97 protein-coding genes are annotated in these 106,064 nt (G+C 36.1%); 71 read left to right on the top strand and 26 right to left on the bottom strand.

Features of this window, described 5'->3' with window-relative positions; all coding sequences use genetic code 11:
* Nucleotides 1-162: 162 nt before the first annotated feature.
* The 6 genes from Q0794_RS10815 to Q0794_RS10790 form a co-directional block, all read right to left on the bottom strand.
* Nucleotides 163-873, bottom strand: coding sequence for a nucleotidyltransferase family protein (locus tag Q0794_RS10815; RefSeq protein ID WP_298941783.1), 711 nt, complete (start codon nucleotides 871-873; stop codon nucleotides 163-165).
* Between the two features lie 62 nt (nucleotides 874-935).
* Nucleotides 936-1,937 carry an XdhC/CoxI family protein gene (locus Q0794_RS10810; RefSeq protein ID WP_298941781.1) on the bottom strand — a complete coding sequence of 334 codons (1,002 nt, stop codon included), beginning with the start codon at nucleotides 1,935-1,937 and terminating at the stop codon, nucleotides 936-938.
* 423 nt (nucleotides 1,938-2,360) lie between these two features.
* The gene (locus Q0794_RS10805; RefSeq protein ID WP_298941779.1) at nucleotides 2,361-3,083 is read right to left on the bottom strand and encodes an amino acid ABC transporter ATP-binding protein; all 723 of its coding nucleotides are present in this window, start codon (nucleotides 3,081-3,083) and stop codon (nucleotides 2,361-2,363) included.
* The gene (locus tag Q0794_RS10800) at nucleotides 3,080-3,730 is read right to left on the bottom strand and encodes an amino acid ABC transporter permease (protein ID WP_298941777.1); all 651 of its coding nucleotides are present in this window, start codon (nucleotides 3,728-3,730) and stop codon (nucleotides 3,080-3,082) included. The genes Q0794_RS10805 and Q0794_RS10800 overlap by 4 nt, the downstream gene beginning before the upstream one ends.
* A complete protein-coding gene (locus tag Q0794_RS10795; RefSeq protein WP_298941776.1) occupies nucleotides 3,730-4,401 on the bottom strand; it encodes an amino acid ABC transporter permease in 672 nt (223 codons plus the stop codon). The genes Q0794_RS10800 and Q0794_RS10795 overlap by 1 nt, the downstream gene beginning before the upstream one ends.
* A gap of 404 nt (nucleotides 4,402-4,805) precedes the next feature.
* Entirely contained in the window at nucleotides 4,806-5,633 is an 828-nt protein-coding gene (locus Q0794_RS10790; RefSeq protein ID WP_298941774.1) for a transporter substrate-binding domain-containing protein, read from the bottom strand.
* A 637-nt stretch (nucleotides 5,634-6,270) separates the two neighbouring features.
* Between Q0794_RS10790 and Q0794_RS10785 the strand changes: the two genes are divergently transcribed.
* The 11 genes from Q0794_RS10785 (at nucleotide 6,271) to Q0794_RS10735 (ending at nucleotide 19,833) form a co-directional block, all read left to right on the top strand.
* Entirely contained in the window at nucleotides 6,271-7,161 is an 891-nt protein-coding gene (locus tag Q0794_RS10785) for a DUF6515 family protein (RefSeq protein WP_298941773.1), read from the top strand.
* A 388-nt stretch (nucleotides 7,162-7,549) separates the two neighbouring features.
* Nucleotides 7,550-7,906, top strand: coding sequence for a hypothetical protein (locus Q0794_RS10780; protein ID WP_298941771.1), 357 nt, complete (start codon nucleotides 7,550-7,552; stop codon nucleotides 7,904-7,906).
* Nucleotides 7,907-8,322: 416 nt separating this feature from the next.
* The gene (locus tag Q0794_RS10775; protein WP_298941769.1) at nucleotides 8,323-9,840 is read left to right on the top strand and encodes a hypothetical protein; all 1,518 of its coding nucleotides are present in this window, start codon (nucleotides 8,323-8,325) and stop codon (nucleotides 9,838-9,840) included.
* A gap of 213 nt (nucleotides 9,841-10,053) precedes the next feature.
* Nucleotides 10,054-10,296 (top strand): hypothetical protein, encoded by a 243-nt coding sequence (locus tag Q0794_RS10770; protein WP_298941767.1) that lies wholly within the window; start codon nucleotides 10,054-10,056, stop codon nucleotides 10,294-10,296.
* 104 nt (nucleotides 10,297-10,400) lie between these two features.
* A complete protein-coding gene (locus Q0794_RS10765; protein WP_298941765.1) occupies nucleotides 10,401-11,660 on the top strand; it encodes an Nramp family divalent metal transporter in 1,260 nt (419 codons plus the stop codon).
* A gap of 752 nt (nucleotides 11,661-12,412) precedes the next feature.
* Nucleotides 12,413-13,852 (top strand): ethanolamine ammonia-lyase reactivating factor EutA, encoded by a 1,440-nt coding sequence (locus Q0794_RS10760; protein WP_298941764.1) that lies wholly within the window; start codon nucleotides 12,413-12,415, stop codon nucleotides 13,850-13,852.
* A gap of 17 nt (nucleotides 13,853-13,869) precedes the next feature.
* Nucleotides 13,870-16,065 carry an ethanolamine ammonia-lyase subunit EutB gene (gene eutB, locus Q0794_RS10755; protein WP_298941763.1) on the top strand — a complete coding sequence of 732 codons (2,196 nt, stop codon included), beginning with the start codon at nucleotides 13,870-13,872 and terminating at the stop codon, nucleotides 16,063-16,065.
* A gap of 81 nt (nucleotides 16,066-16,146) precedes the next feature.
* Entirely contained in the window at nucleotides 16,147-17,178 is a 1,032-nt protein-coding gene (locus tag Q0794_RS10750; protein WP_025565394.1) for a TRAP transporter substrate-binding protein, read from the top strand.
* Between the two features lie 89 nt (nucleotides 17,179-17,267).
* Nucleotides 17,268-17,780 carry a TRAP transporter small permease gene (locus Q0794_RS10745; RefSeq protein WP_298941759.1) on the top strand — a complete coding sequence of 171 codons (513 nt, stop codon included), beginning with the start codon at nucleotides 17,268-17,270 and terminating at the stop codon, nucleotides 17,778-17,780.
* Nucleotides 17,777-19,057 (top strand): TRAP transporter large permease, encoded by a 1,281-nt coding sequence (locus tag Q0794_RS10740; protein ID WP_298941757.1) that lies wholly within the window; start codon nucleotides 17,777-17,779, stop codon nucleotides 19,055-19,057. Before Q0794_RS10745 ends, Q0794_RS10740 begins: the two co-directional genes overlap by 4 nt.
* 242 nt (nucleotides 19,058-19,299) lie before the next feature.
* Complete coding sequence (locus Q0794_RS10735) at nucleotides 19,300-19,833, top strand: hypothetical protein (protein ID WP_298941755.1); 534 nt, start codon at nucleotides 19,300-19,302, stop codon at nucleotides 19,831-19,833.
* Between the two features lie 146 nt (nucleotides 19,834-19,979).
* Here Q0794_RS10735 and Q0794_RS10730 read toward each other — a convergent pair whose 3' ends face one another.
* Entirely contained in the window at nucleotides 19,980-20,747 is a 768-nt protein-coding gene (locus tag Q0794_RS10730; protein ID WP_298941753.1) for a DNA/RNA non-specific endonuclease, read from the bottom strand.
* Nucleotides 20,748-21,649: 902 nt separating this feature from the next.
* Here Q0794_RS10730 and Q0794_RS10725 point away from each other — a divergent pair.
* Nucleotides 21,650-23,302 carry a GGDEF domain-containing phosphodiesterase gene (locus tag Q0794_RS10725; protein ID WP_298941752.1) on the top strand — a complete coding sequence of 551 codons (1,653 nt, stop codon included), beginning with the start codon at nucleotides 21,650-21,652 and terminating at the stop codon, nucleotides 23,300-23,302.
* Between the two features lie 130 nt (nucleotides 23,303-23,432).
* On the opposite strand, the gene Q0794_RS10720 is transcribed toward Q0794_RS10725, so the two are convergent.
* A complete protein-coding gene (locus Q0794_RS10720) occupies nucleotides 23,433-24,071 on the bottom strand; it encodes a hypothetical protein (RefSeq protein WP_298941750.1) in 639 nt (212 codons plus the stop codon).
* 397 nt (nucleotides 24,072-24,468) lie between these two features.
* Between Q0794_RS10720 and Q0794_RS10715 the strand changes: the two genes are divergently transcribed.
* The 3 genes from Q0794_RS10715 (at nucleotide 24,469) to Q0794_RS10705 (ending at nucleotide 26,418) form a co-directional block, all read left to right on the top strand.
* Nucleotides 24,469-24,942, top strand: coding sequence for a Dps family protein (locus Q0794_RS10715; protein WP_298941749.1), 474 nt, complete (start codon nucleotides 24,469-24,471; stop codon nucleotides 24,940-24,942).
* A 127-nt stretch (nucleotides 24,943-25,069) separates the two neighbouring features.
* Nucleotides 25,070-25,732 carry a YoaK family protein gene (locus tag Q0794_RS10710; protein WP_298941747.1) on the top strand — a complete coding sequence of 221 codons (663 nt, stop codon included), beginning with the start codon at nucleotides 25,070-25,072 and terminating at the stop codon, nucleotides 25,730-25,732.
* A 56-nt stretch (nucleotides 25,733-25,788) separates the two neighbouring features.
* Nucleotides 25,789-26,418 carry a LysE family translocator gene (locus tag Q0794_RS10705; protein ID WP_298941746.1) on the top strand — a complete coding sequence of 210 codons (630 nt, stop codon included), beginning with the start codon at nucleotides 25,789-25,791 and terminating at the stop codon, nucleotides 26,416-26,418.
* Between the two features lie 79 nt (nucleotides 26,419-26,497).
* On the opposite strand, the gene Q0794_RS10700 is transcribed toward Q0794_RS10705, so the two are convergent.
* Nucleotides 26,498-27,502 (bottom strand): LLM class flavin-dependent oxidoreductase, encoded by a 1,005-nt coding sequence (locus Q0794_RS10700; protein ID WP_298941745.1) that lies wholly within the window; start codon nucleotides 27,500-27,502, stop codon nucleotides 26,498-26,500.
* 289 nt (nucleotides 27,503-27,791) lie between these two features.
* Nucleotides 27,792-28,547: a siderophore-interacting protein gene (locus tag Q0794_RS10695; RefSeq protein ID WP_298941743.1), complete on the bottom strand. Its 756-nt coding sequence runs from the start codon at nucleotides 28,545-28,547 to the stop codon at nucleotides 27,792-27,794.
* Nucleotides 28,548-28,677: 130 nt separating this feature from the next.
* On the opposite strand from Q0794_RS10695, the gene Q0794_RS10690 reads away from it, so the two are divergent.
* The 5 genes from Q0794_RS10690 to Q0794_RS10670 all read left to right on the top strand — a co-directional run bounded on the left by Q0794_RS10690 (nucleotide 28,678) and on the right by Q0794_RS10670 (nucleotide 31,821).
* Nucleotides 28,678-29,103, top strand: coding sequence for a MarR family transcriptional regulator (locus Q0794_RS10690; protein ID WP_298941741.1), 426 nt, complete (start codon nucleotides 28,678-28,680; stop codon nucleotides 29,101-29,103).
* Between the two features lie 316 nt (nucleotides 29,104-29,419).
* Nucleotides 29,420-30,043: a MarC family protein gene (locus tag Q0794_RS10685; RefSeq protein ID WP_298941739.1), complete on the top strand. Its 624-nt coding sequence runs from the start codon at nucleotides 29,420-29,422 to the stop codon at nucleotides 30,041-30,043.
* 287 nt (nucleotides 30,044-30,330) lie between these two features.
* A complete protein-coding gene (locus tag Q0794_RS10680; protein WP_298941737.1) occupies nucleotides 30,331-30,732 on the top strand; it encodes a phosphate-starvation-inducible PsiE family protein in 402 nt (133 codons plus the stop codon).
* Between the two features lie 63 nt (nucleotides 30,733-30,795).
* Nucleotides 30,796-31,041 carry a Rho-binding antiterminator gene (locus tag Q0794_RS10675; RefSeq protein ID WP_298941735.1) on the top strand — a complete coding sequence of 82 codons (246 nt, stop codon included), beginning with the start codon at nucleotides 30,796-30,798 and terminating at the stop codon, nucleotides 31,039-31,041.
* Nucleotides 31,042-31,044: 3 nt separating this feature from the next.
* The gene (locus Q0794_RS10670) at nucleotides 31,045-31,821 is read left to right on the top strand and encodes a hypothetical protein (RefSeq protein WP_298941733.1); all 777 of its coding nucleotides are present in this window, start codon (nucleotides 31,045-31,047) and stop codon (nucleotides 31,819-31,821) included.
* 68 nt (nucleotides 31,822-31,889) lie between these two features.
* Here the strand turns inward: Q0794_RS10670 and Q0794_RS10665 are convergent, their stop codons facing one another.
* Nucleotides 31,890-32,759: an OmpA family protein gene (locus Q0794_RS10665; protein WP_298941732.1), complete on the bottom strand. Its 870-nt coding sequence runs from the start codon at nucleotides 32,757-32,759 to the stop codon at nucleotides 31,890-31,892.
* A 125-nt stretch (nucleotides 32,760-32,884) separates the two neighbouring features.
* Here Q0794_RS10665 and rnt point away from each other — a divergent pair, with 125 nt between their 5' ends.
* Together rnt and Q0794_RS10655 are read left to right on the top strand one after the other, a co-directional pair.
* Nucleotides 32,885-33,493 carry a ribonuclease T gene (gene rnt / locus Q0794_RS10660; protein ID WP_037048513.1) on the top strand — a complete coding sequence of 203 codons (609 nt, stop codon included), beginning with the start codon at nucleotides 32,885-32,887 and terminating at the stop codon, nucleotides 33,491-33,493.
* A 287-nt stretch (nucleotides 33,494-33,780) separates the two neighbouring features.
* The gene (locus tag Q0794_RS10655) at nucleotides 33,781-34,149 is read left to right on the top strand and encodes a fibronectin type III domain-containing protein (RefSeq protein WP_298941727.1); all 369 of its coding nucleotides are present in this window, start codon (nucleotides 33,781-33,783) and stop codon (nucleotides 34,147-34,149) included.
* Nucleotides 34,150-34,273: 124 nt separating this feature from the next.
* Here Q0794_RS10655 and grxD read toward each other — a convergent pair whose 3' ends face one another.
* The gene (gene grxD, locus Q0794_RS10650) at nucleotides 34,274-34,606 is read right to left on the bottom strand and encodes a Grx4 family monothiol glutaredoxin (protein WP_298941726.1); all 333 of its coding nucleotides are present in this window, start codon (nucleotides 34,604-34,606) and stop codon (nucleotides 34,274-34,276) included.
* A 208-nt stretch (nucleotides 34,607-34,814) separates the two neighbouring features.
* On the opposite strand from grxD, the gene sodB reads away from it, so the two are divergent.
* Nucleotides 34,815-35,399: a superoxide dismutase [Fe] gene (sodB, locus tag Q0794_RS10645; RefSeq protein WP_025563679.1), complete on the top strand. Its 585-nt coding sequence runs from the start codon at nucleotides 34,815-34,817 to the stop codon at nucleotides 35,397-35,399.
* 253 nt (nucleotides 35,400-35,652) lie between these two features.
* Here the strand turns inward: sodB and cysZ are convergent, their stop codons facing one another.
* On the bottom strand, nucleotides 35,653-36,432 hold the full coding sequence (gene cysZ / locus Q0794_RS10640; RefSeq protein WP_298941722.1) for a sulfate transporter CysZ: 780 nt from the start codon (nucleotides 36,430-36,432) through the stop codon (nucleotides 35,653-35,655).
* 208 nt (nucleotides 36,433-36,640) lie between these two features.
* Here cysZ and zipA point away from each other — a divergent pair, with 208 nt between their 5' ends.
* The 3 genes from zipA to Q0794_RS10625 all read left to right on the top strand — a co-directional run bounded on the left by zipA (nucleotide 36,641) and on the right by Q0794_RS10625 (nucleotide 40,084).
* Nucleotides 36,641-37,567, top strand: a complete 927-nt coding sequence (gene zipA / locus Q0794_RS10635) for a cell division protein ZipA (protein WP_298941720.1) — start codon at nucleotides 36,641-36,643, stop codon at nucleotides 37,565-37,567.
* Between the two features lie 90 nt (nucleotides 37,568-37,657).
* Complete coding sequence (gene ligA, locus Q0794_RS10630) at nucleotides 37,658-39,673, top strand: NAD-dependent DNA ligase LigA (RefSeq protein ID WP_298941718.1); 2,016 nt, start codon at nucleotides 37,658-37,660, stop codon at nucleotides 39,671-39,673.
* Nucleotides 39,674-39,823: 150 nt separating this feature from the next.
* On the top strand, nucleotides 39,824-40,084 hold the full coding sequence (locus Q0794_RS10625) for a DUF5062 family protein (RefSeq protein WP_298941715.1): 261 nt from the start codon (nucleotides 39,824-39,826) through the stop codon (nucleotides 40,082-40,084).
* 85 nt (nucleotides 40,085-40,169) lie between these two features.
* Here Q0794_RS10625 and dsbB read toward each other — a convergent pair whose 3' ends face one another.
* Nucleotides 40,170-40,688, bottom strand: coding sequence for a disulfide bond formation protein DsbB (gene dsbB / locus Q0794_RS10620; protein WP_298941713.1), 519 nt, complete (start codon nucleotides 40,686-40,688; stop codon nucleotides 40,170-40,172).
* A 221-nt stretch (nucleotides 40,689-40,909) separates the two neighbouring features.
* On the opposite strand from dsbB, the gene fadR reads away from it, so the two are divergent.
* The 6 genes from fadR to serS are packed head-to-tail and all read left to right on the top strand — an operon-like array spanning nucleotide 40,910 to nucleotide 47,877.
* A complete protein-coding gene (gene fadR, locus Q0794_RS10615) occupies nucleotides 40,910-41,620 on the top strand; it encodes a fatty acid metabolism transcriptional regulator FadR (RefSeq protein WP_025563691.1) in 711 nt (236 codons plus the stop codon).
* Nucleotides 41,621-41,679: 59 nt separating this feature from the next.
* Nucleotides 41,680-44,193 (top strand): DNA translocase FtsK 4TM domain-containing protein, encoded by a 2,514-nt coding sequence (locus Q0794_RS10610; RefSeq protein ID WP_298941708.1) that lies wholly within the window; start codon nucleotides 41,680-41,682, stop codon nucleotides 44,191-44,193.
* 2 nt (nucleotides 44,194-44,195) lie between these two features.
* Complete coding sequence (lolA, locus tag Q0794_RS10605; protein ID WP_298941706.1) at nucleotides 44,196-44,810, top strand: outer membrane lipoprotein chaperone LolA; 615 nt, start codon at nucleotides 44,196-44,198, stop codon at nucleotides 44,808-44,810.
* Nucleotides 44,810-46,138 (top strand): replication-associated recombination protein A, encoded by a 1,329-nt coding sequence (locus Q0794_RS10600; protein ID WP_298941704.1) that lies wholly within the window; start codon nucleotides 44,810-44,812, stop codon nucleotides 46,136-46,138. Before lolA ends, Q0794_RS10600 begins: the two co-directional genes overlap by 1 nt.
* A gap of 57 nt (nucleotides 46,139-46,195) precedes the next feature.
* The gene (gene crcB / locus Q0794_RS10595) at nucleotides 46,196-46,582 is read left to right on the top strand and encodes a fluoride efflux transporter CrcB (protein WP_025563699.1); all 387 of its coding nucleotides are present in this window, start codon (nucleotides 46,196-46,198) and stop codon (nucleotides 46,580-46,582) included.
* Between the two features lie 8 nt (nucleotides 46,583-46,590).
* Complete coding sequence (serS, locus tag Q0794_RS10590; RefSeq protein ID WP_298941699.1) at nucleotides 46,591-47,877, top strand: serine--tRNA ligase; 1,287 nt, start codon at nucleotides 46,591-46,593, stop codon at nucleotides 47,875-47,877.
* A gap of 557 nt (nucleotides 47,878-48,434) precedes the next feature.
* On the opposite strand, the gene Q0794_RS10585 is transcribed toward serS, so the two are convergent.
* The 4 genes from Q0794_RS10585 to rdgC all read right to left on the bottom strand — a co-directional run bounded on the left by Q0794_RS10585 (nucleotide 48,435) and on the right by rdgC (nucleotide 52,120).
* Nucleotides 48,435-48,638 (bottom strand): YaeP family protein, encoded by a 204-nt coding sequence (locus tag Q0794_RS10585; protein ID WP_298941697.1) that lies wholly within the window; start codon nucleotides 48,636-48,638, stop codon nucleotides 48,435-48,437.
* 435 nt (nucleotides 48,639-49,073) lie between these two features.
* Nucleotides 49,074-49,490 (bottom strand): SulA-like leucine-rich domain-containing protein, encoded by a 417-nt coding sequence (locus Q0794_RS10580; protein ID WP_298941695.1) that lies wholly within the window; start codon nucleotides 49,488-49,490, stop codon nucleotides 49,074-49,076.
* A 298-nt stretch (nucleotides 49,491-49,788) separates the two neighbouring features.
* Entirely contained in the window at nucleotides 49,789-50,979 is a 1,191-nt protein-coding gene (gene purT / locus Q0794_RS10575) for a formate-dependent phosphoribosylglycinamide formyltransferase (protein WP_298941694.1), read from the bottom strand.
* 232 nt (nucleotides 50,980-51,211) lie between these two features.
* Nucleotides 51,212-52,120: a recombination-associated protein RdgC gene (gene rdgC / locus Q0794_RS10570; protein WP_298941692.1), complete on the bottom strand. Its 909-nt coding sequence runs from the start codon at nucleotides 52,118-52,120 to the stop codon at nucleotides 51,212-51,214.
* Nucleotides 52,121-52,411: 291 nt separating this feature from the next.
* Between rdgC and Q0794_RS10565 the strand changes: the two genes are divergently transcribed.
* The 17 genes from Q0794_RS10565 (at nucleotide 52,412) to Q0794_RS10485 (ending at nucleotide 73,781) form a co-directional block, all read left to right on the top strand.
* Nucleotides 52,412-54,409: a TonB-dependent receptor gene (locus tag Q0794_RS10565; protein ID WP_298941690.1), complete on the top strand. Its 1,998-nt coding sequence runs from the start codon at nucleotides 52,412-52,414 to the stop codon at nucleotides 54,407-54,409.
* Between the two features lie 19 nt (nucleotides 54,410-54,428).
* Nucleotides 54,429-54,959: a YfiR family protein gene (locus tag Q0794_RS10560; RefSeq protein WP_298941688.1), complete on the top strand. Its 531-nt coding sequence runs from the start codon at nucleotides 54,429-54,431 to the stop codon at nucleotides 54,957-54,959.
* A complete protein-coding gene (locus Q0794_RS10555; protein WP_298941687.1) occupies nucleotides 54,959-56,989 on the top strand; it encodes an EAL domain-containing protein in 2,031 nt (676 codons plus the stop codon). The genes Q0794_RS10560 and Q0794_RS10555 overlap by 1 nt, the downstream gene beginning before the upstream one ends.
* 291 nt (nucleotides 56,990-57,280) lie before the next feature.
* On the top strand, nucleotides 57,281-57,964 hold the full coding sequence (gene phoB / locus Q0794_RS10550) for a phosphate regulon transcriptional regulator PhoB (RefSeq protein WP_298941686.1): 684 nt from the start codon (nucleotides 57,281-57,283) through the stop codon (nucleotides 57,962-57,964).
* Nucleotides 57,965-58,044: 80 nt separating this feature from the next.
* Nucleotides 58,045-59,334, top strand: a complete 1,290-nt coding sequence (phoR, locus tag Q0794_RS10545; RefSeq protein WP_298941685.1) for a phosphate regulon sensor histidine kinase PhoR — start codon at nucleotides 58,045-58,047, stop codon at nucleotides 59,332-59,334.
* A gap of 505 nt (nucleotides 59,335-59,839) precedes the next feature.
* Nucleotides 59,840-61,600, top strand: a complete 1,761-nt coding sequence (locus Q0794_RS10540; RefSeq protein ID WP_298941683.1) for a right-handed parallel beta-helix repeat-containing protein — start codon at nucleotides 59,840-59,842, stop codon at nucleotides 61,598-61,600.
* 103 nt (nucleotides 61,601-61,703) lie between these two features.
* Nucleotides 61,704-62,459 (top strand): Nif3-like dinuclear metal center hexameric protein, encoded by a 756-nt coding sequence (locus tag Q0794_RS10535; RefSeq protein WP_298941681.1) that lies wholly within the window; start codon nucleotides 61,704-61,706, stop codon nucleotides 62,457-62,459.
* Between the two features lie 862 nt (nucleotides 62,460-63,321).
* Nucleotides 63,322-64,953, top strand: a complete 1,632-nt coding sequence (locus tag Q0794_RS10530) for an ABC transporter substrate-binding protein (protein ID WP_298941680.1) — start codon at nucleotides 63,322-63,324, stop codon at nucleotides 64,951-64,953.
* Between the two features lie 113 nt (nucleotides 64,954-65,066).
* Nucleotides 65,067-65,987, top strand: a complete 921-nt coding sequence (gene oppB, locus Q0794_RS10525) for an oligopeptide ABC transporter permease OppB (RefSeq protein ID WP_298941678.1) — start codon at nucleotides 65,067-65,069, stop codon at nucleotides 65,985-65,987.
* Between the two features lie 12 nt (nucleotides 65,988-65,999).
* Complete coding sequence (gene oppC, locus Q0794_RS10520) at nucleotides 66,000-66,902, top strand: oligopeptide ABC transporter permease OppC (RefSeq protein ID WP_298941677.1); 903 nt, start codon at nucleotides 66,000-66,002, stop codon at nucleotides 66,900-66,902.
* Between the two features lie 19 nt (nucleotides 66,903-66,921).
* Complete coding sequence (locus Q0794_RS10515) at nucleotides 66,922-67,887, top strand: ABC transporter ATP-binding protein (protein ID WP_298941675.1); 966 nt, start codon at nucleotides 66,922-66,924, stop codon at nucleotides 67,885-67,887.
* Entirely contained in the window at nucleotides 67,887-68,873 is a 987-nt protein-coding gene (gene oppF / locus Q0794_RS10510; protein ID WP_298941673.1) for a murein tripeptide/oligopeptide ABC transporter ATP binding protein OppF, read from the top strand. Before Q0794_RS10515 ends, oppF begins: the two co-directional genes overlap by 1 nt.
* A 239-nt stretch (nucleotides 68,874-69,112) precedes the next feature.
* A complete protein-coding gene (gene leuB, locus Q0794_RS10505; RefSeq protein ID WP_160061294.1) occupies nucleotides 69,113-70,216 on the top strand; it encodes a 3-isopropylmalate dehydrogenase in 1,104 nt (367 codons plus the stop codon).
* A gap of 412 nt (nucleotides 70,217-70,628) precedes the next feature.
* Nucleotides 70,629-71,225: a hypothetical protein gene (locus Q0794_RS10500; protein ID WP_298941672.1), complete on the top strand. Its 597-nt coding sequence runs from the start codon at nucleotides 70,629-70,631 to the stop codon at nucleotides 71,223-71,225.
* A 92-nt stretch (nucleotides 71,226-71,317) separates the two neighbouring features.
* Entirely contained in the window at nucleotides 71,318-71,857 is a 540-nt protein-coding gene (locus Q0794_RS10495; RefSeq protein WP_298941671.1) for a YaeQ family protein, read from the top strand.
* 81 nt (nucleotides 71,858-71,938) lie between these two features.
* The gene (gene thiI / locus Q0794_RS10490) at nucleotides 71,939-73,393 is read left to right on the top strand and encodes a tRNA uracil 4-sulfurtransferase ThiI (protein WP_298941670.1); all 1,455 of its coding nucleotides are present in this window, start codon (nucleotides 71,939-71,941) and stop codon (nucleotides 73,391-73,393) included.
* Nucleotides 73,394-73,598: 205 nt separating this feature from the next.
* Complete coding sequence (locus Q0794_RS10485; RefSeq protein WP_298941669.1) at nucleotides 73,599-73,781, top strand: DUF1737 domain-containing protein; 183 nt, start codon at nucleotides 73,599-73,601, stop codon at nucleotides 73,779-73,781.
* Nucleotides 73,782-74,005: 224 nt separating this feature from the next.
* On the opposite strand, the gene Q0794_RS10480 is transcribed toward Q0794_RS10485, so the two are convergent.
* A complete protein-coding gene (locus tag Q0794_RS10480) occupies nucleotides 74,006-74,779 on the bottom strand; it encodes an ElyC/SanA/YdcF family protein (protein ID WP_298941668.1) in 774 nt (257 codons plus the stop codon).
* A gap of 365 nt (nucleotides 74,780-75,144) precedes the next feature.
* On the opposite strand from Q0794_RS10480, the gene Q0794_RS10475 reads away from it, so the two are divergent.
* From Q0794_RS10475 to Q0794_RS10455, 5 genes are all read left to right on the top strand, one after another.
* The gene (locus Q0794_RS10475) at nucleotides 75,145-75,348 is read left to right on the top strand and encodes a hypothetical protein (RefSeq protein WP_298941667.1); all 204 of its coding nucleotides are present in this window, start codon (nucleotides 75,145-75,147) and stop codon (nucleotides 75,346-75,348) included.
* The gene (locus Q0794_RS10470; protein ID WP_298941666.1) at nucleotides 75,345-75,569 is read left to right on the top strand and encodes a DUF2835 domain-containing protein; all 225 of its coding nucleotides are present in this window, start codon (nucleotides 75,345-75,347) and stop codon (nucleotides 75,567-75,569) included. The genes Q0794_RS10475 and Q0794_RS10470 overlap by 4 nt, the downstream gene beginning before the upstream one ends.
* A gap of 284 nt (nucleotides 75,570-75,853) precedes the next feature.
* A complete protein-coding gene (gene wecB, locus Q0794_RS10465) occupies nucleotides 75,854-76,975 on the top strand; it encodes a UDP-N-acetylglucosamine 2-epimerase (non-hydrolyzing) (protein ID WP_298941665.1) in 1,122 nt (373 codons plus the stop codon).
* A 2-nt stretch (nucleotides 76,976-76,977) separates the two neighbouring features.
* Nucleotides 76,978-78,228 (top strand): UDP-N-acetyl-D-mannosamine dehydrogenase, encoded by a 1,251-nt coding sequence (gene wecC / locus Q0794_RS10460; protein ID WP_298941664.1) that lies wholly within the window; start codon nucleotides 76,978-76,980, stop codon nucleotides 78,226-78,228.
* 65 nt (nucleotides 78,229-78,293) lie between these two features.
* Nucleotides 78,294-79,694 (top strand): undecaprenyl-phosphate glucose phosphotransferase, encoded by a 1,401-nt coding sequence (locus Q0794_RS10455; RefSeq protein ID WP_298941663.1) that lies wholly within the window; start codon nucleotides 78,294-78,296, stop codon nucleotides 79,692-79,694.
* Between the two features lie 54 nt (nucleotides 79,695-79,748).
* Here the strand turns inward: Q0794_RS10455 and rsmF are convergent, their stop codons facing one another.
* Genes rsmF through Q0794_RS10435 form a run of 4 tightly spaced genes read right to left on the bottom strand, consistent with a single transcriptional unit; the run spans nucleotide 79,749 to nucleotide 85,138 of the window.
* Entirely contained in the window at nucleotides 79,749-81,203 is a 1,455-nt protein-coding gene (rsmF, locus tag Q0794_RS10450) for a 16S rRNA (cytosine(1407)-C(5))-methyltransferase RsmF (RefSeq protein ID WP_298941662.1), read from the bottom strand.
* 57 nt (nucleotides 81,204-81,260) lie between these two features.
* The gene (locus Q0794_RS10445) at nucleotides 81,261-83,930 is read right to left on the bottom strand and encodes an MlaD family protein (RefSeq protein ID WP_298941661.1); all 2,670 of its coding nucleotides are present in this window, start codon (nucleotides 83,928-83,930) and stop codon (nucleotides 81,261-81,263) included.
* Complete coding sequence (locus tag Q0794_RS10440) at nucleotides 83,920-84,552, bottom strand: paraquat-inducible protein A (RefSeq protein ID WP_298941660.1); 633 nt, start codon at nucleotides 84,550-84,552, stop codon at nucleotides 83,920-83,922. Before Q0794_RS10440 ends, Q0794_RS10445 begins: the two co-directional genes overlap by 11 nt.
* Nucleotides 84,545-85,138, bottom strand: coding sequence for a paraquat-inducible protein A (locus Q0794_RS10435; protein ID WP_298941659.1), 594 nt, complete (start codon nucleotides 85,136-85,138; stop codon nucleotides 84,545-84,547). The genes Q0794_RS10440 and Q0794_RS10435 overlap by 8 nt, the downstream gene beginning before the upstream one ends.
* A 132-nt stretch (nucleotides 85,139-85,270) precedes the next feature.
* On the opposite strand from Q0794_RS10435, the gene Q0794_RS10430 reads away from it, so the two are divergent.
* The 15 genes from Q0794_RS10430 (at nucleotide 85,271) to nlpI (ending at nucleotide 101,731) form a co-directional block, all read left to right on the top strand.
* Nucleotides 85,271-85,543: a YebG family protein gene (locus tag Q0794_RS10430; RefSeq protein WP_298941658.1), complete on the top strand. Its 273-nt coding sequence runs from the start codon at nucleotides 85,271-85,273 to the stop codon at nucleotides 85,541-85,543.
* Between the two features lie 138 nt (nucleotides 85,544-85,681).
* Nucleotides 85,682-87,589 carry a threonine--tRNA ligase gene (gene thrS / locus Q0794_RS10425; protein WP_298941657.1) on the top strand — a complete coding sequence of 636 codons (1,908 nt, stop codon included), beginning with the start codon at nucleotides 85,682-85,684 and terminating at the stop codon, nucleotides 87,587-87,589.
* A 5-nt stretch (nucleotides 87,590-87,594) separates the two neighbouring features.
* Nucleotides 87,595-88,152 carry a translation initiation factor IF-3 gene (gene infC, locus Q0794_RS10420; protein WP_298941656.1) on the top strand — a complete coding sequence of 186 codons (558 nt, stop codon included), beginning with the start codon at nucleotides 87,595-87,597 and terminating at the stop codon, nucleotides 88,150-88,152.
* Nucleotides 88,153-88,247: 95 nt separating this feature from the next.
* Entirely contained in the window at nucleotides 88,248-88,445 is a 198-nt protein-coding gene (gene rpmI / locus Q0794_RS10415) for a 50S ribosomal protein L35 (protein ID WP_025564055.1), read from the top strand.
* A gap of 16 nt (nucleotides 88,446-88,461) precedes the next feature.
* Nucleotides 88,462-88,818, top strand: coding sequence for a 50S ribosomal protein L20 (rplT, locus tag Q0794_RS10410; RefSeq protein ID WP_025564056.1), 357 nt, complete (start codon nucleotides 88,462-88,464; stop codon nucleotides 88,816-88,818).
* Nucleotides 88,819-89,167: 349 nt separating this feature from the next.
* Nucleotides 89,168-91,393 (top strand): ABC transporter permease subunit, encoded by a 2,226-nt coding sequence (locus tag Q0794_RS10405; RefSeq protein WP_298941655.1) that lies wholly within the window; start codon nucleotides 89,168-89,170, stop codon nucleotides 91,391-91,393.
* A gap of 16 nt (nucleotides 91,394-91,409) precedes the next feature.
* Entirely contained in the window at nucleotides 91,410-93,068 is a 1,659-nt protein-coding gene (gene pstA / locus Q0794_RS10400) for a phosphate ABC transporter permease PstA (RefSeq protein WP_298941654.1), read from the top strand.
* Nucleotides 93,069-93,159: 91 nt separating this feature from the next.
* Entirely contained in the window at nucleotides 93,160-93,972 is an 813-nt protein-coding gene (pstB, locus tag Q0794_RS10395) for a phosphate ABC transporter ATP-binding protein PstB (protein WP_298941653.1), read from the top strand.
* Between the two features lie 13 nt (nucleotides 93,973-93,985).
* Entirely contained in the window at nucleotides 93,986-94,690 is a 705-nt protein-coding gene (phoU, locus tag Q0794_RS10390; protein ID WP_298941652.1) for a phosphate signaling complex protein PhoU, read from the top strand.
* Between the two features lie 139 nt (nucleotides 94,691-94,829).
* Complete coding sequence (gene queA / locus Q0794_RS10385; RefSeq protein WP_298941651.1) at nucleotides 94,830-95,876, top strand: tRNA preQ1(34) S-adenosylmethionine ribosyltransferase-isomerase QueA; 1,047 nt, start codon at nucleotides 94,830-94,832, stop codon at nucleotides 95,874-95,876.
* 223 nt (nucleotides 95,877-96,099) lie between these two features.
* On the top strand, nucleotides 96,100-97,224 hold the full coding sequence (tgt, locus tag Q0794_RS10380) for a tRNA guanosine(34) transglycosylase Tgt (protein WP_298941650.1): 1,125 nt from the start codon (nucleotides 96,100-96,102) through the stop codon (nucleotides 97,222-97,224).
* An 83-nt stretch (nucleotides 97,225-97,307) separates the two neighbouring features.
* Nucleotides 97,308-97,646 carry a preprotein translocase subunit YajC gene (yajC, locus tag Q0794_RS10375; RefSeq protein WP_298941649.1) on the top strand — a complete coding sequence of 113 codons (339 nt, stop codon included), beginning with the start codon at nucleotides 97,308-97,310 and terminating at the stop codon, nucleotides 97,644-97,646.
* A gap of 112 nt (nucleotides 97,647-97,758) precedes the next feature.
* A complete protein-coding gene (gene secD, locus Q0794_RS10370; protein ID WP_298941648.1) occupies nucleotides 97,759-99,621 on the top strand; it encodes a protein translocase subunit SecD in 1,863 nt (620 codons plus the stop codon).
* A 12-nt stretch (nucleotides 99,622-99,633) separates the two neighbouring features.
* Complete coding sequence (gene secF, locus Q0794_RS10365; RefSeq protein WP_298941647.1) at nucleotides 99,634-100,581, top strand: protein translocase subunit SecF; 948 nt, start codon at nucleotides 99,634-99,636, stop codon at nucleotides 100,579-100,581.
* A gap of 193 nt (nucleotides 100,582-100,774) precedes the next feature.
* Nucleotides 100,775-101,731, top strand: coding sequence for a lipoprotein NlpI (gene nlpI, locus Q0794_RS10360; RefSeq protein ID WP_298941646.1), 957 nt, complete (start codon nucleotides 100,775-100,777; stop codon nucleotides 101,729-101,731).
* Between the two features lie 57 nt (nucleotides 101,732-101,788).
* On the opposite strand, the gene Q0794_RS10355 is transcribed toward nlpI, so the two are convergent.
* Both Q0794_RS10355 and Q0794_RS10350 read right to left on the bottom strand, forming a co-directional pair.
* Complete coding sequence (locus Q0794_RS10355) at nucleotides 101,789-102,505, bottom strand: type 1 glutamine amidotransferase (RefSeq protein ID WP_298941645.1); 717 nt, start codon at nucleotides 102,503-102,505, stop codon at nucleotides 101,789-101,791.
* A gap of 72 nt (nucleotides 102,506-102,577) precedes the next feature.
* Nucleotides 102,578-103,573, bottom strand: coding sequence for a permease (locus tag Q0794_RS10350; protein ID WP_298941644.1), 996 nt, complete (start codon nucleotides 103,571-103,573; stop codon nucleotides 102,578-102,580).
* A gap of 138 nt (nucleotides 103,574-103,711) precedes the next feature.
* Between Q0794_RS10350 and Q0794_RS10345 the strand changes: the two genes are divergently transcribed.
* Both Q0794_RS10345 and Q0794_RS10340 read left to right on the top strand, forming a co-directional pair.
* The gene (locus tag Q0794_RS10345; RefSeq protein ID WP_298941643.1) at nucleotides 103,712-103,987 is read left to right on the top strand and encodes a hypothetical protein; all 276 of its coding nucleotides are present in this window, start codon (nucleotides 103,712-103,714) and stop codon (nucleotides 103,985-103,987) included.
* A gap of 3 nt (nucleotides 103,988-103,990) precedes the next feature.
* Entirely contained in the window at nucleotides 103,991-104,383 is a 393-nt protein-coding gene (locus tag Q0794_RS10340) for a metalloregulator ArsR/SmtB family transcription factor (RefSeq protein WP_298941642.1), read from the top strand.
* A gap of 1,081 nt (nucleotides 104,384-105,464) precedes the next feature.
* Here the strand turns inward: Q0794_RS10340 and Q0794_RS10335 are convergent.
* The gene (locus Q0794_RS10335; protein WP_298941641.1) at nucleotides 105,465-105,692 is read right to left on the bottom strand and encodes a hypothetical protein; all 228 of its coding nucleotides are present in this window, start codon (nucleotides 105,690-105,692) and stop codon (nucleotides 105,465-105,467) included.
* Nucleotides 105,693-106,064: the final 372 nt, after the last annotated feature.

The raw sequence follows: 106,064 nt of genomic DNA, 5'->3' as shown, positions 1-106,064 counted from the left end.
TGTTTAAAATCATCTAAAAATAGATATCCAGTAGCTAAAAGCAAATATGCCGTTCACCTTAAGTGAACGGCATTACGATTTATTCGGGCTTTTTTGTGTTTTGTTTTTGGCTCGTCCTTAATTTTATCTTTGTTATAAATTTTTTAATAATCTCAGAATAGGTTATTTAAATTGGTTTTTTAGTTGTTGCTGCCATTGTAGAAGGTCATCTTGCGTATCTATGTCAATTATTGCATTAGGCAAATCTAAACAGGTTAATCGATCTGTATTCGCTAATTGTTGTAGAACAGGTTTAGCTCCCTGATCACCTTTGAGATAGGTTAAAGCCTCAAATTGTTCACTGTTGAAGATAGCAGGAACCCCTAATTGATTTTGGTATGATGCACCCACATTGCTTTGTTGCGTTATCCAGAGGTCAGCCAGATTTATATAGTCTTGGTAAGTCACACCAATATGATCAGCCAGTGTTAATAATAAGCCATCAGCATTAGCAGAAAGGGCGGCTTCTACACCCAGTTTAACTGATGTCGATAAACCATCGGCACTTTTTTCGTTGATCATATAAGCAGTAGAACTTGGTAATAATTTACTTAATGTATCGTGGTGATTTCCTAATATGACAACAACATTACTTATTATATTACGTGACGTTAAATAGCCTGCTAGATAGTTTAATTTATCTAAACTATGAAGCAATAAAGGTTGCTCAACTAATACATTCTCGGTATTTAAGTTAGTTATTGGCTGGGCTAATTTAATGCCGTTAAATCGACTACTTTTACCTGCCGCTAATAATACTAAGGTTAATGTCTTTTGTTCGATAGCATTAGACAGAGACGCTAATTTTTTCGACTCAATAAGATTGTTATTCACAAGGCTCCAGATTACTTTCTTATAGATACTCTTCGTTTAAAAAGCAAAGAGTCACCATCTCGTTAGTTTATTAAATCGGTTCGATGATGAAAAATGGCATGGCATTCAGCTAATATACTTAATGCAATAGATTCAGGTAGCTCACCGCCTATGTTGAACCCAGCAGGGGCTGAAAAGAAACCGTTAAAGTCATTCAAAGTAATACTCGCTTTACTAAAAACTTGGTCACGACGATGACGAGGTCCAAGCAATGCAATATAAGCGGGGTTACTTTGACTAATCAATTTTACAGCTAATGCATCTAAACTTAAATTATGTTGCATCACCACTACACCATCAATATCTAACAAGTGCTTTGTTTCTAATGTGGAAATGGGTTGTTTAATGATATGGGTATCAGGGAAATGATGTTGATGTGCATAACTTGAACGCTCATCAAATAAGGTGACTTTCCAGCCTAATTGTATAGCCATCTTTGCCAAAGGTTGCGCATCTAAACCGCCACCAAAAATAGCAATATGAAACCGTGTTCGACAAGGGATCTGGAGTACTGCTACATCAGAAGTGTCGTCAGATTCACAGTATGCGCTTTTACTGAAATCATAATCCCTTTTATTGGTAATTGGCATGACGTTTGCTGAGATAGAAGCCGCTGGAGTACCTGTTTTAACTAGAGGTAAGTGGTATTCGCAATTGGTTGACGTTAATCCTTCCATTAGTGTCTGTAAATGCAGGTAGTTATTTTCAGCAGTCACGGGAATTAACAATAGATCGACAATGCCACCACAACCCAATTGATAACTTGCATCTGATTCATCACTAGCATCATAAGTAATATTAATGGCTTGATCCTGCTGAAGGGCGCGCTGAGCATGGCGTAACAAATCACCTTCTAAGCAGCCACCACTCACGAGTCCGATACTTTTACCTAAGGAATGAAATAACATCATTGCACCCGTTTTACGATACGAAGAGCCTTGAATGTTAGTGATAACGGCTAGTACCCATTTATCATTCGGGAATTGGTTCCACTGAGACAGTAAATCTTCAATATGATGTGACATTCATTTCCTATTTCAATTTTGAATAATTATCTTTAATCTTTTTGACGTTGCCATTAGAGATATTGAGTATGATTAAGCTGAATGACTAAAAAAATAGAGGTAGTAAGTTTGAGGCTTTAAACTGTTTATTTCAAGGTTATTTCATTTAAAGAGGGGATTTATATCATTGCTTCTTAGTATATGAGAACAGAATGAAAATAAGTCAATTTTACTGTTTAGGTATTCGGTTTATTGGGTTTACTTGAAGCTATTTCATGACGGGTTTACAAAGCATAATATACAGTTTTTATTACAGTCTCTTATGGATTTTAAAAGAGAACGTTTTCACGTTCTCTTTTAATTTAATGCTACGACTATTATTGTTTTACTCAATAGCTTAAGCAGTGAAGTTTAGTACTGACATAGGCCAATACTAAACTTTCATTAAAGCACTTTACTCAAGAACTGTTGTGTTCTCTCTTTTTGAGGATTATCTAACACTTCTTGAGGTGTACCTATCTCTTCAATTAAACCCTCATGGAAGAATGCTACTTTGTCTGAGACTTCTTTTGCAAAAGCGATTTCATGGGTAACACAAATCATGGTCATCCCATCATCACGTAACAGCCTTAACGTATCTAACACTTCACCCACTAATTCAGGATCGAGTGCAGAGGTGACCTCATCAAACAACATGTAAGGTGGCTCCATTGCTAATGCTCTTGCAATAGCCAAACGTTGTTGTTGTCCGCCAGACATCTTAGTGGGGTACTCGTGTAACTTATCGCCTAGACCAACGTGAGTCAGTTCTTTTGTGGCAATCGCTTCGGCTTTTTCTTTACTGAAACCTTTTACAACTTGCGGAGCTAATGCTGCATTTTCTAACACGGTTAAGTGAGGGAAAGAGTTCCATTGCTGAAATACCATCCCTAGGTTTTGTCTTAATGCATTAATATCTGTTTTTTTATCATGTACATCAATCCCATCAACAATAATGTTACCTTTATTGATGCTTTCTATCGCATTAATACAATATAAAAGGGTCGATTTACCGCTGCCACTCGCACCAATAATACTCACTACTTCACCGCGGTTTACCGTTAAATCAATGCCTTTTAATACTTCTAAATCACCGAAAGATTTATGAACACCTTTTATTTCAATCATATTTCCATTTTCCTTTCTATATATTTACCGTAACGCGACAACGGGTAAGAAATCATAAAGTAAAACAACCCTACACCTATCAGAATCATAAGCGGTTGTTGCGTTCTTGATATCAATTGTTCTGCTGTTCTTAGTAATTCCATATAACCAATAACCGATACAAGTGCAGAGTCTTTAATGACACTTAAGGCGACACCAATCCAAGATGGAAAGACGGCTCTCATGCCAATGGGTATTCTTATGTATCTGACCGTTTGCAGGTAATTCATACCCAATGATCTAGCTGCTTTTATCATCGGTGTTGGAACACTGTTAAATCCACTTCTGAAGACTTCACTCATAAATGCCATCGTATAGAGCGATAGTATAATTGAGCCAGTAACAAAAGGAGGCAGTGGAAACCCCATCACACCAATAAAGGTGCTAAATAATATAAGCTGAATAATCAGTGGCACAGAGCGTAAAATATCTAAAATAGCACCTAAGCAAACATTCACTGTTTTATTGGATTCAGCTCTGATAAATCCTATTAAAAGTCCGAGTAAACTACCGACGACAATAGCGATAACAGAGATATAAACGGTATTTAAAATGCCCGTTAAAATAAACCCTGTGTCATTCCACGATAAAGGAGTAAATAAGTTCATTATGATATCTCCCCTTTAAATACTTTTTTAGCAATTAAATCAGCAGCGAGTAATACCAATTTAGTGATCACGTAATACATAACAGCCGCTACCATAAAGAATTCTAATGTTCTGAATGAGGTGGATTGTAATCGCTGTGTTTCACCTGACAATTCATTCATACCAACGAGTATTCCAAGCGAACTCATTAATATTGACCAAACAAATTGGTTAGTCATTGGATGATAAATTCTACGGAACATTTGCGGTAAAATAATATAGCGGTAGACTTTAACACTATTCATACCTAACGATTTTGCTGCACTATATTGGGTTTTAGGAATGGATTGAAATCCACCCCTAAATGTTTCTGCTAAATAACCTGCATTGATAAATACCAACGCAGAAAAAACTGAGACGTACGGGCTAAGATGTATGCCATAGGCACCTAAACCAAAATAAGCCATGTAGATAAGAAAGAGAGCAGGGGTGTTTCTGGCGATTTCTATCCAAATATTGGCAATATGGTAAAAAACTTTGGTTTCTGACATCTTTCCTAATGCTAATAATACGGCAATGATTATCCCTACTAGCATAGACAAAACAGACACATGGACGGTAGTAAATGCGCCTGTTAATAGTTGTGGGAATGCATCAAATACTACATTCCAGTGAAATTCATAATTATCCATATATCCTCTTTTATAAGCATTTTCATTTGGCTTTGAGTTATATCTTTTAAATTTGATGCTGCTTTATGTTGTTAATTTTAGGATTGTTATCCTCGGGCATCATTAATTTTCATGATATATTTTTAATTGCTAATACAATGCGCTATAAATTATTTCCTTTACTGAGTATTCTTATTAACTGACTTTATTCATTTAACTCAACCAACCTAAGTGACTAACTTAAATAAAATGATATTTATAACTCGATAACAACAATAAATGTGATCTTTTAGTGTTGCTTTCTATTTTTTTGTTTAGATGGTTCATAACGGAGGGGGTTGTTGATTAACCCTGGGATTTTTGCATTGATATCCTCCAGCAGAACTAGAGGATGATTTACTTTTAGTTAACACAAGCAAAAATAACTATTTATTTTCTATTAATGCTTTAACCATATCAGCAGATACTGGCGTACCAAAATGCTTAACATGTAACTCGTTTAAACGACCATCACGCACTTGGTGAACTAAGAAAAGGTTTAAGTACTTAATCCATGCTAATTCATTTCTTTTAGCAATAATACCCACAACATCATCGTAATTTGGTACATAAGGACCTGCAACAAAATCATCAAATTGACCAGAAGTCAGTTTAGTTGCGATATTGGTGTTAGTAGAAATAAGCGCATCAACTTTACCTTGGTATAGTCCTAGGAATGCATCATTTTCTGATTTGAATGAAGTATAGTTATCTCTTCCCCAGCCTTGCGAATCTGCATAGTTGAAATATTCAGTTTCATAGGTCGTGCCTAATGCTGCGCCAACTTTGACATTTTTCAGATCTTCAAAAGATGACATTTCGACACCTTTTTTCGATATTACTTGAAACTTAAAAACAAAGTACGGGTAAGTAAAACCAACCGATTTGGCACGTGCTAATGAGTCTGACGTTGACCCTATAACGACGTCTGTTTTAGCTGAAATTAATGAAGGGATTCGGTCACCCCAAGTTAGATTGATTACGTTTGATTTTACGCCTAAAACAGCAGCTAAATCGTTACAGTAGTCAACATCAAAACCGGCAGGTTTGTTATCTTTGTCTGTGTAACCCATTGGTGGGAAATCAAGCACTACGCCACAGTTTAATGTGCCACGGCTGATTACATCATCTAGTTGATCTGCACTTGCGCTTGAAAAGGCACCGAGTGCTGAAATGGAAGCAACAACTAATGAGATTTTCTTTACTAACTTCATACTTTCTCCTTGATTTTTATTTACAATTTACTTGTGCCTAGGGTGGCTGCAATATAATTCACCGCACTTTTGTATCTTGTTTTTAAATCAGATATCCCTATTTACAAGTTGATGTTAATGCTTATAAGTCTTTTGTTAATTACTATAAGTAGATGTTAATCCTTTTAACACTTTAATTACTCTATCAAACTTTAGAATAAGTTGTTGAGCTTTTTATGGTTTATTCGATGTCAAAAAATATTCCAATTATTGATAGGTATTCTTATCCTGCAGAAGACGTTTATCTTTATTGATCTGTTTTTATTGAGCGAGATGATTTGTACATTGGTCAATATATAGCGAGGGTTAAACTTGGTAATTCATGGTTTATTTAATGAGCTTAGAGGGGGCGGCTAACTCATGCATCAGGTGATATTTGCAACTAAAGTTCATTTATCGTTGTCGTAGCGGTATATTCATATGAGTAACTAACTTGTTTTCTTATCATTTTTTTGAATCAAAAGGGTAAAGCAATACGGTCTATATTGGTGAGTCAGAAACCATTGAATGAATGCTAAGTAAGAAATAGCTTTATTGCTCATTGACCGCGTTGGAGTCGTATCGATTTTAAATTAAGTTAGTTTTAAGAGGAAAACCAATGAAATTGACGTTTTTGTTACCCGTTATTCTAAGCTTGGCTGTCTTTCCTAGTATAGGCTCAGCTGAAAATAGAGATAATCATAAACATCACAAAAGACCAAATGCTCAAAAAAACATTGGGTCTAAAGCGGAGCGAGTAAAACGTAAACCCATTATCTATCAAGAGAATGGTTCTGTCTTACCCAAAAATAGAGCGGTTCGTAATAAAGAAAATAGACAACGTAATAAAAAAATAATCCGCCATAAAAATTCACAAACCAACATTCATAATGGTATTGAACATAAACGTAAGATTAATAAGAAGCGTTCAACAATCAAAACATCAGTATTACCACCAAATGCCGCTGTCCGAAACAAACAAAAAGCGAAAAGATTAATTGCCGCTAAACATTTAAAGGCTAAAAGAGATAAACGTTACCGAAAACGTGCTGCTTATAAGTCAGGGTTAAGACTGCATAAATCACCAAAAAATGGTCTAAGACTGCGCTTTGGTGGTTTGTCTTTTATTTTTAGTAGCGGTTTATATTATCGTCACATTAATAATGGTTATACTGTTGTACATCCTCCTGTCGGTCTTAAAATTCGTTATTTACCGCATGGTTTTGAAGATGTTTTTATTCATGGAATTCACTATTATTTTTTCCACGGAATATACTATATTGCTAATGGGGCTTATTACCAAGTAGTGGACGAACCGGTCAATGATGAAACAACCTATGAAATCCAAGAAAATGATGATTTTGAGCTAGGACAGCGTTATTCATCATTGCCTGAAGGAGCTCAACTCGTTGTAATTAATGGTGAGCAATATTTTAAGTACCAAAATATCTATTTTTTACCTCAATCATCGGATAATAGTATTGAATATTTAGCGGTAAAACTAGATTAAAAGGGTGATGTTTATATTTACAGCCGCTTGTTAGTAAAGCATTTTAAGAGTGAGCGGTTATGTTAATTTATGCTGATTTCAGTGAATAATTTCATTTGTGAATGTAGTTGTGATTTTTAACTCTTATATTATTAAAATAATGAGTTTACTGATGGCTTGAATGCAAGCCTATTAAGTAGGCTAAATCATTTTATTGATAAGGTGATAATCTATTAAAATATTTACCGCTGACAGCTTCCTGTCGATTTAATTCATTTATTATTTGATCCATATTGATTTTGTTCTATTCTTATTTAGGTATTTTATCGATGGTTAGGCAAATAAATACTTTAGTTTTTTATTTTATTGCCGATTACTTAATATGGATATTAAATTAATAGGATAGTTTATGACAGGCGTTGGAATAAATAGTTACAATACTAATATCAAAATGACTCAACCTCAAAGTGTACCGAGTCAACCCGATAATGAGAAAGCAAGTGTGTTGGCTTCAACCTCTGAAAATAAACAAGTTGTTATTTCCGATGAGGGGAGAGCTTTACTTGCTAGTAAAACTGAAGCTGAGGCAGCGACCCCTAGTGAAAAAGGTGTTACTGAAAAAGTGGAGTCTTTTACTCATGGCGTGCTAGGAATGGACCATCCTGATGTAATTAAAGAAAAAGCTGATGAAGATGATAGTTATTCTGCAGGTCAATATTTAAAAGGTGCCTTAACTGTTGGTGCATTTTTATTAGCAATTGTTTAGCATTACGAGTAGTAAAATATTCAGCAGAAAAATGGAACATAAGTAGCGGTTATCGATGAGATAAGTTTATCTCACAAGTTAATTCCAACCATTTAATCACTTCCAGTGATGCTACTTTACAACTATCCGTTGGCAAGATCTTTATCCTACCTTTATATTTCAAACTTTCCTTTTTACACTTTTTTATTTCCTACCTATTTGTTGGCATTTATATTGCATTTTTATACTTAAGTTCATGTAAATCATTAAGAACGACATATATGTTGCCAGTTTTAATTTAAATGTCATGAAAATGGCACTAAATAACAATAAATTGACAAAAAAAGTATCGCAACAATATTTTCTTAATTGAGAGTTCAAGCAATTTATCTGTAGTCATTATGTAAAACAGTAATTTTATTTAAAGGATCTAAACAATGAAAAAATCTATTATCGCTTCTCTGGTTATTTCTGCTTTAGTAGCAGGTTGTGGTTCAGGTGGCTCAAGCACTGCGAGTTCAGATAAATACAATTGGCAAGTGGTGCAATTAAAATCAGTATCTGAATCAACACTTAATAGCAAATGTGTTATCTACGCTGATTCAGAATTAAATGATGGTGAAGTTATTACCGCTTATATTGCAGAGTCAGACTTTAATATTATTTATCACAATGCAGACGGAACGATTGAAGAGACTATTCCTGCTGATGAAATTAGTGATGGATTACTGACTATCGACAGCGATGATGTACCCGATGAAGGTTATGTTACTTTAGAAGAAATCAGTGATCCTCGTGGTGGAGATACTGGTAGTTACATGTTCAGTGTTCAAAAATCTTTATTGAGTGACTTAGTACTGAATATTGCCACAGAACAAGGCGAAGAGACTTGTTATACGGGGGATGATTATCGAGAAGTTGCATCAGGTACTGCGTTAGTTAATGTACAAGAAGAAAGTGAAAATACTGTTTACTATCAAAGTAGTTACGATCAAGACTCAATTAACGGCAAAACAATATCTACTGGTATACCTGTAGACTCGCCTTATCCTGCATCTCATGATGTTTTAATTACTGCGTTTAATTCTTATGACTCCGATGCATCAGAATACACAAACCTGAACTACTGGGCATTTGTTGATTCAGTTAAACTCTATGAAACAAGTAGTGATTCATCAGCAGGGCTTAATGAAAATGGATTAACAGATGTTGATTTATCGACTATTGATAGTGTTGATTTAGACAGTGATAGTGGTGTGATTGTTATTCATGACGATGAAAGCTATTTTTGGCAACCTATCTACACTACTCAAGATCAATTAACCCTTGCTTATGACAGTGCTGACGTTGATGTCTGGAATAGTTACTTTTCAGGTTCATTAAGTGACAATGATTGGTTATTTACAAGTTTTAATTACTTAGGCGAAAATGAGACATATTTAACTCTAAAAGAGTTTTCTTCAGTAGATGAGCTTGATGATGTCTTTGTTTCTAGTAATTGTGATGTTGCAGCTGACTTTTGTATCGATACAAATTCAACTTATAACAGTGATGATTTCGATTATCAACGCGTACATATTCGTTTAACAGAAGTTAGTGGCTCAACCACTGATAATATTACGTATCAATCTATTTATTCTCAAGCCAATGAACAACCAGTTGTATTAGAAAGTAGCCTTTTTGATTATTCAGGCCCAACATTAACGCGTGCTGAATTTAGTTTAGTCAGTAGTGATGCAAGCATGGTAGATGCAGTGCAATACCTAATGATTGAAAATATAGATTTAGTGACTGTTGGTGAGTATGGTTCAAATACGGATGATGATGCAGCTGAAACTGATTTGTATAATGACATCAATGGTTTTGTTTCTACTGACACAAAAAGCAGCGCTTTATATCAAGAGATGCTAAGTAGTGATACAACCACATTAATGAGTGCTTACGAGTTAAATTAATTTATAGAGTGTATTACTAGAAAATTACTCGCTAGTATTTTAAGCCTCGCTTTTTAGCGGGGCTTTTTTTTGAATAAGGAAAATATTGTATTGCAAAAGAGAGGGCTTTAATTTTTTGATTATTCTTAGCTAAAATTTGCGTATTCTTACATTGTGATTTACGTTTAATAGCTCCTCTAGTGTTAAATTTATTCGATTAAAGCAGGGAATATTATGCTTAATAAAATGATTTTATTGGTCAGTGTGCTCATTATATCTAGTAATAGCATGGCTAAGCAGAATACCAAAGTATCTAAAAGTTTGTGTTTGAAAATTGATGCTAAAATTGCGACGGCTAAAAAAAATATGCGTGTTGTGTACACTGATAAAAAAGGTCAAACGTTACGGAGTAAGTTAAAAGTCTTACAGAAAAAAAAGGTATATTGTAAAATAAGTACGTTTCCAACGTCATCGTAAATTAGTTTCTTATCCAGCGGTTTATTTCCTTTCTACTCTGTTTTTAAGAGTGTAGTCTTTATGACTCTCATATGTTCATTGATGCATCATCATTCAGAGTCTCTATGAAAATAAGATCATTGTTTACATTAAATTCCTCGCATAAAAATAAACATGGGTTGAGTGAAATCCTTAAATATATGGGACCGGGTTTACTGGTCACTGTTGGTTTTATAGATCCGGGGAATTGGGCTTCCAATATTGCGGCGGGCTCAATGTTTGGATATACACTTCTATGGATGGTAACGCTGTCTACGCTAATGTTGATTTTATTGCAGCATAATGTTGCTCACCTAGGCATTGTTACTGGGGATTGTTTAGCTGAATCCGCAATGAAAAATCTTAATGTGCATGTGGCTCAGTTTGTACTTTTTACCAGTATCATAGCGGTTATATCGACTGCTTTGGCTGAGATATTGGGTGGTGCAATTGCACTACAATTACTGTTTGATATACCGATAGTGATTGGTTCTATCATTATTCTTGTTATCGTCATTTTCTTACTGTTTACCAATACTTATACCAAGCTTGAAAAACTGATTATTGGTTTTGTGTCAATTATTGGATTTTCATTTTTGTATGAAATGAGCATTGTTAATATTGACTGGCCGGAGGCTGCTAGAAGTTGGGTAACCGTTAGTATTCCTGATGGTTCAATGATTATCGTTATGGCGGTATTAGGCGCTGTTGTTATGCCTCATAACCTATTTTTACATTCAGAAATCATTCAAAGTCGGCAATGGAGTAATGACAATGAAGCCGTTATTAAAAAACAATTAAGGTATGAGTTTACCGATACTTTTGTATCAATGATTATTGGCTGGGCTATTAATAGTGCAATGATTATATTGGCTGCAGCTACCTTTTTTGATAACGATATAGTGGTGACAGAACTAGAACAAGCACAGCACCTTCTTTCTCCTATGTTGGGTTCAAAAGCCGCTATTGTATTTGGTATTGCATTATTATTTGCGGGAATTTCTTCAACTATTACTGCTGGTATGGCGGGTGGCTCTGTTTATGCAGGTTTATTTAAAGAACCTTACAATATCAAAGCGACTCACACTAAAGTGGGTGTTGCGGGTATATTAATTATTTCAACATTGATTATTTTTTTGATTTCAGAACCCTTTAAAGGTTTGATTATTTCTCAAATGGTACTCAGCATTCAATTACCTATTACCGTTTTTCTACAAATTTATTTAACCTCATCGAAGAGGGTAATGGGAAAACATAGGAACTCCAAATTGATGAATTTTTTGTTGTTATCTATTTGGTTAATTTTAACTCTTTTGAATATAATGTTATTTGCTAGTTTTTTGTAATGACATATATTACCTCAATTCTGGTTAAATAAATCGATACAGAACCTTTATTTATAGGGACTTGTTTTCGCGTATTTCTGTGTTAAATCACCTTAGAATAACTCGTTATAGCTTCGATGATTTGCCTTGAACTACACAAACATTACGATACTCTCATAATATGAACTTTTAACATGTTGATATTTAATAGTATTACACTTCCATTATCCTGAACGGAGGTTATGCAATAAACCAAGTTGCATTATTAATGTAGCGATGCGCTCCGAAATAGTGCGAAAGCGAACATTGATAGTGCGCTGACATGGAGCCTTCTTTCGATACCATCCAATAAATGATCAATTTAAATCTATAATAATTTCAATTTTAGTCAAAAAACACCATTAATATGATTACATCTAAAATTGATTTAATTTGAATTTTTCATCGCTAATTAATTAAAAAAAATTGATATTTACTAACCATTATTAACTTTATGATGACGGTTAATCATTCATTTAAATTAATAGAAAGCGAGTGTTTATAGGTGGTTTGGCTTTTTATTGCGTGAAAAAATAAATGATATTAGACATTTTTGAAATTTGTTGTTTTTTGAATAGATTCCTTGTTATCAGTGATTTAATACATTCTCTTTAAGTTGAATAGAGATCAAAAATTTAGCATTAATAATACACTTGGTATAATTAATGCTGTTGCTTTGGACATATCTTTTGATTGCAGTTGCACTCAAATTGTTCAAGGTGATGTATAGACATATGAAAAATAGTCAAAACATAAAAGAACAAGTAAAAATGATAGGGATGGATTTCGGTTCAACCACTAGCAGTGCGATGATCGCAGTGGCAGGCGTTGGAATGAACTCTGTTACTGGGCGAATGGCATTCTCTGCACCAGAAATTGTCTATCGATCTAATGTTGAATTTACGCCTTTTAGAGGTGCTGAAATTGACGCATCTGCTATCGCTGAACTATTAGATACTTGGTTAGAAAAAGGCGATAACATTTTTTCTGGCGGGGTGATCATTACTGGTTTAGCTGCTTTACAACAAAACTCAGTGCATATTGCCGCTTTAATTAAAGAGCGTATCGGACAAGCTGTTATTGCGACGGTTGATGATCCAAATCTTGAATCATGGTTAGCTTTCATGGGGTGTGCAGCATTATTATCTCGGCACTTTAAGAACGAAACACTCGTTAATCTCGATATTGGTGGCGGTACAACTAATCCCGCAGCAGGTCAAAATGGACAAGTCAAAACAACGGGATGTTTTTATATTGGCGCTAGGCATTTTCAGTTTGAACCTGGGACTTACCGTTTAATTAATATCTCTGAATATGGTTATTCAATGTTAAGTCATATCGGTGTAACTAATGAGATTGGCGATACTCTTGGTGTCGATATTCTCAATAAAATCCTCGACCTTTACATTGAAGCACTAAAAGCCATCGCTCGGGGAAGCCTAGCATTTTTTGAAAGCGATATTGGCCAGCGTCTTTGCCAAACTTCTTTTATACTGCCTCCAAACGTTGATTCACCTTTGATTACTTTTTCCGGTGGTGTAGGCGAACTTATTTATAAAATCACTGAAAACGAACCGATACCTAGTACCACCTTTTATGGTGATTTAGGTATCGACCTAGCTAAAAGAATTATCTCCGATCCTTTCTTTTCTAAACAAATAACAACAATTCGCCCAGAAAATATGGGTAGAGCAACTGTGTACGGGTTGACGCTTCACAATACTGAAATTTCAGGTGCAACTTTATTTTTGCCAGACACCTCGGCACTGCCTTTAAATGATGTCCCTATTGTTGCTCGACTCAGTATGTCTTGTGACTTATCTGATCTTCTTAATTCTATTTCTGTTGTTGCACAGCGTAGTGGTAAAGCTTGTATTCAAATGCTACCAGTAACTGATTCAGAAGGGGGAGCTTTACCTGCTTCTTTGCAACAAATTAAAACGCTTGGTGATCGAATAAATCAAGCATTAGCGACACTCACTATTGATTTACCGTTAGTGATATTGGTACCCGGAAATTTTGGGAAAGCATTAGGTAACTATGCAACGGACTGGGGGAAATCATCCGCTAAATTAATGATCATAGATGAAATACCAGATCGTAATGCACAGTTTGTAAATATTGGAAGTCCGTATCGCGGCGTTGTACCCGTTTCTTTTTATGGTATTTATTAGAATTTAAGGTTTATTTAATGAAAAAGATTATCCCACTTAAAGATATTCATGTTCCCGTTCCAGGGCCTGATGAAGTTTATTCTTTCAAAATATTGAATGAAATTTTTTACTTTGAAGGGCTTAAAAAACTATTAGGAGCCGCTGATATTAGTAAAGCGGGGGATAGGACAACTGACCTTGCACCCAAAAATGCAATGGATAGAGAAGCGGCAAGAGCAATTCTAGCTTCTTTAACATTGCAGTACCTTTATGATAATCCGTTAACTGCAGATGATGGCAGTGTTGACTCTGTCATGCGTGCTGGTTATGAGATAGATCTTGAACTGTTTCAAAGTATTGCCCATATGACTATGGGCGATCTTAAAGATCATTTGCTTGCCAGTAATGGAACGCGAGTGGCTGCGATTGGTTTAGCATTAACACCTGTCATGGCATCCGCTTTAACCAAGTTAATGGATGTACATGAATTAGTTTATTTACCCGGTAAAATATTTCGGCCAACTAAAGCAAGAACTTTGATTGGTACGCCTAAAACACTGTCATTTCGTCTTCAACCTAATCATCCTAAAGATAATTTAGATGCTATTTCTATGATGGTTTATAACGATTTAGCCATGGGAATGGGCGATTGTTTAATTGGTGTTAACCCATCTGATGGGTCAGTAGATAATATAGCCGCGATGCTTTGGCATATAGATAAGTTGCGTCGCGAAACAGGCGCTCCCACTCAAATTTGTGTGCTTGGACATATTAAAAGCCAACTTACCGCCTTAAAGCAGGGGGCACCGGTTGAAATCTTATTCCAAAGCTTTGCAGGTACAGATGAAACATTAACCGGAGAGTTCGACGTAACGGTAGAGTTTTTAGATCAAGCCGTGGAAACCATGAAAAATGAAGGGCCGCTAAAAGATATAGCGGACCAATTTATGTACTTTGAAACAGGTCAAGGCAGTGAAATGACTTACCGTAAACATAACGGTATGGATATGGCGACTTGCGAAGCATTATGTTACGGACTATGCCGACGTTATGATCCTTTTATGGTGAATAATGCAACAGGTTTCATTGGTCCAGAAACACATCTTAATGACTTTGAATTAATGGTATCGACGCTTCAAGACCACTTCATGGGGAAACTCTTAGGCTTACCGATGGGCATCAGCCCAAGTTATACCTTACATTCTAACTCCCATTTAGAAGGTCAGCAAATGGCTGTGCAATTGGCTACAGCGGCGGGGGCGAACTTCTTTATGGATATCTATTTAGGTACCGATCGTATGCTTGCTCACTTTGTGAATTCAGGGCACGACGATCAAACCTTAAGGGAAATATATCACCGTAATCCTGCGCCTGAGTTTTTACAATGGGCAGTTCAAAAAGGTATTTATATTCAACATACCGATGGTAACGTTGAACGCGGTCCAAATTGGGGAAACCCAAGGTTATTTATCAAGAGTGATTTAGAGTTTCAACGTCTGCATGAGGCAACGCCAAATGCCCCTGGATTTGAAAATGCAGGTCCACGTCCTGCGCATAAAGTACAAGAAGTGATCCGTATTAATCAATCGGTAGGGCGTGAGGCGGTCCATTCACATCTTAAACCAGGGTTGTTTACTGGTTTCACCTTTAGAGAGTTTGTCTCTACGGCTGTGGATCATGCTGAGCATTTAAAAAATCCTGAAGTTGGCTCAAAACTGTCTAAAACTGATCTAGATAGTCTTTCTGCTGAAGGTAATGATGTACAAATTATAATCACCGATGGTTTATCAGCTGAAGCCGTTCATCATAACGTTCCGGATATGATCCCAGTATTAATGGATGGATTAAAAAGTCGTCATTACTCATTAGGCGAGCCTATCGTTACACACTTTGGTCGCGTTAAATTAGCTGAATGTATCTCCGATGTATTGGACTGTAATGTTGCTATTTTATTGGCAGGAGAGCGACCAGGGGGAGATGCTCTTTCTTCAAAAAGTATGTCTGCTTATTTGGTGCTAAAGCTGAAGGATGAGAAGGCGAGAAAAGCCGCTGCAATTTACAGTGAACATGAAAAAATTCGTTATGAATACACTTTAATTACTAACATTTACCAAGGAGGTTTACCACCTATAGAAGGAGGCAGTGTTGTTGCAGAAAAAGTAATGGAAATTCTTGAAAATCAAGCAGCAGGTAATCGATTAGAAGATCTGTTGAAAGCTCAAAAAAGCGTATAACCCAATTTAACAAAGTAATGCTAAAAATATTTTAATCAATATTCAACACACATCTACATACATTAAATAAGGATATAAATAATGATATTGAGAAAGAAAGTCATTAAACAAGTCACACTTGCGACCACTTGTGTGATGTTGCTGTTAGCACCTGTCGTGCAAGCTGATTCAATGAGGCTTAAATTTGCTCATCAAAATAACGTTTATGATGCTGATCAGCTATTGGCTGAAACCTTTAAAACATTATTAGAAGAAAGAACTAATGGTGACCTAAAGGTTTCAATTTACCCAGGTACCTTAACTGGGTCAGAAGAAGAGGCGTTGGAATTTGCTAAAGCTGGAACGGTTTCCCTAGCGGCGACGAGTGCGGGTCATATTGCTGGTTATTACGAGGACATTCAATTTCTTCAACTTCCTTATTTATTTAAAAGTTTGGAGCATTATAAAGTAGCAAGAAGTTCTAGTGTGGTTAAAGAGATCCTTGCTGGTGCCAGTAAAGCAACAGGTATGAAAGCATTGGGCGTCTATTCTGATTGTAATGGTTTTGCGATCGCCAGTAAAAAACCTATTAATAGTTTAGCTGATGCTAAGGGTGTGAAGTTACGAGCGATGCAAAATCCTTTGTTTATTGATATCTATGAAGCATTTGGCTTTACGGTGACACCGACAGACTGGGGTGAACTTTATACTTCATTACAAACAGGCATGGTAGAAGCTGATGATTTAGGTGTGTATTGCAACGATATTTTCAAAATGAGTGAAGTTGTTGATAGTTATGCAATATTGAATCAAATGTGGACGCAAAAAATATTATTTATGTCTCCAAAAGTTTGGGACAAATTAACTGCAGAACAAAAAGTGATTGTGACTGATATTGCTGATGAAGCAATAGAGTTAACGGACGCTTGGCAGTATGCACGTGAAGCTAAATTTATCGAAAAAGTAAAAGAAGATAAAGATCAAACGATTACTTATCCAAATACTGATGAATTTAAAGAAGCATCGCAGTCAGTGTATACAAAATGGTTTGCTAAAGAACCTCAATGGAAAACGTGGTATGAAGAAATTCAATACCTTGATCCTAATGCCCGTCTCCCTAAGGCATTTAAATAATCATTAATCACTTCAATAAGATCAACCTTTTTGACTAAAGAGGTTGATCTATCAATTAACAGCAAACAAAGAATAATGAGGTGAGTGGTATGCCTGATACAGAAAAAGCTGTGCTAGAGAATAAAGTCGAAGGTGTAATGAACAAAATAAGTAGCATATGTGGCGTGACATTGCTGGTATTAATGTGTGCTTTGATTTTATTACTCGGAGTTAACATTTTCTTACGATATAGCTTCGACTCACCGATTGCTTGGTCTAATACTATATCAAGATACATTTACATCATTATTGCATTAGTAGGTAGTGCTATTGCTTATACACAACAGAGCCATGCTCGAATTGATATTCTATACGACAGAGTCGGGCCTAAGACGAAAAAGATTTTCGATTTTTTTCACTGCATTATTATGATGGCACTTTGCATTATTTTTATCGTGGTTGGTAGTCAACATGCGGTAACGATGTGGCCTGTGCATCCACCTATTATCCCTTGGCTTCCTATTGGTAGTATCTATTTATCTGTTCCAATATTTGCTTTTTTGATTTTTCTTTATTTATTAACAAAAATGATTTCAATTTTTAGCAAACGGAGTGCTTCATGACTTTTATTTTTTTAATGATCCTTTGTTTTATTTTGCTGATGGCAATTAGAATACCTATTCCTTTTGCATTGCTTGCGTCAACACTTGTTTACTTCATTGGAGCTGATATTCCTCTCAGTATTATGGTGGTTCGATTATTTCGTTCTTTTGATTCATTTGTACTCTTAGCCATTCCATTCTTTATTTTAGCTGGCAAAGTCATGGCTGAATCGGGTATTAGTGATCGTATTATCCGTTTAGCTGATTTAATAGTAGGGCGTGTTAAGGGCAATCTTGCTTATGTGAATATTGTAGTCAGTATGTTTTTTGGCGGTATTACTGGTACTGCTATTTCAGATACGACGGCGGTTGGTTCTGTAATGATCCCGGCGATGACTAAAGCGGGTTATAAAAAAAGTTTTAGTGCCGCAGTGACTGCCGCATCCTCAACGATGGGACCAATTATTCCCCCTAGTTTAATGTTTATTCTGTATGGATCAATTGCTCAAGTTTCTATTAAAGATATGTTTTTAGCGGGTGCTATTCCAGGTGTTATGGTGGGACTTGCTCAAATTATCGTTGTTTGGTTGTATGGTCGTAAAAATGATTTACCAAGAAGAGAAGAAAAAATAACACGTAAGCAAGGTTTCGATATTGTAGGGGGAGCTTTTTACGCAATGTTACTGCCTGTTATTATTCTTGGTGGTATTTTAATGGGGATTGTGAGCCCGACAGAAGCTGCTGTAATTGCAGTGTTTTATGCTATTTTTATAGCAATTTTTGTCTATCGATCTTTAACTTGGAAAAGGTTAATGGGAGCCATTAGAGAATCAACCGTTGAGACAGGTAGTGTGTCAATCATCATTGCAGCAGCAGGTATTTTTGGCTGGGCATTATCTAATGAACAGTTGCCGATGATCTTTGCAGAGTACTTAGTAGAAAATATTGAATCAACTTGGTTAATTTTATTACTTATCAACGTTTTATTATTTTTTCTGGGCATGTTTATGGATTCGATTCCTGCCTTGATGATAGTGACACCTGTATTACTACCGGTGTTTGACATGTTAGGTATTGACCCATTACATGCGGGTATTTTCATGTGTGTTAATTTAATTACAGGTCTGGCAACACCCCCCGTAGGTTGCTGTTTGTTTGCGTCATCAATTATATCAGGTGAGTCGATGGAAAAAATTAGCCGAGCAATATTGCCGTTTATTCTAGCTAATGTGATTATTGTTTTATTGATTACGTATATTCCTTGGATAACACTATTTTTACCCTCATTATTTAATTAATTTAAACCTGATTGATGACAATCTCCTATTAAATGGTTGGCTATATTAATTTTAGCCAACCATTTTTGCTGCTTATTTAATGGTTTTATCAATATTTTTTAATTAAACTAATCATAAGTAATTCAATAAGATATTTTTGTTTTGATCATAAAACACCCAAATCATGAATAAAAGACTAGTAAAATATTAAGTATTAGAAGTAGAATCCAAAAAAATTATTAAATGCACATATGGATTATTTTATGAAGTCACCAATACGTATTATTTTATTAACGAGCATATTAAGCACTGTTGTTGGTTGCACGACTGCTCCACCTACCTTTGGTGAGCGTATGCTTATGGAAGGTGAGTCTCGTGTTCAAATAGCTGAACAATGGGAAGCAGGGCAGAAGGATTTAACTAAGGGTGAGGCAACATTATCAAGCGGTCAAAAACTAGCAGATAAAGGTCGCTCTTATTTAAGTAAAGGTGAAAAATTAGTTGCCTCTGGTAATGTTAAAATACAAAAAAATAAGTTAGATTATCAAACCCTTTCTCAAACAGTTGTTGGCGTTGAATCTGCGGATCTTGCATTGAAGCGAGTGGCTAAACTAAAAGTTATTGCTAACGATTGGGAAGACGGTGAAGATAATTTGATTGAAGGTAATAAACTCATTAAACGCGGCAAAGCCAATATTGTTGAAGGTGAAGCGAATATTGAGAAAGGCCAGAAGTTGATTACATCAGGTAACGCTAAAATGCAATCTGCTGAGAGCCTTTACCGAACTCAAGGCTAGTCAAACGTTATTCAGAACATATTTGAATGACAGATAAAAGTCGATTATGCTTTCTTTAGTTTTAATATTCAGACTAGCGCCACAATGGAAAGCTAGTCTGATTTGACACCATAAATAACGTTAATCAATGATTAACGTTATTTATATCAACTACAACCTAAACTTGTTGTTAGACCGCCTATTTGACCTTCAACTGAGCTTTCTTTATAAGAAGCTAAAGAAGGCATAATATCTAAACCAGATCGCTCTTCTACTTCATCAATTGTTACCTCGGTTGTACAAAACTCATCAGCACGCGCTGCGCTTTGTTCCATAATAAAGGCTGATGCTTCAACCCAACCATCAACATCGCTGATGACCACTTTAAAGTATCCACTAGGAATAGTATGGTTTTCATCCGCGGCAGGTAATGTTCCAAAGGTCGATTCATATAATGGTCCGCTGACGACATAAACATCTTGCCCATCTGACACCATCGTTCTAACGGCACTTTCCAAATCAACCCAAGGACCTTGATTGAGGGTTGATGATTGAGGCGTGATATTAGATAAGTAGTTTAACATCGCCCAGTCATCGTTATTGCTGAATGACGCTAAAGGAACTTGATGACCTCTATCTGTTGCGAGTATGGCATTGGCATCGGTGTAATCATCAGGTTCTAATGTGTCATTTGAGTCCAAATCAGGGTCTGCTTTCCAGTAACGAGACCTTGTTGGTCCATTAATTGTTTCGCTGGTTACATTATAAGCGACCCAATCTGCAAACTTGGTGGTTGCATTATTACTTAATGTATAGATTGAACGTTCTATCTCTTGTCCAGAGGCACCTGTAGGGCAGTCATATACACAATTGTCAGCTAAGCTTACAGAGCTCCACAGAGAAGCGATAAGTAACGTGGTTGTTTTGAATTTCATAGTATTTCCTTATAGATAAATTAATTCGAACTTATTAATACACACAAAATGTGCCAAATATATTACAAAAGGGTAAATGCTTAATTGAGAAGGGGTGTAGAAGTAAGTAGTTGAAAATAAATGGGTAAAAAATAAACTAAAGCACTTGTTTGGTGTTTTTTGCACCAGAGGAGTGCATAAAATATAAGTGATTTGGAACGTAACATAGTGAACAAATTACATGATAGAAATATGTCATGATGAAATGGATAAAGGTCGATAGTAGGTAACTCGTGAGTTTTCAATTTATTGATATCAATAAAGGAATGGTGGTTCCTAAGTAGGCCGATAAAGTGGCTGCATATTTAATCTATGAAAAATTAGATTGTCTGATGAGCGACTAGCGGTGAATTGATTATGTAAAGTGGAATAATTTGAATATAGATTTATATTTAACCTCAATTCTGGTTTTATTTAACGTCACTTGGTTCAATTAGTTCTACTGTGCTATCAGGACAAGTGAACCATTTTACCTAAGACTATTAAAAAGCAAATTGTAGCTAACTTTAATCAACCTAGTTTTACATCGTTAGCGTTGTCTCATCGAACACCTGAATGTTTAAATATTCTTGATTATGCTATCCAAATTACAAAATAGAATACGAACATATTTGACGATTATGAAGTGCTTTTTTAATAACTTTAGATAGTTTGAAAATATGATCATTAAATGATTATTTGAAAGGAAGGGCTATGAAGTGAGCCGAAAATAACCTTAATGGTCTCTTTACCTAATTTGATTAAAACCTGCTAGAACCATTACCATCTTGATTTACTCATTTTTGGTATTCCTTAATGAGGGTAAAATTGATTTTATGTTATACTAATAATGTATAAAAATTTTATAGGTTATTAGAGGTTGTATGACAGATAAAACAAAAGCATTACTCGCTTCATTGACAATATATAATGGTAACATTCTTACCGTTAAAGGTTGTAATGCTAGTTTTACAGAAATGTTAGGTTTTTCTGAATCTCAAATTAAGCATGTCCCATTAGCGGATAAGTTAGTGTTATGTGATGAGTCTTCTTTTTTAAATTTAGATGATTTATTTAACATGGCAATGAATACCCCTGACGGTGTTTTTACTTCAGCTAAAATGTTTAACAATTTACATTATGCGGTGAGTGTTAAATTACATTGCGTGCATGAAGAAAATGAAACGTTTAAGCTATATTTTTCTGTGTTAGAAAACAAATCACTCGATCCTATCTCTAAATTACCCAATGGTTGGGCATTATCTTCTCGTATTAATTATCTATTGAGTAATGAAAAGCTCACTTTAAAAAATATGATATTAATCATTTTGGAAGCGGATAACTTTTCAACGATTAATTACCGCTATGATTATGATATAGGTGATCAGTACTTAGTATTATTAGGGAAGCGCTTACAGGGTATGGTTAAAGGCTTTGGTTTCGTCATCCGTTTTTCAAATGCAAAATATGCGATTCTAATAGAAGATTATGAAAGTCTCCCTCATAATATATTATACAATCGCATTGAATTGATTTGTCAAAACTTATGCTTGGAGCTTGCTAAACCAATCGCTATCTCTGATGAACTGCAAATAACCAAGTCTTTTAGTATTGGTGTGACTTCTCCTGGATACCATTATAATTGTTACCATGCGATGGAAATCGCAGCTGAAACCGAAAAAGAAAAATCTAAAAAATACAGTATTAATAAGTTTTTTATCGCCTCGTCTGAACCTGCTGCGGAATTGCTTACACGAAAGCTAATTATTGAGGCTTTACCTGAAGCTATAATGAAGAACCAAATTGAAGTTCATTATCAACCTCAATTTGATATGAAGACGAGGGAATTAATTGGCCTTGAAGCTTTGTCTCGTTGGAATGATGATACTTTAGGTTGCGTTCCCCCTAATATTTTTGTTGGGATTACTGAAGACATTGGACTACATTTCGAGTTCGATTTATGGGTGTTTGAAAAAGTATGTACTCAAGTCATTGCATGGCAGCATCAAAATATTCATGTGCCACGTGTTGCCATCAACATCTCATTTAAAACAATGGAAATGACAACGTTCATTGACCGCATTAAATATATTTTAAAAAAGACCGCTTGCCCTACTCACTTTATTGAGTTGGAAGTCACTGAAACGAGCTCAATTAATAATATTACAATGCTTGCTGATAATATGTCACAGGTTAAAGACTTAGGGATACATATTGCCATAGATGACTTTGGGACAGGTTATTCTTCATTGAGTTTAGTGCGTACTTTTCATTTATCATTAGATAAATTAAAACTAGATCGTAGTTTAGTTGACAAGGTCTGCCACACTAAACTTGATAGAAACTTTATTGGACATATTATAGAGTTAGGTAAGATTTTAAACTTAACTGTATTGGCTGAAGGTGTTGAAACAAAAGAACAGTTAGATGCGTTAATTGAGCTCGGTTGTGATTATGCGCAAGGATATTACTTTTCTAAAGCGTTATCTTGTGACGATATCATCACGGTCATGAACGACCGTTACAGTACTTTATAATTATTTGAATACTTAATTTTAATACTTATCAGTTATTGAATCTGCCATATTTTAAATTTATAATTTTCTTATTAATAAGCGTTTAATAAATACTTAATTTATGACTTTTAGACTGCTTCATTATCAATAATCACTCTTTATATAGGGCGTCTAATTCACCATATTGAATATCTTTATTGACGCTATGCAAACAGCTTTGTGCTACCTTTAATACTATGTTCATATTTTCATAACATTTGCTTTCATTTTTGCCATAAGCTAAAAATGTTAGTGTTACTTGAAAACCCATTCCACCAGTATCTGGCTCATCTCCCAATGCTAAATAGCAGGTTGGAGAATGTGATAAAGCAATTGCACCCGCCTTAAAATTAGGCTTAATGGTTGATACCGACGTCAATATTTTATTGATAAGCCAATGAATACTCTTTTCTTGGCAGTTTTCTGGTATATCTCGAAATAAAATCATTAATCGTGCACTGCATTTTTTAGCGTATGGATATTGTTGATCTGTATTTTTATCTGCAGCATTAAAGACACAATCATTACTTTCAAGGGTTGAGGTAGGGCTGTTTATCCACTCAACTAATGAATAAAACTGTTCTACAAAATCCCATTTTTTAAAAGGAATGAGATCCTCTAACGAACTGCGTATTAATTTAGGCTGCTTTTTGAAATCGATATAAGCATTACTAGCATTTGATACCATGGTTGTCCAAGGGTGAGATCTTAGCGCGCTATCGTCAATCTGCTTGGAAATTAAAGCATCCATTATTATGGCCTTTTTATTGGAATCTACTGAAAGAAGTGCGATTCTAACAGTTAACTTAACATTGCTATATAGAATATAAAACGAATAGCAGAATAAAAATCTTACCGGTTAATAAATGATAAATAGCCTGAACTATTGATGCTTGAATTCAAGTAATTTGTGTATTGTCATCAGAAATAATATTGTTAAGTCTTTTCTAAGTGATCGTTTTGATTTGTATGTAAACAGCCTGAAAAATAGACATTATTTTGGTGTCACAGTGGTTGATGAATAAGTGTGAATCAAGTACTCTAATATTGTTAATTTGTCTTTAGGCAACTGTATTTTTACACAATTAATGTGGTATTTTTTATTGCCTAATAATTAGTGTTCACAATTATAAAAATGAGGAAATGAAATGGCTGATATAGATATTGGTATAAGCAAAGAAAATAGAGCGGAAATATCAGATGGTTTAAAACGACTATTAGCTGACTCTTACACGTTGTATTTACAAACGCATAATTTCCACTGGAATGTTACAGGTATGCAATTTCGTGAATTACATTTAATGTTTGAAGAGCATTACACTGAACTTGCTACAGCGGTTGATGATATTGCTGAACGTATTAGAACGCTTGATGTTCCAGCTCCAGGCACTTACAAAGAATTTGCAAAATTAAGTTCGATTAAAGAAGTTGACGGCGTGCCAAGTTCAGCTGAAATGGTTGATTTACTGACTAAAGGTCACGAACAAGTTATTAAAACATCGCGTCAAGTATTGAAAGTTGCGCAAGAAGCTGACGATGAGTCAACTGCCTCTTTAGTGTCTGACCGTATGCGTATACATGAAAAAACAGCTTGGATGTTAAGAGCGACTAAAACTGCATAATTAACAACTGCAGTTAGTTGACTACATTTATAGTTAGTATAGTTAGCTACAACGAAAAATAATAAAGGGAGTTTTGTTTACCTTGTTATTTTTCGTTTATTAAGCACAATCAGCCAAAGGGACTCACGTGATTTCAAAACTACCTCGTTGGGTTGAATATGGGTCGTTTGTGCTTGCTTTTGTTGCTGGCCTCGTTAATTCTGTGGGCTTATTAGGTTTTCAACATCAATCTGTTTCACATCTCTCTGGTACCGCAACTTTACTGGGTACAGGGCTTATCAATACAAACCTTTCAGATACCTTCCACTTAGTTTTTATTCTACTCAGCTTCTTAGCCGGTTCTGTTATTTCAGGATATTTTTTAAATGGTGGGTCGCTAAAATTAGGGCGTAACTACAGTGGGCTTCTTTCTCTCGAAGCAGTATTTCTGTTTGGGGCTATTTATTTTCTATCGAAAGACTCTGTTAATGGCCATTATTTAGCTTCCGCTGCTTGCGGACTACAAAATGCACTGGCGACAACTTACAGTGGGGCTGTTGTAAGGACAACACATGTAACGGGGATATTTACTGATATCGGTATTATGTTAGGCTCTAAATTAAGAGGTGAAGCTTTTGACAAAAGGAAGCTAACATTGCTGTCGTTGATTATTTTTGGATTTATTTCTGGTGGAGTGTTTGGTGCTTATTTCTTTAATTTATTGAAATTCCAAGCCTTATATATTCCTGCCACTATCTGTTTGTTGTTAGCTTTATCCTACTCAATTTATAATATAAAAGTGAGTCAATAATCTATTTCTGATCAGCAATGATAAATTGTTTAATGTATGCAAGGAGTTTGAATGTTATGGAACTGAACACGTTACTATTATTTATTATTTCAGCACTTTCTATCAATTTAATACCTGGCCCAGATGTTATTTACATCGTAACAACAACGATGAAAAGTAAAATGAAGTCGGGTATCGAGGCTTCACTGGGGTTGGGAGTTGGCTATTTAATTCATACTGTTGCCGCGGTATTAGGCCTTTCTGCATTAGTGTTGAGTTCTGCATTTTTGTTTACGGTTATTAAGTATTTAGGGGCGCTCTATTTATTGTACTTAGGGGTTAGTTCATTATTAAGTTGTTATCGTAACGATTCTAAATTAACCGCTGAAACATCTAATGAGCCACCTAACAATATTTTTAAACAGGGCGTTATTATTAGCGTATTAAATCCTAAGGTAGCAATGTTCTTTTTAGCATTTCTTCCTCAATTTATTGACCCTTCTGCGACCAATGCGACGACTGAACTACTTACCTTAGGTCTGTTATTTAGTGCCTTAGCGACAGGCTGTAATTTATTCTATGCGAGTTTAGGTAGTATTTTGTTTAGTAGTCCTAAAGCACAACAATACTCAAGAATATTAGAAGGGATCTCAGGTACTATTTTAGTGGGTTTGAGTGCGAAAATAGCGTTAACAAGCAATCGCTAATTTAAACTGTATTCAGCTACAGCCAACCTATTTGGTGACTGTAGTTGAACAATGAGTCTTATATGATGAGCATCATTGTTTATTCATTGCTACTTAATTGCTTCGCTTCCATTAATATCTCAAGTGCTCTATTGCGCTTTTCTGCATCATATAAATCATTGGTAAATATAAATTCATCAACGCCTAGCTGCTGCGCTATCATTTCTAATTTATGTTTTATACTGGCAGGGCCACCGGTGACGCTCAAACTTAAAAAGCTATCTACTTGTTGTTTCTCTTGCGCTGTCCATAACCCATCCATTGTTTTAACGGGAGGTGTTAGCCATAACTCTTTACCGCGCATGAGTGCTAATACACGCTGTTTTGATGTGGTTGATAGATAGTGTGCCTCTGCATCGGTTTCTGCAGCAACGAGGGGCAATGCGAGCATAAAGTAAGGTTGACTGAGCGTATTCGATGGTTTGAAGTTTTGTTTATATAAAGCCACTGCATCATGTAAAAAGCGCGGCGAAAAATGCCCAGCAAACACATAAGGTAAGCCTTTTTCCGCCGCTAATTGCGCACTGAATAAACTTGACCCTAATAACCAAATAGGCACATTAGTACCTTCACCTGGAATAGCTCTAATTCGACTGTTACTGTTATAGGGACCTAATAATTTTTGTAGTTCGCTGACTTCATTTGGAAAGTTCTCTGCTCGTCGCATGTCACTGTTTAAAGCTTGGCTTGTTATTGAGTCACTACCTGGCGCTCTCCCAAGTCCTAAATCGATTCTGCTAGGATATAAACTTTCAAGTGTTCCAAATTGCTCTGCGACCACTAACGTAGAATGGTTTGGTAACATGATACCACCTGAACCGACTCGAATACGCTCGGTCTTTCCGGCAATATGGCCTATTAATATCGATGTGGCTGAACATATTATACCCGGCATATTGTGATGTTCTGCTAGCCAGAAGCGGTTAAAGCCAAGTTGATCTGCTTTTTGTGCATATTTAACTGTTTTAGTGAGTGTTTCAGATGCGTTTGAGCCTTTTGTCATAGGCGCAAGATCTAATAATGAAAAAGGAATGTTTGATAACAAAATAGTACCTCTCAGTAAAATGTATATTGGATTGAAATACATTTTTATTGCCATTATTTACTTTATTTTTTGATTCAAAGTAAATTTAGATTCAAATAATAAGCTTTCTGTCAGTGGCTTTTTTAAGCTCAGTGTTTATACATACTGAGCTTATAGCGATTGTTTCGTTTTATAATCTAACTAAGTAACTAACTAACTAACTAACTAAGTAATCTCTACTGCATATAATTAGAGATGGGGGGCATAGAGGTCAATTCAAGTAGAAATGATTTTTTAAGTTGTGTTAAGTTTAATTTGCTTGTTGCAGGCGTTGTTCTTTATAACGCTCTGAGTTAAGGCCTTTCTTCCAATACCCGGACGCCACAATATTAACGCGAGATATTGCATACTGTTGATCAAACATTTTTTTAAGTTGGCTGACTAATCCTGCTTCTAATGCCATAAAAATAGTCGTCAATGATGCTGTTATGTTGAGGTTACTTAATGCTTTCTCCATTGCTTGATTTGGCGTATTAGTGACAACCCAGTTCACGGATCGTGTTGTTTCTAAATCAATAATATCTTGTTCAGAAGGGATATGGATAAAGGTATCAATTTTAGCTGTATTAGGAAGTTGTTGTAAGTAGCCTTTAATCGCATTAACTGAGGTTAAATCGCCTAATAATATGTAATGTGATTGACTAAAATCGTCCATTTTCTTAGGGCCTGGTCCTGCGATAGCTAAACTATCACCTTTTTGGGTTGTTTGTGCCCACTCTGTAGCAGGGCCTTGATGCATATTAATCACAAAATCTAATGTAAGTGCCCCTGTGTTAGGATCAACATCTCTAATGGTATAAGAGCGCATAGTTGCTGTTTTTAGGTCTAAATTAAGACTAGATTGTCCTTCTTTCGGTAGTAACACTTTGACATAATTACCTATGTAGTTGTGCTTTGAAACATCAGTAAATTCTTTAAATGCTTCTGACCCAATAACAATGCGTTGTAAGTGTGGTGTTATCTGTTGTGATGCTAATACTGTTGCTTGTCGAATTTGTCTGCTCATTTTTACCTACTTAGTCTTCATTCATATTGTTATTAGGTGTTATTGCAGTAATGTTTGCACTAACGCGAGTTGGTTGATAAAATCAACTATATCGAATTGATTGATATTGTCAACTACTTTAAGGTGCGAGATGAATACCGTTAAACCTATTGCTAATACATTATTTACACTGATGCAAAGCTATCGTGTCACGATACGTAAAGCTATTAATGCAAATGAACTTGGTTTGAATGCCATGCATGTAAGATGTTTGCATATTGTTGCAACAACTCAACGTTGTACTGCAAATGATATTGTTAATCAAACTCAGCGAGATAAAGCACAAATTGCTCGTTTAATTAAAGAGCTTATTACACTTAATTTAATTGTTAAGTGTGCAAGTGAAGAAGATAAACGTCGTTTTATTTTGTCTTTTACAACACAGGGAGATGTTCTTTTTAGCAAATTATTAGAAGCCGAACAGCAAGTTAATGCGTTAATGTGTAAAAATTTAACACCTCAACAGATTAAAGATTTCTTAAGTGTCGCTGCAATGATGAGTGAAAACCTAAAGTAGCTATTCTAAAGTAGTTATATAGTAGTTACATAGAGCCTCAATTAGCATATAAATAGATATTATTAATGAGGCACAATGTTGATAAGTGTCGTTATGCAAAGTTGCTAATTACAATCGCTATATGACGTCATTGACTATTCGAATGATGTTTAATAGTTTTATAGAATAATCATATAGAGTGATTAGACGAAGCTAAGCTAATGTTTATACGACAGGGCTCAATACTGTGTTTTGGTTTAACTCTGTATTGTCTCGTCATCGCGTTCGATAACAAATAAACTATTTCCAACTAACTGTTTATAAATAAAGGGCTTATATGGATGATTTGTACACGCAGCTGATAACTGTTTTTATGGGATTTTTCGCTATTATGAATCCTATCGCTAATACCGCTGCTTTTGTTGGGTTAGTAGGGCATAAAAGTCATGCTGAAAAAATACGTATTGCAGCAAGAGCGCTTTTTATTACCTTTGGTATTATTTTACTGTTCTCCATTCTTGGGAAAGTGATTTTCCATTTATTTGGCATTACACTTCCAGCATTAAGGATCGCTGGTGGTATTTTAGTCTTTTTAATTGGCTATCACATGCTAAACGGGTCTGGCTCTAAATTACACTCTCCTGAAAATAACGATGATTCTGATATCGCAGTTTCACCTTTAGCGGTGCCGCTTTTAGCTGGACCGGGAACGATTGCAACAGCGATGAATTACTCTGCTTCTGGTGGAACCTCGGGGTTAATTATTACCATCTCAGTATTTGCTTTTTTGTGCTTAATTACCTTTTTATGTTTTATTTTTAGTTCAAAAATTTTAGGTGTAATAGGAGATGGGGCGCTCAGTATTATTACTCGTTTAATGGGATTGATTTTAACGGTCATAGGGGTACAAATGTTAATCGAAGGGATAATTGGTGCATTTAATATTTCAGGTTTAGTTTAACAATCTATTAATTCAACTATTTCTCCTATAACTATTTTTTAGTTAATAAGGCATTTTGGGGTCAGCCTATATAGAAAGTATCTAATCAACACTATTAACATATTGATGTTACGTTGAAATTTGATATTGTGATCTCGGTCTTGAACTATTTACTATTGATTAGAAAAAGTTAAATCAGCCCTGTTAATCGGTTATTGGATAATTCGAATCGTGTTTAAAAGTAAAATAAGTACATCGCTAATCAATCAGCAGTTTATATGGACGTATATTTATATAGGAGAAATACTATGTTGAAGGTGAAAAAAGCGAGTTATAAGGCGTTGTCTTTAGTTGAGCATATTGCATTATTTACTATTGCTTTATTAACCGTTGTCGCAATGGCTAATGAGGTATGGATTGTATTTAAAAATTGGGAAGTAACGCTAGCTGATCTATTATTACTGTTTATTTATTTAGAAGTTTTTGCAATGGTTAGTTTGTATTTAAAATCAGGGCGATTACCGGTGAGAATGCCGCTTTATATTGCAGTCGTTGCACTTGCTCGTTATATGATTTTAGATATGAAAAATCTTGATACGTGGAGAATGTTAGGGCTATCTGCGTCAATACTCATTATTGTATTAGCGATTTTAGTCATTCGTTATGGCCATATTAAATATCCTTATGGTAGTTCAGATAAAGAGCTTTGATACGATGTTTATTATTATGCAGTTAAAGACGATACTTTTTGTTATGTCGTTAAAGGAAATGCGATGATAAGTTGCCATCAGTATGATTATATTGAAATCGTATGTATGTATCATTATCCCGTTAAGTTAACTTTAAAGTCAGGTCAAATTATCGAAGGTATTGCTTTAGATACCGCGCGTAATGACGCTCGTGAAGAGTGTATTAAGTTAGATGATAAAGGAGTGGCTGTTTATATTGTATTAAGTGATATTACGTTGCTCAGTGTGGATGTTGAAAATCCACATATTAAACAAGTGTCTTTTGTTTAATTGATGGTAATCGAACAGCTATTAGCTAATAAGACCACTTTATTAAACCAACAAGTTCTTGATGGTTACTTATTAGAAGTAAAAGAAACGACGCAATATAGATGGTTTGAATATGATGGAACGTCGATTCAATCGTTAATGTCTAAAGCTGCTCCAGAAAAAGTAATCATGCCAGTTTCTCAATCATTATTACTTTTTTTATTATTAGAGAATAACCCAACTAATATCCTTAGTTTAGGTTTAGGTGGTGCATCAATAGAGCGGGCATTAGTTTCTTTGCCTAATATCAAAATCACTGCTATTGACGCGTCACAACCTATTATTGATATGGCTAGGCGGTATTTTTATTTATCTAACTCTGTAGAGGTTTATTGCCAACAAGCTGAACAGTTTGTCGAAGAGACGACGATTCAATACGATGTGGTGTTATGTGATTTGTTTATAGGAGAAAGAAGCCCTGAATTTTTGTTTACTGCGCTTTTTTATAAGCAATTAAGTCAAATAACAAGTTGTAAAGCCGTTGTTTCTTTAAATATAAAAGCACAAAATAATGAACAACTTTTAAACATGTTATTTGCGATTAAAAAATACTTTCCCAATATCGCACTCATTGAGTTTGAAGATTATAGTAATATTGTGATCCTATGTAGTTATCAAACCATCCCTAATCAGTCAATATTACAACGCCGCTTACTTTCTTTTACTGACGTGGACTTAACAGGCTTGGATAAAACAATTGAGAAAATGTCTTATATTCCAAGCAATAAGGCAAAAATCTAATTATTGAGAATACATGATAAATGTCGACTATTAATTCGTTATTTATCATTAAGTGTTTATAAAGGTCGCTATATATCTTCTTTTTCTATCGAAATAACAACACGCCTATTCTCTTGCCTTCCTAGAATATTTCTATTGTCTGCGACATGATGCTTTTCACCAAAACCAGAGACTTTAATATTGTCATTATTAAATCCTAGTTCAGATAGATATTCTTTAATGGAATTTGCTCTTTTCTCAGATAATACTTGGTTAGTATTAGCACCACCATAACCGTCAGAATAACCGGCTACTAAAATAACATTGATAGATTTATCATGCTTGATGTAATCACCGATCATTTTTAAACGTTTTTTGGAAAATTGAGTAAGCAAAGAGCCATCTTTTTTATAACGTAAAATGCTGTATGAAATATCATCAAAATTATAAGGTAATAACTGGGAAATACAGTTGTTAAAATCATCGTAGCTTTTATTAAAGTTGATGGATGATAAACCAACACTCACCATTTGTTTATTATTATACCAATCATGAAAATAAAACGTGGGTACTTGTCCTCTTTCAAGTTCATTGAGCATTCGCCAAGCGCTTTGCTTAGTAACGTACCCATCAAATTGTTGATGGAATGTAATGGTGTCTATTAATTCTGGTGCTGATCCCGGATGCCATGCTGGTGGGACAGATTTTAATTGTACTACTTCAGTCGTTGGCATTGATTTTTTACTTTCTAGTCTAAAATCTAGATTGATTTTTTTGCTGGCTTTGGCGATGAAGTTAGCTTGTCCATATCGAGGAATAGGGTGCTCAAGTGTACATTGAATAGGCGTTGAGCTACTTAAATACCAATTAGAGTTTTCCATTCCTGCATGATACTGCTTATTTGCAGAAGTCGCTGGCATGGTGGTTACTATGAATATTAAAGGTAGTATTTTTTTCATAATGGCTCGATATTTTTAATCACTGTTGTTTATATCGGCAAGTGAGTAAATATCTTTAGTAAAATTATGAGGTTTTTCACGCTTTCTGGCATAATAATCACACTTTATTTTAACAGTGAGATGTAATGGATAACAAATTAGTAGATCGTTTTCGAGGTTTTTACCCGGTTATCATTGATATTGAAACTTCAGGCTTGGATCCTCAAGTCCATGCTATTTTAGAAATCGCGGCTATATTTCCTGAGATGGATGAGCAAGGGTACTTAAAAAGTGTCGATAAAATCCATTTTCATGTGATGCCTTTTGAAGGTGCAGAGTTAGACCCTAAAGCGTTAAGTTTCACTGGGATTGATCCTTTTAACCCTCTACGAGGCGCAATTGATGAACGTGAAGCATTAACTGAAATTTTTAAGAAGGTGCGTAAATATCAAAAAAACAACGATTGTAGTCGTGCTATCTTAGTGGCGCATAATGCATCGTTCGATCAAGGTTTTATTAATAAAGCGACGGAGCGTTGTAATTTAAAACGTGTTCCATTCCATCCTTTTGCTTCATTTGATACTGCAAGTATGGCAGCTTTAACGTTAGGACAAACCGTTTTAGCTAAAGCATGTGAAAAAGCAGGCGTAGATTACGATAACAAAGAAGCGCATTCTGCTTTATATGATACAGAAGTGACTGCTGAGTTGTTTTATTACATGGTAAATCGTTACAAGGCATTTGGTGGTTGGTAATTAAATCAATCACTTAAAGTTAAAACAATACCAAAAGTAGCAGTATTTTCATATAATAATACCTTTTATTTTATTATCAATATTTATGTTTTAGTGATATATTTTTTTGCAAATTAACTTTATATTTTTGAATGTTTTATAGATGAGTTTTAAAGTGAATCTTTTGCTACTAAGGTGGTCTATAAGTTTGAATTTTTTAACTGACTATTTTGTTTGTTGAAAATAGGTTAAATCGGTTAAAAAGGACTTGGTAGAAAATGATAAAAAATAAGTGCTATACGTTCATTGTGTCTGTATGTTTTGTTTCGTTACTAGGGTGTGCGGATGACAGCTCTAATTCAGTACAATCCAACAAGACTTATAACGACTCTTCAAATGAAAGTACTTCTGAAAGCACTGAAATTTTTGATGTATTAGAAGAATATGAATCTCTTGAAGTTAGGTGGGATGATTTAGCTGATAATGAAGAAGGCTTTCTTATTGAACGAAGCCTTGGTGGGGCAGACGAATTTGTTATACTCACTTCTGTCAATGCTAATCAAGTTAGTTATATTGATACAAATGTCTTATCTAATAACACTTATTGTTACCGTATTGGTGCATATAATAACAGCGGTATTGCTTACTCTGATATAAGTTGTAATGACGATCGTTAATTAATTCATTTCTTATAACGTGACCTCAAGTGTAGAAAAATATAGATAAAAGATAAAAACAGTTTTTAAAAAAAGGCCATATTAACATTGTTAATATGGCCTTTTTTGATAGAAGGTCGTTTTACTATTTAGCTGCTTCTGCTTTTTCTGCTGCAGCAGTGATTAACTCTTGTAATTCACCTTGCTGAGACATTTCTAAAATAATGTCACATCCACCGACTAATTCACCGTCTACCCATAATTGTGGGAAAGTTGGCCAATTTGCATATTTTGGTAGTTCAGCACGGATATCTGGATTTTGTAGAATATCAACATAAGCAAAAGGTTGTCCGCATTGCATTAACGCTTGCGAAGCTTGTGATGAAAAACCACAGCTTGGTAATTTTGGCGAACCTTTCATGTATAACAAGATAGTATTTTCGCTTAATTGTTCTTTAATTTTATCTAATGTTTCCATTATATTTCCTCTAACGATAGAATGTTATTAATTAATTGCACATTATAACAGTTGTATGCGTGCAATCTATCTATGAATTTGCGATTATTCTATCATAGATACAAAATGATCTAGATCAATCTTTGTGGTGGCTTTTTATTCATAAAGTAAGTATAAATGACCACTATAAAGTAAGATCCCCCCCCAGCCTTTATTAGGAGAATTTAAAATGGCTTTTGAATTACCAGCATTACCTTATGCAAAAGACGCATTAGAACCACATATCTCAGCTGAAACATTAGAATTTCACCATGGTAAACACCATGCAACATATGTTGCTAAACTAAACGGTTTAGTTGAAGGTACTGATCTTGCTGAAAAATCTTTAGAAGAAATCATCAAAACTTCTGAAGGTGGCGTTTTTAACAATGCTGCACAAATCTGGAACCACACTTTTTACTGGAACTGTCTAGCACCAAACGCTGGTGGCGAACCAACGGGTGAACTTGCTACTGCAATTAATGCTAAATTCGGTTCATTCGCAGAATTCCAAGCAGCATTAAATGATAAAGCAGTGAATAACTTTGGTTCTTCTTGGACTTGGTTAGTTAAAAAAGCAGACGGTTCACTAGAAATCGTAAACACATCAAATGCAGGCACTCCATTAACAGAAGAAGGTACTACTCCTCTTCTTACTGTTGATTTATGGGAACATGCTTACTACATCGATTACCGTAACGTTCGTCCTAACTACCTAAATGGTTTTTGGGCACTAGTTAACTGGGAATTTGTAGCTAAGAACTTCGCTGCATAAGTTGATTGATAATGAATGATTAACTTTGGTTAATTTATTCGTTTTGAAAAAAGCCTATCGAGATATTATTATCTGATAGGCTTTTTTATTGTCTATTTTTATTGAGTCAAAAGTGTAAAAATCTTTGTATGTTTACAAAGCAAGACTCTACACAACACTAAACCTGTTTCTAAAGCTCATTACCATACGCTTATTAGCAAATGGTTAACTTAATGTTTTAGATATAAATAAATACAGTTTATATCGTCTTAAGTTATTCGATACGGTTGAGCGGGTTCTCTAACACTTCTCTCTTATAAATATCCACCCAAGCAGCCGTGGCGCCACAGACAGCAATTGGCATAATAATAAAGTTTACCAGTGGAATAGTGGTACAAAAACTGATAATCATGCCGAAGGTGATATTTTTACCAAAACGAGTAGCCAGTGTTTTTCTCATCGTAATAAAAGACACTTTATGATTATCAAATGGGTAATCTGCATATTGAATCGCCATCATCCAACCTGCAAAAATAAACCAAACTATTGGGGCAATGGTTTGTCCAATAACGGGAACAAAAAATAAAATAAGGCACCCCAGCATACGTGGTAAAAAATAAACCCATTTTTGGCATTCTCTTTTCAGTATACGTGGAAGGTCTTTAAATATATCTTGCCAACCATCATCATTTATTTGTGCATTGGTTAATAGAATTTCAGTTTTCTCTGCTAACAAACCATTGAACGGTGCTGCAATGAGATTGGCAATAGTAGAAAATATAAATGAAAAGGAAAATAAGATAGTAAAAATAATGATTGGCCATAATATGTAAGACAACCAACTTAAGAAGGTGGGTAATTCTTGCATGTAGGTTTCAATCCATGCTGTGATACTGGAAAATAAAAACCAAAATGCACTGGCAAAGATAAACACATTAATAAGTAATGGAATTAACACAAATATTCTAAGTTGTGGATGACTGAGTAGTTGAATACCTTTTAGTAAGTAGCCTAAACCACTTAAAGGTTGATCAATTATGTTTTTACTGTTCATTATTAAGCCTTCTTATTGATATATCTGATAATATTACCTTGTAGACAGTAAATATCAGCTAATAAATGCATTCTTTTATAAATTGAGTCGCCGTTTTATAAAAAAGTAGATGCAAACGATAGACGTACAGGGCGATACAGGGTAATTTATGAGTCATTAAATTATCTAAAATGAATCAAGTTATTTAAACAAATCAAGAGAATCAATAATGCAGCATTTTCAATCTATTCTTATTGTTATTGGCATTTTAGCTATTGCCGGTGTATCAATTCACGGTTTTTTATTAAACCGAAAAAATAAATTAGCATTAAAAGCTGAGCAACAAGCTGAATTAGATGAGCTAGAACGTGAAGAAGCTGAACTAGAAGAAGAAATTGATGAGTCTGAAGACGTTGATACTGAACGACCATTAACACGAGATTTTGATAGTGTTCCTTTTTCTTCATCTATAAAAGATGAAAAAGAGGAACTTGAACCTTTTGAATTTAAGCTTGATTCGAAAGCGAAAAGTGATAAAACTGAAAAAGTGCAATTAAATCAGGTTCAAGACAATGAAGTTATCACCTCTATTGATCAAGCTATCGCATTATCAGAAGATGATCTGCTAGCGACAGAACAACAAGCTAAAAATGAACGTTCATTAGAAAAAACTGAAAAAAAACCTATCGACGCTAAACCGAGCTCAGAAGGCAAGGTGGATAACGCATTAGAAGAGAATGACGAGCAAGTCGAATTGTTTATATTCAATGTAGCAGCAAAGGAAGGTAAACGTTTAGGTGGTCATGAGTTATTACAATTCTTTTTAACATCAGGATTCCGTTATGGCGCAATGAATATATTTCATCGCCATGAGCACTCAAATGGCACTGGGGAAGTATTATTTAGTATTGCTAATATGATGGCTCCAGGTACCTTTGATGTTGATTATATGGAACAATTCAACTCACCTGGTATTTCGTTTTTCTTTACCGCTCCGAATCATAAAATTAGCGTAAATAAATCCTTTGATATGATGTTAAGGGCGGTGGAGCAGGTCGCTGAAGAGTTCGATTGTGAAGTATTAAACGAAAAACGTGAACGGTTTACTCAAGAACAATTTATAGAATATCGTAAACGTTTAGAAAAATATAAATAAGTGTTGATAGTTAATATCAGCACTGACTTCCTAAGAGAGCCTCGTTTACGAGGTTTTTTTATTAGTAAAAACCAATAAGAGCAAAGATTCATGAGTAATAACAATAAAGTCGAACAACAAATACAACAGTTTAGTGAATTATTAGAAGAATATAATTATCAATATTATGTACAAGATGCACCTTCTGTCCCCGATGCTGAATATGACCGTATTTTTAAAGCATTACAACAACTTGAAACAGAACACCCTGAACTGTTGTCTGCTAATTCACCTACGCAAAAAGTAGGTGGAACCGCGTTATCTAAATTCGACCAAGTTACTCATCAATTACCTATGCTTAGTTTAGACAACGTTTTTGATTCAGAATCATTGAATGATTTCATGCAACGTGTAATGGATAAATCCATACTGACAGAAACGGCTTTTTGCATTGAACCAAAATTAGATGGTTTAGCTGCCAGTATTATTTATGAAAATGGCTTACTTATTCAAGCTGCTACACGAGGTGATGGTTTAACGGGCGAGAATGTCACTGAAAACGTTAAAACAATTTCTAATTTACCGCTCAAATTACGTGGTGAAAATATTCCTTCTTTGTTAGAAGTTCGCGGTGAAGTCTTCATGTTAAAAGCGGGATTCAATAAATTAAATGAAGGTTTAATTGCAGCGGGTGAAAAACCGTTTGTTAACCCTCGTAATGCGGCGGCAGGTAGTTTGCGTCAATTAGATTCTAAAGTAGCAGCGGCAAGACCTTTGGCTTTTTATTGTTATTCAGTGGGGGTATTTGAAGGTGACCTTGCTGATAGTCAGTACGCTAGAATCGAGCAGTTGAAAAATTGGGGCTTACCTGTTTCAAGTGAAGTGAAACGTGTTGTTGGTGATGATGCATGCCATGACTTTTACACTAATATTTCAGAAAAAAGACCTTCACTGGCTTATGAAATTGATGGTGTGGTTTATAAAGTTGATGATATTGCTTTGCAACAAAAAATGGGCTTTGTAGCTCGTGCACCACGTTGGGCAATGGCTTATAAGTTTCCTGCAGAAGAAGCGGTGACAACGGTTGAAAATGTTGAATTTCAAGTGGGTAGAACCGGTGCGATTACACCAGTTGCTAAATTAAAGCCTGTTTTCGTTGGTGGGGTTACCGTCTCTAATGCAACGTTACATAATAAAGATGAAATAGAACGTTTAGGCATCTTAATTGGTGATGTTGTTGTCGTTCGTCGTGCTGGTGATGTGATCCCTCAAGTTGCTAGAGTTGTTGTTGAACAACGAGATGCAACTAAAACAACAAAAATCCTTTTTCCTGAAACATGCCCTGTATGCGACAGTGACGTTGAACGTATTGAAGGGGAAGCGGTCACTCGTTGCACTGGTGGGTTATATTGTGAAGCCCAACGTAAACAAGCGATTAAACATTTTGCATCTCGCAAAGCGCTTGATATTGATGGTTTAGGCGATAAATTAGTCGACTTACTCGTTGACCATAATATGATCAAAGACCCATCGCAGCTGTTTTCATTAACGGTACAGCAACTCTCTAGTTTGCCTCGAATGGGAGAAACATCTGCTAAAAAATTAGTGAACAGTTTACAAATAAGTAAAAAAACGACCTTAGCGCGTTTTCTATATTCATTAGGTATTCGCGAAGTTGGTGAAGCAACTGCAGCCAACTTAGCACTTCACTATAAAACACTGCCTGCGATTAAAGAAGCAGGCATCGAATCATTGAAAAGTGTCAGTGATGTCGGTGAAATTGTTGCTAAGCATCTTTATTACTTTCTTCGTCAAGATCATAACTTAGAGGTTATTGAACAATTATTAGCGGCAGGTATACATTGGCCTGAAATCAAAGAAGTCGATGCTAGTGAATTACCATTGCTTGATAAAACGTTTGTGATCACAGGCAGTTTTGACGCTATATCTCGTAATGATATCAAAGCTGCATTACAAGCTTTAGGTGCAAAGGTCGCCGGGAGTGTGTCTAAAAAAACCAATACATTAGTTGCTGGCGCGGCGGCAGGTTCAAAGTTAGCAAAAGCGACTGAACTGGGTATTGAAATTTTAGATGAAAGTGCAATATTAACGCTATTAGGAAAATAGATGTTAATGAGTATTAAACAAGTAATATAATCAGTTCGTGTTGTATTGCTTGTCTGAAGTAAAATGTTGTAAGCCATTCACATAACTAACATTTATTTTGTGTATGATGAATTTTAATAGGTGCAATATAAGAACGTTTAAGGGATAGGTATGAAAAAAATTAAAAATGAATCTCAGTTATTACAGCATGCAACGAAATTGGGTACTGCTTATGCAATAAAAAGAGGTTATGTCGGTATCGATAGCACGACTTCTGCAAAGGATAAACAAGAATGTATTTATCGTTTATTAGTGCAAGATAAGTTGATCAATCCGCTGAATGAAGCTGATGAAAATACCGCTAATATACGTCATAAATTAGTGGTCTGGATAATGAAAAATTTACCTGCTGACCATTCACTTTTAAAATAACGATTAAATTATTATCGAAGACTGCACTACATTAACTTTTTTTAATTTAAGTAATAAGTGCAGTCTTTTGCTTTAGTGCATCGTCTTATTTGGTTTTAGCGGGTAATAACGCGGTAATTGCAATCACTATAAAGATAACAACATAGATAGCAAAGGTAACGATCAACCATTGTGGCATTGAGTAATCTAAAAAAGTCCAAACGATGTCAGAGCAATAACCTGTTGGGTTAAATAACCAAGGAAATAACTCATGCAATGGTAACCAACTTGGGAAGTTTGGATAAAAGTCACAAGTGGCAAAAGGCGATGGATTCATTTGATAGTCAGTATGCTCCATGGCTAATAATAGTCCCCAAATTGAACCTACGGCCCAAGTAGCAAAAGCAATAAGACGGACAAGCAGGTTGTGAGGTGCGCTCGCTCCAATTAAACCAGCAGCGACAATAGCAAGCATAGTAAGGCGCTCATAAACGCACATAACACAAGGTTCAAGTTGCATGACATGTTGGAAATAAAGTGCACATAATTCCATTGTTAATGCACTTGCTGCCAGCAATAACCAAGGCCAACGTTGTAATGAAAGTGGTTTTAAATTTGAAATCAATGGATTCTCCTAATAGAATATTTCAACTTAATAAGTGCTATTGTACCTCTTAAAAGTTCAATATAAACAGAGGATTACTGAGGAAAACTTAAATAATTTAAGTCACATGAAAAATTACACTCAATTTAAGCATTTAATGGTACTGTTTTTCTAAACAGTCATCGTTGAGTTGAATGAATATGTTAAGATGTCGCGATATGATATTGGAAAACCAGAATAACATGATAATGAAAGTTAAAGGCCCTGCTGATGTAGCAGAACAATACCTAATAGAGTCTATTTGGAACGGAACGATACCGATCCATTCCGAGTTACCTGCGGAAAGACTGTTAGCGGATAAAATAGGTGTCACTCGCACAACGTTACGTGAAGTATTGCAGCGATTATCGAAAGAAGGGTGGATTACCATCCGTCACGGTAAGGCAACTAAAGTTAATGATTTCTGGGAAACGTCAGGATTAAATGTTTTAAGTACATTAACGCGTTTAGATAAGGAACGTCGTGGCGATTTTATTGACCAACTAATGTCTGTAAGAACAAATATCAGTACGATTATTTTACGAATGGCTGCAAAACATAATAGTAAAAGTGTGATTGAATTTTTAAAAGATATTCCTGCCGTTGATGCGAGCAGTGAAGTTTTTACTGAATTTGATTATCGTTTTTATCATCATGTAGCCGTTTCATCGAATAATATGATTTACGTATTGATTTTAAATGGCTTGCAGGACTTATATCGTAAAGTCGGCATGTTTTATTTCTCCAACACGGAAGCAAAATTAATCGCATTATCATTCTATGCTGATATTAAAACAGTATTTGAAGAAGGTGATGGACAGCAAATTATGCAAATTGTACGCGACTCAGCCTTTGCCAGTGGCAAAATTTGGCTACGTTTACGTGATCAATTACCGGATAATTTTCTAGATTAAGAGCGTTTTATTTATTTTTATTATGCCATTAGGCATTTTTTATTTTTAGGGTTATTTTCTTGTCAAATAGCAAATTATTAAATCACCTATCTGGGGTGCAAAAGTTACTAGAAGTTGGGATTATTGTCAGCGCTTTTGTGGCCATTTTTATTACCTTATCCTTATTTACTTTTTCACCCGTTGATCCGAGTTGGTCACAGCAACAATGGGTAGCAGAAATTCAGAACTCAGGCGGGCGAGTTGGTGCTTGGATTGCAGATATACTGTTTTATGGATTTGGTTTTCTCGCTTATCTTATTCCTGTTATTATTGTGTCATTTACTTGGGCTATTTTATGGAAGCCAACTTTTAGCTTAGATGTGGATTTTTTAAACTTGAGTTTGCGTATTGTAGGCTTTATTTTTACCTTCTTTAGTTTGAGTGCTTTGATAGCGCTTAATGTCAGTGACTATTTGTATTATCCCTCTGGTGGTTTGATTGGTGATATTCTCGCACAAAGCATGTTAGGCTTTTTTAGCTTAGTGGCGGTCAACCTTATATTACTTACTTTCTTAATTTCAGGCACAACGTTATTGTTTGGTTTTTCGTGGATCCGCTTAATTGATGGCATTGGCGAACATACTCTTAACGGTATTTCATGGTTAGCAAACTTACCTAATAATCTGAAGAAAATGAAAGAAGATCGATCTGATGATGATCAACAACGATTATTAGATAAACAACAAATGTTGCAAGAAAAGTTAGAGAAAAAACAACAAAAACAAGCAATGAAAGAACAGAAAAAACTCGATAATTTAGCGAGTAAAGTAACAAATGAAGACAATGACGCATTTTTGTCAGAACAAACTGATGACTCAGATGATGCTTTCTTAGGAACTAGTTTTATTGATGAGCCAAATGAGGATGAGGTTGAACTCAATATTGATGACATCGATTGGCAGTCGGACGATGCTTCTGACCAAGAGTTTGAACCTATCGCTGCTGAACCTAAGGTAGAGAAAAAATTAGCAAAGGTCGATTTTTCTCATTTACCTGAGCATGCTCGTCCCGTTGAACGATTTGTAGCCGATCAAAATATTGCACCTTTACCTCATATTGATTTATTAGATAGACCTGACAAAAAAGAAAATCCTATCTCACAGCAAGAGTTAGATACAGCGGCGCGTTTAGTTGAATCTAAATTGCTTGAATTTAAAATAAAGGCAGACGTTGTTAATGTATTACCAGGTCCGGTGATCACACGTTTTGAATTAGATTTAGCACCTGGGATGAAAGTGAGTACCGTCAGCAGCCTGGAAAAAGATTTAGCGCGAGCGTTATCTGCAATGAGTGTACGAGTGGTAGATCAAATTCCAGGTAAATCAGTTATTGCGTTAGAATTGCCTAATCGTCATCGTGAAATTGTTTATATTTCAGAAGTACTTGATTGCAAAAGATTCCATGAAAGTAAATCACCATTAACCATGGTGTTAGGGGCAGATATTTCTGGTCAACCCGTTGTTGTGGATTTAGCTAAAATGCCACATCTTTTAGTGGCAGGTACAACCGGTTCAGGTAAATCTGTTGGTGTTAACTGTATGCTAGTCAGTTTATTGTATAAATCATCACCTGAAGATTTACGCATGATCTTAATTGACCCTAAAATGCTTGAGTTAAATGTGTATGAAGGTATTCCACATCTATTAACTGAAGTGGTAACAGACATGAAAGATGCCGCTAATGCATTGCGTTGGTGTGTGGGTGAAATGGAGCGTCGTTATAAACTATTGGCTGAAATCGGTGTCCGTAATTTAGCGGGATACAATACCGCGATTAAAAAAGCAAAAGCTGCTGGTGAGCCTATCGTTGACCCATTATGGAAACCGGGTGATAGCATGGCAGAAAGTGCGCCTGAGCTAGAGAAGCTACCAACGATAGTTGTAGTGGTTGACGAATTTGCAGATATGATGATGATTGTGGGTAAAAAGTGTGAAGAGCTTATTACACGAATCGCACAAAAAGCCCGTGCTGCAGGGATTCATTTAATTCTAGCAACACAGCGTCCATCAGTTGATGTTATTACTGGTTTAATTAAAGCGAATATTCCGACACGTATTGCCTTCCAAGTATCGAGTAAGATTGACTCTCGTACTATTCTTGGGCAACAAGGTGCGGAAACGTTATTAGGCCATGGTGATATGTTGTATATGCCGCCAGGTGTCGGTGTCCCAACGCGTGTTCACGGTGCTTTTGTTGATGACCATGAAGTACATAAAGTGGTGGCTGACTGGAAGAAACGTGGACAACCAAATTATGTCCAAGAGATATTAGCCGGTGATGCTGATTTAGATATGCTATTGCCAGGAGAACAAGCAGAAGGGGATGAAGAAATTGATCCCTTGTTTGATGAAGTAGTTAGTTTTATTACAGAAACGCGTAAAGTGTCCATTTCAAGTATTCAACGACGATTCCGTATCGGTTATAACCGTTCTGCTCGTTTAGTTGATCAATTACAAGCGCAAGGTGTGATTAGTGCACCTTCTGGTGCAAATAGTAATCGTGATGTACTTGCACCACCGCCTATTAAGGATTAAAAATGAAAAAAGTTATTATCGCAACATGTTGTTTATTTATCTCAATGTTTCAACTAGTACAAGCGCAAACTGATAGTGAGTTATTGCAACAAAAATTAGCTAAATTTAACACATTAAATGCGGACTTTGCACAACAAGTGACGAGTCCTGATGGACAAGTTATTCAAGAAAGCTGGGGACAACTCACTATTTCTCGCCCTGGTAATTTCCACTGGCAAGTGACTAAGCCAGATGAAGAGTTAATCGTCTCAAATGGTGTTGATATGTGGTTGTATAGTCCTTTTATTGAACAAGTGACTATTATGAATTTCTCTGATGCTATTGCAGGTACACCCTTTGCATTATTGTCAGGTGCAGATGCGTCTGAGTGGATGAATTTTGATGTAAAAAAACAAGCCAATCAATTTGTTGTTAAAAACAATAAAAATGAATTAAACGCGAATACATTTACATTTATTTTTGACAATAAAGATAATGTCAGTGAGTTTGTTGTGCAAGAAGCGCAAGGTCAAAAAAGTACTTTTAAACTTAGCAATAACGATCAAACTGTTAAGTTAGCGGATGATTTCTTTGAGTTTCAAATACCACAAGGTATTGAGATAGATGACCAACGCTAATGCAGGACTTATTTTCCGTCGATAATCAGTTTCAACCTTTGGCCGCTAGAATGCGGCCAAAGAACTTCGACCAATATATTGGTCAGTCCCATTTGATAGCTAAAGACAAGCCTCTACGTAAAGCATTAGAAGCGGGTTTTGCACACTCAATGATTCTATGGGGGCCTCCCGGTACCGGTAAAACTACATTAGCTGAATTAATTGCCGAATACTGCGATACGCATGTTGAACGTTTATCTGCCGTCACTTCTGGTATTAAAGAGATTCGTTCTGCTATTGAAATTGCTAAACAAAATCAAGCTGCAGGACGTCGTACCTTATTATTTGTTGATGAAGTCCATCGTTTTAATAAAAGTCAGCAAGATGCTTTTCTTCCTTATATTGAAGACGGCACTTTTTTATTTATTGGTGCGACAACAGAAAACCCATCGTTTGAATTAAACAATGCTTTGCTATCACGAGCGCGTGTTTACTTATTAAAAAAATTAACCGAACATGAAATTGTTAGCGTTATTCAACAAGCCTGTGAATCTGAGCAAGGCCTGGCAGCACACAAGATTGAATTTACGGAAGGTGTGTTAGAAAAGCTCGCTCAATTAGTGCAAGGCGATGCCCGAAAAGCGCTTAACTATTTAGAGTTGTTGTCCGATATGGGAGAACAGCAGCAAGGAAAGTTAATCATTGATGTGTCATTATTAATGGAAATTGCAGGTCGAGAAGGCGTTAGCTTTGATAAGCAAGGCGATCTTTTTTATGACTTGATTTCAGCTTTTCATAAATCAGTACGAGGCTCAGACCCTGATGCCGCTTTGTATTGGTATGCACGGATGTTAGCGGGTGGTTGTGACCCTCTTTATGTTGCACGACGTTTATTGGCGATTGCTTCTGAAGATATTGGCAATGCCGATCCAAGAGCGATGCAAGTTGCGATGTCTGCATGGGATTGCTTTACTAGAATTGGGCCTAAAGAAGGTGAAAGGGCGATTGCTCAAGCGGCAGTATATTGTGCTTGTGCAGCAAAGAGTAATGCTGTTTACAAAGCCTTTGCAAAAGCCAAACAAGCCGTTGAAGCTTATCCTGATCTTGAAGTTCCCCATCATTTGCGTAATGCGCCGACAGAATTAATGAAATCACTACATTATGGCGAAGGTTATCGTTACGCTCATGATGAAGTGGGGGCTTATGCGGCTGGTGAAGTGTATTTACCGGAAGCTTTACAGGGCGTTGAGTTTTACGAACCTGTTGAACGGGGTTTAGAAACGAAAATTGCCGAAAAGTTACGCTATTTAAAAAATTGTGACCAGCAAAGTGATAAAAGTCGTTATTAACATTGAATAGACTAGATGCGTTATTGAGCATTTAATGTAAAAGAAAAGAGAGCCGATATGAACAGTTTAATGATGAATATTACTTTAGTTGCTTGCGGCGGCGCATTTGGGGCAACTTTCCGTTATTTAATTGGTTTTGGCATAGTTAGCCTCTTTGGAAAAGGTTTTCCTTTTGCTACACTTACCGTCAATGTGATTGGCTCGTTGATAATGGGGTGTATTTATCAATTAGTTCAACAAGGAACAATGTCGAGTTCACCTTGGTGGCCATTAATTGGCGTGGGGTTTTTAGGTGCATTAACCACATTTTCATCATTTTCAATGGATAGTTTGTTATTGATCCAACAAGGTGAGTTGTTTAAAGCAATGTTAAATGTAGTCTTGAATGTTGTAGTCTGTTTACTTGCTGCATATTTAGGTACTTTATTAGTTTTGAAAAGTTAGGGAATAAAATGTTAGACGCAAAGTTTTTACGTAATGATATTGAACAAACTGCTGAGTTATTAAAAAAACGTGGATTTGATTTAGATGTTAGTTTACTCAGTGAATTAGAAGAAAAGAGAAAGTCATTACAGGTCTCTACTGAGAACTTACAATCAGAGCGTAATACTCGTTCAAAAGATATTGGCCAAGCTGCAAAACGTGGTGAAGACATCAAACCATTACGTGAAGCAATGAATGAGCTTGGTGAAGCATTAGACAAAGCAAAAGAAGAATTTGCTTTAGTGACTGAACAGATTAAAACGATTTCAGATAGAGTGCCTAATTTACCACATGAATCGGCGCCTATCGGTAAAGATGAGAATGAAAACGTTGAGATCTTAACTTGGGGCACACCTAAGCAATACGATTTTGAAGTGAAAGACCACGTTGAATTAGGTGAAGCGTTAGGTGGTTTAGACTTTAAATCAGCAGTTAAAATTTCTGGCTCTCGTTTCATTGTGATGCAAGGTCAAATTGCTAAATTACACCGTTCTTTAGCGCAGTACATGCTTAACTTGCACACTAATGAACATGGTTATACAGAAATGTATGTTCCTTATTTAGTGAATGCAGATAGTTTGTATGGAACAGGTCAATTACCAAAATTTGGTGACGATTTATTTAATACTAATCCAGCGACTGAAGAAGGTGTTGGTATGTCATTAATTCCAACAGCGGAAGTCCCATTAACCAATATGAGCCGTGATGTTATTTATGATGAAACTGATTTACCAATCAAAATGACGGCACATACACCTTGTTTCCGAAGTGAAGCGGGATCTTACGGTCGTGATACGCGTGGTTTAATTCGCCAGCATCAATTTGATAAAGTTGAAATGGTGCAGTTGGTACATCCAGAAAAAAGTTTTGAAGCATTAGAAGAGTTAACGGGTCATGCTGAACAAGTGTTGAAAAACTTAGGCTTACCATATCGTAAAGTAGTGTTATGTACTGGTGATATGGGCTTTAGTGCAACTAAAACCTATGATTTAGAAGTCTGGTTACCTGCACAAGATACTTATCGCGAAATCTCATCATGTTCAAATGTTGGCGACTTCCAAGCGCGTCGTTTACAAGCTAGATTCCGTCGCACTGGCGCTAAGAAGCCTGAGTTATTACATACGTTGAATGGTTCAGGTTTAGCCGTTGGCCGTACTTTGGTCGCTGTTTTAGAAAACTATCAGTGTGCTGATGGCCGTATTGAAGTGCCAGAAGTATTACAACCTTACATGGGTGGCTTAACGCACATTGGTTAGTATTGAATGTGGTGTTTTATGATTACTCTATGATCAATAAGAGAATAGATAATTATTCTTTAATTGCTCATAGTTGATTACAACCCATTAGCTATTAACTGCTAATCATTAATAGTTAACTGCATAAAAAGGAGCCTAGGCTCCTTTTTTGTTTTTTGATATGCGTAGGTAGTTTTATATTTTATACCGTACTTTTTAATTCTGTTGCAAAGCGAATAGCTCGCCATTTTTTGAGCCATTTAACCAATACAGTTAAGCTTTCGTTTATCGATTTTTAATATTACCTATTAGCCCCATTAGTCTTCATTTCTGGCGTTAGCTCTTACGCTAATTTTTTACTTCGCGTTATTCATGCAGATCGACTCATTTATACCTTCAGTAATACCTATTAATCTAAAACTAGTGAAAGTGCCTAATATGGGTAATTAATATCATGCGTTATAAATATAAATAGTGGGATACTGCTCTTGTTGAATCGCTGAGCGCTTTATATGAAATATGATGCAGTATTATTGGTGCTTCTAATGATCCTAGATCCACATCATAGTGAAAATATTTTAATCGTTATCGTTGTAATCACTTAATACTAAATTAGCGGCAGAAAAGGCTGCTGATTCTCTGGTTGCTTCAGGAAGACTGTTATCGTTTGCTATTTCATCTAATGTTTTAATTGCACAGGTAATTGCTTTAGGTACATAGGCAGTATCGCCACTACCAATCAAGTTTATTAAATTCTTTGTTTTATCACTGTATGGGTACATAGTCTTTCCTGTGTTGGCTTCATTAGTTATGGTCTTTATTAACATTGCTTATTAATGATAGGTTATTGTATTTATTATCTTGGTTTGCTCTTAGCACTTAAGCGTTGTTCCTATCCATTAAGTCATCTCAAACTATTTTATTACTACTTAAACTAAAAATATTAACCTAAATTATTAGTATTAAGTTATTAGAGCATTTGAATAGTCGATACTAGTATAGTTATTTCGGTTAAGTGATCACTGACTTTAATCAATTTTTTCACACATTATTCAGATTGTTCTATAAAGTATTTTTGGATTGTTAAGTTCAGTATTTATTTTTATTAAGACCTTCATTAACATGTTTATTGTTTAATCAAACCGCTACAATTCCGTATAGTTCCGTATAGTTCCGTACAATTTTACTATGTAAATTCTTATGTATTAAAGATATTTCTATTGTTTACAGTAAACAAAGCAACTTGTATTAGTTGATTTAGCATCTGCTTCAATCGTTAAACGTGTTGTTTCTGATAGTTCGTTTACCCAGGTCACTACAGTGCAATAGTTGCTGCTTTTTAGTAATGTCGATAATAATGAAAGGTTATCTCCGACCTTACTTGAGTCGATCATTAATACACGACTTTTATCGATTCCTGCCTTTTGGAAAAACTGTGTATTTGGTTTTCCAGGAGGCGCTAAGAATAAAATCCAACCATGATCTTGACCTGTTTGTATGTGTTCTAATAAAGCTTGGTAATTATTTTCTTGGTAATGAACATTAACTAATGCATTCGATTTTGCATCACTATTATCATAATCGCGTAATAAATATGGGTTAGCTTGTGTTGTTGTCAATAATGTAGATAGCATATAATTCACCTGTATAAATAAACACTGTATAAAACAACAGTAATGTTATTTTGTTTATTGATCAAGCTTAAATTACATAATTAGTTCATTTTTTGTGTTTTATGTCTAATTAATAGGCGAATCTGATCTTTTTAAGGATTTTTAGCGATAAAAAAAGGCAATACAGTTTCACTGTATTGCCTTATCAAAAGTAAATATTAATTATTATTTGTCATTAAGGTGTTTAATTGAATTTATGTCTTTTAACTATTTCTTTAAATTAAACTTATTTTCTATGTCATATATATATAAACATTATTTAATAAACTACTTTAACTGTTTGACTCACTTGTTTGGCATTTTCAATGGCTTCTTCAATATTCTTACCACGTGCAACGGCAACGCCTAATCGTCTTCCGCCATTAATATTGGGTTTAGCAAATAAACGAATCTGTGAGCCAGACACTTTACCTAGCGCATTGGCTATATTGTCGAATTTAATATCTTCTGAAACACCATTTCCTAAAATGACACTAGAAGCAGAAGGGCCATATTGTGTTATTTCTCCGATAGGGAAACCTAAAATAGCTCTTACATGTAATGAAAATTCAGAAAGATCTTGAGATATAAGCGTGACTAATCCTGTATCGTGTGGGCGCGGTGAGACTTCACTGAAATAAACGTCATCTCCTTTTACAAAGAACTCCATACCAAATAAGCCATATCCACCTAAATCAGTGACTACCTTTCGCGCTATTTCTTGTGCTTGTTGTAGTGCTTTTTCTGACATTATTTGTGGCTGCCACGATTCACGGTAGTCACCATCTTCTTGTCGATGGCCTATAGGTGCGCAGAAATGAATACCATCAACAGCACTCACCGTTAATAATGTTATTTCATAATCAAAGGGTACAAAACCCTCAATAATGATACGTCCTTTACCTGTACGTCCGCCTTCCTGCGAATAGGTCCAAGAATAGTCTAAATCCGCGTCACTTTTTACAACGCTTTGGCCTTTACCTGAGCTACTCATGACAGGTTTAACAACACAAGGTTGACCGATGTCTTTCACCGCTTGTAAATATTCTTCTTTAGTATCTGCAAAAATATAAGGTGAGGTTTTTACTGAGAGTGTTTCAGCTGCTAAACGACGAATACCTTCTCTATCCATGGTTAATTTTGCAGCGCGTGCAGTAGGTACAACATTAAAGCCTTTTTCTTCTAAGGCTAATAAGGTATCTGTAGCAATGGCTTCAACTTCTGGAATAATATAATCAGGTTGTTCAAGGCGAATGATCTCTTCTAACCGTTTACCATCTAACATACTCACTACATGTGAACGATGGGCTACTTGCATGGCCGGTGCATTTTCATAACTATCCGCTGCAATGACCTCTATACCAAATCGCTGTAATTCGATGGCAACTTCTTTGCCTAGTTCACCCGATCCTAATAATAATGCTTTAGTGGCACTGTTTGCTGTTGCACTACCTAAAATTGAACTCGTCATGTTATTCACTCTCAGTTTGATTAATTAAAAAGATAACTGATAACCATAATAACATTTATGAAACGGTGTGTTGGTGAAAAGTAACAGGGGTTAAAAAAGAAATTTATAGGAAGGTGTACATTAAAGGCTTAAATCTATGCAGTAAAATAGTGTTAAAAATAGAGGGGGAGCTATAAAAAAGCCCAGTATTAAACAGGGCCTGAAGATTGGAAAATTAGAGCTTGAAGTTAATTTATAGTGTTTGCTCGCCACCAAATATTTCAAGTAATGATGGAATCAATTGTTTGATTTCACCAACCATTAATACAAAGTCTGCATCAAAACGCGCGGCAAAATCATCTGCTTCAATATCTTCATTTTGTTCTTGTAATACGTCAGAGAACTTAAGGCGCTTTAATGCAAATTCTTCACCGATCACAAAAGAAATACTATCTGCCCAGTTAAGTGCTAACTTAGTCACGAACTTATCTGAGTTTAAGTGGTTTTTAATCTCTTCTGATAATAAGTCTTGCTGTTTACAGCGAATAATACCGCCACCTTCTAAAGCTGAACAAAGTTCTGCTTCATCTTCTAGTTGGAAGTTCGCTGGAATATTACCTTCTACTAACCAATCAGTCATCACTACATCAGTTTGATTTTGAAGCTGTACAGGCACAACAGGTAAACTACCTAATGTTTTACGCAATAATGAAATTAATTCTTCCGCTTTACGGGCGCTAGAGCAATCGACGTAAAGCATATTAGTTTCGTTATCTATCCATGCAAAAGTTTGTGATGTACGGCTAAATGCACGTGGTAACAATTGCATGATGATGTCTTCTTTTAAACTATCTTTTTCTTTTTTCTTTAATGCTCTGCCTTGCTCTAATTCAATCGCTTCAACACGTTCATTAAGTTGATCTTTAATGACCCCGGCGGGAAGCATTTTTTCTTCTTTCTTAAGACAGATTAAAATTTGCTTTTGATTTATATGCGTATACATACTGCCGCTTTTACCCATTGGGAAAACCCAACCCAACTTTGAAATATCTTGGCTACCACAAGGTTTAAATTTAAATTCTTCTAGGTTTCTTTCTAGTGCGTTGTCATCTTGTTCCATTGGACGAGTAAAACGATAAACTTGGAGGTTTTTGAAAAACATGAAATACACCTTAATGATGAGAAATAAAATAGAGCCTGAGTGTAAATGATTTTATATCAAGCAGCAAAATTTGCTTGTTTAGGTTAATCCCTTTATTCTTGTAATGATTTACCTTTAAATTGGTAGTAAATTGCTTTTTACTTATTAACTTAGATATATCAACATAATACATATATAAAAGTATTACATATATAAAAGTATTACAGTAAATATTATATTAAAGTGCTAAACGTTACCGATACCTTATAAAAATACGGATTTTTTTATATCCAATTCACTCGAGTTTATACTATGCATAATTTGTTGAAGCACAGGCATTATATTGCCGCTGCTTTATTACTATCTTACCAAATATTAATAGTCAATAACGCGCATGCTGAAGATAAGTCTGATTATGCTTTAGAGGAACTTCCGAGTTTGGATTTCGATGCGCTAATGGCTGCTGATGTTCAAGTTACCTCTGCAATGAAGCGATTACAAGATATGTCGGAAACAGCGGCTTCTATTTATGTACTCACTAATAAAGAAATCAGAGAATCAGGTGTAACGAGTATCCCGCAAGCATTAAAACTAGTGCCAGGAATGCAAGTCCGTCAATTAGATAATAATCAATGGGCCATTACATCACGCTCTACTGCAGGGAAACATTCTAGTAAATTATTAGTCATGGTGGATGGACAAAGTATCTATAACCCTGGCTTTGCAGGCGTGTATTGGGAAGCATTAAATATCCCTTTATATGATATTGAACGCATCGAAGTGATACGTGGGCAAGGCGGTTTATTGTGGGGGAGTAATGCAACCAATGGTGTTGTTAATATTATCAGTAAACATACAGCTGACACACGTGGTGCATTTGTTCAAGTTGCAACGGGAAATCAGATTAATCATGAAGTAGATTTTAGAATCGGCGGTGATTTAGCAAATTATAGTTCATTTAGAATATTTGCTAGTTCAGAGGAGACAGATGCCTCAACTAAAAGTACTAAAAATATGCCTGCAAATGATGATGGTAGAAAGAAAAGTGTTGGCGGACGACTTGATTTAAGTGTAAATGATGATCTTTCCTTTATCGCTCAGGCTCAGTATACCAGTATAGATATGGGACAAAATTTAAGGTTAGCTGACTTAGATAGCTATCAACGAGTCTATTTACAAGATCAATATAAGCGTGAACATTTTCAAATTATGACTAGATTAGAGCATGCCCTGTCTTCTACTTCTAATCAAATGGTTCAGGCCTCTGTCAGTTCTCAACAAGGCGAACAAGTCTATTATAAAGATCATTTTGTTATTACTGACATTGATTACCAAATGAATACGTTAGCTAAAGGTATCCAAATAGATTGGGGTGTTAATTATCGTTACACTTCTATTTCAATAGATGAAACAGATTACTTTACTAATATCCAAGATATTGATTCATATAATCATTTTGGCGGTTTTTTACAAGTTCAGTTTAACCTAATACCTGATGAACTTAAGTTAATTATTGGTAATCGTAGTGAAAAAAACAGCTTTACAGGGTGGGAGCATCAACCCATGGCTCGCCTACTTTGGACCCCACATTCAAAACATACTATTTGGGCTGCTATATCAAAAGGTGTACGTATTCCTTCGTTACTTGAATATAACAATCGCGCATTAGCCTCTTCTAGTGGCATTAGAACGGAAGTGGTGGGCAGTGAAAACCTGAAAGCTGAAAAATCAATCTCTAAAGAATTAGGTTATCGTTATGCGGAAAAGTCTTGGGGGCTAGATGTCTCTCTTTTTCATACGGAAGCCCAAAATGTACTTGCAGTAGAGCCAGTCGTTTATGTTGATGAAAACTTCAATCCTCTTATTGATCTAAATTTTGTTTCTAATACAGAGCTAACCACTTACGGCGGTGAAGCTATTTTTAAATGGCAACCTTTCGATAAAATCACGACTGAGTTGGGTTATAGCATTACGGCTTACAAATATGACCTTCCAGATGGCACAACTGAAGCTATTGGTTATGACAGCTATTTAAGACAAATTATTGTGAAAACACAATATGCATTGAACACTGAACATTCTGTTGCCGCTATTTACCGTATTGAGTCTGGCGAAGCTTACGATACTAATGATTTTAGTGTGTTAGATTTAACTTGGAATTGGAAAATAACACCCTCTGTTTCATTCTCGCTAACGGGTAATAACCTACTTTATGGCAAGCATTTGGAATATAACAATACTAATGAAACTTATACGGTACCCACTTATATTGAACCCAATTATTTTGCTAAAATAACGGCAAACTTTTAAGTCGATTATGATACTGATTTTGCGTAAGTTATTTATTGCTAAGCTATTACTTGTGATGTTTTTTATTTCACAAGAGGCTGTCGCGACCCCAAGAGAAGATGCTATTAAATCAGGCTTCCTTTATAACTTTGCCCGATATTCTGATGGTGATTGGTTTAATCCTGATATTAAATCTACTTATAATATTTGTAGTTTCAATCCTGAGTTTATCACTGCTGCTAAAAATACACTTAAAGACCTCACTATCAAAAAACGTCCTATTAAAGTCTATCTTTTGACTTCATTCCAAGGGGATATAGTCGACTGTGATACTTTGTTTTTATCGAAAGGGGACAGCGAAAAATGGGTGACATCCGACAATAAAGCCTTTTCAAACGTAATGCTTGTCGGCGAATTTGATGGTTTTCTTGCCTCTGGGGGACATATTAACTTCTTTATTGTCGGTGGAAAGGTACGTTTCGAAATCGACCCAATAAAATTGAAAAATTCAGGTATCAATATGAGCTCTAAAGTACTTCGTTTAGGTCGAATTCATGAAAGGATATTTTAATGAGCTTACGGCAAATATTGTTTGGGTCATTAAATGCTAAATTACTAGCCATATTGATGATGGTTGCTTCGTTTAGTAGTATTACCATTGCTGTTATGTTTACTATTTATGAGCTTAATACAGTCACTAAAGCAGAGCAATCTAGGCTTAATTCTATCGCCAATATTCTCGCCCCAAATTTAACCGCCGCACTTATTTTTCAGGATGAAGTGAGCGCAAAAGAGCAGATAAAACCTTTGCTTGATCAAAGTAATATTGTCAGTGCTAGAGTAGAAGATACAGAGGGTAAAGCCTTTGTTGGCATTTTTTCTCGTAAAAATAATGATGTACACATATTCACCAAGTTAATGGTGGTTAGCATCCCATTAACAATGAGGGGTGTCGATTATGGCACGCTTACAATTAAAGCTGATTACTCTTTAATTGAACAGAGTTTAATATTTTTTAGTATATTTTTACTGGGAATATTAACGTTGATTTTAATACTCAGTTTGATTCTGTCTTTATTCTTACGTAAGAATCTTATTCATCCCTTAACACACCTTGCAACTATTGCTGAACATGTTACAAAAACCAACAATTACAACTTACGATCAAAGGTATTATCAACGGATGAAGTCGGTAATCTTGCGTCTTGTTTCAACTTAATGCTAGAAACTATCGAGCAACGAGATCACTCTTTAGAAGAAAAAGTGCAGCAAAGAACTAATGCTTTAAAAGTTGCAAATAGTCAGCTGACGACGCAAGCTTTTAGTGACCCTCTCTCTGGTTTACCGAATCGTCGTTATATATTAGATAAACTATCAGATTTAATTACACACGCAAATGACACTAATTTCGCCATTTTAGGACTCGATCTCGATGGTTTTAAAGAGATTAACGATACGATGGGCCATGATTATGGCGACCTTCTTTTAATCGATGTGAGCCGATGCATTGCTGATACATTACCTAAAACAGCTACTTTAGCGCGATTAGGGGGCGATGAATTCATCATATTAGTGGAAAATTTTTCAAGTAAAGCGGCTATTAATCAAATTGCACTTGAGATACACCATCGTTTATCAAGCGGTTTTAGTATTAAAAATAAGTATGTTTATGTGACGGTTAGCATTGGTATTGCAATTTTCCCTGATGATGGAGATACAGTTGAAAACTTAGTGAAATACGCCGATTTAGCCATGTATAAATCTAAAGAAACGGGTAGAAACTGTCATCATTTCTTTCATACTCTTATGTTAGAGGATGTGCTCAAAAAACGAGAGTTAATTGATGATTTACGTAGTAGTCTCATTAATAATGAATTTGAACTTTACTATCAACCTATTATTGATTTATCGACGAATAAAATTCGAAAAGCTGAAGCGTTGATTCGATGGCATCATCCAGTAAGGGGAATGGTGCCTCCATTAGAATTTATCTCTGTTGCCGAAGAAGTTGGATTGATTGTTGAGATTGGAGAATGGGTGGCTCGAACTGCTGCACAAGATTTAGCTAAGTTAAAAAAATTAGGGGCAGATGAACAGTTCCAAATTAGCGTTAATGTGTCGCCGATACAGTTTAAAGATGGCGGTCAATGGATGAGTAATTGGTTTGAATATGTTGCTGGGCTCGGTTTAAGCCACGATGCTATTATCGTTGAAATAACTGAAAATCTATTAATGGAAAGTGAAGATAGTGTGCGTGCTCAATTAACTAAATTAAAAAAACAAGGTGTACCTATCGCTATTGATGACTTTGGTGTGGGTTATTCATCTTTATCTTATCTACAAAAAATGGATGTCGATATTTTGAAAATTGATAAATCCTTTGTGGATGATCTAGAAACAAAGAGTAATAGCCGTGATTTATGCCAAATTATGATTATGTTAGCAGAACATTTATCAATTCAAGTCATTGCAGAAGGGATAGAGAACCAAAAACAAAAACAAATCTTAACTGATTTAGGGTGCCAGTTTGGCCAAGGTTACTTATTCTCTAAACCTTTACCCTTAGCGCTATTCAAGCAAAAGTATTTTGATATTAGCTGAAACAGTGATTTAGTTAAGCTTATACACGATCATTTTTAATGAGATTAAATGAGCTAAAAATGACGCGATTAGTGAACAACTAATACTAACCGCACCAGTCACTATTAATCTTGGTTACTCATATCGCTTTCTTTAAAAAACGTTATTTTAAGACGTAAAAAGTGGTTACAACTAATTGTTTTTAAATTGAAGTGTTAGTTATATGACAGTTTGCGTACACTTGTCATATAACTGTCATAGTTTGTAGTGATAATGCTTATATTTAGAATTCATAATAAATAGGTAACCTTAATGGCAAGTCGAATTTTAGTAGTTGAAGATGAAGTGGCAATCAGAGATATGCTGAGTTTTGTATTAGAGCAGCATGGTTATGAAACATTGGAAGCAGATAACTATCAAGCTGCATTAAGTCACCTGCATGAACCTTATCCTGAGCTTATTCTACTAGACTGGATGTTTCCTGGTGGCAGCGGTATTCAATTATTAAAATTTTTAAAGCAAGATGAAATCTTACGACAAATTCCTGTTGTGATGTTAACCGCTCGAGGTGAAGAGGAAGATAAGGTACGCGGTTTAGAAAATGGTGCAGACGATTATGTGACTAAACCTTTTTCTCCTAAAGAACTCATGGCTCGCCTTAAAACAGTGATGCGCCGTGTTAATCCCACTTCCTTAGATGATACGTTGAAAGTAGGCAAGCTAAAGCTAGATCCTGTTTCTCATCGCGCAACGCTAAATAATACACCGTTAGAAATGGGACCCACCGAGTTTAAATTACTGCATTTTTTTATGACGCACCCAGAGCGAGTTTATAGTCGTGAACAATTATTAAATAATGTGTGGGGCACTAATGTTTATGTTGAAGATCGTACCGTCGATGTGCATATTCGTCGTTTACGTAAAGCATTAGCTGATCATGATCATTTAGTACAAACAGTACGTGGCGCGGGTTATCGTTTCTCAACTCGTTCATAATAGTTAACGGCTTATATCACTAATAAGATCTATTAGATCGAGATGATTAGTTAGATTAATTTCAATAAAGAGTATCCCATTTGAAAGTATATACATGGAAGCAATTATTCTGGGCGATTTTTTTAGTGTACTTCCCAGTGATTATTTTAGGGTTATTAACAGGATTAGTGCTGGAGTTATTACTCGTCACTACGATACTGCATAATGCTTGGCATTATTATTTTCTAAAAAAATTAAACGATTGGTTATGGGTAAGTAAAAGTACGGTATTACCGCCAGGTAAATCTGTTTGGGAACATGCCTATATTGGTATTCATAATATGCAACAAAGACACCGTAAACGCCGTAATAATTTAGCGAGTGTGATTAGTCGTTTCCGTGAAGGTTCTGAAGCCTTACCTGACGCAGTGGTTGTATTTAAAAAAGAAGGTGAGATTGTCTGGTGTAATCGCCTAGCGCAATTCCAATTAGGTTTTAAATGGCCTGAAGATGCAGGCGAAAATATTACCAACTTAATTCGTCACCCTGATTTTGTTGATTACTTACGCAGTGATGTTTATAACGAGCCTTTAGATCTTGTGTCACCGATTAATAGTGATAAGTTACTTGAATTTAGGGTGATGCCTTACGCGAAGAATCAACGTTTATTGATCGTTCGTGATGTGACCAGTTATCGTCAGATGGATGAAAATAGGCGTCACTTTGTCGCAAATGTCTCTCATGAATTACGTACTCCATTAACCGTTTTACAAGGTTATATAGAAATATTGGAAATGAGTGCGCAAGAAGACAAAATGCAATTAAAAACGATACAAGTGTTAGATCAACAAACTGCAAGAATGTGTGCATTAGTTGAGCAGTTGATGACATTGTCAAAAATTGAAGGTGCAGCGACATTAGATTTTCATGAAAGTATTAATATTGCTGCCTTATTAACTCAAATTGAAAGTGAAGCGATTGCATTAGGTCGTAAAAAATCACAATCAATCCAATTCAAAATGGATCCTAAGCTTTCAGTTGTGGGCGATGAAATGCAATTGCGTAGTGCCATGTCTAATTTAGTTTATAACGCGATTAACTACACACCAGAAGGTGGATGTATCAAAGTATTATGGAAAAAGTTACCGGAAGGGGCGTACTTTTGTGTGATGGATACCGGCGATGGCATTGCGCCTGAACATATCTTGCATTTAACTGAACGTTTTTATCGTGTAGATGCTTCTCGTTCTCGAGATACCGGCGGGTCTGGTTTAGGGCTTTCTATTGTAAAGCACGCATTATCTCATTATGACTCTACATTACAGATTGAAAGTAATGTGGGAGAAGGGAGCCAATTCTCTTTTGTCATTCCAAACAATTATATTTGTTAGGTGCTTAAGATAATAGGATTCGTCGCTTAGGTTATTGTTTAAGGCCTTTTTCAATAGATTGGCTAAGGTGTTGTTTAGTGTTACTGAATTAACACCTTACTTTTTATACTCTTATAGATTGCTTCATAGTATTAAAACGTGGTTACTTTTAATACGCTTCTTTTGTTTTTCGATAATGAACTTCAGACCAATATTGTAAATCTTAAAATGGGTTTATCTATCTTGATCATCAATCAGATTCCACTATTTTTATCTAACCTCAATTCTGGTTAACGGAAGCGAAAGGTGATTTAAAATCATATGGCTACAAGGTTTTATTATACAATGCTCCTAGTTTTTCGTAGTTCAAAGTAAATTATTGAAGCAATAACGGATTATTAGGAAATAATTTAACGGCAGCAATTCGCTTAAATAGCGGTGTTGTATCGCTTTTCTTATCCGGAATCGAGGTTATTTACTCTTTTGGATATTCATTCGCTGCTTAAATACAGTAAAAGGACTTCTGATGTTTCGGTTATTAAACTCTTCTATTCTCCTCACGACTTGCCTTTTAACTAACTTTCTAATGATCGCTCCTTTACAAGCTAAACCGGCCGTTGATTTGTCCGTGGAGCAATGGATAAATACGTTCAACTTACCCGCTTTTACAGAAACAATTTTCATTGATTCAGCATTAAATAAAAGTTGTCAGCAGTATGATCCTGAAACCCGTCTATGTGGCAAAGGCGATCAATTGTCTGTTTCTCAACTATCTGATGCCACTGAAATAGCCAAGCCTGGAATGCTATTTTTAATACGAAAAGGCGACTATAAACAAGCATTACATGTGAGTACATCAGGTAATCAACAAGCCTATATTGGTTTTAGTGCTTATCAAAATGAACAAGTGAGAATTAAAGGCGTGGACTCAATTGACCAAAGACAAGCATACGGCGCTATATGGTTAGATGAAGCGTCTTATATTGTCGTTAATGGCATTACCGTCACTGAGAGTATTGGCTTTGGACGATTTTTAAACGCACACCATAATATATTCTCAAATAACACTTTTACAGGTTCGACTATTTATAATGATGGAAAGAATGCCAGTAAACGTGGCGGATTATATGTTGCGTTTAGCCACCATAATAAGATAGTGAATAATCGTTTTCAAAAAGGAACAGACTTATTATCGCTAGTGCATTCAAATTATAATCTCGTTGAAGGCAATACAATGAACCTTGCTGGTCACGATGTTTGGAACATTAAATGTGGTAGCTTCAATGTTATTAGGAACAATGTCTTTAGTAATAAAAACCAAAAGCTAGGGGCTGTCTTTGATTGTGAAGAAGGAACCATGGATTGGCATGGGAATGGACGTTTCAAGCAACTCCCGCCAGTATTAGATGCCAGTCAATATAATCTCATTGAGCATAATATATTTAAAGATGCGGTTCGTTATTATTCAACGAGTGGTGGCAATGGTATTCAATATGCCGGACAACATGGCATTATTCGATTTAATACTTTTTATCATACCAATGTGGGATTTAGTCTTGCTAGTTATCGCACAGAAGCTTCTTATACTTACGGTAACCGTATTTATAATAATACGTTTCATGATAATTGGTGTGTAGGGATTGCGGTTGGTCGTTGGATAGAAAAATTTGAAGATAATCAATTTGTAAATAATATTTTATGGAATAACCAAGGTGTAGGTGCAAGTCAGTGTAATACACAAAACGGCACACAGATTTTATTTAGTAGGAAAGAAGGCGACCAATGGTTTGTGCGTAATAATATTGCCAGCGACAAAAGCGAGCAAGTTATCGGGTTATGGGGAGTTGTAAATAAAATGAGTGTTTATGACTTTGAAGGTAGCTTTGTTCCTGTGCAATTCAAAGATACTTTAGCGAAAGATCCTTTGTTTGTTAATCAAGCTAAGCACAATTATCAACTCTCAGTGAATAGTCCGATGATTGATGCAGGGGTTATGTTAAGTAAGATTATCAGTGATAGTGGGAAAGGGTTGCAAGTTGAAGTGCAAGACAGTCAATTTTTCTACGATGGTGCGGGTATTGAAGGTGAATCTGGTGATAAAATCATGATTCAATCAGCAGACAATAAAACCATACAAAGCGCGACCATTGTGAATATTGATCGAAAATCGAATATGTTAACGTTGGATAAAATCATCTCTTGGCAAAAGGGCGATATGATTTCTTTATCCTATCAAGGAACTCAACCTGATCTCGGTGCATTTGAATTTGTTAAAAAGCTTCAATAGCTGGAATAACTTCTTTATCATGACTTATTACCTAGCTTTGGTAGCTTAGCTTTAATCGCTATGTCTATTGGGCTATAAAGACCTCTATTTAAAAGTGAAGCATATGAATAATCGTAAACTCGCAAACAAGCTCGATCAATTCTTAGAAATACACCAATTCAAGGATTATTGCCCTAATGGATTGCAAATAGAAGGGCGTGAGCAAGTTAAAAAAATCATTACCGGTGTAACAGCCAACCAAGCACTCATTGATGCAGCAATAGAACACAATGCAGATGCCATTCTTGTGCACCATGGTTTTTTCTGGAAAGGTGAAGCTCAACAGATTGTGGGAATGAAATATAATCGTATTAAAGCGTTAATTGAGAACGGCATTAATTTATATGCGTATCACTTACCACTCGATGTCCACCCTGAATTAGGTAATAACAAACAATTAGCCGATTTATTAGGGATCACTGATCGCCGCCCATTAGAACCATGGGACAAACGCAGCGTAGGGCGTGTCGGTAAGTTTGAACAAGCAGTAACGCCGAGTGAATTAATTAACACAATTACAGAAAAACTTAACCGTGAACCATTATGGATTGATGGTGGAAAGCCTGAAATTAAAACCATTGCTTGGTGTACTGGCGGCGGACAAGATTATATAACCATCGCCGCAGAGCAAGGCATTGATGCGTTTATCAGCGGTGAAATATCTGAGCGTACCGTGCATATTGCAAAAGAGATGGGCATTCATTATTTTGCTGCAGGGCACCATGCTACGGAACGCTATGGTGCAAAAGCATTAGGAGAATGGTTAGCTGCTGAAATGGGGTTTGACGTGACCTTTATTGATATTGATAATCCTGTTTAAATCGGATTATAGACAGGGTTATAAACTAGGCTATATAAACTAGATTGTCTTATCCAAGCTATAAACCACGTGATAAAAAACGATATGATTTATTAATGTATTGTTGAATATGCATTGCCTAATAGACTCTCCGTTGAGTCGTGGGCAGTGTTGACTTATTTAATGATATTAATGATATTAATGATATTAATGATAATAATTAGGTTGTATCAATTATTTCCCTGTCTCGCTATCTACTATTTATTTATCTTTTTATCCACTCACTTTCTCTATAAAACCACTTTAGAGTGAATGTATTAACGCTTTTACTCCGTATTTTTTAACTGCTTGGATTCAAATAATAAGTGCATAACTTAAATGTTATTTAAATCCCATCATAAAACTACCTGGCAAGCATCAAAAAGCTCACTTTTATAGTCGATATTATCAATGGGAAGTGATGTTATTTAACAACCAAAACTATTTTTTAGAATATGACTTCAATCATAAGTGACATATTTATTCTTATTTTAGCTTTTATATTAATAGTTTATGGATTAATGTTAACCAAGTGGTCAGCTTTTGGGGCGAGAGTATGAAATATACTCAACTAACTTCAATCATATTGCACTATATACGTTTGTTTTTGCACTAAATTGGTGAGAAAATTTTCACTTATCGTACGACTTTAAATTAAGTTGTTGATATTGAAGTAGTTTACCTGTTGGCTTTCAAATTGCTCTATCCAATGTGTATTTGTGCTAAGTCTATTTACGTTTAGCCATTAAACAATCATTATTTTTATTATCTGTTTTTATTAATTTGCATTCGCCAGTAAATCTTAAAAGTTAGATAATTTCATCACCATGTAAGGGAATTAATTGTGAATAAAAATAAAATAACAAAAGCATTAATGCTAGGACTTGGTCTTTCTTTTGCCGCTTCTTCATTTAACGTTGTTGCAGCTGATGTACCCGCCGGTACTAAACTCGCTGCAAAACAAGAGTTCGTAAAAGGTAACGGTACAGAAGTTGCTTCTATCGACCCACATAAGACGCAAGGCGTTCCTGAGTCAAATGTTATTCTTGATCTGTTAGAAGGTTTAGTCACACAAGATGCCGATGGCAATACCATTCCTGGCGTTGCAGAGCGTTGGGAAACGACGGACAATAAAACCTTTACCTTTCACTTACGTAAAGATGCTAAGTGGTCAAATGGTGACCCAGTAACGGCAGATGATTTTGTTTACAGCTTTCAACGTGCAGTTGACCCTGCTACTGCTTCTCCTTACTCATGGTACCTAGATATGACAACGATGCTGAATGCATCTGATATCATTGCAGGTAATAAAGATAAAAGTACTTTAGGGGTTAAAGCAATTGATGACACTACCTTTGAAGTACAACTGTCATCGGCTGTTCCTTATTTTGTAATGATGATGGGGCATACAACCATGATGCCTGTGCATAAAGCAACCGTTGAAAAGTTTGGTGACCAATGGACTAAACCTGAAAACTTTGTGGGTAATGGCGCGTTTGTGATGAGTAAATGGGTGGTCAATGAACGTATTGAAATGACCCCTAATAAAAACTACTGGGACAATGATAAAACAGTCCTAACCAAAGTCACTTATTTACCACTCGAAAACTATGTGTCAGAAATGAACCGTTTTCTTGCGGGGGAAATTGACATGACCTATGAAGTGCCTAATGAGCATTTTAAACGTTTAGAAAAAGAACACCCAGAATCGTTGACGATAAAAGGTGATTTATGTACTTATTACTACAGTCTAAATACTCATAAGGCCCCGTTTGATGATGTACGTGTCCGACAAGCCGTGTCGTATGCGGTGGATAGAAATGTCATTGCTAAATTCTTATTAGGTAAAGGTGAAAAACCTGCTTATGGTTTAACGCCTGAAATTGTTGCTCACTTTGATCCCGTATTACCCCCTTATGCTAAGTTAACGCAAAAAGAGCGTAATGCAAAAGCGAAAGCCTTATTAGAAGAGGCGGGTTATAACGCATCTAATCCGCTTAAATTCTCTTTCTTGTATAACACCAGTGAAAACCATAAAAAACTCGCAGTTGCCATTGCTTCAATGTGGAAGAAAACATTAGGGGTAGAAGTGACATTAGAAAATCAAGAGTGGAAAACTTACTTAGAAACTAAAAATCAAGGTGACTTTCAAGCAGCTCGTGCTTCATGGTGTGGTGATTACAATGAACCTTCTACCTTTACGTCATTGATGGAGGGCAGTAATACGACAGGTGGTATTCATTACAAAAGTGCTGAATATGATAAGTTAACAGAGCAAGCAACGTTAAGTACTTCGGAAGAAGAACGTCAGAAACTATATTATGCTCAAGAAGCATTATTAGCGAAAGATATGCCTATTATCCCTATCTATCAATATGTTAAAGCTCGTCTATTAAACCCTCATGTCGGCGGTTATTTCTACAATAATGCTGAAGATAAAAACTACTCTAAAAATATCTACATCAAAGCAGATTAAATCTTAGTTGTTTTATTTAATTGGTTAGAGGGTGACTCGCCCTCATTTTCATTTTTGAATCATACTAAACAAATTTAATCTTGTTTAGTATGATCTATTCAATCGAGAAACGTATGTTTAAATTTATCTTAAAGAGATTCATTGAAGCGATCCCTACTTTGTTAGTGCTAATCACTGTCTCTTTTTTCTTGATGCGGTTTGCTCCTGGTAATCCTTTTTCTAGTGAACGAGAACTACCACCGCAAGTAATGCAAAATATTAATGCTAAATATGGCTTAGACAAGCCCGTATTTGAGCAGTACACCACTTACTTAACCAATGTACTTCAAGGGGATTTAGGTCCTTCTTTTAAATATCAAGATTTTACGGTTAATGAGCTGGTTATTGCGGCTTTACCTGTGTCGGCAAAAATAGGTGTCTTTGCTTTTATATTTTCTCTTATCTGTGGCGTTACAATTGGTACGCTTGCAGCTTTGAGGCAAAACACTTGGTTAGACTATGGAATGATGTCCACATCAATGTTAGGTATTGTGATGCCTTCTTTTGTGCTTGCCCCTGTACTTATTTATATTTTTTCTATTAATTTAGGTTGGTTTCCTGCTGGTGGTTGGTTCGATGGTTCTATCCAATATATGGTGCTGCCAGTGCTAGGAATGGCAATGATGTATGTCGCTACTTTTGCTCGAATTACACGTGGTAGCATGATTGAAACACTCAATAGTAATTTCATTCGTACCGCACGAGCTAAGGGACTAAGCTTTTCTTATATTGTACTTCGCCATGCTTTAAAACCTGCAATGCTACCCGTTATTTCTTATATGGGGCCTGCTTTTGTTGGGATCATTACCGGTTCAGTAGTTATCGAAACCATTTTTGGCTTACCGGGTATTGGTAAATTATTCGTTAATGCCGCTTTCAATCGTGATTATTCATTAGTGATGGGGATAACGATTTTAATTGGATTATTGTTCATTGTATTTAATGCCATTGTTGATGTTTTATTGGCTTATGTTGATCCCAAAATTCGTTATTAAAGGATAGCTTTTATGTTTATTAAGAAAAAAAACACGCAGATCCTTGATAATTTATCTGCCAATTTAGAGATTGAGGGGCGAAGTCTTTGGCAAGATGCACGTATTCGCTTTATGCGTAATAAAGCGGCTATGCTCAGTCTTTTTATACTCATTGCTATTATTATTGCGGTGATAGTTGTACCGATGTTAAGTGAGTTTGCTTATGACGATACTGATTGGTATGCATTACATCAAGCACCATCTTCAGTGCATTTTTTTGGCACCGATAGTTTAGGAAGAGATCTCTTTGTCCGCACTTTAATCGGTGGACGAGTTTCAATGATGGTGGGTGTTTTAGGTGCATTAGTGGCTGTTGTTATCGGCACTGTGTATGGTGCAACGTCTGGTTTTATGGGCGGTAAAGTAGACCGTATTATGATGCGTATTTTGGAAGTACTTTATTCCATTCCATTTATGTTTTTAGTGATTGTATTAGTGACTTTTTTTGGTCGTAATATTGTGCTTATCTTTGTCGCAATTGGGGCCATTGCTTGGTTAGATATGGCACGTATTGTGCGCGGTCAAACGTTAAGTTTGCGAGGTAAGGAATTCATTGAAGCGGCGCACGTTTCAGGCGTGAGTAAGTGGAACATTATTAGACGTCATATTATTCCAAATGTATTAGGGATTGTTGCCGTTTACTCTACGCTATTAGTGCCGAGCATGATTCTAACTGAGTCTTTCTTAAGCTTTTTAGGGCTAGGGGTACAGGAGCCCATGACCAGTTGGGGCGCATTGTTACAAGAAGGTGCACAAAGCATGGAAGTCGCTATATGGCAATTAGCTTTTCCTGCTGGATTCATGGTTATTACTTTATTTTGTTTTAATTACATTGGCGACGGTCTTCGTGATGCGTTAGATCCAAAAGACCGATAGTGGCATTGAGGAACAGAATATGAATTTATTAGATGTTAAAGATCTGCACGTCGAATTTACTACTCAAGATGGTAATGTCACAGCAGTGAATGATTTGAATTTTTCACTACAACCAGGACAAACCTTAGGCATAGTAGGGGAGTCTGGTTCAGGTAAGTCACAAACAGTGTTTGCCTTAATGGGACTATTAGCAAAAAATGGCATTATTTCGGGCAGTGCAAAGTTTGAAGGGAAGGAAATTCTAAACCTACCTGAAAAAGAGTTAAATAAAGTACGTGCTGAACAAATTGCGATGATATTTCAAGACCCAATGACGTCACTTAACCCTTATATGAAGGTGAGTGCACAAATGATGGAAGTATTGATTCTACATAAAAATCTTAGTAAGAAAGAAGCGTTTGAAGAGTCAGTAAAAATGCTTGAGGCAGTTAAAATCCCTGAAGCAAGAAGTCGCATTAATATGTATCCTCATGAGTTTTCGGGCGGGATGCGCCAACGAGTGATGATTGCGATGGCATTGTTATGTCGTCCTAAATTGTTGATTGCAGATGAACCTACAACGGCACTTGATGTGACTATTCAAGCGCAAATTATGGATCTATTGAACGAATTAAAACATCAATTTAATACCGCCATTATTATGATCACTCATGATTTAGGCGTTGTGGCAGGCAGTTGCGATAAAGTATTAGTGATGTATGCAGGAAGAACCATGGAATATGGAACGGTAGAAGATATTTTCTATCAGCCGAGCCATCCGTATACCGAAGGTTTATTAAAAGCTATTCCTCGTTTAGACAGTGAGGCTGATACGCTGCCCACTATTCCTGGCAACCCACCTAATTTACTCAATTTACCAGAGGGTTGCCCTTATCAAGATCGTTGCCATCGAGCGATAGAAAATATTTGTAATGGCACACCGGCATTAACACCATTTGCACAGGATCGTTCTCGTGCTTGTTTTTCTGACTGGGAGTCTTGGTAATGGAAACTGAAAAGAAATTAATTCTCGATATTAAAAACTTAAAAGTACAATTTAATATTCCTTCTAAATCACTTTTACCTTGGGCAAAGCCGATCCCTTTGAAAGCGGTCAACGGCATTAATATCAAGTTATATGAAGGTGAAATACTCGGGGTTGTAGGTGAGTCGGGTTGTGGTAAATCAACCTTAGCGCGTGCCATTATTGGATTAGTACCTGTTACCTCTGGCAGTGTTGTGTGGTTAGGGGAAGATCTCGCAAGCTTGAATGATGAAACGATGCGCGAGAAACGGAAAGAAATCCAAATGATTTTCCAAGATCCACTCGCATCATTAAATCCGCGTATGAATGTGGGTGATATTATTGCTGAGCCTCTTCGTACCTTTTATCCTCATTTATCTAAAACTGAAGTGAAAGATCAGGTAAAGGAGATTATGGATAAAGTAGGGTTATTACCGAACGTGATCAATCGTTATCCTCACGAGTTTTCAGGTGGGCAGTGTCAGCGTATTGGTATTGCAAGAGCCTTGATCTTGAAGCCTAAAATGATCATTTGTGATGAACCTGTTTCAGCACTCGATGTATCGATTCAAGCACAGGTTGTTAATTTACTTAAATCCTTACAGAAAGAGTTAGGTATTAGTTTAATTTTTATCGCGCATGACCTGTCAGTGGTAAAACATATTTCTGATCGCGTATTAGTGATGTATCTTGGTAATGAAGTTGAATTTGGAGAATGTAAAACACTGTTTGCTCAACCTAAACATCCTTATACTAAAGCGTTAATGTCAGCCGTACCTATTCCTGACCCTAGGTTGGAACGTGCTAAAACAATACAAATGCTGGAAGGGGACTTACCTTCGCCGATGAATCCACCTTCAGGTTGTGTTTTCAGAACTCGCTGTCCAATAGCTGTGGAAGCTTGTGCATCGGCAAGCCTTACATTAAAAGGAAGCGAGACACATTCAGCTGCTTGTATTATGCAATAAACATTTTAATGTCGTTTAATAAGCCGGCTATTACAGTGGTGAAATTAATTGACTATATCTTCATAAGGTTAATACATAACAACTTCCAATTGTATTAACCTTTATTTAATTCTTACCGTTTAATATTCACTTATTTTGCGTAAATATGCGAAAAAACACGTTCATAAATTGAAATTTACTACACTTTTACTTTATGATGTGCCACGAAATATAATCCGAAAATCATTTAGGGAATCAAAATGACAACATATAACATTGCTTTACTAGCAGGCGACGGCATCGGTCCTGAAGTAATGAAAGAAGCTGTAAAAGTTTTAAAATTAGTTGAAGAGCGTAACGCTGACGTTAACTTTGAATTAAATGACGTATTATTTGGTGCTGCTGCTTACTTTGCAACAGGCAAAGCTTTCCCTGAAGAAACTAAAGCAGCTTGTGACAAAGCAGATGCTATCTTAAAAGGTACTATCGGTTTAAATCACGAAGACTCTAAAAAAATCCCTGTTGACGAACAACCTGAACGTGGTGCGTTATTACCACTTCGTCGTCGTTACAATACTTACGCTAACTTCCGCCCAGTTTACTTACCAAAAGGTTTGGCTCACTTTTCTCCACTTAAAGAGTCTGTAGTAGGCGAAGGCATTGACATCATGTTAATTCGTGAGTTAGTGGGTGGTTTATATTTCGGCGAGAAAGAAACCGGTGTTGACGCTGAAGGCCGTCGTTACGTTCGTGAAGTATTAGAATACGATGAAGATCAAATTCGTCAAATCGTACGTGTTGGTTTTGAAGTTTCAATGAAACGTAAAAAAGTCATGCACAATATCCATAAATCAAACGTACTAAAATCAAGCGTTTTATGGAATGAAATCGTTGAAGAAGAAAGCAAAAACTTCCCTGAAGTTGAAGTGATCAACATCCTAGTTGACGCTGCGGCAACTTACCTATGTCTAAAACCAACTATGTTTGACGTAATGGTAATGGAAAACATGTTTGGTGACATCTTAAGTGACCAAGGCGGCGGTATCTTAGGTTCTTTAGGCCTTATGCCTTCTGCTTGTAAAGGTCCTGAGAAATCTTATTACGAACCATCACACGGTTCTGCACCAGACATCGCTGGTAAAGGCATTGCAAACCCATACTCAATGATCGGTTCTGTAGCATTAATGCTTGAAATGAGCTTTGGGATGGAAAAAGAAGCTAAAAACTTGTGGGCTGCTATGCAAGGTGTCTTTGAAGATGGTTACTCAACATCTGACCTGTCTAAAGAAGGCGAAGCAAACTTAGTAAGTACTGCTGAGTTCGGCGATTTAGTCTGTGCTAAATTAGCGAAAATGCCTGTTTAATTATTAATTAAACTTTAAAATTACTTTATAAAACCACGTTCTACGTGGTTTTTTTATGCCTTGAAAATGAGTTAATACATTTAATGACCGCTCTATTTAGCTGCTAATACATCTACTTTACCATTAAAAATTTCGCAAAAAATAATAATTATTTGCGTTAATTTAAGCCTTAAATTGAATTAACTTAATCGAATATAAACTCAATATATATTTGATGCGATTTATATAAGGAAAATTAATTTTTGTAAAAACGACTGTTTATAGGGTTAATTGAACTGAGTAACCTCTAAAATAATTATTAATCTATCATTAAACTTCTTTTATTTGATATTGTAATTGACTATTTGTTTATTTTTATTGATATTGTTATTTGCTTTTATACTTTTTAATTTTAACTCCGTTAAGGATGGACATGAAAATATTTAACAAGATCACATTTATATTAGTTATTACACTGAGTAGCTTATCTAGTTTCGTACAGGCTACAGTCATTGATAATGATACTTATACAACGGTTAATGGATTAGATTGGTTAGATTGGTCATTTACATCGGATCTAACACAAGAAGAAGCCATCAAAACATTTGATAAACCAGGTTATGGTAATGCTTTTCGCTTAGCAACACCCGAAGAAGCCATCGCAATGTTAGAAACTGTTTTTTTCAATACCTATAAAGATATTGATGGTCGAGAAGGTATTCCTTGGAACGGGGATAATATAGTTTCACATCAAGATGTTTATGGTGCTGAGTTTACGATTGATTTTTTAGATTTATTTGGAACGTCAAATTCACCTGATTCTGATTCCGGAAAGTTTCGTTCATATGGCTATATTGATGATGGTGCATATGGCATTTATGAGGAAGAATGGATCTTTGGTGGTTCTGCATCATTTAACTCAGATCAAGGTGGAATAGCATTAGTACGAGTACCTGCTCCTAGTACTTCAATTCTATTTGCTATATTCTTAGGCCTTATTATTTCAGCTAGATATAAATTTACCGTGTAGTTCGCCATATAACGCTAACTAATAAACAACACTCTAGTTAACATATCTTTAAACCACGTTTTACAACGTGGTTTTTTTTTGGAGAAACAAAAATGGCATTAAAGCCTACTATTTTTAAAATGAATATTAATGTATCGAATTTAGATAATGATGTTTATGAAACCATTGCCTTGACTGTGGCACAACATCCTTCTGAAACGACAGAACGTATGGTGACTCGTATATTGGCCTATGTGCTTAATAATCAAGAATTCTTAAGTTTTACCACTGGATTAAGTGAAGCGGATGATCCGGATATTTGGGCTAAAAATTACAGTGATGAATTTTTACTGTGGGTTGATGTAGGTGAACCCGCTTTTGATCGTATCAAAAAAGCCTGTCGTCAAGCCAAAGTGACCAAAGTCTATACGTTCAATACTAAGTCTGGCGTGTGGTGGAAACAGTCTCAAAAAGATTTCTCCACCATTAAAGCAGAAGTCTATCAATTTGAGTTTGAGCAAATTCAAGCGCTAGCCGCATTGGTTGAGCGAACAATGGATTTTAGTATTACTATTACGGATAATATTTTTTATATCGCAGCCGATAAAGGAAGTTGTGAAGTTAACTTAACCGCTTTACAGCAGCCTGATTAGTATAATCATTGCGCACGACCAAGTAGTGCGTATAATTCGCACTTCAAAATTAATACAGTCCTGAATCCAAGAGTGGTACCCATGAAATTTATCGTTAAGCTTTTTCCTGAAATTATGATGAAAAGTAAACCTGTGCGTAAGCGCTTCAGCAAAATGTTACAAGGCAATATCCGTAACGTACTGACTCGTCATGATGAAGATATTAAAGTGATACTCGAATGGGATAAAATTATCGTTCGTAGTGAAAATGACGATCCTGACAATAAAGCAAAAGTGATCCATTATTTACAAAGTACGCCAGGTATTGCGTTTTTCTTGGAAGTGACTGAATCTACTTATACTGATATTCATGACATCTACGAGCAAACAAAAGCGTGTTTTGGCGATAGCCTTGCAGGTAAAACCTTCTGTGTTCGTGCAAAACGTATTGGTACCCATGACTTTGGATCAAATGAAGTTGAACGTTATGTCGGTGGTGGTTTAAATCAACATACTGAAGCACTTGCTGTTAAATTAAAAAATCCAGATGTGACGGTTAATATCGAAATCAATCAAGATAAATTGTTTATGGTTGATCAGCGTCATCAAGGATTAGGTGGTTTCCCATTAGGAACACAAGAATCTGTTTTATCATTAATTTCTGGTGGTTTTGATTCTGGCGTTTCAAGTTATCAATTGTTAAAGCGTGGTTCACGTGTTCACTATTGCTTCTTTAATTTAGGCGGTGCGGCACATGAAATTGGTGTTAAGCAGGTTGCTTATCATCTTTGGGAACGTTTTGGTGCTTCACATCGTGTTAAGTTTATCTCTGTTCCTTTTGAACCTGTTGTTGCTGAAATATTAGAGAAAGTCGATAACGGTCAAATGGGTGTTGTATTAAAACGCATGATGATGCGTGCGGCTGAAAAAGTAGCTGCGAATTTAGACATTGAAGGATTAGTGACAGGGGAGGCGTTAGGGCAGGTTTCAAGTCAAACTCTACGTAACTTATCAGTGATTGACCAAGTAACCGAAACACTCATTTTACGTCCATTAATCGCAACCGATAAACAAGACATTATCGATTGTGCTCGTGAGATTGGTACGGCTGAAATTTCTGAAACTATTCCTGAATATTGTGGTGTCATTTCACAGCGCCCAACGGTGAAAGCGGTGATGACTAAAATTCAGAAAGAAGAAGCCAATTTTGATATGTCACTCATTGATAAAGTGGTTTTTGATGCAAAAGTCTTAGACATTAAAGATATTGCGACAGATGCAAAAGAACAGTTGGTAGAAGTCGAGTCAGTTTCCGCTTTTGCTGCTAATGAGATCGTATTAGATATTCGCTCTGCCGATGAAAGAGATGAAAAACCTTTAGAAATAGATGGGGTTGAAGTACAACATTTACCTTTCTTTAAATTAAGTAATCAATTCGAAACACTGGCACAAGAAAAAACCTATTTACTTTATTGTGATCGTGGTGTGATGAGTCAATTACAAGCGCTTTACTTAAAAGAAGCTGGATTTGAAAATGTGAAAGTATACCGTCCTTAGGATTATATTCATGGCATCATTTAGCTTATAAGAATGTAAATTCTATTATTTAAAAATAAGTTAAAACGAATAAAAAGAAACGGCTATATGCCGTTTTTTTGTACATATAAGTTGTTGATTCACAAAATTTTTGAGTAATAATATGCCTTTGAAGTGAATAGTTGTATGCTGATTTCATTCAATAGGCTTCATAAAAGGGTTTACTATGCCAAATTCAATTGAGAGTTATAAATTAATTACAGGTAAAGACGATGCTGAATTTTGCAGCAAAGTGACTAAGTTTTTAAAAGAAGGTTATGAGCTTTATGGATCTCCTACCATGACGTTCAATGGAGAAAGCGTTATCGTTGGCCAAGCGGTTATTAAAAGACCATCACAATTGGTTTAAAGATTGAAATTAGGATATGTAGTGGTTTCGCTATATCAATACTAAGATTAAACCTTTAAGTGATACCACTATGTTAAAACGCCTGTTATTGATTTACTCATTGTAAGAGTAACGACAGTAACAGGCTTTTTTATACCTAAATTTCAATCGCTTATATAGGTTTTCACCTTAATCAAACGTTCACAGCGACACATTTTTTATTCACTTATCTAATAAAAAACTATTTACTTAGAAGTGGTATTAGAGACAAACCATTGTTGAAGCAGCCCTAAATATTCATGTAATGCTATTTGCGACTTATACAATTGATAAGCGGAAGGGATGTAACTGTATGAAGGTAAGTCCTTCGAATTCTCTTTTGCTAAGTACATTGCTGGTGCTGGAATAGGAGATTGTTTATATTTTTTAAATAGCGCCATTGCTCTAGGCATGTGAGTGGCTGATGTCACTAATGCTGCTTTCTTTCCCTCAATGATGGCTGACATCTGTAGGGCTTCTTGATTGGTATCTTGAGGGTTATCTAAACGAATGATTTTTTCTTCTGATATATTGAACGCTAAGGCTAGTTGCTGCAAAAGCTGTGCATGGCTTTTACTGTCTCCAAAAGCTGATCCTGATACCACGATAGAGGCATTTGGATTGGCATAGTAAAGACGTAATGCTTCACTAAATCGACTTAATGCGGTGGCCGAAAGCTGCCCTGTAATCGGTAATTTCTGATCATTAATCCCTGATGAACCAAGTACTAAAATATAATCTAACGACTGTTCAGCCTCTAATAAAGGGGCATATTGCCTTTCAAGCGGTTTGGCTAGGTGGTAAGCCGTTGGTAATAGACTAAAAGCGAATAAGATTAAAAAACTGAAGAGTGTTAATGATTTGGCTAGCGTTTGATGTTGGCTAAAAAATAACAATAATAAACTAACAAACAGCAGTGCCAAAGTGAGAGGTAAGGGCATTAATAAACCACCCAGCCATTTTTTAATTAAAAATACCATTCTTTTGCCTTTCGTTGTTTATTATTAATGTCGTTTAGCGTTAATTTTACGCTTGATTATAAACCCAGTCTGTCAGTGATAAATTTGATAAAGCGGCCCCTGTTCATGCAGAATGAACACTTTATTTAATCATGCCATACAATTACTTATTACTATAATCCTGAATAGCCAGTTGATATAGCTAATTGGTAGAACGAATTGGCATAACTAATTTGTATAACTAACTTATATAGTTACTTTAAAAATCGTCTTAGAACTTATTCAATGTAGGTTAATATTCAATAATAAGTCACGTATAATTAGTTTTTATTATCGGATTAAACTAAATGAGAATATTAAGTGACTGACCATAGTTTGAGGCAGAGGTGTTAGCTTGGTTAAAAGAAGCAGATATGCATGTTTTGAAAAAAACAGGTGTGCGTGTATTGCATGACTATATGAAATCAGTTGATTTTTCAGAAAATAATGTTGAACAACTGTTAGCGATGGAGAAAGGGTATTGTCAACATGAACCCTACGCATCATTAGGACGTTATACCCATTTGACAATTGCTAAGGAGGTATTATGAAATCCTATCATTTTAGAATAAATATTAGCTATCAAGAATTTGAAAAGTTATATCGAACGCCTAACGTTGCAGTGAAAGTTCGAAGTGATCAAGGTGCTACTATTCAGTTACCTGCCATGCGTTTTGTACCTTTTTTTACACAGCTAGGTGTTCGTGGTTATTTTGAATTGCAATTAAGTGATGAAAACAAGTTTCAGCATTTAGTTTGTCTACATGCTTAATTTATTTTTGTGTCTTACTTTTTATATATAATTCAATGTACTTACTGTGCCAATATTTTAAGTAAGACGTTGACCTATAATAAATAATATTGTGTAAATGATTTAAATTTTGTGATTTATATTTTTTATATAAAATACAAGGGTTTCAACGTATAATCCTGACCATTCTAGTACATGATCGAGTTGATAAACTTACGTTTATCTATTTGTGAGTAGTTAAATGCCACATGAATCTCTTGTTACTTAAACCTATTAAATATCGTAATAACTTGTAAGGCTATTCAATGAAGAAAGTGTTAACCGTATTCGGTACACGACCTGAAGCTATTAAAATGGCTCCACTCGTACATAAACTTGCTGCTGAAGCAGGAATTGAGAGTAAAGTTTGTGTGACGGCTCAACATCGTGAAATGCTAGATCAAGTCTTACAGCTCTTTGATATCACGCCTGACTATGATTTAAACATCATGAAACCAGGACAAGATTTATTTGATGTCACCGAAAATATTTTAAGTGGATTGAAAGGTGTCCTTGATGATTTCAAACCCGATGTTGTTTTAGTTCATGGAGATACTACAACCACGTTTTCTGCATCTTTAGCTGCCTTTTATAAGCAAATTAATATCGGGCATGTCGAAGCTGGATTACGTACTGGTAACTTATATTCGCCTTGGCCTGAAGAAGCGAATCGAAAATTAACCGGCGTACTGACTCGTTTTCACTTCGCGCCGACAGACTTATCGAAATCAAACTTACTCAAAGAACACGTTCCACAAGATCGTATATTTGTCACAGGTAATACGGTGATTGACGCTTTGTTATGGGTTAAGCAAAAACTAGAGTCTGATACTGGTTTACAAAACTCACTGGACAAACAATTTCCATTTTTAGATAAAAACAAAAAAATGGTACTTGTTACTGGCCATCGACGTGAAAGTTTTGGTGGTGGATTTGAACGTATCTGCGAAGCACTCGCTAATATTGCGAAAGCGCAACCTGATGTACAAATTGTTTATCCAATGCACATGAACCCAAATGTAAGAGAACCTGTTAATCGCTTATTAAGTAAGTTAGATAACGTGTTCTTGATTGAGCCTCAAGATTATCTACCGTTTGTTTATTTAATGAATCGTTGTTATTTGATTATTACCGATTCAGGTGGTGTTCAAGAAGAAGCGCCATCATTGGGTAAACCAGTATTAGTCATGCGTGATACAACAGAACGACCAGAGGCTATTGAAGCCGGTACCGTAAAATTAGTGGGTACCGATGTACAACGTATTACCTCTGAAACCATTTTATTATTAACTGACCCTACTAGCTATCAAACGATGGCTAAAGCCCATAACCCTTATGGCGACGGTCTAGCATGCACACGAATTGTTAAAGAATTATTAAAGGATTAATTATGCCATTTCAAACTGTTTCTGTTATCGGCTTAGGCTATATCGGATTACCTACTGCTGCTGTTATTGCTTCTCGTGGTATCGACGTTATCGGTGTCGATGTTAATGAAAATGCGGTAAATACCATTAATGCAGGGCAAATTCATATTGTAGAGCCTGATTTAGATATTGTGGTTCGAAGTGTTGTAACGACAGGGAAATTACGTGCCACCACAACTGCAGAACCTGCTGATGTCTTTATGGTAGCAGTGCCGACGCCTTTTAAACAAGATACGAGTTCATCTCACTCACCTGATTTATCTTACATCGAGTCAGCTGCGAATATGATTGCACCTGTCTTAGCGAAAGGTAACTTAGTTATCTTAGAGTCGACTTCTCCAGTTGGCACAACAGAGAAATTAGCGGGATGGTTAAAATTAGCACGTCCTGATTTGTCATTTCCTCAGGATAAAGGGGACGCTGCAGATATTAAAGTCGCACACTGTCCTGAACGTGTATTACCTGGTTATGTTTTACAGGAATTAGTATCAAATGACCGTGTTATTGGCGGTATGTCAAGTGCTTGTAGCCAACTCGCCACTCAGCTGTATGAAAAGTTTGTACGTGGTGAATGTATTGTAACTAATGCTCGCACTGCTGAAATGGCTAAATTAACAGAGAATTCATTCCGTGACGTTAATATTGCCTTTGCAAATGAGCTTTCAGTTATTTGTGATAAGTTGAAAATTAATGTGTGGGAGCTCGTTAAATTAGCGAATCGTCATCCTCGCGTTAATATTCTTAACCCAGGTCCTGGTGTTGGTGGTCATTGTATCGCTGTTGATCCATGGTTTATTGTTGATAGCTGCCCAGAAGAAGCTAATATTATCAGACAAGCTCGATTAACCAATGATGCCAAGCCTCATTATGTTGTTGAACAAATTTGTAAAGCAGCAGATGAATTTAAACGTCCCGTGATTGCTTGTCTTGGGCTTGCTTTTAAAGCCGATATTGATGACTTACGTGAAAGCCCTGCATTAGAAATCGTAAAAGACCTAGTCGCAAAAGAAGTTGGTGAAATTATTGCTGTAGAGCCTAACATTAAGCAACTTCCTAGTGCTTTATCTGACTCCGGCATTACCTTAACATCACTTGAAGATGCCTTAGATAAAGCTAATGTCGTGGTTGTATTAGTTGATCATAAGCAATTCAAAGCAACCGATCGAACACAATTTGCTACTAAAGTTGTTATCGATACACGCGGAATAATTTAATTTAAGTAAGCTAATTAATGATGATGGATGGCTTACTTAATTGTTGAATTTTTAAAGGGATTTAAATGTCAGAACAACACTATGTTAAAGATAGTGAAAATGCTTATTCGGCGTTGTGCCGCTGTATTGATTTTGTCGTTATACAAGTAAGTTTATTCTTTATTCTTTCTTTCCAACATGAAACAGTAACAAATCTTTATCTTGTTGTCGGTTTGATTGCTTCGATTGGATTTGTTTTTGCTGCTGACAGTCATAATCTTTACCGATCATGGCGTCTCGGCGAATTCTCACGTGTCGCGAGTTATACTTTTTTATGTTGGGTTGCTGGCATATTTAGTGTCGTTATATTCTTATTTTTCAGTAAAACAAGTCTTGATATTTCTCGTTTAGTGATTGGCTATTGGATGCTTTTTAATTGCTTCGCATTAGCGGGCTGGCGTCTATTGTTTTATGTGTTTTTATTTAAACGTCGTCGTGCTGGCTACTATACCAAAAGAGTCGCTATATTCGGATTAACGTCATCAGGTGAATTACTCGCAGATCAATTTGTGAACAAACCTGAAACAGGTTATACCTTAGCAGGTTTCTATGATGATCGAGCAGATACACGAACAGAAAGTAAATATACTGAACAAGTATTAGGTGGCATTAATAAAGGTATTGAACTGGCTAAAGCGGGTGATATTGATGTTATTTATATTGCATTGCCACTCGCTGCTCAAAAACGTATTGAAGGCGTATTAAGATCATTAGGCGATACAACAATTGATGTATTTCTCGTGCCTGATTTCTTCACGTTTAATTTACTCAACGCGCGTTTATCTCATGTTGGTTCGATACAAACTATAAGTGTTTATGAATCCCCTATGACAGGCCCTTCAAGGTTGCTAAAACGTCTTGAAGATGTACTTGGGGCATCATTAATTTTATCTATTATTGCTTTACCTATGTTGGTAATTGCACTGCTGATTAAATTAGACTCAACAGGGCCTGTATTATTTAAACAACTACGATATGGGTTAGATGGCAGAGCGATAAAAGTGTGGAAGTTTCGTTCTATGAGCTCAATGGATGATGGTGATGTTATACAACAAGCGGTACAAGGCGATAGCCGTATCACTAAACTTGGTGCTTTTTTAAGAAAAACATCATTGGATGAGTTGCCGCAATTAATTAACGTATTGTCTGGCAGTATGTCATTAGTAGGGCCTCGCCCTCATGCAGTGGCACATAACGAACAATATAGAAAGCTGGTGGATTTTTACATGTTACGCCATAAGGTTAAACCAGGTATCACTGGTTGGGCTCAAATTAATGGTTGGCGCGGTGAAACAGATACCTTAGAAAAAATGGAAAAACGTGTTGAGTTTGATTTGGAGTATATTAGAAACTGGTCAATTAGTTTTGATATAAAAATACTAGTATTAACGGTATTTAAAGGATTTATCCATAAGAACGCTTATTGATAATAGTTAATATCATGAGTTTTGTTTATTTAACAAAACTCATGATGCTAATGGCTACTCAACAAATAAATTTTTATCAATAATTAAATCTCTCGGCAAGCTGTTTTTCACTCTGTTATCTAACGATTTCCCTAAACCAATTACATGCCCTCGATAACTTAACATCACTTCACCTTTTGAATTATTAGTATCAATGTCATGAATATCTCGCCCTTGATAATACTCTATTGCTTGGTGTGCTAGTAATTCTATTGCTAGTGGGCTTTGTTGGCCAAAACAAGTGGCAAATTCGTGAGTACACTTAAAGCCTGACTTACGGCCTTTACCGAATTTTTCGGCTATTTTAATACCTAATCTAGAAAAGCGTAGTTCATCAATTAAAGGAACAATATTTTCTGGGAATAACCAAAACTCATCATCTCTTTGATAGAGGACACCTGTTAATGCTGTTATTGAAAACTGTTCATCAAAGTATTGGTATAAGCTATTTTTTGCTACTTCTTTTGTTGGCTCAAAAGGAAATTTCCTTAAGCGCTTTTGTGCTTGTTCACTCTCGATTTCATCTGTCTTTTTAATGGCTGCAACAAAAAAACCTTCCGTGTCATAAACCTGTGGCCAAATATGTAAAAATCCTTCAGCTGTTAAGGTTTTATCTGCATCTTTAAATAAATCATTTAAAGAAAGAAATTCAACACTATCAGGGTAAGTTTTTTTCAGATGCAAACAAACCTCTTGGTTTTCTTCTAAGCTTAGCGTACAGGTCGAGTAAACCATTACCCCACCAGTTTTAAGTGCTTTAAATGCACTTTCTATCAATGTTTTTTGTATCGTTGATATCGATTCTATTGCTGCTTGATCCCAGTTCTTCATCGCCTGTTTATCTTTACGTACCGTGCCTTCACCAGAGCAGGGTGCATCTAGTAAAATGGCATCAAAGGTATTGGGTAACCATTGTCCAAATACCGCTGCATCAAAATGCGAGAGGGCAACATTTTTAATGCCACAGCGTTGAATATTTGCATGCAACATCTTAATTCTGCTAGAGGAATATTCATTCGCAATGATTAAACCTTGGTTATTAATAGCGGCTGCGAGTTGCGTTGTTTTTGAACCAGGCGCTGCAGCTGCATCTAACAGTGTTGCATTATCTGTTTCTTGGAAATGGTGTAGTAGCGCAGATACTGGCATCATTGAACTGGCTTCTTGAATATAAAATAGCCCTGCTAAATGTTCAGCACTGTTGCCTAAAGGTGAGGTTTCATTTTCTGTTGCATTGTCTATTTCAATCCAAAAACCTTCTTTACACCAAGGAACAGGCGTTAGTTGCCAGTTTTTTCTATTAGCGATAACATGGAAATCTTCAATGTTAATTTTTAGTGTATTAACACGAATAGCACGACGTAATGGACGTCGACAAGCGGCAACCAGTTCATCGATATTTAAATTATCAGGTAAAATGGTCGACATTTTATCTATAAATGCTTGAGGTATAAAAGTGTTGCTATCCATTTGGATCCTTACAAAAACGCGCACTAGAAAGTGCGCGCAAGATATCATAAAGTGAAATTAATTACTTTTAGGAATTTTCAGCTTCCATTGTAACCAATCTTCGTCAAATTCTGATTTTAATTTAAACGTTGAAAAAGCCTGGCTCGGAGGTTGTAAAGCTTCATCATCTGGCGTGCTCATATTAATCCCTCCTTTGACTAAAGAGGTAAGAGAAGTCGATTTTAGCGATGCACCTGTTATCCCTATATCTAAGTTAAAGCCAGAAGCTGGCCAAAAGATACTATTAGCACGAATTAAATGAGTATATTCAGGGTAAATGTTAATCACTATTTCAACACCTGAAGCATCATTATTTAAGCGCTTTTCAGTGACTTCACCAATTTGTATTTGGCGATGATAAACAGGGCTAGTAATACCAGTAGACCCTGCATTATTTGCAGCTAATATAATAGGTAAACCCGTTTTATGTGGTGCGAGTATTGGTGCATTATGTTCGCCTTTAAACTCAATGTTCTTATCGCCATCACCAGCTTGAATATTAATAAATACGCCACTGATCAAGGTTGATAAATTTTTAGCACCAGACAATGATATGTCACTTCTTACCACCCAAAAGCGGCTACCTTTTTTGGCTACTTTGTCAAAATACTCTGGGTCAATATCTAATGTCACCATGACTTTATTATTCTGGTTAAGGGTTAATTGGCTTACTTCACCGACTTCTAATCCTTTTAGTTTTACTTTATTACCGACTTTTAAGTCAGACGCATCATCATACATTAGGGTAATTTGCTTCGGTGGTTGTGTTGCTTGTTGGTAATTATCAAATAAACGATATTGGCCTTCGCTGGTGATGTTAGTCGTTGTTGATGGTGAAAACTCTAAAGCAATACCGCCTGTTGCAAGTGCAAGTAATGATTGTGCATTTACTTTTATACCAGAAAGGCCTGCATCAATTTCAAAACCACTGACATTCCAAAAAACAGTTTGTTTGCTAATTAAATGTTTAAATTTAGCATTAATGTTAATGCTCGTTTGCATTAAACTTGAGTTATGTAGGCGTAAATCACTGACTTCACCCACCTGTAGTTTATGGTAATACACTGGAGAGCCGATACTAACGGAAGGTAAGTTTTTACTTAACAGCTTTAACTGTAATGGCTCAGCAAAAGCATTTTTACCTAGTTTTGCCATCTCTTTAGACGCGTATAAATAGAAAGGGCGTTTATTGTTATAAAGTGTTTGAACACTTTTCTTTGTTATTGCCGATTCATTATAAAGCGCAATACCCCCTTGGATAATATTCTGCAATGGTTTGCTATTGACTTCGACGCCTTTTAAAGTAGCTTTAAAGTTAACACCGCTTAATAAATGAAATTTACTGTTTTTATTAACGAGGTAACTAAATTTTTCATCTATATTTAAAGTGGCTTTAATATTATTGCTATCATCAGTTAATGTTATTGCACTGACCTTACCTATATGAAGGCCTTTGTAGGTGATTGGAGCTCCATCAGTTAATCCATTCGCATTATCTGCAATTAACTCGACTGATAAACTATTGTCACTTAAAAAAGATTGTTCTGTCTTTATTACAAACTCAGTCTGTAATGATTCTGCTTGATAGTTTGCTCCGTGTGAAAAGTTAATGTAATCACCCGTGATAAGATTACTTAAGTTTTCAATTTTAGAAAAAGAAACAGAGGTTTTTTCAACCCAAAATCGTGCGCTCTCGGTAATTAAATCACTGAATTCAGGGTTAATGGTTGCTTTTGCAATAAATAACTGACTTTCTGAATCGTAGTTAATAGAATCAATTCTACCAATACCATGGCCTTTAAATAGAATGCCTGCTTGCTCTGGTAAATTATTGGTATTCGCTAACTTAAGAGTAATACTTAACCCTTCTTCACTGGCACCAATATCGTCAAATAGTTGATACTGTTGCTTTTCTGAGGGAGGAGGGGAAGAGTCTGGGCTACTAAAAGTAATCCCGCCCGCAATTAAGGTCGTAAGGCTTTCAAGTTTAAAATCAATACCCGTGCGTGATATGTTGGCATTCAAACCACTAATGTTCCAAAATTTACTTTTTTGCTTAACTAGGTGGCTGTATTTACTTTCAATAAACGCTTGGATGTTGACAGATTGACCGGTTTTATCAAGGCGTACTCGTGCAATTTCACCCACTTGTATTTTTTTAAAGAAGATCGGAGTGCCAATATTAATTGAAGCAGCATTATTACTTTTTAAGTTAATTAATAAGGCATTATCTGGAATGGTAATCGGTTGCTCTCTAGTGGCAACAAAGTCAGTTGCTTCTTCACCTTCACCAGGTAATAAATTAATATAACTACCTGAAAATAAAGTGTCCAAGCCAGTAATAGACGTTAAAGAAGCTTTAGGCGAAACTAACCAAAATTTACTTTTCTCTTTTAATAAAAAAGTGGCATGTGACTCAATTTCTGCAATGACATTAACACCATCGACTTCATCTAATTCTATCTTCTTTACGGTCCCCACAATCACACCTTTATAGCGCACTTTAGTTTTATCGACGATAATACTACCCGCATTGGTAAAGTGGATATTAACCTGCATATTTTTATGAGTGATATTTTGAAATAGAATCCAAAGCGCTAATAATGTAGCTATAAAAGGTAGAAACCATACAGGTGAAATATATTTTGATTTAGTTACAACCGGTGTTGTAGAAGGGTTATCTTGCATCGGTATTTGCGTCCCATATTAGACGAGTATCGAAACTCTGTGCTGCGAATAATGTAGTAATGACAACCACTGTGAAGGAAGTTGCTGCGATCCCTGGGTAAACGGATAAGAAGTTTCCTTTATCAAACACCGCGACCATTATTGATATAACAAATAGGTCTAATACTGACCAACGACCAATCCAGTCGACTAACGTAAAAGCAATAAGTTGTTTTTTAGGGTTAAATTGCCATTTAAAGTGGACGGCAAGTGAAATAAAAGCTAATACAACAATCTTTAATATAGGTACTACTATAGACGCTATAAAAACAATAAATGCTATACCAGACATACCACTTGATAATAAGCTTACAATACCTGAAAAAATAGTATCAGGGTAACGTGTCCCATTTTTTAGTAAATAAGTAATAGGGTAAAGGTTAGCTGGAAAGATAAAAATAAACGCTGTAAACAATAATGCCCATGTTTTTTGTTGGCTATTTTCAATGCGAGGTGAAATAGGACTACCACAATAAGGACAACATTCTTCATTTTCACTAATAGAAGAATGCTTTTCACAAACTCGGCATAATTGCCTATCTTGTTGTAACGCACTCATCCCAGTTATCAAGGGTTTATTCATTGAGTAAATATTTCCAATGTTGAGCATTATCATATTCGCTGATCATACTCATATTTAATATTAAAAAACCAACTAGAAAGTACAAACCACTATTAAAATAAAGCTCTGTATAACTTGTTAATTTAAAAACGGCTACCATAAAACTTACTAAATAAACTTCCAACATAGACCAATGAATGAGAATGCTGGTTAATTTAAGCGCATAGTTAAGCAGCGAAGGGCGCTTTTTAAACATCATACATCCGCTGCTAAATAAGATACAAACTGTTAATAACGTAGGAGCAACGACCGCACAAAACAAGACGACAAAAGAGACAACAGGGGCTATGTCAATCATCATTATAGCACCTTGTAATAGGTTGGTTTGTTCTGTAATACCTAATAAGTGCACTGAAACAAGTGGGAATGAAAAAGCAGGAATACAAACTAATAGTGCAGCGAGCGCTAGAGCAAAGACCTTATTGGGCTTACTTGTTGTCGCTTTGCAAAATACATGATTACAACGAGCACATTTTGCAACGTAGCCTGGCTGTATAATAGGTTGTTGTGAGACCATGTCACAATGGCTACAAATTATCGTTTTCATTCTTACTTATCAGTATTTTGACAATGCTATAAGATAGCAAACTAATTATAATATGACAAAAGTTGCATTATTACAAAAGCAGTAGTACTGTATGTAAAACCATGTTTAATTTGAAATTAAAAAGAGGCCACCGTGGCAGTCATCATTAAATACATTGTAGAAAGAAAGGGTGTTGAGAAAATGACCTTTACCAGTAAGAAAGAAGCCGATGCATACGATAAGATGCTAGATAGCGCCGATCAAATTGCATTATTCTTAAGTGAAAGTCCTGTTTCTCTAGATGACCAGCAGCTTGAAGAGTTAGGGCTGTATGTGGCAAGCAATAAAGACGTATTGCAAAACCTATTTAAAGGGCAAGTGTTTAGCTCTGAAAGTATCGATAAAGTTGAGTCATCAGATAGTTAAACCTCACTAAATAAATAGGAGTAACAATAAATTAACCTTTAGTGGGTTTTATTGTGCTCCTTAATACAGTAAAATGCGCTCCTCTTTTTAATTAATACAAATGCTTTTTGGTTGGAAGCATCACTGTGAGGAATTAGCATGCCAATTATTACTCTTCCCGATGGAAATCAACGTCAATTTGACAATACTACTTCAATTATGGATATCGCAGCAGATATCGGCCCTGGTTTAGCGAAAGCTTGTATCGCAGGTCGTGTCAACGGACAACTTGTAGATGCTTGCGACCCTATTGAAACTGATGCAGACGTTTCAATTATCACCAATAAAGATGATGAAGGTCTAGAAATATTACGTCACTCTTGTGCTCATTTGTTAGGTCATGCAATTAAACAATTGTACCCAGAAGCAAAAATGGCAATAGGACCAACCATTGATAATGGTTTTTACTATGATATTGATCTTGATGTAACCATTAATGATGAAGAGTTAGCTAAAATTGAAAAACGCATGCAACAATTAGTTAAAACTAACTATCAAGTTGTTAAAAAGAAAGTCAGCGTTGATGAAGCTATTGCTGTATTTAAAGAACGCAATGAACCTTATAAATTAGAAATTCTTGAAGGTATTGATAAAGAAGACCGTCCTGGTCTATACCATCATGAAGAATATGTCGATATGTGTCGTGGTCCACACGTACCGATGATGAAATTTAGTCAATGGTTTAAATTAATGAAAGTATCAGGCGCATATTGGCGTGCTGATTCTGATAACAAAATGCTACAACGTATATACGGTACAGCATGGGCTGACAAAAAACAGTTAAATGCTTATCTAAAACGTCTTGAAGAAGCAGCTAAACGTGATCACCGTAAAATTGGTAAACAGTTAGATCTTTACCATATGCAAGAAGAAGCACCGGGTATGGTGTTCTGGCATCCAAACGGTTGGACTATTTTCCGTGAGCTAGAAAGTTATATTCGTGAGCAAACGGTTGCCTTTGGTTACCAAGAAGTAAAAGCACCACAAATTTTAGACCGTTCATTATGGGAAAAATCGGGTCACTGGGATAAATACAAAGACGGTATGTTCTGTACTTGTAGTGAAAACAGAGACTATGCAATCAAACCAATGAACTGTCCTGGTCACGTACAAATCTTTAATCAAGGTTTAAAATCTTACCGTGACTTACCATTACGTTTATCTGAATTTGGTTCATGTCACCGTAATGAACCATCGGGTTCTTTACATGGTTTAATGCGTGTACGTGGTTTTACACAAGATGATGCACATATCTTCTGTACAGAAGCGCAAATTCTTGAAGAAGTATCAGCATGTATTAACATGGTATTCGAATGTTATAAAACATTCGGCTTCGAAGATATTGTCGTTAAATTATCTACTCGCCCGGAAAAACGTGTTGGCGATGATGCAACATGGGATAAGTCTGAAGCGGCTTTAGCACATGCATTAGATGAAAATGGCGTTAAATTTGAATATTTACCAGGCGAAGGTGCCTTTTATGGCCCTAAAATCGAATTTACTTTGTATGATTGTTTAGGTCGTGCATGGCAATGTGGTACAATACAATTAGATTTTTCAATGCCGGGTCGTTTAGATGCGACTTATGTTGGTGAAGATAACGAACGACATACTCCAGTAATGATTCACCGAGCTATTCTTGGCTCATTAGAGCGTTTCATTGGTATCTTAACTGAAGAGTATGCGGGTATTTATCCGACATGGTTATCACCTCAACAGGTAGTTGTGATGAATATTACTGACAAACAGTCGGATTTTGTTACAGAAGTAGTAAATAAATTGAAAAAATCGGGTGTTAGAGCCATTTCGGACTTGAGAAATGAGAAGATAGGCTTTAAAATCCGCGAGCATACATTAAAGCGTGTTCCTTACTTATTAGTTATCGGAGACCAAGAGGTCGAAGCAAACGAAGTAGCAGTAAGAACTCGTAAGGGTGATGACCTTGGTAAGATGCAGGTTGATAATTTCATTGACCATGTAAAACAAGAAATCATCACACGTTCATAAATAACTTGGAGGAATTTGTTATAAAAGGTGCAAAAAAAGCCCCGCAAACGGGCAATAAACATCGTTTAAACGATGAAATAACTGGTACTGAAGTACGTCTTTCTGATTCAGAAGGCAAGCCAGTTGGTATTGTTTCTTTAGAAGAAGCAAAAAATATGGCATTTGATTCAGATTTGGATTTAGTTGAAATTAGTCCAAATGCCGAGCCGCCAGTTTGTCGCATCATGAACTATGGCAAATTTCTCTTTGAAAAGAGCAAATCCGTTAAAGAACAACGGAAGAATCAGAAACAGGTTCAGTTGAAGGAAATAAAATTCCGTCCTGGGACTGATGATGGCGATTATCAGGTAAAACTACGCAGCCTGACTCGCTTTCTTGAAGAGGGTAACAAAGCCAAAGTAACGCTACGTTTTCGTGGTCGTGAAATGGCGCATCAATCACTTGGTATGGAATTACTAAATCGCGTTAAAAACGATTTAGTTGAAATATCTACTGTCGAATCTTTCCCTAAACTGGAAGGTCGTCAAATGGTGATGGTACTTGGCCCTAAACGTGCTAGCTAAGGCATAAAGTAGTATTGATGTGTGAATATGAGAATATTCACACTATTTACTCGCCTTACTGGTTTAATTTAAATTTTAACAATGCGGAGTTCGCAATGCCTAAAATGAAATCTAACAAAGGTGCTGCAAAGCGCTTTAAAAAGACTGCTTCTGGTGGTTTTAAACGTAAGCAATCTCACTTACGTCATATCCTTACTAAGAAATCTACTAAACGTAAACGCCATCTACGTGCTCAAAGCATGGTAGCTAAAGTAGACGTACCTAGTATTAACAGAATGTTACCATTCGCTTAAGTAAGGAATATATAAAATGCCAAGAGTAAAACGCGGTGTACAAGCTCGTGCACGCCATAAAAAAGTCTTAAAACAAGCTAAAGGTTATTACGGAGCTCGTTCACGTGTTTATCGCGTAGCGGTTCAAGCAGTAACTAAAGCTGGTCAATACGCTTACCGTGACCGTCGTCAACGTAAACGTCAGTTCCGTCAACTATGGATTGCACGTATTAACGCTGCATCTCGTATTAGCGGATTATCTTACAGCCGTTTCATCAATGGTCTTAAAAAGGCTTCTGTTGAAATCGATCGTAAGATCCTAGCTGACATAGCTGTATTTGATAAAGCAACATTTGCTCATTTAGTAGAAGTTGCAAAAAAAGCGCTAGCTTAATCATTATTGATTAACAGAATTGAAGAAGGAGGCATTTTTGTCTCCTTTTTTTTCATCTAAAATTTGCTTTAGTTACGCTTCAAACTTGTTTTTATCTTCTCTTTTATACAAACCTTAATCTTTTATCATTAGTCTTACTGCATTTCTACTTGTTGAGTATAAGTAATAAGCTCAGCGTTTATGCCGCAATTGTTCGTTTTAACGCCTCCAAGTTTATGTGTTTTACATTGCATTAGAACCTTAACTCTATCTGCTCAATCATCCTAAATATCAGTATTATGACAGCTGTCATATAACTGTCACAAAGCCGACTTATAATCTTCGCCATCAATTATGTTGGAGATAGTAAATGGAACGTGATTTAGCGACCACGCTGCAAGCGAATAAAAAGCGAGTAGTTAAGGATAAATTAGTTAAATATGGCGTAACAATAGGTGGCACATCTGTGTTAGTCACTTTGTTATTAATTTTTGGGTATCTTTTATATGTCGTTTTACCCATTTTTGCACCTGTGAGTATTGAACAAAAACAATCTTTTCAACGTCAAGATTCAACACCTATTTATGCATTGGGGATAGATGAGCAAAACGAAGTCGCTTATCAGATGGATAACCAAGGTTTATTGAGTTTCTATTCTTTAAGGGAAGCTGATTTAGGTAATTCACTTCTTAAATATCAATCGTTTACTGATAATCACAATATAACAAAAACAATGCCTGTTAATGGCATGTTTGCTTTAGCCAATAACAGCGGTGAAGTACAAATCATTAAACCGAGTTTTATTACGTCTTATCCAAACGATAAACGATTAATTACACCTGAAGTGAGTTTTCCATTAGGTGAAGATAATTTTGTCGTCTCAGATGATAAACAAGCGTTAACTCACCTATCATTTGAAATGAATTCAGAATATGCAGGTATTGCTGCTGTTCAGAATAATGGTGAAGGGATATTTCTTCTCTTAACTGCTGAAGAAAACTTCATGACCGATGAAGTGGTGTGGGAGCAAGAGAAATTTAAGTTGCCTTCATTTCCTAATAAAGTGGATCAGTTACTGCTAACACCAAACCTAAGTAAGTTATTTGTGCGTAGCGGTAATGATTTATTGGTTTACGATATCTCTGAAAGTGACGATATCCATATATCATCAGTCTTTAAAATTAATGCTAAAGGCAGTAATGTTAATGATGTGCAATTATTGACTGGCGCGAGTTCGTTATTAGTTGCGAATGAGAATGGTGTTATCAGCCAATGGTTTGAAGTGCTCAGTGAAAATAAACGCGAGTTTACTTATATCCGAGACTTTAAAGCACCTGCGGAAGTCACCAGTATTGTGCCAGAGTTTTTCCGTAAAGGTTTTTTAACAACAACCAAAGCGGGTGACCTATCTATTTTCCACTCTACGGGTGAAACAGAACTATTAACTGAGTCCATTTCTAAAGTTGGTTCTCTAGTAATTGCTATCTCCCCGCGTGCTAATGCTATTTTGGTTGCCGACAAAGACGTTATTAAACTGTATGACGTTGATAATGAACACCCTGAAATTACCTGGTCTGCATTATGGCAAGAAGTCTGGTATGAAGGTTACCCTGAACCGCAATATGTTTGGCAATCAACCTCTGCGAGTGATGACTTTGAAGCTAAAATGAGTCTTGTTCCTATTTCATTCGGTACCATCAAAGCTGCTTTTTACGCGATGTTATTTGCTGTACCAATTTCTATTTCTGCTGCTATTTATACTGCATACTTTATGGCACCAAGCATTAGAACCTATATCAAACCGACGGTTGAAATAATGGAAGCATTACCAACGGTTATCTTAGGGTTCTTAGCGGGATTATGGTTGGCACCCATTGTTGAAAATCAATTGCCAGGCATTATGTTATTAATGATAAGCCTACCCGTTAGTGTACTTGTTGCGGCTATTATCTGGACTAATTTACCAAAATCATTAAGTGACAAAGTAAGTGAAGGCGTCTTACCATTAGTGTTATTGCCTATTCTTGTTGCGACGGGTTATTTCTCAATGGCCTTTAGCGAAACACTTGAACTCTGGTTGTTCAATGGTGATACCCGTATGTACTTAACCAATGAGTTAGGTATTAACTTTGACCAACGTAATTCACTTATTGTTGGTATTGCGATGGGGTTTGCCGTTATTCCAACTATCTTCTCCATTGCTGAAGATGCCATCTTTAGTGTGCCTAAGAGTTTAACCATGGGGTCATTAGCATTAGGCGCGACACGTTGGCAAACACTGGCTAAGGTCGTTATTTTAACGGCTAGTCCAGGTATTTTCTCTGCTGTCATGATGGGGATGGGACGTGCCGTTGGTGAAACCATGATTGTATTAATGGCAACAGGTAATACACCAATCATGGATTGGAACATCTTCGAAGGGATGCGCTCTCTATCTGCAAATATTGCAGTAGAAATGCCAGAGTCTGAAGTAGGCAGTTCACATTACCGAGTATTATTCCTCGCTGCATTTGTGTTGTTTATCTTTACCTTCTTCTTCAACACCATTGCTGAGTTTGTACGTCAGCGTTTGCGTGAAAAATATTCAAGCCTATAAATAGGAGTTAGTTATTATGGGTAAATGGTTTAAATCAGGCACACCGTGGATTTGGATGACAGGTGGTGCTGTAAGTTTGAGTTTAATTGCAGTTATTGGGCTATTTCTACTGATCGGTTGGAGAGGGTTAAGCTTCTTTTGGCCAGCGACAGTATACGAATTTTCAATGCAAAATGAGCAAGGTCAACAGTCAGTTTTAATTGGTGAAATTTATGACCAAGAACATGTATTAAAACAACAGTTAATTGATGGTGGTGTGACGGGCTTAGAAGACTATCCAGAATCATTAGAACGTTTTTTAATTAAAACGGGTAACCGTGAATATGTTGATTTAGATTTCCAATGGATTTTAGAAACAATTATTCAAGGGAAAAATATTGCCCATGACGTTGTTGTTTTTGAGAGAACGAAAAATGGTAATTTTTATGGTTATTTAGACTCTATTAATGAAGGTGAACAAAAGCTTAATCTTGATCAAGATGGTTTAGTTGATGAACTTAATTTACGCCTTGAACGTGCGCTTGAGTTTCGTGATAAAGAACACGGACTATTAACGGGTGACATCGGTCGTATTAATAACGATTTAGACCGTATTCGATTAAAGCAACGTAAATTAGAGTTAGACGGTGAATTAACAGAACAAAAAATTGCTGAATTTAAAGCAAGCAGTGATGCGTTACGTGCTGAATATTTAGGGCTTGAAAGCGAATTGTTTAGTTATCGTGATCAAGCAAAACGTGACAGTGTGGTAGTGAAAGATATGACGGGGCGTTTAGTGACGATGCCGTTATCTTATATCTTAGATTTCTATCAACCTAATGACATGAGCTTTATGCAGAAAGTAGGGCATTGGTTCCATCAGGTTTATAAATTTGTCAGTAGCGACCCGCGTGAAGCGAATACAGAAGGTGGTGTATTCCCAGCTATCTTTGGTACTGTGTTCATGGTGATGTTGATGGCTGTGATTGTGACGCCATTTGGAGTGGTTGCCGCTATTTACTTACATGAATATGCAGGTAAAAATAATATTACGAAGTTTATTCGTATTGCGGTAATCAATCTATCTGGCGTACCGTCTATTGTTTATGGTGTATTCGGGTTAGGCTTCTTTGTTTATATTTTAGGTGGCAGTATCGATCAGCTACTTTACCCTGAAGCGTTACCTTCACCGACATTTGGTTCGCCAGGCGTATTATGGTCTGCATTAACCTTAGCTATTTTAACGTTACCAGTGGTGATTGTATCGACGGAAGAAGGGTTGAGCCGTATACCAAGTACCTTGCGTGAAGGTTCATTAGCATTAGGCGCAACAAAATCAGAAACGTTATGGCGAATTGTTATTCCAATGGCGAGCCCTGCGATTATGACTGGTTTGATTTTAGCCGTGGCTCGCGCCGCCGGTGAAGTAGCACCATTGATGCTGGTAGGGGTGGTAAAAATTGCACCGACATTGCCAGTTGATGGCAACTTCCCGTTCTTACATTTAGACCGAAAGTTTATGCATCTAGGTTTCCATATCTATGATGTTGGCTTCCAAAGTCCGAATGTTGAAGCCGCACGTCCATTGGTTTATGCAACATCGTTTTTATTAGTCACCGTTATTATCGGTTTGAATTTAGCAGCTATTGCCATCCGTAATAACTTACGTGAAAAATACCGAGCATTAGAGCACTAATATAACGCTATATGTTGAAGACGACATATTACGAATTGAATATTATAAATCCACGCACATTAGTGTGCGTGAATAAAGATTAGGAAAGACAATGATTGATTTTTCAAATATAAATCCAAAAAGTGCTGATTTAGATGAATTAACGCCTGAAAATACAGCATTAGAAATTAAAAACTTAGACTTATTCTACGGTGATAAGCAAGCCTTACATAATGTATCGATGAAGATACCTAAAGGTAAAGTAACGGCTTTCATCGGTCCATCGGGTTGTGGTAAATCAACGTTATTACGTTGTATCAATCGAATGAATGACTTAGTTGAAATTTGTCGTGTTGATGGGAATATCGAACTACAAGGCATTAACATTTATGATAAATCAGTGGATGTTGCGTCGTTACGTCGTCGTATCGGGATGGTGTTTCAGCGTCCAAATCCTTTCCCTAAGTCTATCTATGAAAATGTTGTTTATGGGTTACGTCTACAGGGTATTAATGACCGACGCACATTAGATGAAGCCTGTGAAACATCACTGCGTGGTGCTGCTTTATGGAACGAAGTAAAGGATCGATTACATGATAACGCATTTGGCCTTTCTGGTGGTCAGCAACAACGTTTAGTGATTGCACGTGCGATTGCCATTGGTCCTGAAGTGTTATTATTAGATGAGCCAACATCGGCGTTGGATCCTATCTCAACGTTAACGATTGAAGAATTGATTACTGAGCTGAAGAAGAAGTTCACGGTTGTTATTGTGACACATAACATGCAACAAGCAGCTCGTGTATCAGATCAAACCGCCTTTATGTACATGGGTAAATTAATTGAATACTCAGATACGAATACTTTATTTACTTCTCCAAAACAAAAACAGACAGAAGATTACATTACTGGCCGTTACGGTTAAATAAGGAAATAAAATGGAAAACTTAAATTTAAACCGTCATATTTCAGGGCAATTTAATAATGAACTTGAAAGTGTGCGTAACCAAGTTATGCAAATGGGTGGCTTGATTGAGCAACAATTAGCGGATGCATTATCTGCGATGGCTGAAAATGACTTAGAGTTAGCACGTAAAGTGATTATTAAAGACAACGAAGTCAATGAATTTGAAACCAAAGTCGATCAAGATTGTTCGCGTATAATTGCTAAGCGTCAGCCTGCAGCGTCAGATTTACGTTTAATTTTAACAATCATGAAAACCGTGACTGAACTTGAAAGAGTGGGCGATAGCATTACCGCTATCGCAAAGACTGTCATTGAGAATCACGGTAAAAAAGTACCGTCGTTAATCGGTCTAGAGAATATGGGGCAAATCACTATGAAAATGCTGCATAACGCTTTAGATGCGTTTACTCGTTTAGATCTCAATGCCGCGATTGCAGTACATAACGAAGACAAAAAAGTAAATCGACAATACGAAAGTATTTTACGTGAGCTAATGACGTTCATGATGGAAGATCCTCGATCAGTGCCGTTTGTACTTAACGTATTAGCATCAGCGCGCGCCATTGAGCGTATTGGCGACAGATGTCAAAATATCTGTGAGCAAATTGTCTATTTAGTGAAAGGGATTGATGTGCGCCATGCGACTGAAGAAGAGATAAACTCTTTAATTGAATAGCGGTTAACACACCATTTAAAGTATTTTATAAAAAGCCTAGGTAAATTTATTTATCTAGGCTTTTTTCATTTTATCAAGAAACCTTTTCAGCCTATATAGCATCAGGTATACTGCGCGTTTTATTGAGTGGAACCGTTACATGAAAGTTGCTGATTTTTCTTTTCACCTTCCCGAAGAACTGATTGCGCGTTATCCAATGCCAGAACGTACGAACAGTCGTTTACTTTCGTTAGAGGCTAATTCTGGTGAATTAAATCATTTAAACTTTACCGATATTATTGATTTAGTGAATGCGGATGATTTACTTATATTCAATGATACACGTGTTATTCCTGCTCGTTTATTTGGCACTAAAGAAACCGGTGGCAAGATTGAAGTACTCGTAGAGCGTGTCTTAGATGAAAAAAGCTTTCTCGCACATGTTCGTAGCTCTAAATCGCCTAAACCTGGTTGTCAATTACTGCTTGAAAATGATGTAAAAGCGGAGATGGTTCAACGCCAAGGTCCACTATTTGAAATCAAAGTGGATAGCGAAGAAACCGTCTTACAAATCTTAGAACGTATTGGCCACATGCCGTTACCGCCATATATTGATCGACCTGACGAAGATGCCGATAAAGAGCGTTACCAAACCGTTTATAATAAAAATCCTGGTGCAGTAGCCGCACCAACGGCGGGTTTACATTTTGACCAAATAATTTTAGACAAACTAACAGCAAAAGGAACTGACTTTGCCTTTGTTACTTTGCATGTTGGTGCGGGGACTTTTCAGCCGGTTAAAGTAGATAATATACTCGATCATCAAATGCACAGTGAGTATGCGGAAGTTTCTCAAGAAGTGGTTGATAAAATCACTGCCACTAGAGCCGCTGGTGGACGAGTGATTGCGGTAGGCACCACGTCAGTAAGATCGATTGAAAGTGCTGCTAGTGTTAGCTTAGCAAAAGGGCTCGAATTAGCGCCTTTCTTTTCAGAAACCAGTATCTTTATTTACCCTGGTTATGAATTCCAATTAGTGGATGCCATGATCACGAACTTCCATTTATCAGAATCAACTTTATTGATGCTGGTCAGTGCCTTCTCAGGCAAAGCAAATATCGATCATGCTTACCAAACCGCCATTGAGAAAAAATACCGTTTCTTTAGTTATGGTGATGCCATGTTTTTGACTAAAAAAACCGACTAGAAAATAATTTAAAAAATGAGTTAACAATTTACTTTGTCGTTAATGATTAAGCTCACAATAAAATTTCATTTAAAATCGTTTTAAAGTGAATTTCAAACGATTAATTTAAATAAAAGTAAGATGTTAAAACCTGAATTCATGATTAAGATCAATCAGCATGATTCAGTTAGCTTTAATAATTGTTCAATCAAAATATCAGACTGTTTCTCTGATAAGGAAAACCATGAAATACGAATTAATTACAACCGATGGTCGCGCACGTCGTGGCCGCTTAACCTTTGATCGCGGAACCGTAGAAACACCTGCATTTATGCCTGTAGGAACTTACGGCACGGTAAAAGGGATGACACCTGAAGAAGTTGATGCAACCGGTGCTGAGATTTTATTAGGCAATACCTTCCATCTCTGGTTACGCCCAGGACAAAAAGTCATTAAACAACATGGTGATTTACATGACTTCATGAACTGGAAAGGTCCAATTTTAACTGACTCTGGTGGTTTCCAAGTATTCAGCCTAGGTAAAATGCGTAAAATCAAAGAAGAGGGTGTTTATTTTAGAAGCCCTGTTAATGGTGATGAAGTATTTTTGTCGCCGGAAATTTCAATGGAAATTCAATACGATCTTGGATCTGATATCGTGATGATTTTTGATGAATGTACGCCTTACCCAGCGACAGAAGAAGAAGCTGATATTTCGATGAAGCTTTCTTTACGCTGGGCTGAACGTAGCCGTAATCAATTTAACGAACAAGAAAACCCAAATGCTTTATTTGGTATTATTCAAGGTGGTTGTTATGAACATCTTCGTGATGTGTCATTAGCAGGGTTAGAAAAAATCGGCTTTGATGGTTATGCGATTGGTGGTCTGGCTGTTGGTGAGCCTAAAGAAGACATGCATCGCATATTAGATCATGTCACCACTAAAATACCAGAAGACAAACCCCGTTATTTAATGGGTGTTGGTAAACCAGAAGATTTGGTAGAAGGCGTTCGCCGTGGTGTTGATATGTTCGATTGTGTTATGCCAACACGTAATGCTCGAAATGGACATTTATTTACGACCGATGGCGTTGTTAAAATTCGTAATGCAAAACATCGTGAAGATACCAGTCCGTTAGATGCAGAATGTGATTGTTACACTTGCAAAAATTATACGCGTGCATACTTATATCATCTTGACAAATGTGGAGAAATCCTTGGAGCTCGCTTAAACACGATCCATAACTTACGTTATTACCAACGTTTGATGAAAGGTTTGCGTGATGCGATTTCAGCAGGTACATTAGACGAGTTTGTTGATTTGTTTTACAAACGAATTGGAAAAGAAAAACCAGTTCTAAATAATTGATAACACAATACTATTACCATACTATTACCATACTATTAGATAATTTATAGATAGTTTAATTTTTATACAATAAAGGATACAACATGAGTTTATTTATTTCTCAAGCACACGCAGCAGCAGAAGGCGCTTCAGCTGAAGGCGGCGGCATGCAAATGATTTTTATGTTAGTTGTTTTTGCAGCTATTTTCTACTTTATGATTTACCGCCCTCAGGCGCGTCGTACAAAAGAACATAAAAACCTAATGGATAACATTGGTAAAAATGATGAAGTATTAACAACAGGTGGTTTAATCGGTCGTGTTGCTAAAATTAGTGCTGATAGTGAATATGTTCAAGTAGAATTAAACGAAAATAACATTATTCTAATCAAAAAAGATTTTATTACAGCGGTACTACCAAAAGGTACGCTTAAATCAATCTAAATAAAAAGGCAGGTTATCCTGCCTTTTTGATATACCTTCATCGCTTAATCGTTTTTTAATTAAGTAGTGAAGGTATTTTTATTACCTTTAGCGTCAAATAAAGGACATTATCGTGTTAAATAAATACCCTCTTTGGAAGTATCTACTACTAGGGTTCATAGTTTTATTTACTTTAGTTTATGCCGCTCCAAATCTGTATGGCGAAGATCCTGCTGTACAAGTTTCTGCTACTCGTGGTGCTACTGTTGAACTATCTACTTTAGATAAAGTACAAGACATCCTTAAGCAAGCGAATATCTCACCAAAATCAACCGTGCTAGAAAACGGTCAAATTTTAGTAAGACTGTCTTCAAGTGAAGAACAATTAATTACACGTGAAACAATCAGCGCACAAATAGGTGATGGTTTTGTTACGGCATTAAACTTAGCAGCCGCAACCCCAGCTTGGTTAGAAGCGATTGGCGGTAGCCCATTAAAACTAGGTCTTGACCTTCGTGGTGGTGTTCATTTCTTAATGGAAGTGGATATGGACGAAGCAATCAGTAAAGAACAAGAACAAATGGTTCAAGACTTACGTGCTGATTTAAGAGAACAAAAAATTCGTTACCGTGGTATCGAAAAAGCGTCTACAGAAACGGGTGTCATACTACGTTTTACGTCGCAAGAAATTCTAGACAGTGCTATTGATTATTTAAAACCGATTAATCCTGGTTTTACATTTGACGAAAAAGAAACAAGTGGCACTTTCTACTTAACTATCAGCATGACTGCAGAAAAGTTAAAAACAGCAAAAGAAGATGCACTACAACAAAACTTAAGCATTTTACGTAACCGTGTTAATGAACTTGGTGTTGCTGAACCATTAGTACAGCGTCAAGGTACTGACCGTATCGTCGTTGAACTACCAGGTATTCAAGATACTGCTCGTGCTAAAGAGATCTTAGGCGCAACGGCAACGTTAGAATTCCATGCTGTTGACTCTGATACTGATGTGTCTGATGCCTTAGCAGGTCGTGTTCCCGCTTCTTCTGCACTTTATAAAGAGCGTGATGGTCAACCGGTTGTTGTTAAGAAAAAAATCATCTTAACAGGTAATCATATTGTTGATGCACAATCGAGTGCTGATGAATATGGTCGTGCACAGGTAAATATCTCTTTAGACTCGCAAGGTGGCAGTAAAATGTCGCGCTTCACTAAAAGTAATATCGGTAAACCAATGGCAACATTGTTTATTGAATATTTACCAACGGGTAAAAAGAAAGCCAACGGTAAATCTGAAACTGAGAAACGTATTGAGGTTGCTAACGTTGCAACGATTCAAGCACAGTTAGGACGTAGCTTCCGTATCACTGGTTTAGATAACACTGCTGAAGCACATAACTTAGCGCTATTATTACGAGCAGGTGCACTAACAGCACCGATTCAAATTGTAGAAGAACGCACTATTGGCCCAAGCTTAGGTCAACAAAACATCGACAACGGTATTAAAGCCATGGTTTATGGTTTATTAGCGGTTGTTCTGTTTATGTTTGTTTACTACCGTAAATTTGGTGCAGTGGCGAATACCGCATTACTATTCAACATCGTAATGATTGTTGGTTTAATGTCGTTGATTCCTGGTGCGACATTAACGCTACCGGGTATTGCAGGTATCGTATTAACCATCGGTATGGCAGTTGATGCCAACGTATTGATATTTGAACGTATCCGTGAAGAATTAAATGCTGGTAAATCAATTCAGCGTTCAATTAATGAAGGTTACTCAAATGCATTATCAACGATTGCTGATGCGAATATTACTACCTTTATTACCGCGGTTATCTTGTTCGCAGTTGGTACTGGCCCAATTAAGGGTTTTGCAGTAACGCTTGCACTTGGTATTTTAACTTCAATGTTTACTTCTATCTTCGGCACACGTGCGATTGTTAATGCACTGTGGGGTGGACGTAATGACATTAAAAAACTTTCAATCTAAGCAGGGTTAACTATGTTGGAATTAATTAAGTCGAAGCATACTATTAGCTTCATGAAATATTCAAAACCTGCAACCTGGTTATCAATGTTGTTATTGGTTATCTCTTTAGGGTCTTTGAGTATTAATTGGCTAAACTGGGGGTTAGATTTCACCGGTGGTACGTTAATCGAAGTTGGATTTGAACAACCTGCAAACCTAACGGAAGTGCGTGAAACATTAACCGCAGCTAACTTCCCTGATGCCGTAGTACAGCATTTTGGTACAAGCCATGAAGTGATGGTACGTTTAGCGCCTCGTGAAGGCGTTAAAGGACAAGTCATTGGTAATCAAATACTGGATGCTTTAACAGCTGCTGATTTTGGCAATGTTGATATGCGCCGAATTGAGTTTGTTGGCCCTAATGTGGGTGCTGAATTAGCAGAAAATGGTGGTATTGCTATTATCATCGCGCTTATTTGTATCATGCTTTATGTGAGCATGCGCTTTGAGTGGCGTTTAGCAACCGGTTCTGTGTTAGCTTTGGCACACGATATTATCATTACGTTAGGTGTGTTTTCGTTATTTCAAATTGAATTCGATTTAACGGTTTTAGCGGCGTTACTTGCCGTTGTCGGTTACTCGTTAAATGATACGATCGTTGTATTTGACCGTATTCGTGAAAACTTTCGTTTAATTGCGACTTCAACACCTGAAGAGATTGTAGATAAATCGTTAACACAAACCTTAAGCAGAACAATTATTACGTCGGGTACGACTATTTTTGTATTAGTTTCATTGTTTGTTGTTGGTGGTGAGTTGATTCACGGTTTTGCTACGGCATTACTCATTGGTATCTTCGTTGGTACTTATTCATCGATTTACGTAGCAAGTGCATTGGCTATTCGCCTCGGCATTAAACGAGATCATATGATCCCTGAAGTGATTGAAAAAGAAGGTGCTGACCAAGACGCTTTGATGTAATTATCAATAGTCGCACACTCTTAAATAATAAAGCACTGCATCGCAGTGCTTTTTTTTTGATTGTTATCAGCAATGTCAATTTAAGTTCTTTTTTTACCGCAACTGTTGATTAATTAGTTAAACGAATTGCTAAAACTTTACATTATCGTAGATATAGTACACTCTTGAAACTCTTGTTTAGAAGGGTTAAATCATGCGATCATCATATAATAAGTTACTTATAGTCCTCTCTTTTGTCACTCTTACTGCGTGTTCAAATAATCAAAGTCAAAATGAAAGCTATTCCTTAGCAGCCACCGGTTATGGAAGTTCTGTGTTTCCACTAGCTACACCGATTCAAGTTTCCTACCAAGACGAAGTTAAATTATTACGTATTAATCAATTAATTGCAGATAAAACTAAAGTTGATGATAAACAACGTGCGATATTGTTATACGAACGAGGCTTGATTTACGACCGAATGGGGTTGAATGCAAATAGCCGTTATGACTTTACGCAATCAATTAGCCTTGACCCAACGCTAGCAGCATCTTATAACTCATTGGGTGTTTATCTATTAATGGGTGAAGCATACGACGAGGCATTTGATGCTTTTGATTCTGCAATAGAACTGTCAGACCAAATGGATTACAGTTATCTGCATCGTGCGATTGGTTTATCTTTAGTGAATCGTTACGACGGTGCACAGGCAGATATCGAGCACTTTTATGATTTAGATAAAACTGACCCTTATCGCTCTTTATGGCGTTATATTATTAACGCGCATGTTGATTTAAAAGCAGCAGAACAACAATTGAAAACTGCACAAACAACAGAAGAAGATAACCGTTTTGCTTGGGCTATTGTGGGTGTCATGAATGGTGAAATTTCTGAAAGAGATTTCTTCGATAATATTGGCAATGGCATTAAGTCTAATGAAGAACTCGCTCAACGTTTATGTGAAGCTTATTACTACCTAGCCCACTGGTATATGAATAATGACAACCTCACCAAAGGTATCTATTACTTAAAATTGAGTGCGGCGACTAATGTGAAAGACTTTATTGAATACAAATATGCGTTAATTGACCTTAATAATATTCAAAACAAATTACAACAGCAGGCTTTAAAACTACAACAAGCTCAGCAAGCCAACAATCCAAGCAGCTAAGCTGAATTAAAAGCTCACTCCGGTGAGCTTTTTTAGTTTTATTGTTTTATTTTATACCTAGAATGATAATGATTGTTTGGCAAATAAGAAGTCAGTAACAAAGCGGTTAAAGGCTAAACTATCTATCTTAATTTCTTCTGTTATTGTCGCTGCTTCAATTTCATCTTGTTGAAATATGTCTATACGTTGTGAAAGTAGGGCATTAAAAAAAGCCGCCGTAAATTCTGGATGGCCTTGTACTGTTAATACTCGATCTTGATATTTTGTCATATAATGAGGGCAAAACTCGCTTCCAGCTAACACTTCGAAGCCTGTTCCGGTGCTAATGACTTGATCTTGATGAATAGCAATTAACTTCATCTTTTGGCCCGATGTTAACTCATCTATGTTTTGCTTTAATAACACATCATAAGCCCCTAATCCCCAACCTCTCTTTGTTTCCTCTACCTTTCCACCAAGCGCATAATTAATCACTTGATGACCAAAGCAAATACCAAACAGTTTCCTTTTAGCGCGAAAAGCAGATTGAATAAAAGTGGTTAAATCTTTAACCCAATTTAAATTATCATTCACGCCCGATGGGCTTCCTCCAATGATATAAACATCACATTCATTAATAAACTTAGGAAATTCATTGTGTTGATATACATTCCAAGTTTTAACTGAACCATAGCTATCTAAGCTATAATGCGTTTTTAAACAGTCGCTGTAACCGCCGAACTCTTCGATAAGCTTTGCAGGCACGTCACCACACAATAAAATTCCAATGTTCATATTTACTATCTCTTCTTTTTCTTTTTAAATGACGAGGGTCTAACTCAATTAGCTCAGACCCTATAAAAGATGTTAGACAACATACTGGAATAACAAACCTGCAATCACTGCCGTCGTTAAAATAATACCCACAAATGCGATGACTGCCTTTGGTTTTAGCACTGAAGAAACCAGTGCAATCTCAGGTAAACTTGCCCCCGTACCACCGACAATTAATGCCATAGCGGGACCTAACCCCATTCCTTTCGCAATCAAAACACTCAACAGTGGAATAGCCATTTCAATTCGTAAATAAAGTGGCACGCCAATTACTGCAGCAATAAAAATGGCGAGAATACTGTCATCTCCTACATACTTCTCAACCATATCTGCAGGCAAATAGGCTGCGGATAAACCACTAATGATCGCGCCGAGTAATACGTAAGGAATAATTTTCTTAAACAAAATAAGCGCAAAGCGTAATGCATTCTCAGTTTTACTTGATTTAGCAGATGGCGTTATCGAACAAGGTGATGTAGCTGAACAGCTACTTGCTGTTGCTACTGGCTTTATTTCTGTTTCCGTTTCTGAACAAGAAAATGAAGAGGAGGCAGCGGAGCAAGTTGGTGCTTTGTTACCCTCAATTTCATCTGCGCGTTTGATTTCATTTCTCCACGGTGTTTTGGTGATTAACCATCCACCCAATACCGCAGAAGTAAAAGTTAGCGCCAAATAAACGATAGTGACTTTAAATCCGAAGGTTGCGTAAATCATTGCTAGTACAACAAAGTTACACAAAGGAGCTGAAATCAAAAAGCTTAACACTGTACCGAGTGATACACCCATGGTTGCCATCCCCATTGTGACAGGCACCACTGACGCGCTACAAAATGGCGTTAACATACCAAATAAAGATCCTAATAGCGGCCCCCATTTTTCATGTTTTGTTAATTTCTTTTGAAGTTTATCTTGAGGGATATATTCACGCATGAAGCCAGTTAATACTGAGACCACAGCAATAACAATGACTAAAGCGCCACCTACATGAACAAATTCATTCAATGCGAGTGTTAGTTTATCTATGTTCATAACATTACCTTTATGTTGTTTATAAGCAAATACTTCATTAATGGAACGGAGCTATCATAATTACATATGCATAAATGCGCAAGTATGATTTTGTGTTATTTTTATGTATACTGAACATCTTCAGGTGGAGGGAATTGAATGTTAAAAAAGATAATCGGCAAGTTGAGTCAGCTTTGTGCTTATACTCATATATGGAAAGTTATTTCAGGTTTGTTAAACAATGAAGGGCTATCAGAGCAAACAAAAGCAGGGCGTAACATTGCTTTACTCGGCTTATTTTGCCCTTTTTTTTGGTATGCCTTATTGACAGGAGCAAGCAGAGAAGTGGTGATCATGCATGCGATTCATTCAAGTATCGTATTATTGATTGGAATAGTGATAATATTTGTAAGTATAAGAAAACAAAAAGAGTAACAAATGGAATTACAATATTTAGATGCATTAAAAGCCCTCGCTGAACCGCATCGCTTAAGGTTATGTTGGCTGCTAATTCACGTTGATCAAAAAGTCACAGTGGCAGAAGCAATGGATGTCATAGGGGAAACGCAATACAACGTATCTCGAAACTTAAAAATGCTATTTAAAGCAGGGTTGCTTGATCAAGAAAAGAACGGAAAATGGGTTTATTACACCTTAGCAAAGCAAACAGAAAAGCACTGGTTGCTATTAGTTGACTCTGTTCGTCATTTGCCTGCAAGTCAGTTTGAAAGTGTTGCAGGGCGCTGCAAGTTACGTTTAGGAATGCGAGTTGATGGTGAATGTGTTGTTGGGCCAAATAGTGACGATTGGATAAAGCTGTTGAATTTATAACGTGGCTGTCCAACAATTTAAAAAAAGACGGGTATCAAATTATTTTTTTAATTAAAAGTTATAGGGATATTAGCTCGTCTGCACTCGTTGGAGCATTTAGATTTTTGTTCGCATTGATTTCGCCCTGTCGGCGACATACTTTTTCTTACCAGAAGATGCCTTTTACCCACAACACGCAAAAAGACTGAAAAGGATACGCAGAGCTTAACCCGCTCGTAAAACTATGCTGATGCATAACTCGCTTCCCAATTCGTTTTTTAATCTACTCTTTTAAAATAAAGTAATAACTGCCTTCTAAACGCACCGCTCATACTCGACATCCATGTCTCGAAATGAGCTAGCAACGGCAAAGGGCCCCAGAGCTTAGTCCGCTCATTGCACTATGCTGTCGCATAATTCGCTCCATGCCTTTACTTGCTGAAGGTAATTACTCATTCAGAAAAACTCAATGGGAGAGTTGTCACTGCCACGTTGAGTTTCGCGTTGTATTGTTAACTAATTGATAAGAATGGGGTTATAAAGTGGCTGTCCAACACTTTACTGATTGGATAAAGCTGTTGAATTTATAACGTGGCTGTCCAACAATTAAAAAAAAGACTGGTATTAAATTATTTTTTTAATTAAAAGTTATAGCTATATTAGCTCGTCTGCGCTCGTCGGAGCATTTAGATTTTTGTTTGCATTGGTTTCGCCCTGTCGGCGACATACTTTTTCTTACCAGAAGATGCCTTTTACCCACAACACGCAAAAAGACTGAAAAGGATACGCAGAGCTTAATCCGCTCGTAAAACTATGCTGACGCATAACTCGCTTCCCAATTCGTTCTTTAATCTACTCTTTTTAAAATAAAGTAATAACTACCTTCTAAACGCACCGCTCATACTCGACATCCATGTCTCGAAATGAGCTAGCAACGGCATCCATGCCTTTACTTGCTGAAGGTAATTACTCATTCAGAAAAACTCAACGGGAGAGTTGTCGCTGCCACGTTGAGTTTTGCGTTGTATTGTTAACTAATTGATAAGAGTGGGGTTATAAAGTGGCTGACCAACACTTTACTTAAATAAAATACGCTATAAAATCAAACACTTTTAATACGATTAATACAACTTAACCTACCATCAAATTCATGAACACAATGACCCTCTTTAAAATTACTTTCTTTATTTAAAGTCAAATAGCTTTCCCACCAAATATTTACATTAGGCATAGATATTCTTTTTATAGCATCATGCCCAAGGTGAAGGTTAATTATTGAAAGTAATCCATAACTGATAAAGGGCAAATATTTTCCTATCGGGTTAGCCATATCATGTAACCATTTCATACTTTTAAATAATTTGGTTACAGTATTTAAATGCTCTGAAATTGCTGTGTAATCTTGGTTTAATGTAGAAATTAAAACATTAACAATTGCTATTTCAGATTTAGTATTGTTTTTAGTTAAAAAAACTTCAGCTTGAACATTTATTTCGTCCTTACATAACTCGCCTCTAATCGCTAAAATTAAGTTAGTTGCAATAATAAGAAATCGATTCCCTTTTTTACTTTCTCCTATTCCTTTAGGCCAATAATCCTCTATTAAATCGTAGTTATTACCTGCGTAATACCATTCCGCCTAATTAGCTGATCAGATTCATCCAATCCCTAGTGCACATTTTTATTACTCTTTGACTATCAC

The sequence above is a fragment of the uncultured Psychromonas sp. genome, from assembly GCF_947489755.1.
Lineage (GTDB): Bacteria > Pseudomonadota > Gammaproteobacteria > Enterobacterales > Psychromonadaceae > Psychromonas.
The sequence above is the reverse complement of the archived record's forward strand: the minus strand, read 5'-3'. Positions and strand labels throughout refer to the sequence as shown.

Excerpts from the sequence above, each read along its gene's own strand:
- Q0794_RS10540 (WP_298941683.1), top strand. The coding sequence starts at position 59,840 with ATGTTTCGGTTATTAAACTCTTCTATTCTCCTCACGACTTGCCTTTTA.
- Q0794_RS10405 (WP_298941655.1), top strand. The coding sequence starts at position 89,168 with ATGGAACGTGATTTAGCGACCACGCTGCAAGCGAATAAAAAGCGAGTA.
- Q0794_RS10625 (WP_298941715.1), top strand. The coding sequence starts at position 39,824 with ATGAAAAAAATTAAAAATGAATCTCAGTTATTACAGCATGCAACGAAA.
- Q0794_RS10775 (WP_298941769.1), top strand. The coding sequence starts at position 8,323 with ATGAAAAAATCTATTATCGCTTCTCTGGTTATTTCTGCTTTAGTAGCA.
- Q0794_RS10350 (WP_298941644.1), bottom strand. The coding sequence starts at position 103,573 with ATGAACATAGATAAACTAACACTCGCATTGAATGAATTTGTTCATGTA.
- phoB (WP_298941686.1), top strand. The coding sequence starts at position 57,281 with ATGGCAAGTCGAATTTTAGTAGTTGAAGATGAAGTGGCAATCAGAGAT.
- Q0794_RS10345 (WP_298941643.1), top strand. The coding sequence starts at position 103,712 with ATGTTAAAAAAGATAATCGGCAAGTTGAGTCAGCTTTGTGCTTATACT.
- Q0794_RS10455 (WP_298941663.1), top strand. The coding sequence starts at position 78,294 with ATGTCAGAACAACACTATGTTAAAGATAGTGAAAATGCTTATTCGGCG.
- Q0794_RS10720 (WP_298941750.1), bottom strand. The coding sequence starts at position 24,071 with ATGGATGCTTTAATTTCCAAGCAGATTGACGATAGCGCGCTAAGATCT.
- Q0794_RS10555 (WP_298941687.1), top strand. The coding sequence starts at position 54,959 with ATGAGCTTACGGCAAATATTGTTTGGGTCATTAAATGCTAAATTACTA.
- Q0794_RS10675 (WP_298941735.1), top strand. The coding sequence starts at position 30,796 with ATGATAAGTTGCCATCAGTATGATTATATTGAAATCGTATGTATGTAT.
- Q0794_RS10515 (WP_298941675.1), top strand. The coding sequence starts at position 66,922 with ATGAATTTATTAGATGTTAAAGATCTGCACGTCGAATTTACTACTCAA.
- Q0794_RS10335 (WP_298941641.1), bottom strand. The coding sequence starts at position 105,692 with ATGGCTAACCCGATAGGAAAATATTTGCCCTTTATCAGTTATGGATTA.
- Q0794_RS10470 (WP_298941666.1), top strand. The coding sequence starts at position 75,345 with ATGAAATCCTATCATTTTAGAATAAATATTAGCTATCAAGAATTTGAA.
- Q0794_RS10340 (WP_298941642.1), top strand. The coding sequence starts at position 103,991 with ATGGAATTACAATATTTAGATGCATTAAAAGCCCTCGCTGAACCGCAT.
- phoU (WP_298941652.1), top strand. The coding sequence starts at position 93,986 with ATGGAAAACTTAAATTTAAACCGTCATATTTCAGGGCAATTTAATAAT.
- Q0794_RS10665 (WP_298941732.1), bottom strand. The coding sequence starts at position 32,759 with ATGAAAAAAATACTACCTTTAATATTCATAGTAACCACCATGCCAGCG.
- Q0794_RS10685 (WP_298941739.1), top strand. The coding sequence starts at position 29,420 with ATGGATGATTTGTACACGCAGCTGATAACTGTTTTTATGGGATTTTTC.
- Q0794_RS10445 (WP_298941661.1), bottom strand. The coding sequence starts at position 83,930 with ATGCAAGATAACCCTTCTACAACACCGGTTGTAACTAAATCAAAATAT.
- Q0794_RS10790 (WP_298941774.1), bottom strand. The coding sequence starts at position 5,633 with ATGAAGTTAGTAAAGAAAATCTCATTAGTTGTTGCTTCCATTTCAGCA.
- ligA (WP_298941718.1), top strand. The coding sequence starts at position 37,658 with ATGAGTAATAACAATAAAGTCGAACAACAAATACAACAGTTTAGTGAA.
- oppC (WP_298941677.1), top strand. The coding sequence starts at position 66,000 with ATGTTTATTAAGAAAAAAAACACGCAGATCCTTGATAATTTATCTGCC.
- oppB (WP_298941678.1), top strand. The coding sequence starts at position 65,067 with ATGTTTAAATTTATCTTAAAGAGATTCATTGAAGCGATCCCTACTTTG.
- thrS (WP_298941657.1), top strand. The coding sequence starts at position 85,682 with ATGCCAATTATTACTCTTCCCGATGGAAATCAACGTCAATTTGACAAT.
- Q0794_RS10495 (WP_298941671.1), top strand. The coding sequence starts at position 71,318 with ATGGCATTAAAGCCTACTATTTTTAAAATGAATATTAATGTATCGAAT.
- rpmI (WP_025564055.1), top strand. The coding sequence starts at position 88,248 with ATGCCTAAAATGAAATCTAACAAAGGTGCTGCAAAGCGCTTTAAAAAG.
- Q0794_RS10670 (WP_298941733.1), top strand. The coding sequence starts at position 31,045 with ATGGTAATCGAACAGCTATTAGCTAATAAGACCACTTTATTAAACCAA.
- Q0794_RS10785 (WP_298941773.1), top strand. The coding sequence starts at position 6,271 with ATGAAATTGACGTTTTTGTTACCCGTTATTCTAAGCTTGGCTGTCTTT.
- Q0794_RS10680 (WP_298941737.1), top strand. The coding sequence starts at position 30,331 with ATGTTGAAGGTGAAAAAAGCGAGTTATAAGGCGTTGTCTTTAGTTGAG.
- pstB (WP_298941653.1), top strand. The coding sequence starts at position 93,160 with ATGATTGATTTTTCAAATATAAATCCAAAAAGTGCTGATTTAGATGAA.
- Q0794_RS10770 (WP_298941767.1), top strand. The coding sequence starts at position 10,054 with ATGCTTAATAAAATGATTTTATTGGTCAGTGTGCTCATTATATCTAGT.
- zipA (WP_298941720.1), top strand. The coding sequence starts at position 36,641 with ATGCAGCATTTTCAATCTATTCTTATTGTTATTGGCATTTTAGCTATT.
- secF (WP_298941647.1), top strand. The coding sequence starts at position 99,634 with ATGTTGGAATTAATTAAGTCGAAGCATACTATTAGCTTCATGAAATAT.
- tgt (WP_298941650.1), top strand. The coding sequence starts at position 96,100 with ATGAAATACGAATTAATTACAACCGATGGTCGCGCACGTCGTGGCCGC.
- Q0794_RS10725 (WP_298941752.1), top strand. The coding sequence starts at position 21,650 with ATGACAGATAAAACAAAAGCATTACTCGCTTCATTGACAATATATAAT.
- fadR (WP_025563691.1), top strand. The coding sequence starts at position 40,910 with ATGATAATGAAAGTTAAAGGCCCTGCTGATGTAGCAGAACAATACCTA.
- lolA (WP_298941706.1), top strand. The coding sequence starts at position 44,196 with ATGAAAAAAGTTATTATCGCAACATGTTGTTTATTTATCTCAATGTTT.
- Q0794_RS10780 (WP_298941771.1), top strand. The coding sequence starts at position 7,550 with ATGACAGGCGTTGGAATAAATAGTTACAATACTAATATCAAAATGACT.
- rdgC (WP_298941692.1), bottom strand. The coding sequence starts at position 52,120 with ATGTTTTTCAAAAACCTCCAAGTTTATCGTTTTACTCGTCCAATGGAA.
- rnt (WP_037048513.1), top strand. The coding sequence starts at position 32,885 with ATGGATAACAAATTAGTAGATCGTTTTCGAGGTTTTTACCCGGTTATC.
- wecC (WP_298941664.1), top strand. The coding sequence starts at position 76,978 with ATGCCATTTCAAACTGTTTCTGTTATCGGCTTAGGCTATATCGGATTA.
- Q0794_RS10585 (WP_298941697.1), bottom strand. The coding sequence starts at position 48,638 with ATGTACCCATACAGTGATAAAACAAAGAATTTAATAAACTTGATTGGT.
- Q0794_RS10750 (WP_025565394.1), top strand. The coding sequence starts at position 16,147 with ATGATATTGAGAAAGAAAGTCATTAAACAAGTCACACTTGCGACCACT.
- Q0794_RS10730 (WP_298941753.1), bottom strand. The coding sequence starts at position 20,747 with ATGAAATTCAAAACAACCACGTTACTTATCGCTTCTCTGTGGAGCTCT.
- leuB (WP_160061294.1), top strand. The coding sequence starts at position 69,113 with ATGACAACATATAACATTGCTTTACTAGCAGGCGACGGCATCGGTCCT.
- nlpI (WP_298941646.1), top strand. The coding sequence starts at position 100,775 with ATGCGATCATCATATAATAAGTTACTTATAGTCCTCTCTTTTGTCACT.
- Q0794_RS10805 (WP_298941779.1), bottom strand. The coding sequence starts at position 3,083 with ATGATTGAAATAAAAGGTGTTCATAAATCTTTCGGTGATTTAGAAGTA.
- Q0794_RS10355 (WP_298941645.1), bottom strand. The coding sequence starts at position 102,505 with ATGAACATTGGAATTTTATTGTGTGGTGACGTGCCTGCAAAGCTTATC.
- Q0794_RS10760 (WP_298941764.1), top strand. The coding sequence starts at position 12,413 with ATGAAAAATAGTCAAAACATAAAAGAACAAGTAAAAATGATAGGGATG.
- Q0794_RS10800 (WP_298941777.1), bottom strand. The coding sequence starts at position 3,730 with ATGAACTTATTTACTCCTTTATCGTGGAATGACACAGGGTTTATTTTA.
- purT (WP_298941694.1), bottom strand. The coding sequence starts at position 50,979 with ATGACGAGTTCAATTTTAGGTAGTGCAACAGCAAACAGTGCCACTAAA.
- eutB (WP_298941763.1), top strand. The coding sequence starts at position 13,870 with ATGAAAAAGATTATCCCACTTAAAGATATTCATGTTCCCGTTCCAGGG.
- yajC (WP_298941649.1), top strand. The coding sequence starts at position 97,308 with ATGAGTTTATTTATTTCTCAAGCACACGCAGCAGCAGAAGGCGCTTCA.
- Q0794_RS10600 (WP_298941704.1), top strand. The coding sequence starts at position 44,810 with ATGCAGGACTTATTTTCCGTCGATAATCAGTTTCAACCTTTGGCCGCT.
- oppF (WP_298941673.1), top strand. The coding sequence starts at position 67,887 with ATGGAAACTGAAAAGAAATTAATTCTCGATATTAAAAACTTAAAAGTA.
- serS (WP_298941699.1), top strand. The coding sequence starts at position 46,591 with ATGTTAGACGCAAAGTTTTTACGTAATGATATTGAACAAACTGCTGAG.
- Q0794_RS10735 (WP_298941755.1), top strand. The coding sequence starts at position 19,300 with ATGAAGTCACCAATACGTATTATTTTATTAACGAGCATATTAAGCACT.
- sodB (WP_025563679.1), top strand. The coding sequence starts at position 34,815 with ATGGCTTTTGAATTACCAGCATTACCTTATGCAAAAGACGCATTAGAA.
- Q0794_RS10485 (WP_298941669.1), top strand. The coding sequence starts at position 73,599 with ATGCCAAATTCAATTGAGAGTTATAAATTAATTACAGGTAAAGACGAT.
- rsmF (WP_298941662.1), bottom strand. The coding sequence starts at position 81,203 with ATGGATAGCAACACTTTTATACCTCAAGCATTTATAGATAAAATGTCG.
- Q0794_RS10745 (WP_298941759.1), top strand. The coding sequence starts at position 17,268 with ATGCCTGATACAGAAAAAGCTGTGCTAGAGAATAAAGTCGAAGGTGTA.
- Q0794_RS10440 (WP_298941660.1), bottom strand. The coding sequence starts at position 84,552 with ATGAATAAACCCTTGATAACTGGGATGAGTGCGTTACAACAAGATAGG.
- Q0794_RS10565 (WP_298941690.1), top strand. The coding sequence starts at position 52,412 with ATGCATAATTTGTTGAAGCACAGGCATTATATTGCCGCTGCTTTATTA.
- Q0794_RS10795 (WP_298941776.1), bottom strand. The coding sequence starts at position 4,401 with ATGGATAATTATGAATTTCACTGGAATGTAGTATTTGATGCATTCCCA.
- Q0794_RS10500 (WP_298941672.1), top strand. The coding sequence starts at position 70,629 with ATGAAAATATTTAACAAGATCACATTTATATTAGTTATTACACTGAGT.
- Q0794_RS10810 (WP_298941781.1), bottom strand. The coding sequence starts at position 1,937 with ATGTCACATCATATTGAAGATTTACTGTCTCAGTGGAACCAATTCCCG.
- wecB (WP_298941665.1), top strand. The coding sequence starts at position 75,854 with ATGAAGAAAGTGTTAACCGTATTCGGTACACGACCTGAAGCTATTAAA.
- Q0794_RS10535 (WP_298941681.1), top strand. The coding sequence starts at position 61,704 with ATGAATAATCGTAAACTCGCAAACAAGCTCGATCAATTCTTAGAAATA.
- Q0794_RS10435 (WP_298941659.1), bottom strand. The coding sequence starts at position 85,138 with ATGAAAACGATAATTTGTAGCCATTGTGACATGGTCTCACAACAACCT.
- Q0794_RS10690 (WP_298941741.1), top strand. The coding sequence starts at position 28,678 with ATGAATACCGTTAAACCTATTGCTAATACATTATTTACACTGATGCAA.
- Q0794_RS10715 (WP_298941749.1), top strand. The coding sequence starts at position 24,469 with ATGGCTGATATAGATATTGGTATAAGCAAAGAAAATAGAGCGGAAATA.
- Q0794_RS10705 (WP_298941746.1), top strand. The coding sequence starts at position 25,789 with ATGGAACTGAACACGTTACTATTATTTATTATTTCAGCACTTTCTATC.
- Q0794_RS10480 (WP_298941668.1), bottom strand. The coding sequence starts at position 74,779 with ATGGTATTTTTAATTAAAAAATGGCTGGGTGGTTTATTAATGCCCTTA.
- queA (WP_298941651.1), top strand. The coding sequence starts at position 94,830 with ATGAAAGTTGCTGATTTTTCTTTTCACCTTCCCGAAGAACTGATTGCG.
- Q0794_RS10740 (WP_298941757.1), top strand. The coding sequence starts at position 17,777 with ATGACTTTTATTTTTTTAATGATCCTTTGTTTTATTTTGCTGATGGCA.
- Q0794_RS10765 (WP_298941765.1), top strand. The coding sequence starts at position 10,401 with ATGAAAATAAGATCATTGTTTACATTAAATTCCTCGCATAAAAATAAA.
- rplT (WP_025564056.1), top strand. The coding sequence starts at position 88,462 with ATGCCAAGAGTAAAACGCGGTGTACAAGCTCGTGCACGCCATAAAAAA.
- Q0794_RS10695 (WP_298941743.1), bottom strand. The coding sequence starts at position 28,547 with ATGAGCAGACAAATTCGACAAGCAACAGTATTAGCATCACAACAGATA.
- crcB (WP_025563699.1), top strand. The coding sequence starts at position 46,196 with ATGAACAGTTTAATGATGAATATTACTTTAGTTGCTTGCGGCGGCGCA.
- Q0794_RS10580 (WP_298941695.1), bottom strand. The coding sequence starts at position 49,490 with ATGCTATCTACATTATTGACAACAACACAAGCTAACCCATATTTATTA.
- cysZ (WP_298941722.1), bottom strand. The coding sequence starts at position 36,432 with ATGAACAGTAAAAACATAATTGATCAACCTTTAAGTGGTTTAGGCTAC.
- pstA (WP_298941654.1), top strand. The coding sequence starts at position 91,410 with ATGGGTAAATGGTTTAAATCAGGCACACCGTGGATTTGGATGACAGGT.
- thiI (WP_298941670.1), top strand. The coding sequence starts at position 71,939 with ATGAAATTTATCGTTAAGCTTTTTCCTGAAATTATGATGAAAAGTAAA.
- grxD (WP_298941726.1), bottom strand. The coding sequence starts at position 34,606 with ATGGAAACATTAGATAAAATTAAAGAACAATTAAGCGAAAATACTATC.